This is a genomic window from Streptomyces sp. Je 1-79, assembly GCF_025195125.1.
Taxonomy (GTDB): domain Bacteria; phylum Actinomycetota; class Actinomycetes; order Streptomycetales; family Streptomycetaceae; genus Streptomyces.
The window spans coordinates 1-114816 of record NZ_JAMGSL010000019.1; the positions used below are offsets into that span (position 1 = coordinate 1).

Here is a 114816-nt window from a genome sequence, read left to right on the forward strand (position 1 = left end):
TTTCAGGAATTCGCTTTCGCGCTTTCCCTTGCGGCGGGGTCAAACACTACCAGGCTTTCTCACTGCCCCTGACCACCCCTCCGCAGGCACGCAGAGGTGTAGACCACTGGGGTTAGGATCTGGCTTGATAGGTGCTGCCGACCCACGACTCGAAGTCGCGTTGGGGTCAAGCAGGAGTACGACAGTACATCCCACCGCCAGTAGAGGCAAATCGTTTCTGGCTGGTCCTAGGTCTGCTAACTGGTACGTCTCGTGCGGAACCGGGACTTCCTATGACATACGCTTCTGAACAGTACGCCGTCCAGGACAGGCAGTGACGGCGCCACACCATCTCCGCCCCTGGGAGGCTTCCCATGACAACCGTGACGTCGCCGCTTGCTGGACGCGCCATCGGTCTCGCCGCTGTACCCGACCCGGTCTTCTCCGGTGCGATGGTCGGTCCCGGCACCGCCATCGATCCCGTACGTGAGCCGTCGGAGGCCGTGTCGCCGGTCGACGGCGTCATCGTCTCTCTGCACCCGCACGCGTTCGTCGTCGTCGACGGCGAGGGACACGGGGTGCTGACGCACCTCGGGATCGACACCGTTCAGCTCAACGGGCAGGGCTTCGAGCTGCTCGTGAGCAAGGGGGACACCGTGACGCGGGGACAGGCCGTCGTCCGTTGGAACCCCGCCGAGGTCGAGGCCGCCGGTAAGTCCCCGATCTGCCCCGTCGTGGCCCTGGAGGCCACGGCCGACTCCCTCTCCGATGTCGTGGACAGCGGCGACGTGAAGGCCGACGACCAGCTCTTCAGCTGGCGCTGAGGCCGGCGTCGTCCTCGTGACGACCACGAGTTCGACATTCATCGCGGCGGCCGGATGCCGCCGCTCTATCGGAGACGGGTGAGATGGAGACAACGCTGCGAGGCGTCGGCGTCAGCCACGGTGTGGCGATCGGCGAGGTCCGGCACATGGGTACGGCGGTTCTCGAACCGCCGGCCAAGCAGATTCCCGCCGAGGAGGCGGAGCGCGAGCAGGGGCGCGCCCGTCAGGCCGTGGAGGCTGTGGCTGCCGACCTGATTGCGCGCGGCAATCTGGCCGGCGGTGAGGCTCAGCATGTGCTGGAGGCCCAGGCGATGATCGCCCAGGACCCCGAGCTCATCGCCGACGTCGACCGTCGGATCGCGGTCGGCAGCACGGCCGAGCGCGGTATCTACGACGCGTTCTCCCACTACCGCGAGCTGCTCGCGGGCGCGGGTGAGTACATGGCCGGTCGCGTGGCCGACCTCGACGACGTGCGGAACCGTATCGTCGCGCGCCTCCTGGGTGTGCCGATGCCGGGTGTGCCGGACAGCGACGAGCCGTACGTACTGATCGCGCGGGACCTCGCTCCGGCGGACACGGCGCTGCTCGACCCGGCGCTCGTGCTCGGCTTCGTGACCGAGGAGGGCGGGCCGACCAGCCACAGCGCGATTCTCGCGCGGGCGCTGGGTGTGCCGGCCGTCGTGGCGCTGCCGGGTGCGGGGGAGATCGGCGAGGGCACGGTGATCGCCGTGGACGGTTCCACCGGTGAGCTCTTCGTGGAGCCGACCGAGGAGCGGAAGGCGGCTCTGACCGCGGCCGCCGCGGAGCGCAAGGCCGCGCTGGCCGCGTCCAGCGGTCCGGGTGCGACCTCGGACGGGCACAAGGTGCCGCTGCTGGCCAACGTCGGTGGTCCGGCGGATGTGCCGGCAGCGGTGGAGGCCGGGGCTGAGGGTGTCGGTCTGTTCCGTACGGAGTTCCTCTTCCTGGACGACAGCAAGAAGGCTCCGTCGGAGGCGAAGCAGGTCGAGGCGTACCGCAAGGTGCTCGAGGCCTTCCCCGAGGGCCGTGTGGTCGTGCGGGTGCTGGACGCCGGTGCGGACAAGCCGCTCGACTTCCTGACCCCGGCGGACGAGCCGAACCCGGCGCTGGGTGTCCGGGGTCTGCGTTCGCTGCTCGATCACCCGGACGTGCTGCGGACGCAGCTGACCGCGCTGGCGAAGGCCGTCGAGGGCCTGCCGGTGTACCTCGAGGTCATGGCGCCGATGGTGGCCGACCGTACGGACGCGAAGGCGTTCGCCGACGCGTGCCGTGAGGCGGGGCTGCAGGCCAAGTTCGGTGCGATGGTGGAGATCCCCTCCGCCGCTCTGCGGGCCCGTTCGATCCTGCAGGAGGTGGAGTTCCTGTCGCTCGGTACGAACGACCTGGCGCAGTACACCTTCGCCGCCGACCGTCAGGTCGGTGCGGTGTCGCGGCTGCAGGATCCGTGGCAGCCGGCGCTGCTCGACCTGGTGGCGCTGTCCGCCGAGGCGGCCAAGGCCGAGGGCAAGAGCTGTGGGGTCTGTGGTGAGGCCGCTGCGGATCCGCTGCTGGCCTGTGTGCTGACGGGCCTGGGTGTCACCTCTCTGTCGATGGGTGCCGCGTCGATTCCGTACGTGCGGGCGACGCTCGCGAAGTACACGCTGGCTCAGTGCGAGCGGGCCGCTGCCGCGGCTCGGGCCGCCGACACGGCCGAGGAGGCCCGGGTGGCCGCGCAGGCGGTGCTGTCCGGGGAGTGATCCCGGTTCGTTCGTTGGTGTAGAAGGGGCTTCCCGTCACGGATGTGGCGGGGAGCCCCTTCGGCGTCAGTGGTGGGTGGGCCGGTCGTCCTCGTCGGGGGCGAGGGTGAATCCGGCCCGGTAGTCGACGCCGGGTTCCGGGGCGATCGGTTCTCCGGTGGCTGCGTCGGTGCAGTAGGCGCTGAAGACTTCGGCTTCCGTGAGGGGGTGCAGGGTCCCCGCGGTGAGGCGCCAGCCGTGGAGGCGGTCGCGGGTTCCCGGGCTTGTGGTGCGCAGGACCACTCCCCCGGGTTTGTCGAGGGCGATGCCCGCGGCGAGGACGGTGGCGAATTCGGCGCCTTCGCCGCTGTCGAGGTGGGCGGGGCCGTTCCCCTCACGGGTCGCGTGGAGGACGGCGAGGAGGTGTTCGTCGTCGGCGGGGACGCTGCAGACCACGTGGTGGCTGCCAGGCCCTGCTGCTTCGAGGAGTCGCATGAGCAGGCGTGAGGCCTGTTCGAAGGCGGCTCGGCCGATGTCCTCTCCGCAGCCGGCGCACTCTCCGGCACCGGCGAGGAGTGTGGTGGCGTACTCCCAGGTGGCGTGGCGGACGGCGGTGTCGATGAGGGTGGGGACGAGCGTGGTCATGGGCTGGCCCGTATAGGGGACGAGGGCGCCCGTCGCTGCCAGTTCCGCGGTGTAGCGGCTGCGGCTGGCGGGGCGGTCGGGGTCGATGCCGGTGTCCTGGCAGTACTGGGCGTACTGCTCGGGGTCGAACAGGGCGACCGTGGTGTGGCCGCCCTGGGTGGCGAGGGCCCTGAGGAGGCCCTCGACCTGCTGGAGGTAGGCCGGGTGGTCGTCGAAGGCGAAGGTGGCGTACCGGCGCATGGCCGTGAAGTCGTCCTCGTCGGCGAGGAGGCCTACGGTGCTGGGAACTTCGCGGCGCAGGGCGCGGCGCATGGATGTGGTGGTGCCGGACTTGGTCATGTCTCCCCCTGAGCGCTGTCGATCAGTGCTCACTCACCGTAACCGAGGGCACTGACAGTGACGGCTTGGTCGTCCGGTCGCGGATCAGACGGTGCTGGGCCGCGCCCGCGGCGACGAGGCCGAGGCCGAGGAGGGGCCAGGCGAGAGGGCCGGCGGACATGACGCCGGTGACGAGGAGGGGGCCGGCGAAGCGCTGGCTCGAGTGGGCGAGCCCGTGGACGCCGAGGTAGGCGCCCTGCGCCTCGGGCGGGGCCAGTGCGACGGAGAGTTCCCAGGAGGCCGTCGCGTGGATGATCTCGGCGAAGGTGAGGGCGACGACCGCGACGACGAGGGCGGTGACGGCGAGGGCGGGTCCGCCGGCCGCGGAGGCGGCGAGGGCGAGGGTGCCGAGGACGAAGAGGCCGGTGAGCGGGACGAGGAGTCGTCGGGCGGCCGGGGTGGTGGCGCCGAACCGGGAGAGCGGGACCTGGAAGATCACGACCAGGACGGTGTTGAGGACCAGCAGCAGCGGGGCGAGCCCGACCGGTGCGGCGGTGGCGTGGACGATCCAGAGGGGGACGGCGACCTGAAGGATCGTGTCGTCGAGGAAGAGGGCGGCGTCGGTGGCGGTGTAGCCGAGGAACGTGCGGTCGCGCCAGGGGGAGGCCGGCGCGGCGGGTGGCCGGTCGTCGGCCTGGGCGGAGGCGGCGGCGATGCGGGAGGGGGCGGGTGGCTCGGCGCAGCGCAGGGTGAGGGCGGCGATCACCAGGTAGGTGACGACGTTGCCGATGAGGAGCAGTCCGTAGGCGCGGGTGCTGCCGGTGGCGAGTGCGGCGGCGGCGCCGAGGCCGCCGATCGACCAGCCGATGTTCACGGTGGTGCGCTGGATGGCCTGGTAGCGGACGCGTTCCGGGCCGGCGAGGCGGGCCGCGTACAGCTTGATGAGGACGCTGCCGGCGCGGTCGGGGAGGGCGCCGAGGGCGGAGTAGAGCGTCAACAGCAGGAAGTTGTCGGTGCTGAGCAGCGCGAGGAGCGCGCCGCCGCGCATGAGCTGGGCTCCGACGATGATCCGGACCAGGGGGAAGCGGTCGGCGAGGCGGCCGGCGAGCGGGGCTCCGGCGATCCCGACGCCGCCGGAGACCGTCATGAGGAGGCCGACCTGACCGAGGCCGAGGCCGGAGACGTACGTGAAGTAGAGGACCGCGCAGCCTGCCCAGAGGCCGGTGCCGGTCTTGTCGATGATGCTCACGAGGAGCATGCGGCGGCCGTCGCGGCCTCCGGGTATGCGATTGCGGACGGTGTGGTGCCGCGGACTCCGGCAGCTCACTCGGGATCCCCCTTGACCTGAGTATTGTATTGATACATAGTTCAGTACGTGGCAACACAATATTCGATCCAGGGGACGACGGCCAAGGAAATTGCCGCGTCCGTCGAGCGGGGCGTGGCGGACGGCGTACTCGCGCCGGGCGACGCGCTGCCTCCGGTGCGGAGGCTCGCGGACGAGCTGGGGGTCAGCCCCGGCACGGTGGCGACGGCGTACAAGGAGCTGCGGCGGCGGGGCCTGGTGGTGACGCGCGGCCGGGGCGGCACGGTGGTCGCGGAGGCGGCGTCGGTCGCCTCGCGGCGCCCGCCGCGGATGCCGCCGGGCTTGGTGGACCTGGCCAGCGGCCTTCCCGACCCCGCCTTCCTGCCGGTCATGCGGCCCCCGGCGGAGATCCGTCCGGTGCGCGGCTCGCACCGCGCCGCGCCTCGGCTCACGGCGTTGGAGGAGCTGACCCGGGCCTGGTTCGCCCGGGACGACGTGCCGGCGGAGGGGGTGACGTTCGCGCACGGGGCGCTCGACTGCATCGCCCGGCTGCTCTCGGTGGAGCTGCGGCCCGGGGACGCGGTGGCCGTGGAGGATCCCGGGTTCCACCACCTCCTCGACCTGGTACCGGCCCTGGGCCTGCGGATGGTGCCGGTGGCCGTGGACGGTGAGGGGATGAACCCGGACGCCCTGCGGGCGGCACTGCGAGGCGGCGTGCGGGCGGTGGTCTGCAGTCCGCGTGCCCAATGCCCCACCGGGGCGTCCTTCTCGCCCGCCCGGCGGGACGAACTGGCCGCGCTGCTGCGCGAGTTCCCCGAGGTTCTCGTCGTCGAGGACGACTACAACGCGCAGATCGAGGGCGAGTGGGCGCCCACACTGGCCGCCGCGGGGCTCGAACGGTGGGCGCAGGTGCGGACGGTCTCGAAACGGCTGGGCGTCGACCTGCGGTGGGCCGGGCTCGCCGGTGATCCGGTGACGCTCTCCCGGCACGACGGCCGGATGCTCATGACCTCCGGCTGGGTCAGCCACATCCTTCAGGAGACGGTCGTCGGGCTGCTGTCCGACCCGGCGGTCACGCGGCTGGTGGCGTCCGGCGAGGTCGCGTACGCGGAGCGGCGCCAGGCGTTGGTCGACGCGCTCGGCTCGTACGGTATCCGGTCCCAGGGAGCGAGCGGGCTCAACGTGTGGGTGCCCGTACGGGACGAGTCGGCCGTGGTCAACGGACTGCGGACGCGGGGGTGGTGGGTCGCGGCCGGGGCGCGGTTCCGGATCGCGTCGCCGACCGCGGTGCGGATCACGACGGCCGCCCTGGACATGGCGGCGGCGGGGCGGTTGGCGTCGGACTTCGCGGAAGTGCTGGGAGAGGCACAGGCGACGTACGAGGGGTGAGGGGGATGTGCTCGGGGGTGGGGCGGTCGCCGTGCGGCTGCCGGCCCACCCCCGTCACTCCGATCACTCGGCCCGCTTGCGGGCCACCTCCTCGTAGAAGTGCAGCAGGTCGAGGTTGTCGACCGAGCCCGGGTTGACCGCCTTGGACATCGGGGTGCCCTGGAGGAGGCGCTTGACGGGCACTTCGATGCGCTTGCCGGTGAGGGTGTGCGGGACCCCGGGGACCTCGATGATGTCGTCGGGGACGTGGCGCGGGGAGAGCTCGGTGCGGATCGTCTGCTTGATACGGGCGATCAGCGCCTCGTCCAGGGCCGCGCCTTCCGCGAGGTGGACGAAGAGCGGCATCCAGTAGCCGCCGTCGGGCTCTTCGAGGCCGATGACGAGGGATTCGCGGATCTCCGGGAGCCGTTCGACGGCCTCGTAGATGTCCGCGCTGCCCATCCGCACGCCCTGGCGGTTCAGGGTGGAGTCGGAGCGGCCGTGGATGACGACCGAGCCGTGGTCGGTGATCGTGATCCAGTCGCCGTGGCGCCAGACGCCGGGGAACATCTCGAAGTAGCTGTCGCGGTAGCGGCTGCCGTCCGGGTCGTTCCAGAAGTGGATCGGCATGGACGGCATGGGGTTGGCGACCACGAGTTCGCCGACCTCGCCGATCAGCGGCTTGCCGGAAGGGTCCCAGGACTGCAGGTCGGTGCCGAGGCCGGCGGCCTGGAGCTCGCCGATGTGGACGGGGAGGGTGGGGACCGCTCCCGCGAAGCAGGAGCAGACGTCCGTGCCGCCGCTGACCGAGGCGATCCAGAGGTCCTCACGCACCTCGTCGTGGAGCCAGCGGAAGCCGTCCGGCGGGAGGGGGGAACCGGTGGTCGCGACGCACTTGATCGTCGAGAGGTCGAAGTCCCGGGCCGGGTGGACGTCCGCCTTGGCGCAGGCCATGACGTACGCGGCGGAGGTGCCGTACAGGGTCGCCCGGGTCCGCTCGGCCACGCGCCACTGGGCGCCGGTGTCGGGGTAGCCGGGGCTGCCGTCGTAGATGACGACCGTGGTGCCGGTGAGCAGACCGGAGACGAGGAAGTTCCACATCATCCAGCCCGTGGAGGTGTACCAGAAGAACACATCCTCGGGGCCGAGGTCGCAGTGGAGGCCGAGCTGCTTCAGGTGTTCGATGAGGATGCCGCCCTGGGACTGCACGATCGCCTTGGGCAGGCCCGTGGTGCCGGAGGAGTACAGCACCCACAGCGGGTGGGAGAAGCCGACCTGCTCGAAGACCGGTTCCACGTCGGCCGCCGTGAGGTCCGCCCAGGCGAGGGCGCCCTCGGGGGGCTCGGTGCCGAGGAGGGGGATGTGGACCACGGCGCGGAGTGTGGGCAGTTCGGCGCGCAGCTCGGCCACGGTGTCGCGGCGGTCGTGCTGCTTGCCGCCGTAGCGGTAGCCGTCCACGGTGAACAGGACGACCGGCTCGACCTGCTGGAAGCGGTCCAGGACGCTGCGTGCGCCGAAGTCGGGCGCGCAGGAGGTCCATACCGCGCCGACGGCGGCGCTGGCGAGGAGGGCGACGACGGCCTCGGGGACGTTGGGCAGGTACCCGCTGACGCGGTCGCCCGGGCGTACGCCCAGGGTGCGGAGCTCGGCGGCGAGGGAGCCGACCTGGCGGCGCAGCTCGGCCCAGGTGATCGGGCGCGGCTCATGTGTCTCGTCCACATGGAGCAGAGCCGGCTCGTGGGGGCGCTCGTCCGCGGCGCGCAGGGCGTGCTCGGCGTAGTTGAGGGTGGCTCCGGGGAACCACTCGGCGCCGGGCATCGAACGGTCGCCGAGGACGCGTTCGTACGGGGTCGAGAAGCGGATGTCGAACCACTCGGCGACGGCCTGCCAGAACGACTCCAGCTCGTCGACCGACCAGCGGTGCAGGGCCGGGTATCCGCCCTCCGACGGGGCTCCGTGGCGCTCGGCGGCCCAGGCTTGGAAGCGGGTGACCGCGGCTGCGGCGATACGTTCCTCGTCCGGCTGCCAGAGCGGCTCGGTGTGCGCTGATGTCATGGGGTGGCTCTCCCTGGGCGTACGCGGGGTCTGCGTGTGTCGCGCGCACGTGCTGGGGTGTGCGCGTGACGCGGCTGACAGGGACGATGCCATGTGATCGTCTTTCGCACCAGGGTTCCCCGCCCATGGTCGGACGGTTGAATATGTGCTCTCACCACGGGTGAACGGCAGTTGAACGGACCTCGCGCGGGCCTCGCCGAATGGCAGGGTGAGCTGCATGGACGGTCGTGAGCTGGTGCGTTCGGTGAGGGTGTTCGGATCGGTGCGGGGATTGCGGGCGGTGCGTTCGGCGTGGCGGCAGCGCCGGACGGATGCGTGGGGGCTGCCGCCGAGAGGTACGGAGCGGGCACGGGTGCCGGGGCCGGTGGGCGAGGCGGAGCCGCTGCCGGGCGGAGGCATCGTCCGGTTCGCCCGCTCGGAGCTCCGGATCAGCGTGTCGGCCGGGGGCACCGTCTTCTGGGGCTGGGACGGGGCCGAGCCGCTGCCGTCGTACGCGCTGGCCGGTGAGGCGCCGGAGCCGGACCCGCGGGCCGCGCTGGAGCCGGACACCGACGGCGGCTGGCGGGTGGTGTCGGAGCGGGTGACGGTCGCGGTCTCCCGGCACGGGGCGGTGGAGATCCGTACGCCCGGCGGGGTGGTGCTCCGGCGGGATCTGCCGCCGCGCTGGTGGGAGCCGGTCTCGGGCGGTGAGGCGCGGTGGGTGCAGCGGAGCGAGGTGCCCTCGGACGCGCGGTTCTTCGGGCTCGGCGGGCGTGCCTCGGGTCCGCGCCTGCGCAACGGTACGTACCGGCTGTGGAACACCGACCCCAAGGGGCGCTTCTCCCCCGGCGACGATCCGCTGTACATCACGATGCCCGTGCAGTTCGTCGTCGCGGACGCGGGGACGCATCTGGCGTTCCACGACAACTCCTGGGAAGGCCGGGTCACCCTCACCGAAGGCGAGGAGGGTGCCGGGTCGGGGCACGACCGGCCGGGGACCAGCGAGGTCCGGATGGGCGGCGGGCCGCTGCGGTGCTGGGTGGTGGTCGGTACCCCCGCGCGCGTGCTCCATGGCTGGGCGGCCCTGACGGGGGCCGCGGCGCTGCCGCCGTCCTGGGCGCTCGGACCGCAGCACGCGCGGTGGGGGTTCGGCAGCGAGCGGGAGGTACGGCGGGTGGTGGCCGGGTACCGCGAGCGGGGCCTGCCGCTGTCCGTGCTGCATCTGGACATCGACCACCACGACGAGCACCAGGTGTTCACGGTGGACCGCGAACGGTTTCCGGACCTGCCCGGGCTCGCTGAGGAGCTGCGGGAGCAGGGCGTACGGCTGGTGTCGATCGTCGACCCGGCGGTGAAGGCGGAGCCGGGCAACGCCGTGTACGACTCCGGGGCGGCGGCCGGCGCCTTCGTCCGCGACGGGCGGGGCAACGAGGTCCACGGCGTGGTCTGGCCGGGCGAGTGCGCCTACCCGGACTTCACGGACGCCGCGGTACGGGAGTGGTGGGGCGGACTGTACGAGGAGCGGCTCGCGCAGGGCTTCTCCGGGGTCTGGCACGACATGAACGAGCCGGTCTCCTTCTCCCCCTTCGGCGACCAGACGCTGCCGCGCTCGGCCCGGCACTCCCTGGAGGGGCGCGGCGGGGACCATCGCGAGGCGCACAACGTGTACGGACTGACGATGGCGAGGGCCGGCTACGAAGGGCTGCGCCGGCTGCGGCCGGACGAGCGGCCCTTCCTCTTCTCCCGCTCGGGGTGGGCGGGCATGCAGCGGTACGGCGGGACGTGGTCGGGCGATGTGTCGACGGGGTGGCCCGGGCTTCGGGCGTCGCTTTCGCTGGTCCTCGGGCTCGGTCTGTGCGGGGTGCCGTACTCGGGGCCGGACGTGGGCGGCTTCGACGGGAGCCCCTCGCCCGAGCTGTTCCTGCGGTGGTTCCAGCTCGGGGCGTGGATGCCGCTGTTCCGTACGCACGCGGCGATCGACGCCGGGCGCCGGGAGCCGTGGGAGTTCGGCCCCGAGGTCCTGGAGCACGCGCGCGTGGCGCTCGCCGAGCGGGAGCGCATGCGGCCGTACTTCGTCACCCTCGCCCAGCTCGCCCGGCTGACCGGGGCGCCGTACATCCGGCCCGTGTGGTGGGGTGCGCCGGAGGACAGGACGCTGCGGGACTGCGAGGACGCCTTCCTGGTGGGCGACGCGCTGCTGGTCGCCCCGGTGCTCGCCCGGGGCGCCGACCGGCGGGCGGTGCGGCTGCCGCGCGGGCGCTGGTACGACACGGCGACGGGGCAGGCGTACGACGGGCCGGGGCAGATCCTGCTCGACGCGCCCCTGTCCCGTGTCCCCGTGCTCGCCCGGGCGGGGGCGGTCGTTCCCGTCCGCGGTGAGGACGGTGGCCTTGAGCTGGAGGTGTGGGCTCCGCCGGCCGGGCGGACCGGCGGCGGGCTCGTCGTACGGGACACCGGTGACGGGTGGGAGCCGGCCGAGATCGAGCGGTACACCTCGCGGCTGGTGGACGGGCGGGTGGTGGTGGAGCGGATGACGGACGAGGGAGCGGTCGGGGTGGGGCTGCCGGTGCGGGTGAGGGGTGCGGAGGCGAGGGGGTAGCGGCCGACCGGCCGGATCACGGAGCACGGATGTTGGATCCCGGATGTCGGATCACGGATCACGGATCCTGGATGTTGGATGTTGGATCCGATATCCGCGATCCGAAGTCCGGGATCCAGGATCCCGGCTCCGTGGGTGTGCCTCTCAGGCATACCTTCCCGAGAACCAGCGCCTCACCGCCTCCGTGTGCAGGGGGAACGCCAGCTCCGTCGGAGCGTGGAGCAGGTGCCAGCCGGTCGTCTCGTCCGTGGGGACGGAGGGCGGGAGTTCGGCGACGGGGCGGGCCGGGAGGAGGCCGAAGAGGAGAAGGTGTCCGCCCGGCGAGCTGAGCGCGTCGGCGAGCCGGACGTCCTGCGCCGCCGCCTCGATCCCGGTCTCTTCGCGCAGTTCGCGGACGACGGCGTCCCGCCAGTCCTCGGCGTGGTCGATGAAGCCGCCGGGCAGGGCGACCTCGCCCTTGGCGGGCTGGATCGTACGGGTGATGACGACGAGGCCGCTCCCCCGCGCGTCCGTGACGGGGAGCAGGGTGACGGCGACAGGCAGCGGGTTGCGGTAGGCCACGGAGCCGCAAGAGGCGCAGGCGCGGGGCCAGTCGGTGGCATCGGCGTAGCGGGTGCCACAGCTGGTGCAGTAGGAGTCCTTCACGTCAGGACCGTATGCGATCACCCTTTCCCATGCCCCGCGGAACTGATAGACGGTGCACATGAGAGGACTCGCTTCCGTTTTACGTACCCTCGGTGTGTCGGCAGCCGCCGTGCTGCTGACCGCCACCGCCGCCGTGCCGTCCGCGCAGGCCGGACCGGAGCCGAAGGCGCCCAAGGAGTTCGTGGCGCTGAGTTCCGTGGACCGGACGATCATTCAGGAGATGCGCTACACCACGGTCCACAACTTCGTGGGCGAGCGGGTCGACGGCTATCGCCAACCGCTGTGCATACTGACGCGTCCCGCCGCCGAGGCGCTGCACCGCGCACAGCGGAGACTGCTCGCGCGGGGCTACTCGCTGAAGGTCTACGACTGCTACCGGCCGCAGCGCGCCGTGGACCACTTCGTGCGCTGGGCGAAGGATCTCGCCGACGAGCGGATGAAGAAGGAGTTCTATCCACTCGTCGACAAGTCGAGGCTGTTCGCCGACGGTTACATCGCGGAGAAGTCCGGGCACAGCCGTGGCTCGACGGTCGACGTGACGATCGTGAGGCTGCCCGCCGCGCCCACGCGACCGTATCTGCCGGGTGAGAAGCTGGTGGCGTGCTCCGCCCCGCGGTCCGAGCGCTTCCCGGACAGCTCCGTCGACATGGGCACGGGCTTCGACTGCTTCGACACGCTCTCACACACCGACGATCCACGGATCCAGGGTGCCCAGCGCGCCAACCGGCAGCTCCTGAAGGGGACGCTGGCCGAGCAGGGCTTCGTGAACCTGCCCGAGGAGTGGTGGCACTTCACCTTCAAGCCGGAGCCGTTCCCGAGCACGTTCTTCGACTTCCCGGTGGCACGGCGGTCGGTGGCCGGGCACTGACACCCGGAGGGTGACGAGCGGCCGGGGCCACCCCCGTGGGTCCCGGCCGCCCGTTCCGAACGTATGGACGCGATAAGGGTCCGTACGGTTCTCAGCGCGCGGCATCCGTGGCAAACTTCTGACGCTTCGTCAGCTGAAGGTGATCTCGGGGTCGGGGGAGGCCGTCATGGCACGGACGCGCAGGCCGGTGGTGGCCGGATGGTTCACGGACGGCAGCGGCGGGGGCGGGGCGGGCGGTGACGGGGACTTCCGGCTCCTGGGAACCCGCTGTACGGCCTGCGCCTCGGTCTTCTTCCCCCGTGAGGACACCTGGTGCCGCAATCCCGGATGCCCGGGCGGGGGCGAGCTCGTCGAGACCGCGCTCTCGCGACGGGGCCGCGTGTGGTCGTACACCGACGGCCGCTACCGTCCGCCCGCGCCCTATGTCTCCGACCCCGACGCGCCCTGGGAGCCGTACACGCTGATCGCCGTCGAGCTGGCGGACGAGGCGATGGTGGTGCTCGGACAGGCGGCGCCGGGGGTGCGGACCGACGATCTCGCCGTCGGCATGGAGGTGGAAGTGGTGCCGGGCGTCCTCAACGAGGACGAGGAGCACATCTGGACCACCTGGCACTGGCGGCCGGTGCACGCGCGCGTGGCGCGGGAGACGGAGGAGCGGTCATGAACGACGTCGCCGTCCTGGGCGCCGGGATGCACCCGTGGGGCAAGTGGGGCCGCAGTTTCGTCGAGTACGGCACGGCGGCGGCGCGGGCCGCGCTCGCGGACGCGGGGATCGGCTGGCGGGACGTCGGTTCGGTGGTCGGCGCGGACACGGTGCGGTGCGGGTACCCGGGCTATGTGGCGGGGGCGACGTTCGCGCAGGCGCTCGGCTGGCAGGGGGCGCGCGTCACCAGCGTGTACGCGGCCTGTGCCTCCGGCGCGCAGGCCGTCGGCACGGCGCGGGCCCAGATCCTCGCCGGTCTGGCGGACGTGGTGCTCGTGGTCGGCGCGGACTCGGCGCCCAAGGGCTTCTTCGCCCCCGCGGGCGGGGAGCGGCCGGACGACCCCGACTGGCTGCGCTTCCGGGTCCTCGGAGCGACCAACCCCGCGTACTTCGCGCTGTACGCCCGCCGCCGCATGGCCCTGTACGGGGACACGGTGGACGACTTCGCGCAGGTCAAGGTGAAGAACGCGGCGGCCGGAGCGCTGAATCCGCTGGCCCGCTACCGCAAGGCGGTGACCGCCGACGAGGTCGCGGCCTCGGCCGTCGTGGCCGATCCCCTGCGGCTGCTCGACATCTGCGCCACCTCGGACGGGGGCGCGGCGCTGGTGCTCTCCAGCATGGAGTTCGCCCGTCGGCACGGGCACCGGGGCCCCGTCCGTATCCGGGCTGTCTCCACCGTCACACCGACGTATCCGAAGGCGGTCCTGGACCTGCCCGACATCGCGACCGACTCGGCGGTCGCCGTCTCCCCCGCGCCGCACACCTTCCGGGCGTCGATCGCGCGCGCCGCGTACGAGGAGGCGGGGATCGGACCCGAGGACCTGTCGCTGGCGGAGGTGTACGACCTGTCCACGGCGCTGGAGCTGGAGTGGTACGAGGACATCGGGCTGTGCGGGGCCGGCGAGGGCGCGAAGCTGGTGCGGGAGGGGATCACGGCCCTGGGCGGACGGGTGCCGGTCAACACCAGCGGCGGACTGGGGTCGTTCGGCGAGGCCGTGCCCGCCCAGGCCATCGCGCAGCTCTGCGAGCTGACCTGGCAGCTGAGGGGCGCGGCGGGGAGCCGGCAGGTGCCCGGCGCGCGGGCCGGGCTCACCGCGAACCAGGGTCTGTTCGGGCACGGTTCGGCGGTCGTGGCGGTGCGCTGAACGACGACACCGGCCGCCTCGCCGGGTGTCAGGTGGCCACCGGCGTCCCCTGGTCCGCCAGGACCAGGGCGTGCTGTACGACCGCCACGAGGACGTTCTTCACGGACTCGCGGTCGCGGGCGTCGCACATCACCAGCTCGACCTCGGGGTCGAGGTCCAGCGCCCCGCGGACGGTCTCCGCCGGGAACCGCTGGGCGCCCTCGAAGCAGTTGACCGCCACCGTGAACGGGATGCCGCGCCGCTCGAAGTAGTCGATCGCCGCGAAGCTGTCCTCCAGCCGCCGGGTGTCCGCCAGCACGATCGCCCCGAGCGCGCCCTGGGCCAGCTCGTCCCAGAGGAACCAGAAACGGTCCTGGCCGGGCGTGCCGAACAGGTAGAGGACGAGGTCCTCGCGGAGGGTGATCCGGCCGAAGTCCATGGCGACCGTGGTGGTCGTCTTGTTCTCCACCCCGTGCAGGTCGTCGACGGGCCGGCCCGCCTCGCTCAGGATCTCCTCGGTGCGCAGCGGTCTGATCTCGCTGACCGCTCCGACGAGTGTCGTCTTGCCCACCCCGAAGCCGCCCGCGACCAGGATCTTCAAGGTCACCGGTTCGACGAACGGCTTGGTGCGGCTAGAGCGCCCGAAGGCCATTGATCACCTCGCGGAGAATGCTCACGTCCGGCAGCTCGGCCGGCGGAACGGGGCGGGTCACATGGACGAGTTCGTCCTCGACGAGATCCCCGACGAGGACGCGGACGACACCGACCGGGAGATCGAGTCCGGCGGCGAGTTCGGCGATCGACTGGGGCGTCTTCGAGCAGCGTTCGACGATCTCCACATGTTCCGGGGAGAGCGTCTGGTCACGGCCGGGGTCCTCGGCGGCCGGCTCGGGCACCACCACGGCGATCAGGTCGAGGCGGTGCCGGGTGGCGGCGCTGGTCCGGCCGCGGGTCATCGCGTACGGACGGACCACCGGCCCCGCGTCGTCGTCGAACCAGTGGTGCGCGGGCTGCGGCCCCTGGTCCCAGGGGTCCGCGGCGCGGGCGCCTTCGGTGGTGCGCCCGGCCGTGCCCTCAGTCGTGCCGTCAGTCATGGAGTCCCCCCACTCACCCTCCGGTGGACAGCCCGGAGCGCGGCGCCGTCCCCAGGTGGATGCCGACCCGCTTGACCATCAGCGTCATCTCGTAGGCGACCTGGCCGACGTCCGAGTCGGCGTCCGCGAGCACGGCGAGGCAGCTGCCGTCGCCCGCCGCCGTGACGAAGAGGAACGCGTCCTCCAGCTCGACGACGGTCTGGCGGACCCGGCCGGCCTCGAAGTGGCGGCCGACGCCCTTGGCGAGGCTGTGGAAGCCGGAGGCGACGGCGGCCAGGTGCTCGCCGTCCTCACGGGTCAGGTCGGCGGAGGCGCCCGTGGAGAGCCCGTCGCTGGAGAGCACCAGGGCCTTGCGGATGGACCCGACCCGCTGGACCAGCTCGTCGAGCAGCCAGTTCAGCTCTCCCTTGCCGTTTCCGGAGGTGTGGGTTGCTGCGGCGTTCGGTGCGGTCATCGACCGTCCCCCTCGGGTGTCGTTCCTGGTGCTGTCGTCTCGGCGTTCTGCCGTCGTCCGCGCTGCCAGCCGCGCTGCATCGATGCCATGCGGTTGCGCACTTCCTCGGCGTCCCGCTCGAAGTCCGTGGCGGCCGGGGCGGTCGAGCCGCCGGTCGCCTCGGATTCGGTGCGTTCGCCCGCCTCGCGCAGCTGGGGCGCGAGGCTCGCCTGGCGGACGCGGCGGGGCAGTCCGCCGAACGGCGCGGGGCCGTCGGGCGGTACGGGCACCAGCGTGGGCGGTGTGCCCGGCGCGTCGGTGTCCGGGGCGGAGATCGGGTGGGCGCGGCCCGGCTCGTCGACCCGGCGGCCGTGGTCCACGACCAACGTGGGCGGCCGGCGTCGGGGCAGCGGTACGGGGCCGCGGTCGTGGGCCGGGTCGGGCGACTGGTCCGGGGCCTGCTGGTGCTGGTCGCCGTCGGGCGCGGAGACGTCCGGGGCGGGAGCGAGGCCGCGGCGGTGGCCACGCGGGCGGAAGAGGCCGCCGCGCTCGCTCTCGGTGTCCTCCAGGTCCGCGGCGGAACGGTCGAGCAGGTCGTCGAAGCCGGCGGCGCCGAGGGGCGCTTCGAGCTCGACGGGGCCGTCGAGAGGGACGTCCACCGAGTCGTCGAGCGCCCCGTCCAGCAGCGACGAGGCCGTGGATCGCCGGGGGCCGTGGGCCGGGGCGGCTCCGCCGGGCACCTTGGTGAGCGCGGGGCGCCCCGGCCGGTCGGCCTGCCGGCCCTGGGGCCCGCGTTCCAGGGGCGTGCGGTCCGGAGAGGTACGGTCCAGGCGGAAACCCGCGCCCTGGGTCTCAGGGGCGTCGGTGAGCAGCGCGGCCGGGATGAAGACGACCGCGGTGGTCCCTCCGTACGGCGACGTCTGCAGCGAGACCCGGACGTTCTGGCGCTGGGCGAGCCGGCTGACCACGAAGAGGCCGAGGCGGTCGGTGTCGGAGAGCTCGAACTCGGGGGTCTCGGCGAGGCGGAGGTTGGCGTCGAGCAGGATGTCGGGGTTCATGCCGAGGCCGCGGTCGTGGATCTCCAGGGTGAAGCCGTTCGCGACCCGTTCGCCGAGGACCTGCACGGCGGTGTGCGGGGGCGAGAACACGGTGGCGTTCTCGAGGAGTTCGGCGATCAGGTGGGTGAGGTCGGCGACGGCGGGGCCGCCGACGCCGAGCCGGGGCAGCCGGCGTACCTCGATCCGTTCGTAGTCCTCGACCTCGGCGACGGCCGCGCGCACCACGTCCATGAGCTGCACGGGCTTGCGCCACTGACGCGAGGGCGCGGCGCCGGAGAGGATCACCAGGCCCTCGGCGTGGCGGCGCATGCGGGTGGTCATGTGGTCGAGGCGGAAGAGGTCGGCCAGTTCCTCGGTGTCCTCGGTGCGCCGCTCCATGGTGTCGAGGAGCGTCAACTGGCGGTGCAGGAGGACCTGGTTGCGGCGCGCGAGATTGACGAAGACCTCGGAGACGCCGCGACGGAGCTCGGACTGCTTGACGGCGGCCTCGACGGCGGCCCGCTGGAGGGTGTTGAGGGCCTGCCCGACCTGGCCGACCTCGTCGTCCTCGTACCGCAGGTGCGGCACCTCGGTCTCGACGTCGACGAGCTCACCGGCGGCGAGGCGGCGCATGACGCTGGGCAGGCGTACGCCGGAGACCTCCTGGGCCTCCTTGCGGAGCCGGCGCAGGTCGCGGACGAGTTCGCGGCCGACGCGGACCGAGACGACGACGGAGACGAGCAGGGCGAGGAAGCCGAGGACACCGGCGACACCGGCCTTGAGCAGCACGCTGTAGGCGGCGGGCTGGACGCGGTCCTGGTAGCGGTCGCCCGCGGCGGTGTTCTCCCGCGCGAGGTCGTCGAGGACCGGGTCGGCCCGCTCCTGCCAGCGCTCGGCGGTGACGGCGCGCGGGTTCTTGGCGGGGCCCGCGGCGATCAGGTCCTCCTCGGCGCGGCGCAGCGGCTCGGTGTCGGGGCTGCCCCAGTACCGCTCGAACCTCTCGCGCTCCGCGGTGGGCAGGACTTCGAGGTTCACTTCGTAGAACTGCTTGCGCTGGGCGACGAGGTCGGAGACCGCGCGGATCTCCTGGGCCGTGACGCGTTCGGAGATGAGCGCGGAGACGACCAGCGCGTCCTCGCGGGAGAGCATCTCGCGGCCGCGGACGACGCCGACGAGGGCGCGGCCCTGCTTGTCCATCTCCACGTTCTCGAGCGCGTGGAGGGTGATGAGGAAGCTGTAGCAGGGGTCGACCAGGCGGTTGTAGAAGTCGAGCGCCCGGATCCGGTCGATGCTGCGGTTCTCCACCGAGCGGCGCAGCGCGTCGAGGCCGTCGAGGGCGGTGAGCAGCGAGTCGAGCCGCTGCGAGGCCACGGGCCGCATCTCGTCCCGTACGCCGGACTCGGCGGCGTTCCGCCGGATGACCGCGATCTGACGGTCCGTCGCCTCGCGCTGGGTGCGCAGAGTGGTGAGGGCGTCCGAGGCGCGCGGGTCGGCGAGGTAGATCAGGGACTGCCGGCGTTCCTTCTGGATGACGCGCGCGGTGTCCTCGATCGGGTAGCCGACCTTGTCCACGATGTAGCCGACGTCGAGGAGTTGGTCGGCCTCGCGGCCGGTGAGCACGGTCGCGAAGCCCCAGAGTCCGGTGAGGGAGACGAGTGGTACCAGCAGCAACGCCACGATCTTCCGGCGGATGGACTTCCCGCGAAAGCGCATGGCCTCCCCCAGTTCGGCCGGCCCCCGCCGGGCGCGGAGGTCCTCCATTGCGACGCGCGGCGTCAACTCACAGCGTCAACACATGGCGTCAACCATCAGCTTCAACAAACGGCGGCGCGAGCCTACTACTGCATCACAGCCAACTCGAAGGCGCATCCGGACGATTTTCAGCCTCCCGAGTGAGTGTTGATCATGAGATGTCCCGGTATTCGGGGAGTTGGGTTCCGGATGTGTGGCGCAGGACACCTGGCCCGAGGTAGCCGACAGCTGTAAGGGGGATGGCTGGAAGTGTTCGTTCCGGTACGAAGGTGGGGAAACCTTTTCCCCTTGTGGAGCGTCATTGTGTACGGGGAGGGGTGTGTCCGCGTAAAACCGCTCAAGCCGGGCAGCCACCCCTGAGGACGACTCAGCGGTGGGGAGTGAGAGACGATGGAGTACGAGGCGCGATCCGCGCGGCAGTTGTGGGTGGAGGACGAGAAGGCCCGGCGCCGATTGCCGGACCCGGTGCGTACTGCCGCCGTGAGGGCCGTGATGATCACGTCGGTGACACTGATACAGGCGATGGTGGCCTTCTTCTGCGCGGTGACGAGTTCGTGGCTCGCGTTCCCGATGCTGCTGAGCTCCGTGGCCAGCACGGTCGTCGCGACCTGGAGCGTGCTCGATGTGTGGGTGACGCGTCAGGTGTGGCGGCAGCGGAACGGTGTGGTGTCCGAGCCGAGCAGCGCGGTGCGCGCGTCGCGGCGTGAACGGCGCCGGGCGGAGAAGGTCGCGCGGGCCGCGGCGATACGGCGCGCGGACGGGCCGACGCTGTCCGAGGCCGCCTGAGGAACGACTGACGCGAACGGCCCGGTCCCCTTGTGGGACCGGGCCGTTCGCCGTTCACACCGCTTCACCACTGCACGAGCTCACTGCTTGGTTAGCTCACTGCTTGGTGAGCTCATCGCTTCGGGCTCATCGCTTCACGAACTCACCGCTTCACCGGCTCCTCCGCCGGCGAGCGGCGGAACATCCGGGTCGCGGTGATCTCGCCGTGTACCGCCCCGTCCTCCGCCGTCGGCTGCGGAAGGCCCGGACGCAGGTGCTCCTCCACACTGATGTACTTCAGTCCCGCGCGCAGGTCCGCGTCGTTGCGCAGCCGGATGACCAGGGGGAACTCCGCGAGCGCGGTCGTGTCGAAGAGACCGGTGGTGTACAGCAGCTGGACGCCGAGGGCGTCCGAGACGGCCCGCTGCAGCTCCAGCAGGTACGTCGCGTTGGCGCGGCCGATCGGGTTGTCGAGGAACAGCGTGCCCGCGTGGCGGTGCTTGTCGCGGCCACGGTCGTTGGAGCGCAGGGCGGCCATCGTGCAGTAGAGCGCGATGGCGGCGGTGAGGAGCTGACCGCCGGAGAAGACGTCGCCCATCTGACCGACCGGTACGCGCTCGGCCCGCAGCACCGCGTCGGGCTTGAGGATCTCGACCGCGATGCCGCGCGGCTCAAGGGCCGCCTGAACACCGCGCAGGAGCAGGGACATTCCGTCCCGGCGCATGTCGGAGTTCTTCTTGACCGCGGCGCGGGTCGCCTCGTCGACGACCTCTCCGAGCCGCTCGGTGAGGGTGGCCTGGTCGGGCTCCTCGAAGCGGATGCGGAGGAACTCCTGACCCGACCACTCGCCGAGCCCCTCGGGCAGCCGGGAGAGCCGCTGCGCGGAACGGAGCGTGGTCAGCGCGGACTCCACCAGGCCGCGCAGCCGGTCGACGATGGAGTCGCGGTTCCGCTCCAGCTGCTCCAGCTCGTCGGTGAGGACGCGGAGCCGGGGCGCGAAGGCCTCGGCCCACTTCGCGGCGTGCTCGGGGAGCGCGGCGGCGGGCAGTTCGCGGATCTGCTGGCGAGCGGGGGTGCGGACCTGCTCGTAGCGGGTCGAGTTGGCGTGCCGCACGAGGATGTCGCTCGCCTCGCGGACGGACGCGTCCGCCCCGGAGAGCTCGGCGGCGCAGGCGCGCAGCGAGCGGCGGGCCTCGGCGGCGGTCTGCCGGGCCTCCTCCAGCGTGCCGGGGTACGACTCCGGGCCGTCCTCCTCGTCCTCCGCGTGGTCGCGGAGCAGGTCGCGCAGGAGCGCCGCCGTCTCGTCGAAGCCGCTCGCGGCGTCCTCGGCGGCGCGGTGGGCCCGCAGGAGGCTCGCGTGCGCGGTGCGGGCGGCTTCCAGGGCGTCGCTGCGGGAGGCGAGTTCGGTGGTGGCGGTACGGAGCAGGGCCTGGGCCTCTTCGGCGTCGGCGGGGACCTGGTCCTCGGGAAGGTCGGTGTGCGACCCGCCGTCCTCGGGGGCCAGGCGCTCGGCCTCGCCGCGGAGCCGGCCGAGCTTCTCGCTCGCCTCGGACGCGCGGGTCTCCAGCATCTGGACGAGGGACTCGGCGCGGGCCGCGGCTGCCTGGCGGGACGGTCCGTCGGCGCCGTCGGTGGACTCCAGGAGCTGCTCGGCGCGGGTGCGGACCTTGTTGGTGAGGCGGTCGAGCTCGGCGAGCGCCGCGGACTCGTCGCTCTCGGCACGGGCCTGTTCGGCACGGAGGTCCGTGCCGACGCCGACCTTCTCGTACAGCTGGGACGCCGCGCGGTACGCCTCGCGGAGGGTGGGGAGCGCGGTGCGCGGGGCGCCCTGGTCCACCTCGGGGAGCTGGTCGGGAGCGCCGGCGATCTCGGCGCGCTCGGCCCTCAGGGCGCGGGCGGTGCGGTGGGCGTCGTCGGCGGTCCGCTGGGCGGCCCTGCGGTCCTCGTCGGCGGCCCGGGCGCGCTCCAGGCAGGTCTGGGCGCGGGCCTCGGACTCGGTGGCGTCGTCGGCCAGTTCGCGGAGCTTGGCCTGCCAGGCGGAGCGCTCACGCAGCCGGAACGCGAGGCCCGCGAGGGCGTCGGCGGCGCGGCGGGCCCGCTGGGCGGCCTCCTGGCGTTCGTCCCGTACGCGGGCGGCGTCGGCGGCGGCCTCGTCCGCCTCGGCCCGTACCGTACGGGCTTCGGCGAGGGTCGCCGCCGCGGCCTCGGCGGTCTCGCGGGCGGTGGCGGCTACGGCGGCCAGCTCGGCGAGCATGCCGGGAGGGCAGTCGGCGCGCCAGGAACCGATCCGGGCGGCGAGCGAACGGTCGCCGGTGAGCCGCGCGGCGAGCGTACGGATCTCCTCGTCGCGGGCGGCGGCGCGGGCGCGTAGGGCGTGCCGTTCCTCGTCGGCCGCGTGCTCGTCGTGCATGGCCGGGTTCGGCGGGACGAGGAAGACGCCCGCGTCCTCACCGGACTCGGGGCTCGGCACGGGCGCCAGCAGAGCGGCGGCCGTGCCGACGGCGACGGTGGAGCGCGGCAGCAGGGCGGCCGTGCTCAGCACCTCGCGGGCCCGGGTGTACGAGACGGGGTCGGTGATCACGACACCGTCGACCAGCTCGGGGCGGGCGGCGAGGACGGCGGCGTGGTCGGCGGGGTCGACGGCCTGGGCGAGGTAGCGCCAGCCGGGGAGCGCGGGGATGCCCTGCTCGCCGAGGTACTCGACGGCGGCGAGGACGTCCGGGCCCGGCGGCAGGAGGCCGCCGTCGCCGAGGGCGCCGAGGATGCGGGAGTCGTCGGCGGCGGCGGTGCGCAGGTCGAAGAGCTGCCGCTCGGCGGAGGCGATGGACTGGTCGAGCAGCCGCCGCAGCTCGTCGGCGTACCGGTCGAACTCGGTGACCGTGAGCGGGCCGGGGGTCCCCTCGGGACCTGCGGGCCGGATCGGTGAGCCGGTCTCCCCGGCGAGTCCGAAGGCGGCGCCCTGGGAGGTGCCGGACGGGCCCGAAGCGCCCTCCGGCCCGTCGGAGGACGTCGGTCCGTGGCTTCCCGGCGCGGATCCGAGGCCTCCGTGCGGGGATCCCGGGCCTCCCGGCGCGGATCCAGTGCCCCCGGCCGGGCCGCGGCCGGCGGCACCCGGGGCGTCGGCGGCCGCTCCCCTGCCGGTCTCCCCCGCGCGCTGGCCCGGCAGCGGGGAGGCGGACGGGGCCGGCAGGCTGAGGAGTTCGGCGAGGCGGTCGTCGGTGGCGAGCGACTCCGCCGCACGGCGCTCCGCGTCGTAGGCGCTCTCGGCGGCCTCGGCCGCGTCCGTGGCGCGGGCCGCGGCGAGTTCGGCGCGGGATTCGGCGGCGGCGGCCTCGCGGGCGCGGTCGGCCGCGGCACGGGCGGCGTCGCGGGCCGCGTCCCAGGCGGCGACCGTGGTCTTCTCCGCGTCGCTCGCGGCGAGGGCCGCGCGGGCCGGGTCGGCGTCCGGTGCGGAGTCGTCGAGCCAGCCCGCCCTTACCGCCTCCGCGGTCTCCTGCTCGACCTCGGCGAGACGCTGACGCAGGTGCCCCGCTTCGCTGCGGGCGCGCTGGGCCTCGGTCGCGGCGACGGTGGCGTCGCGATGGGCGGTCTCGCCCGCCTCCTGGAGGGCCGCGGAGCGCTCCTCCTCCTCGGCGGCGTGGCGCTCGCCGTCCTCCGCGGCGGCGTGCAGGGCGCGTACGAGGTCGGCGGCGGCCGTGGCGCGGGCGGCGAGCGCGGGGGCGGCGTCGCGCTCGGCCTCGCGGATCGCGACGGCCACGCGCGCGGAGCGGTCGCTCGCGGCGCGGTGCCGGAGCACGGCCTCGGCGGCCTGCCAGGCGGAGTGCAGGGTGCGGGCCTCGGTGAGTTCGCGGCGCTGGGAGGCGGCGCCCTTCTCGGCGAGGGTCAGGGCCAGGGAGGCGTGTCGGTAGGCGAGTTCGGCCGCGATGAGGGAGCTGCGCCCGCGCGCGGTCTCGGCCTCGGAGACGGCGTGCGCGGCGGAGGTGACCTGCTGGGCGAGTTCGGCCGTGCGGGCGCGTTCCCCGGTGGAGCGGGCGGCGAGCCGGCGGGCGAGCGTACGGGTGCGGCGCTCGGCCCCGGCGTGGACGTCACGCGCGCGTGCCCGGGTCTCGGCGGCCTCCACGATGCGGCCCAGGAGATCGACGGAACCGGCGGTGAAGTCCCGTTCGGCGGTGAGTTCGGCACGCCGTCCCAGCTTGTTGCCGAAGCCGCCGACCAGGTCGGCGAGGCCGTCGGTGTCCCGGGTGTCGGTGACGGCCCGTAGGAGCAGGTCGGTGAAGTCGGAGTCCTTCTTGACCGCGAAGAGACCGGCGGCCTCGCCCTCGTCGGCGTTCATCTCGCGCTGGTAGCGGAAGAGTTCGGGGTCGAGGCCCAGGTCGCCGAGGTGCTCGTTCCAGCGGTCGTGGATCTCCTCCCAGTAGACCTCCAGGTGCGGGTACGCCTTGCCCGCGTCCGTCAGGGCGTCACGGAAGCCCTTCATGGTGCGGCGGCGGCCCTGGGCGCCGGAGGCGCCCTCGACGGGCGGGCGGACGGACGTGGCCTCCGCGACGGGCAGGTTGTCCAGGCTCAGGCCCGGGCCGGGCCGGAAGGAGTACCAGGCCTCGGCGAACTTCCGCGGGTCGTTGGAGACCTGGCGTCCGCGCCACTCACTGGCCTTGCCGACGACGACCAGCTCGCCGGTGAGGGTGTGCTGCCACTCCAGGGCGACGTGGCCGCAGTCGTCGGCGAGCAGGAACTTGCGGAGCACACCGGAGCTGGCGCCGCCGAGGGTGTTGCGGTGGCCGGGGAGCATGACCGAGAAGATCAGCTTGAGGAGGACGGACTTCCCGCCGCCGTTCTCCAGGAAGAGCACGCCCGCGGGGGCAGGGCGGCGCGCCGGGCCGACCGGCTCCTCCTCGAAGAACTCCGCCTGCGTGGGGGCGGGGTTGGGCACGGGTGCCCCGACTCCGCGCAGGTCCAGGACGGTGTCGGCGTAGCGCGCACCGGCGGGACCGATGGAGTAGAGGCGGACCCGGGACAACTCGTACATGGCGGCGGACTCTCGTCGACTGGTTCTGTGAAATTACGCGGGGCGGTTACGCATGGAACGGGAGGCCGGCGTCGGCGGCGAGCTCCAGGTCGTCGCCGTCGGGCGGCGGCAGGAGGGTCGCTGAGCCGTCGCTGACCGGGACGACGCCGAGGTCGAGGAGCTCGGCCATCGCGGCGCTGCCGGCCATGTCGCGGACCTGGAGCTGGTAGCGGGCGGTGGTGCGGTAGGCGCCGCCCGCGTCGTCGCCGGTGCGCTGGAGGAAGCCGGAGTCGGTGAGGAAGGCGACGGCCTTGCCGACGATGCCCGTGGTGGAGCCGGCGAGGCGGCGGGCGTCCTTGGTGGCGCCGGTGGAGCTGCGGCGGGCGTAGATCCGCCAGGCGGCCTCCAGGCCGGGGGCGTCGGAGGCGGGGTCGGTGTTCTCGCCCTGTTCCTCGGCGCGCTCTTCGAGGCGTCGGCAGGCCTGGCGTACGAAGGCGTCGACGCCGTTGACGGTGAGGCGGCCGATGTACCCGTCGTCGGCGAGGTCCTCGGGGCGGGGGAAGGCCATGGCGGCGACGGCGAGGTGGGCGAGACCGTGCAGGAAGCGGTCGGCGGAGTCGGTGGAGGCGCGGCGGGCGTAGTCGCCCATGCGGACGGCGAAGACGGAGTCCTCGCCCGCCGTGACGGCCATCCCCGCGCGCGGGGAGACCTCCAGGACGACGAGGCCCAGTCCGGTCGCGACGGCGTCGGCGAGACGCGCGAAGGCGGGGTCCTCGCGGTAGCGCCGGAGCAGCTCGGTGTACTCGGCGTCACGGGCGGGGAGCAGCTTGGGCTGCAGCCCGAACGACACGAGCCGCGCCGCGTCGGCCGCGTCGGCGGGGGTGACGGGGTGAGGTGCGGCGGGGACGTGCGGGGGCTCCGGCTCGCTCCACGCGTCGGCGTGCTCGGCGTGGTGTTCGCTCACGGCTGGGGCTCCTCGGTACGGGCGGTCGGTGGTGCGGTGGGCTCGGGGCGGGGCAACGGGAGGCGGACGGGTGTCACGCTCACGCCGCGCCGCCGGGGCGGGGTCCGGTCACCGGGCTCGGCCGCGCGGGGCGGGGCCAGGCGGATGGCGCGCACGTACGGGGCGGGGCTCCTCCGTGCCGGTACGTACGTCGGTACGACACCCGTGCTGATGACGGGCCGCGGTGGGGCGGGGTCGGTCGCCGTGTCCGGGGCCAGGTCCCGGGCGGGGTCGGTGGCTGGTGCCAGGGCCGTGGCAGGAGGCGTCGCGGGATCAGTAGCCGGAGCCGTGGCCGGAGCCGTGGCGGGATCCGGCGCCGGAGCAGGATCCGTAGCCACGTCCGGAGCCGGAGCCGTAGCCAGGTCCGGAGCCGGAGCCGTGGCGGGAGCCAGGTCCGTGGCCAAAGCCCTAGCCAGGTCCGGAGCCGGGGCCGTATCGGGATCCGTAACCGGGCCCGTGGCCGCAGTCAGGTCCGGAGCCGCGGCCGTCGGCCGGTCGGTCGTCATGAGGCCTCCGAGCGGTCCGCCGCCATGCCCAGCGCGTCCAGCAGCGCGGTGCCCACTATCAGGTCGGCACCGCCGAATTCGGGGTCGTCGAGCTGCGTTCCGTCGTCGACCGCGAAGAGCAGCCGCTCCTCGCCCTGGCGGTACGCCGTGCCGACCGGGGGGCTCGCCGCGTGGACGGCGAGGAGGGCCACCAGGTAGGGCAGGTCGGGGTCGCGGAGCCGGGCCTCGGCGAGCAGGCCGGAGAGGCGGCGGGGGGCGTCGTGCTCCAGGTCGAGCAGCTCCATCGCGCTCGCCAGCTGCTGCTCGCTGAAGCGGCTGTCGTCGGGCGTGGCGATAAGGTCCGGCTCGGGCATCTCCGCGCCCAGGTGCTCGCGCTCGACGGGCGGGGTGAGGAGCATGTCGACCAGGTCGCCGACGCGCACGGACGCGGGGGTGCGCAGTCCCGTCCCCCGGGCGAAGAACGCGTCCGTTACCTTGATCGCCTGCTCGACGGGGAGCGGCAGGATCGGCGCGACCAGCTGCCCGTACAGGTCTATCCCGGTGTACGAGGTGGGGGCGGCGAAGGCCTGCCGGTCCTGCTCCGCCCGGAACAGCGGGCCCGCCTCGAGGAGGCGGGACTGGAGCTGGGTGTGACGGCGGATGCAGTCCTTGACGATGTCGACGAGTTCGGCGGCGCGGCGCTTGTGCTCGGGGTCCTCGGCCTCGTCACGGGCCTTGCGGATGTTGGTCAGGATCGCGTTCTCGTGGCGGTACCGGTCGGCGACGTGGTCGAGCGCCTCGGCGATCATGTCCGGGACGGCCTGCAGCCAGTCCACCGCGCGCACGTTGCGCCGGGTCGCCTCCAGGGTCTTGCGCAGGGTCTCGGCGTACTGGACGGTCCGGTACCGCGCCTGCTCGGCGGCGAGCTGGGCGTCGGCGAGCCGGCCCCGGCTGATCAGGACCTCCAGCTTGACCTCGGCGGCGATCTGGGCGCTGGTGACGTCGGTGTCGAGGGCGCCGACGAGGACGTTGACCGCTTCGTCCGTCGTACGGAGGTAGACCCCGCCGCCGTAGCCGGGGACTTCTTCGATCAGCTTGAAGTCGTAGTCGCGGCGGATGTACACGCCGTCGGCGCCGAAGGTGCCGTAGACGGCACGGAAGCCGCGGTCCACACTGCCGACGTTGATCAGGTTCTCCAGGACCCAGCGGGCCACGCGCTCGTGCTCGGCGGCGGGGCGGACGGGAGCCTGGGCGGCGACGCGGGGCAGCAGACGGGCGACGATCTGCTCGTGGTCGGCGCCCGTGTCGAAGTCCATGTTGAGTGTGACGAGGTCGATGGCGGCGAGGGCGACCTCGGCCATCGCGTAGACCGAGTACTCACCGGCCAGATTCGCCTTGCGCGTGTCCAGGTCGTGCAGCGGCGCCGTGCACGCGAGCGCGCGGAGGCGCCGCGCGAGCCCTTCGTCGGCGGCCGGACCCTGCGCGGGCCGCGGCCCCGCGCTGAGCTGGGGCGGAACGAAGTCCGTCGAGGCAGGCGAAGTCACGGTGCACAGATTAGGTCCTCGAACTGACAACGGTCGAAACGGCGCAGATGCGACCCCGGCCGGAGGCGGGACGTGGTAGCGCGGACGCGGCTCGCTCTCACGCGGCGTGGGGGCGCGTCGACGCCCGGCGTCCCGGCGCGGACGCGACACCGCCGTGCGCCGTACGACCGTGCAGCGTCTGCTGTGCGTCGGTGCGGCGTGCGCCGCGCGGCGTCCGGCCGTGCCGCGCGCGGCCCGCGGGCTCAGGCGTCCGGGGAGTCCGGTTCCTCGACCGCTTTCCCGTACACCGCGACGATCCGGGTGAGGGAGTCGTCGAGGTAGCGGGCCAGGAGGCGTTCCGCCGTCCCGCGCTCCCCGGCGAGCAGTGCGTCCAGAATCTCCCGGTTTCGCAGGAGATAAGGCTCGTGAAGACCGCGCGGGTCGTCCACGACGTGGAAGGCGAGGCGGAGTTCGGCGAGGACGCCCCGCATCAGTTCGTCCGTGCGCGCGCTGCCGGCCAGGGCGACCAGTTCGCGGTGGAAGTGGATGTTGGCGGTGGAGACGCCCTTCCAGTCCTGCGCGCGTGCCGCCTGCTCGCCCTCCTCCACCGCGCCCGCGAGGCCGTCCAGGGCGAACGGCGGCTGCCCCAGTCCGTGCACGACGGCGCATTCGACGAGACGGCGGGTGCGGTAGATGTCGGCGACGTCCTCGACGGCGAGGACCCGGACGAAGACGCCCCGGTTGAGTTCGTGGACGAGCAGCCGCTCATGGGTGAGCAGGCGGAACGCCTCGCGGAGCGTGTTGCGGGACACCCCGAGCGCGCCGCCGATGCTGTCCTCGGAGAGCCGGGTACCGGGCGGGAAGAAGCCCTCGGCGATCCGGGTGCGCAGGATGTCCGCCACCCGTTCCGCCGTGCTGGTCCGCCCGAGCAGTGCCCGGTCGTCCGCGAGTTCGCCGATTCCGCCCACCGTGCCTCGTTTCTCTCGTCGCCCGCGGCCGAGTCAATACCAGGTCCTTCGCGGAGACAAGAACATGCCGACATACCTCTTGTCGGATCGTTGAACGATCCCCTACGTTGACGACACCGCACAGTCCCCGGACACGTCACTCAGCACGCCCTCCCCCCTCCGCGAGGTGCCCATGAGCACGACACAGACCCAGCAGCAGACCCAGGGCGAACGGCCCGACGACACGGGCGCGTTCGCCTGGCTGCGCGCCCTCGGGCCGCGCGGCAGGCGCGCCTTCGGCGGCGCGTTCGGCGGATACGCCCTGGACTCCTACGACTTCTTCACGCTGCCGCTCTCGATGGTGGCCATCGCCGCCTACTTCAGCCTGGACAAGGGCCAGACCGGCCTGCTCACCACGGTCACCCTGGTCGTCTCGGCGATCGGCGGCGCACTGGCCGGCATCCTGGCCGACCGCATCGGCCGCGTGAAGGCGCTGATGATCACCGTCATCACCTACGCGCTCTTCACCGTCCTGTGCGGCTTCGCGCCCAACTACGAGACGCTGATGGTCTTCCGGGCCCTCCAGGGCCTCGGTTTCGGCGGCGAGTGGGCGGTCGGCGCGATCCTGGTCGCCGAGTACGCCTCCGCCAAGCACCGCGGCCGTACGCTCGGCGGCATCCAGAGCGCGTGGGCGGTCGGCTGGGCGCTCGCGGTGATCGTGTACACCCTGGTCTTCGCGTTCGTCGACGCCGACACCGCGTGGCGGGTCATGTTCTGGACGGGCGCCCTGCCCGCGCTGCTCGTCGTCTACGTCCGGCGGAACGTCGAGGACGCCCCGCAGGCCGCCGAGATCCGCCGCGCCTCGGCCGAGCGCGGCTCCTTCACCGCCATCTTCAAACCGTCCCTGCTGCGCACCACGCTCTTCGCGGTGCTGCTCTCGACGGGTGTGCAGGGCGGCTACTACACCCTCGCCACCTGGGTCCCGACCTTCCTGAAGACCGAACGGGGCCTGACGGTCGTCGGCACCGGCGGCTACCTGGCGTTCCTGATATCGGGCGCCTTCATCGGCTATCTGACCGGCGGCTACCTCACGGACCTGCTCGGCAGGAAGAAGAACATCGCGCTCTTCGCCGCCCTGTCCGCGCTGTCCGTCCTCGCCTACACGAACATCCCCTCCGGGGCGAACACGCTCCTGCTCGTGCTCGGATTCCCGCTCGGCTTCTGCATGTCGGCCATCTTCAGCGGATTCGGCTCCTTCCTCGCCGAGCTGTACCCGACGGCGGTACGGGGCACGGGGCAGGGCTTCACGTACAACACCGGCCGCGCGGTGGGCGCGGTCTTCCCGACCCTGGTGGGCTTCCTCGGCGAGAGCTGGGGCGTCGGCGGGGCACTGGTCTTCGGAGCTGTCGGCTATGGTCTCGCGGTCCTCGCCCTGCTGGGGCTGCCGGAGACGCGCGGAAGGGAACTGACGTGACACCGGCGACTGTGCTCGGCCCGCGGGCGGCACGCGCGCGTGCACGTGCGGGCCGGCCCTTCCCCACGGCCGGCCGGACGTCCGGCCACACCCGGGCCGATCTCATCTGGGAGGGACCATGACCGAGGCCTCGATCGACCTCAACGCCGACCTCGGAGAGGGCTTCGGCCGCTGGACGCTCACCGACGACGAGGAGCTGCTGTCCGTCGTCACCAGCGCCAACGTGGCCTGTGGCTTCCACGCCGGGGACGCGGTCACCATGCGCCGCGTCTGCGAACTGGCGGCCGCGAGGGGCGTACGGATCGGGGCCCAGGTCTCGTACCGCGACCTCGCCGGCTTCGGGCGGCGCGCGATGGACGTCCCGGCCGAGGAGCTGGCGGCCGAGGTCGCGTACCAGATCGGCGCGCTCGACGTCTTCGCCCGCGCGGCCGGGTCACGGGTCTCGTACGTCAAGCCGCACGGCGCGCTGTACAACCGGGTGGTCCGTGACCAGGAGCAGGCGGCGGCGGTCGTCGACGGGGTGCTGCTCGCGGGTGGCGGGCTGCCCGTGCTCGGCCTGCCCGGCTCCCGGCTGCACGAGGCCGCCCGGAAGGCGGGGCTGCCGGTGGTCGCCGAGGCCTTCGGAGACCGGGCGTACACGGCGGAGGGCACCCTGCTGCCGCGCGGGCAGGAGGGGGCCGTCGTCACCGATCCGGCGCAGGTCGTCGAACGGTCGGTGTCCTTGGCCCGGTTCGGGGTCGTGACCGCGCACTGCGGGCGGTCGGTCGCCGTGCGGGCCCGCTCGCTCTGTCTGCACGGGGACACCCCGGGCGCGGTCGTTCTCGCCCGGCGGGTGCGCGCCGAGCTGGAGGCGGGCGGCGTCCGGGTGGAGGCGTTCGCGTGAAGGCGCGGCGGGTGTTCCGGGTGGGCGAACGGGCGCTGCTCGTCGAGTTGGGGACGGGCACGGAGACGGAGGCCTTCCACGCCGAGCTGCTGCGCCGGCGGGCGGGCGGTGCGCTGCCGACCGTACGGGAGATCGTGCCGGCGGCGCGGACGGTGCTGCTCGACGGGGTCGACGCCCCGGACCAACTGGCGGGGCAGTTGCGGGAATGGACGATTCCGCCGCTCCACGCGCGCGTGGAGCAGGCCGTCGACGTACCGGTCCGCTACGACGGTCCCGATCTGGCCGAGGTCGCCGCGCTGTGGGGGGTGTCCGTGGAGACGGCGGTCCGGATCCACTCGGCCACCGAGTTCCGGGTCGCTTTCTGCGGGTTCGCGCCGGGCTTCGGCTATCTGACGGGGCTCGGCGAGCAGTACCAGGTACCGCGCCGGGCCACTCCGCGCACCTCCGTACCGGCCGGGTCGGTCGCGCTCGCGGGACCGTACACGGGCGTGTATCCCCGTTCCTCCCCCGGCGGCTGGCAGTTGATCGGCTCAACGGACGCGGTGCTGTGGGACGCGGGCCGTGAGCCCGCCGCGCTGCTGGCGCCCGGCGCCCGGGTGCGTTTCGTGGTGGAGCGCCGGTGACCGATCGTGCCCTCGCCGTCGTACGGGCCGGAGCGCTGACCACCGTGCAGGACCTGGGGCGGACCGGGTTCGCACATCTGGGCGTGCCGCGCTCGGGAGCGCTGGATCCGGGGGCGGCGCGGCTGGTGAACCGTCTGGTGGGCAATCCGGAGGACGCTGCGGTCCTGGAGACCACCGTCAACGGGTGTGCGGTGCGGCCCCGGGGCGCGGTCACCGTCGCCGTCGGCGGCGCGCCGTGTCCGGTCACCGTCGACGGCCGGCCGGCCGCCTGGGGAACGGCGGTACGGGTTCCCGCGGGCGCGCTCCTCGACGTCGGTCCGGCCCTCCGGGGCTTGCGCGCGTACGTGGGGTTCGGCGGCGGCCTCGCCGTCGAACCCGTCCTGGGCAGCCGCTCCACCGACCTGCTGTCCGGGCTCGGCCCGGCTCCGCTGGCGGACGGGACGGTGCTGCCGCTGGGAGCGGCGTCGGCCGTACGGGGGTCGGTCGACGCTCCCCCCTGGCCGGGCCCGCCGGAGGAACTCGTCCTGCGGGTCCGGCTGGGGCCGCGTCACGACTGGTTCACACCAGGGGCGCTCCACACCCTGGCCACGCGCGCGTACCGGGTCTCCGCCGCGAGCAACCGCATCGGGCTGCGCACCGAGGGGCCGCCCCTCCACCGGGCGATCTCGGCTGAACTTCCCAGCGAGGGCATGGTCCTGGGGGCCGTGCAGGTGCCTCCGGACGGGCGGCCGGTGGTCTTTCTCGCCGACCATCCCACGACGGGCGGCTATCCGGTGGTGGCGGTGGTCCGGGAGTCCGACCTGGCCGCGGCGGCGCAGGCGGTGCCGGGCACGGTCGTGCGATTCGTTCCGGTCCGCTGAGCGCACCGGCCGGCGGGCGGTGGCGACCGCATGACCGATCCAAGATCATGGATCCAATTTCCAACGTCCGGATCCCATATCCAACGTCCAATATCCATGATCCTTCGGCCCGTCGGAGGCAACGCTCGGACGTCGGACCGCGTCCTCCCGGGTGTGATCGAATCCCTCGCCCCCTCCCTCCCCGACGACGACTCCGAAGAGACGCCGCGCCCCGGCCCCTGGTGGCGCCACGCGGTGTGGGTGGCGGGCATCACCGTCTGCGCGGTGACCCTGGGGTGGGCGACCGGCTTCTTCCGCATCAGCCCCGAACGGTACGGGCTGCCGTCCGCCGCTCCGGGGCCACTCTGGCCGTACCTGCTCTTCTGGACCGCAGTCGGCCTCCTGGTGGCAGCCGTTCTGCGGGCCACGGCCGCACGGGTGCCGCTGTACGCCCCGGGCCGGATCGCGGGCGTCCTCACCCTCCTGGGCACGCGCCTCTCCCTGGGATGGCGGCCCGGGGCACCGGTGCTGGCGGGGATGGCGGTGGCCGCCCTGGCGGCGGCGGTTGTCTGGTGCGCCATCGGGTTCCGCTCCGCCCGCGCCGGTCGGCGCCACGGGACGGAAGGGGCGGCGGCAGAGCCGGCGGACGGAGCCCCTTCCCAGGCCCAGGACGCGGCCTCCTAGGACTCCACGGAGGAGCAGCCGCCGCCCGCGCCACCGGGGGCGGGAGCATCCGTGGAGGAGGCAGGAGTGCCGTATCCGCCACCGCCCGGGGTCCGCAGGACCAGGACGTCGTCCGGGCCGACGTCGGTGGTGTCGACCCCGGCGAGGTGCTCGACGGTGCCGTCGGCGCGTCGGACCACGTTCTCCCCGAGGGCCCCGGGCTCCCCGCCCGCCATGCCGTACGGCGGGACCCGGCGGTGACCGGTCAGCAGGGTCACGGTCATGGGTTCGAGGAAGCGGATCCGGCGTTCCACGCCCTGTCCTCCGTGCCGCCGGCCGCGGCCGGCGCTGTCCTGCCGTACGGCGAAGGAGTCCACCCGGACCGGATAGCGCCACTCCAGGATCTCGGGGTCGGTGAGCCGGGAGTTGGTCATGTGGGTCTGGACGGCGTCGGCCCCGTCGAACCCGTCGCCCGCGCCGGAACCGCTCGCCACCGTCTCGTAGTACTGCACGCGCGCGTTGCCGAAGGTGACGTTGTTCATCGTGCCCGAGCCCTCGGCCTGGACGCCGAGGGCCGCGTAGAGGGCGCCGGTGACCGCCTGGGAGGTCTCCACGTTCCCCGCGACGGTCGCGGCGGGGTAGGAGGGCGCGAGCATGGAGCCGGGCGGCACACGGACCTCCAAGGGCTCCAGGCAGCCGCTGTTGAGGGGGATGTCGTCGTCGACGAGGGTGCGGAAGACGTAGAGGACGGCGGCCATGACGACGGAGGTCGGCGCGTTGGCGTTGCCGGCCAGCTGGGGCGAGGTGCCGGTGAAGTCGAGGACGGCGGAGCGCCGTTCGCGGTCGACGCGGACCGCGACCTGGATGACCGCCCCGCCGTCCGTCGCGTAGCGGTACGAGCCGTCCCGTAGGCCGGCCACGATCCGCCGTACGGACTCCTCGGCGTTGGCGCGCACGTGCCGCATGTAGGCGTGGACGACGTCGAGGCCGAACTGGTCGACCATGTTGCGCAGTTCCTCGATGCCCTTCTCGTTGGCGGCGATCTGGGCGCGGAGGTCGGCGAGGTTGGTGTCCGGGTCGCGGGAGGGGTACCGGGCGCCGGCGAGCAGTTCCCGCGTCTCGTCCTCGCGCAGCCGGCCGTCCCGTACGAGCAGCCAGTTGTCGAAGAGGACGCCCTCCTCGTGGACGGTCTCGCTGAAGGCCGGCATGGAGCCGGGGGTGATGCCACCGATCTCGGCGTGGTGTCCCCGGGAGGCGACGAGGAAGAGCAGCCGGTCGCCGGAGTCGGTGAAGACGGGGGTCACCACGGTCACGTCCGGCAGGTGGGTGCCGCCGTGGTAGGGGTCGTTGATCGCGTAGACGTCGCCGGGGCGCAGGGAGTCGCCGCCGCGCCTCAGCACCTCCTTGATGGACTCGCCCATGGAACCGAGGTGGACGGGGATGTGGGGCGCGTTGGCGATGAGGTTGCCCTCGGGGTCGAACAGGGCGCAGGAGAAGTCGAGTCGCTCCTTGATGTTGACGGAGTGCGCGGTGTTCTCCAGGCGGAGGCCCATCTGCTCGGCGATCGCCATGAAGAGGTTGTTGAAGACCTCCAGGAGGACCGGGTCGACGTCGGTGCCGACCGCCACGCGCGCGGGGCGGGGTGCCGCGCGGGTCAGGACGAGGTGTCCGCCGTCGCCGGCCGTGGCTTGCCAGCCCGGGTCGACGACGGTGGTGGCGTCGGCCTCGGCGAGGATCGCGGGGCCCGTGACGGTGTCGCCGGGGCGGAGGTCATCGCGGCGGTGGAGCGGGGTGTCGGCGGCGGTGTGGCCGCTGTACATCCGTACGGTCGTCCGGGGGGACGGTTCGGCGGTGCGCTCCTCGGAGGACTCCGCCGCCTCGACGACGACGGGCCCATGGGGTCCGGCAAGTCCCACGGCCTCCACGGAGACGGCCTCGACGACCAGCGGCCGGTCCATGGTGAAGGCGTACCGCGCGCGGTGGACGGCTGTGAACTCCTCCCGCAGCTCCTCGGCGGGGGCAAGCGGCACCGGGAGGCTCGCGTCGGTGCCGGCGTAGCGCAGCAGCACGCGCGCGTGGGTGGTGATCGCGGAGTCGGGCAGCCCGTCGTCGCGCAGCTCCTGCCGGGTGCGCTCGCCGAGTTCGGCGCAGAGCTCCGTCACACGCGCGTGGGTACCCTCCGCGTCGAGTTCGGCCTCGACCGACTGCTCCCGCATGGCGGTGGCGTCGGCGAGCCCGATGCCGTACGCGGAGAGGACGCCGGCCAGGGGCGGTACGAGGACGGTGTCGACGCCCAGGGCGTCGGCGACGGCGCACGCGTGCTGGCCGCCCGCGCCCCCGAAGCTCGTGAGCGCGTAGCGGGTGACGTCGTGGCCCCGCTGGACGGAGATCTTCTTGACCGCGTTGGCCATGCTGAGGACGGCGATCTCCAGGAAGCCGGCGGCGACCTCCTCGGGTGTGCGGCCGCCGCCGATCTCCTCGGCGAGGGCGGTGAACTTCTCCCGTACGACGGTCCCGTCGAGCGGCTGGTCGCCGTCCGGGCCGAAGACGGCGGGGAAGTGGTCGGGCTGGACGCGGCCGAGCATCACGTTGGCGTCGGTGACGGTCAGCGGGCCGCCGCGGCGGTAGCAGGCGGGGCCGGGGACGGCGCCCGCGGAGTCGGGGCCGACGCGGTACCGCTGGCCGTCGTAGTGCAGGACGGAGCCGCCGCCCGCCGCAACGGTGTGGATGCTCATCATCGGGGCGCGCATCCGGACGCCGGCGACCTGTGTACCCAGTTCACGCTCGAACTCGCCCGCGTAGTGGGACACATCGGTGGACGTGCCGCCCATGTCGAAACCGATGACCCGGTCGAACCCCGCCTGCCGGGAGGTACGGGCCATGCCGACGACGCCGCCGGCCGGTCCGGACAGGACGGCGTCCTTGCCCCTGAAGTGGGCGGCCTCCCGAAGGCCGCCGTTGGACTGCATGAACATCAGCCGGATCCCCGCGAGTTCGCGGGCCACCTCGTCGACGTAACGGCGCAGGATCGGGGAGAGATAGGCGTCGACGACGGTGGTGTCGCCGCGGGGCACGAGCTTGATCAGCGGGCTGACCTCGTGGGAGCAGCTGACCTGCGTGAATCCGAGGGCGCGGGCGCGGTCGGCGATCCGGAGCTCGTGGGCGGGGCGGCGATAGCCGTGCATGAGGACGACGGCGGCGGAGCGGTAGCCGTCGTGGTGGGCGGCGCGCAACTCCTCGGCCACGGCGTCCTCGTCGAGCGGCCGCACCACCCGCCCCTGGGCGTCGACCCGCTCCGGGACCTCGATGACGCGCTCGTGGACGGCCTCGGGGAGCACGATGTGGCGGTCGAAGAGCCTCGGCCGGTTCTGGTACGCGATCCGCAGGGCGTCGCGGAAGCCCTCGGTGACGAGGAGGACCGTCGGCTCGCCGCGCCGCTCCAGGAGGGCGTTGGTGGCGACGGTCGTGCCCATCTTGACGACGGCGACCCGGTCGGCGGGCACCGGCTCGTCGGGGCGGAGCCCGAGGAGCAGGCGGATCCCGGCGACAGCCGCGTCGTGGGGGCGGCCGGGGTCATGGGAGAGGATCTTGCGGGTGACCAGCCGCCCGTCGGGCCGTCGGCCCACGACGTCGGTGAAGGTGCCGCCACGGTCGATCCAGAACTCCCAGCGCCCTGTCATTCCCCCATTGTGGCCACCGGAAGGTCCAGGGACACGGCCGCGAGCGCGGCGGTCAGGGCGTGTTCCGCCCGTCGGTCCAGCCGGGCGTCGGTCCCGCCTGCCCAGTGCCGCAGCTCGGCGCCGGCCAGGTGGAGCAGCTGGGGCAGCAGGTCGTGGCAGCGCCGGAGCACCCAGCCGGTGCCTGCGGTGGCTAGCCAGAGGACCGCCTCCGTGCGGGTGGGCGGCGGCTGCTCGGGGTCGGGCGAGGGCGGGGTGCCGTGGGCGAGGCCCCGGGCGGCCAGGAGGGCGTGGAACCGTGCGGCGATCGCCCGGTGACCGCGCTCGCCGGGGTGGAGCCGGTCCGCGCTCCACAGGGACCGGTCGTCGGTCCAGGTGCTGTCCGCGAGATGGAGATGGACGGTGTCGTAGCGCGCGGAGAGCGCGTGGACGAGGGCGTTGACGGCCTTCTGGCGCCGGGCGAGCGGGCGGGCGAGCGGTGGGGGGAGCCCGAGCATCCGGCCGGGGTCGGGCAGGCAGGCCGTGAGGAGTACGGACCCGGTCGCGGTGAGGTCCGCGCACACCCGGTCGAGGCGTCCGGCGAGCTGCGCGATGTCGAAGGTGTGGCGGAGCGTGTCGTTGACGCCGACGACGACGGAGGCGAGGTGGGGACGGAACGCCACCGCCTCCGGGGCCTGCCCCTCGGCCACCTCCCGGCTCTGGGCGCCGCTGACGGCCAGGTTACGGAACTCGACCCGCCGGCCGGGGCCCGCGAGCCCCTCGGCGAGCAGGGCGGCCCAGCCGCGCCAGGCGCCGTCGACTCGATCGCCGACGCCCTCGCTGAGGGAGTCCCCGAGGACGGCGAACCGCAGCGCCGCCGCCTCGACCGCGCCCTGCGCCCGACCGCCCCCTCCGTCGGCGACCGGCGCCGGTGCCCCCGCGTCGGAACCCGTACGCGGGGCGGGGAACACGTCCACGCGCGCGTGAAGGGGCACGGCGGGGGACGGAGCCCATAGGGGCGCGGCCGGGGACGGAGCCCGCGCAGGGCCCACGGGGACGGGCTCGGCCGTGTCCGGCGTCCGGGCGGTGACCTCCTGTTCGGGCGGGCAGGCCCGTGCTGCGGGGGTGTCCGACCCGGGCGGGCAGGTCCATACGGCGGTGGTGTCCGACCCGGGCGGGGAGGTCCGTACGGCGGCGGTCTCCGGCGGTTTCGGGCTGTCCGTAGTCGGCGGGGCCGTCGTGGTCATGCCCGTACCCCCTGCGGCGGGACGAGGATTGTGGTCGGGGCCGCGTCGTGGGCCTGGAGAAAGGCGGCGACGGACCGGCCCCAGCCGAAGAGTTCGGCACGCGCGCGTGCCGCCGCGCGGCGGGTCGGCTCCGGACGGTCGAGCAGGGACCGGATGGCCTGCGCGAAGGCGGACGGGTCGTCCGGGGCGCAGGCCCCCGCGTCGCCGATGACCTCGGGGAGCGCGGAGGAGGCGCTGGCGACGACCGGGGTGCCGCAGGCGAGGGCCTCAAGGGCCGACAGGCCGAAGGTCTCGGCGGGCCCGGGGGCCAGGCACAGGTCGGCCGCGGCCTGGAGGTCGGCCAGGGCCTCACGGTCGGCGACGTGCCCCAGGAAGCGCACCGGGAGCCGTTCCTCCCGCGCCCGCCGCTCCAGGGCGCCCCGCAGCGGCCCGTCGCCCGCCACGGCGAGCGCGGCCCGCACCCCCTGGCCGCGCAGGTGCGCGAGGGCGTCCAGGGCGGTCCCGGGCCTCTTCTCCACCGAGAGCCGCGAGCACATCAGCAGCAGTACCCGCTCACCGTCCGCGTGCTCGGCCCGCAGGACGGTGCTGCGCCGTCCCGGCCGGCAGCGGTCCAGGTCCACGCCGAGCGGCGCGCGCAGGACGTTGCGGGCCCCGATCCGTACGAACTCCCGCTCCGCCCACTCGGTCGTGCAGACGATCCGCGCATACGCCCACGCCGTACGGCGGTTGAGCCGGTCGGCGGCGCGGGCAGCGGCGGCCGGGGGCACGCCCCAGGTCCGCAGGACGCCGTCGGCGGTCTCGTGGGAGACCATCACCGAGGGCACCCTGGCCCGTCGCGCCCACTCGCCCGTCCAGCGCAGGGTCGTGCGGTCGGAGACCTCGATACGGTCCGGGGCGAGCTCCTCCAGGATCCGGCGGACGCGGCGCCGGTCGGCGAGGACGCGGTAGCTGCCGGTGCCGGGCAGGACCGGGCCGGGGAGGGTGATGACCCGCCCCTGGTCGGTGACCTCGTCGCTCTCCTCCTCGCCGGGGACGATCAGGACGGGCTCGTGCCCTGCGGCCAGGTAACCGCGGCCGAGCTGTTCGAGGGCGGTGCGCAGGCCGCCCGAGGTGGGGGTGACGAAGTTGGCGAGCCGGACGATCCGCAGCGGCCCGGATATGGCGGGACCTCTCATGCCGCCACCGCCGTCCGCTCGCGCAGGACCTCCAGGTAGTGCCCGATCAGTTCGTCGCCGACGGCCTCCCAGGTCCGGCCCTCGACGGCGGTACGGCCGGCCCGTCCGTAGGCGGCGCGCAGGGCCGGCGCCTCGGCGAGGGAGGCCACGGCGTCCCGTAGCGCGGTGGGATCGTCCGGCGGGACGAGGAGACCGGTCCTGCGGTGGTCGACTAGGTCCAGCGGCCCGCCGGCGGCCGGGGCGACGACCGGGATTCCGCTCGCCATCGCCTCCTGCACGGTCTGGCAGAAGGTCTCGTACGGGCCGGTGTGCGCGAACACGTCCAGCGAGGCGAAGATCCTCGCCAGGTCGTCGCCCGTGCGGCGGCCGAGGAACCGGGCGCCGGGGAGTGCGGTGCGGAGGGCCGGCTCGCTGGGCCCGTCGCCGACGACCACCACCCGTACGCCGGGCAGGCCGCAGACCCCGGAAAGCAGCTCGACCCGCTTCTCCGGGGCGAGACGGCCGATGTAGCCGACGAGGAGTTCGCCGCCGGGGGCGAGCTCGCGGCGCAGGGCGTCGTCGCGCAGGTCGGGGCGGAAGCGGACGGTGTCGACGCCGCGCCGCCAGAGCCGTACGCGGCCGATGCCGTGCGTCTCCAGGTCGCGCGCGGCGGCGGTGGACGGGGCGAGGGTGCGGTCGGCGGCGCCGTGGACGGCCCGCAGCCGGCGCCAGGCGGCGCCCTCCCCGGTGCCCATGTAGGTGCGGGCGTAGCCGGCGAGGTCGGTCTGGTAGACGGCGACGGCGGGCAGTCCGAGGCGGGTCGCGGCCGCCATGCCGCGTACGCCGAGCACGAAGGGGCCGGCCAGGTGCACGACGTCGGCCCGGTGGGCGGCGATGGCCGCGGCGAGGCGCCGGCTGGGGAGGGCGACGCGTACCTGGGGGTAGCCGGGCAGAGGCAGGGACGGTACGCGCACGACCGGGCAGGGCGCGTCGGCGTCCGGGTCGTCGGTGGCTCCGGCCACGGCGGGGGCGACGACGAGCGGGTCATGGCCTCGGCGGACGAGGTGGCGCGCGGTCTGCAGGGCGCAGTGCGCCACACCATTGACATCGGGAGGGAAGGATTCGGTGACGATGACGACACGCATACCCGTGTTGTCGTCGCGCCCGGCGTGTTCCCGCCGACGGGCGTCTGGACACCCGGGGAACGTCCCATGAGCGTTTGCCTCTCGGCCACGGCCCGCCCCGGGAAGCCCTGGAGAGCCGAGGCGTCCGTCCCGAAGGCCGTGGCCTCCGCCCGGAGGCCCGTCGGCCCTCCGAGCCCGGGAAGCGGTGACGTCCGCCCGGGAACCGTAGCGTCCGCCCGGAGGGCCGCCGACGCTCCTGCCCGAAGGGGGGTGCCGTCGGCGCTCCGGCTTCGGCCGGCAGCGCCGACGGCTATGGCCACCCCTGGGGTGGGTGCCGTCGGCGCTCCGGCTTCGGCCGGCAGCGCCGACGGCTATGGCCACCCCTGGGGCGACCGGCGCCGAGGAGGCCCGGGGGGCCGACGGCCAGGGCGCCCCCGCCGCCGACGGTCCATCCAGCCGGGGCGACCGCGCCGCCGACCGTCCGTCGGCGGCAGGATCAGACCTGTAGGTCCGGGCCTATCCGGTTGCGTACCGCCGTCTGGACCTCGGCCTCCTCGGCCGGGTCGACGGCCAGCCGCCGCAGTCGCTCCGCGACGCGGACGTCGCCGGTCTCGGCGTGCTGGGCCGCCACCTCGCGGGTGGTCTCCTCGCAGTCCCAGAGGCATTCGACGGCGAAGCCCGTCGGAAAGGTCGGGTCGGTGGCCGCGAGGGCGCGGGCGGTTCGGCCGCGGAGCTGGGAGGAGGCGGTCTCCCGGTAGACGTGGCGCAGTACGGGTGCGGCGCAGGCGATGCCGAGGCGTCCGGCGCCGTCGACCAGGGTGTAGAGGGCGGTCGCGTCGGGGCCCGCGGACCGGACGGTCTCGCGCAGGGCGCCGAGGACGAGCGTGGCGTCCTGGGCCCCGCCCCGGCAGGCGAGGACACCCGCGGCGGCGGCACCGAGCGCGTCGGGCCGGTGGACCCAGCCACGGGCACGGTCGACGGCGGGCTCCCCGCACATCCGCTCGAAGGCGGCGACGGCGGCCTCGGCGACGGTACGGGAGTCGCTGCCCGCCGCGGCCTCGATCAGGTCGAGGACGGCGGGGTCCCGTGACTCGGCGAGGTAGTGCAGGGCGGCGCAGCGCGCGCCGTCGGGGCCGCTGCGGGCGGCCTCGACGATCAGCGGCCGGTCCTCGGGGCCGGCGACGGCGGTGAGGCAGCGGGCGGCGGGCCCGTGCAGCACGGTGCCGCGCTCCAGGCCCTCCTGGGCCCAGTCGAAGACCGCCTGGACGCTCCAGCCGGGGCGGGGTCCGCTCGGCCGCATCTGGCGCTGCCAGCGGTCGAAGGAGCCACGTTCCTGGGCGGCCCTGACCCGGGCGCCGACGGCCTCCCGGCGGTCCTCGGCCCACAGCCGCCACGGCCGGGGCTCGAAGGCGTCCCGTACGGCGCTCGCCAGCTCGGCGTCGCCCTCCGCGCCGGCCGGGAAGCGGTCGAGGACGGGGAGGGCGATCGAGCGCAGCCCCGCGTCGTCGTCGCGCAGCGCGAGCTCGTCGAGGGCCCACGCCCAGTTGGTGCCGGTCGCGGCGTACCGCCGGAGCAGCGTCAGGGCGTCCTGACGGCCGTACGAGGCCAGGTGTCCGAGGACGGCGAGCGCGAGCCCGGTCCGGTTCTCCTCGGTGTCGAAGAGGTCCTCGGCCCCGAAGAGGTGGGCCTCGATCTCCCCGAGCCCGCCGTGCAGGTCGAGGTAGAGCCGGGCGTAGTAGAGGGAGCGGTTCTCGACCTGCCAGTCGTGGCGGGGGTCGCTGAGAACGCAGTGGTTCAGGGCCGCGAGGGCCTCGGCGCGGGGCGCGGCGAGCGCGTGCAGGGTGCCGTCGCCGCGGCCCCTCTGCAGCAGACCGAGCAGGGTGCCGCTCGGCGCTATGACTGGTTCGAACATGGAAGACGCCTCACATCAAGCTGTCGACACGACCGGGGAGTACCGGGGAGTGGTGATCGCCTATGCCGCGCAGCAACATGTAGGGCCGCCCGTCGTCCTTTGCTTGGTGTTGACCATCTTCCTCTGCCTCTCGTCGGTGGCCCGTTGCGGGCCCGACGTCATGATGACCCAGCCATTTCGCCACCGCGACCACATTTACGACACCGCTCTCACCTGGGGTTCAACGCCCGTTCACCTGGATCTTCACCGGGTGCCGAACAGCTCCAGGAGTTCTGCCTTCCCAAACATCCGAGCAGTATCCACGGCAGACGGAGTCCCCGCTTCCGGATTTGCGCCGCCGGCGAGCAGCGCGCGGACGACGGTGTCCTCGCCCTTGAAGACAGCACCCGCGAGCGGGGTCTGTCCGCGGTCGTTGGCGCGGTCCGCGTCGGCGCCCCGCGCCAGCAGGGCGGTGACCGCGTCCGCGTGCCCGTGGTAGGCGGCGAGCATGACGAGGGAGTCGCCCTTCTCGTTGGTGAGGTTCGCGGGGACGCCCGCGTCGATGTAGGCGGCCAGCGTCCCGGCGTCCCCCGTGCGCGCCAGGTCGAAGACCTTGCTCGCCAGCTCGACGACCTCCGGGTCCGGAGTCTCGCTCATCGGACGTGCCCGCCTCTCTCCTCGGAACTGTGGCCCGCGCACGGCGACCGCCGCCGTACGAGTGAATCGACAGGGTACTGCCCGCCCGGCGACATGAGGCGGGGCGTCCACGGCAAAGATCACCGCAGCTCATCCGGGGCGCGCGGGCCTCCCGCGCTAGCGCGCCGCGCGCGATTCGCCACCCGGGCGAGCCCTCCACATCCGCCAGTCAAGTGAAATCGCCCGACATTCACCCATATGCACCTTTAATCGCATAGATACTTGCTGTGAACCTGGAAGGACTCATGGTGACTGTCCCCTCAACCAGGAGAACCCCTCATGATCCTGTCCATCTCAGGCGTGGTCCTGCTCGGCATCATCTGCTTCCTGTTCTTCAAGAAGGACGGCCTCAAGGCATCCCACGCCCTCATCTGCGCGCTGTTCGGCTTCTACCTCGCCGGCACCGCCATCGCCCCGAGCATCACCGCAGGCGGCCAGAGCCTCGCCAGCCTCTTGGGCGGGATCAAGTTCTGACGCCCCACAGTCCCTTCCACAACTCCAGGAGTACGACGTGGCCCGGCGACCACTCCCCCGCATTCTGAGCAGCGGCAGCGACCGGATCGCTCGCAGTCGAGAGATCGCGCGCACGGCCGCCGACAGCGCCACCGATGTGCTCCATCCGCTGATCACCATCACACGTGGTCTGCGGAAGCTGGCCGCGACCGCGCGAGCCAGGTGGGCCGCGACCCCCAAGGAACGGCGAGGTCCCACGCTGTTCCTGGTCGCGGCCTGCGTACTGGTCGTCGCGCTCGTCCCGTACGGTCCGTTGCTCGCCCTCGTCTCGGTGATGGGCGCGGCCGCCTGGACGGGCCGTGAGCGCCCGGTCGTCAAGACCGGGCCCGACGAGTCCGAGATCGAACGCCTCAAGGGCCTCTACGAGGCTCTGGTGCCGTACTTCTCCGTCCCCGAGGACCCGGCCCCCCTCTTCGCCCACGGTGGCGACTGGAGCGGCGCGTTCGGGGACCACGCCTTCGACGACAGCGGGCGCCTCACCCACCTGCGCATCAGGTACCCCGCGTACTTCACCGACGGCGAGCCCGCCTCCCGCGCCCGTATCGAGCAGCTGCTGCACGCCAAGTCCGGACGCGGCCGCGAGTACCTCTTCGACTGGGACGAGGAGGGCAACCAGCTCGTCATGAGCGTCCTGCCCGCCCTGCCCACCACCATCGCCGCCCAGCGCTTCGTGACCGTGCCGGGCGAGACGGTCCTCGGTTTCACCGACGCCGGCGCCGTGCAGCGGACCGTCCCGGTCCTCGCCGCCGACGCCGAGGAGGACGCGCCCGCCGTGATCTGGCGGACCGGCCCGCGCTCCACCGAGCCGCATCTGCTCGCCGTCGGGCAGCCCGGCAGCGGGACGACCTCGCTCCTGCGCTCCATCGCCCTCCAGGCGCTGCCGCACGGAGACGTGCTGATCGTCGAGGGCAGCGGCACCGGCGAGTACGCCTGTCTGACCGGACGCTCGGGCGTCCTGGGCGTCGAGTGCGGCCTCGCGGGCGCCCTGGCCAGTCTGGAGTGGGCGGCGCACGAGACCGAGCGGCGGCTCATCGCGGCGAACCGCGCCCGTCAGGCGGGCCGTCCCGCGCCCGACGACACCCGTCGCCCGCTGTGGATCCTGCTCGACCGGCCGAGCATCCTCGGTCACCTGGCGGCCGCCGACGGACGTCGCGACCCTCAGGACCTCCTCCAGGTCCCGCTGCGGCACGGACGGGCCGCGCAGGTCACGGTGGTGGTGGCGGAGCAGTTCGACAGCGCGGACACCCTGAGCGAGGCCGTACGGACGCACACCCGCGCCCGTGTCGTGCTCGGCCCCGCGTCCGCCGAGCAGATCTCGTGGGTCCTCGGCGTCGAGCCGCACACCACGCCGGTCCCGGTCGTCCCCCCGGGCCGCGGCTACGCCCGCCTCGGCACCGGCCCGGTGCTGCGCCTGCAGGTGCCGGCGACACCGGACCCGTACGACGACGCGACGAGCGAGGCGCACCGCCAGGCCGTCATGGCGCTCCTGCCGGAACGGCAGGACGCGACGACGACCGCGGTGCCGCCGGCCCCCGGATCGGCCCCGGACCCGGGCCCGCCACCGGCCCACGCCCCCGCCACCGTGGCTCCCGCGCCGACCCCGGTCCTGGACCTCGGCCCGGTCCCGGCGGAGGGCTGACCACCCGCCGGCTCCAGCGCGGGGCGCGCCGCGGCCGCCAGGCAGACCCCGTCGCCAGACCGGCCCCGTCGCAAGGCGGGCCGTCGCCGCGGCCGCCAGGCTGACCGCCCGCCGGCCCCGGCACGCGGGCCGCGGCCGGCCAGGCGGGCCCCCGCCGCCCCGGCGCCAAGCGCGCCGCCGCCTCGTCGGCAACCGGGCCGCCACCAGGCGAGCCACCACCCCCGTCGCCGGGCGGCCGCCCCGCCCGGCGGGACGGCCGCCCGAGGGCCCGTTACGCCACGAAGGCCCGTGCCTGTTCGTTGCCCGTGCCCGCGCCCGACTCCACCAGGCGCGCCGCGGCCGCCAGGCGGGCCGCCGCCTCCTCGGCGACCGGGCCGCCCACGGTGAACGGCAGCCGCACGTACCCCTCGAAGGCTCCGTCGACGCCGAAGCGCGGTCCCGAGGGGACCCGTACGCCGACCCGCTCGCCGACCTCCGCGATCCGCGAGCCGGAGAGGCCGCCCGTGCGGACCCAGAGCGTCAGCCCGCCGGCCGGGACGTCGAACTCCCACTCCGGCAGCTGCCCCCGGACCGCCGCGACCAGCGCGTCGCGGTTCTCGCGCGCCTGGGTCCGGCGGATGGTGACCGCCTGCTCCCAGCCGCCGGTCCGCATCAGCCAGTTGACACCGAGCTGTTCCAGGACAGGGGTGCCGAGGTCCGCGTAGGCGCGCGCGGCCACGAGGGAACGGATCACGTCGGGCGCGGCCCGGACCCAGCCGATCCGCATGCCCGCCCAGAACGCCTTGCTCGCCGAACCGACCGTCAGCACGGTCGCGCCCGCAGGGTCGAAGGCGCAGACCGGCCGGGGCATCTCCGACTGCTCGTCCAGGTACAGCTCGGACATGGTCTCGTCGACGACGAGGACCGTGCCCGCCGAACGTGCCGCGTCCACCAGCTGCCGCCGCTGGTCCTCGTCGGCGAGGGCGCCGGTCGGGTTGTGGAAGTCGGCGACGACGTACGCGAGGCGGGGGGCCGCGTCGCGCAGGACCTGGCGCCAGCGGTTCAGGTCCCAGCCGGCCAGCCCCTCGGCCATGGCCACCGGCACCAGCCGGGCGCCCGCCTCCCGCATGAGCTGGAGGATGTTGGCGTACGAAGGCGACTCGACGGCGATCCGCTCGCCGCGCCCGGCGAAGAGGTGGCAGATGGCGTCGATCGCGCCCATCGCGCCGGTGGTGACCATGATCTGCTCGGGCATGGTCGGGATGCCGCGTTCGGTGTACCGGTCGGCGAGCATCTGCCGCAGCGCGGGAAGCCCCGCCGGGTAGTCCCCGTGCGTGTGGGCGTACGGCGCCAGCTCCTCCAGGGCGCCCTGGACGCTCCGGGTCAGCCACGGCTCGGGCGCGGGCAGTGCCGCGCAGCCGAGGTCGATCATCGAGCCGAGCGACTCCGGCGGCAGAGGTTCGAGCCCGCGCGCGGGCAGCGGGTTCCCCGCCGGTACGGCGGTCCAGCTTCCGGCCCCGCGCCGCGACTCCAGGAACCCTTCGGCCCGCAGCGCCTCGTACGCGGCCGCCACCGTCGTACGGCTCACGGTCAGCGCGACCGCGAGTTCACGCTCGGCGGGCAGCCGGGCGGCGACCGGAACCCGGCCCTCCAGGACGAGGAGACGGATCCCGTCGGCCAGCGCGCGGTAGGCGGGCGGCTTGCGCGTACCCGGCCCGGCGGGACGGGCCTGCTGCGCCTGAAGCTGCCGGGCGAGTTGAGCCGGCCCGACGGCCGAGGTCCACTGAGCCATGGAATTCAGTCCACCTTCCTCGAATTGGCCATGGTTGGCATCCGATCCCCCGCCACAGAGTGACATGAGTCAGTCCACCACCACCACACAGGGGGCACCACTTGTCCATCGCCTCCGGCCTCCGCGGCCGGCTCACCGGTCGTCATATGACGCGTCGGCTCGCGCAGCTGTACATCGGACTGGCGCTGTACGGGATCAGCTCGGCGCTGCTGGTGCGGGGCGGGCTCGGTCTGGAGCCCTGGGGCGTCCTCCACCAAGGTCTCGCCGAGAAGACCGGACTGACCATCGGTGTCGTCTCGATCATCGTCGGGGCGGCCGTCCTGCTGCTGTGGATCCCGATCCGGCAGCGGCCCGGCCTCGGCACGGTCTCCAACGTCTTCGTCATCGGCGTGGCCATGGACGGCACCCTCGCCCTGGTCCCGGAGGCCGGGGGCTGGGCGGCACGGATCGCCCTCCTCGTCCTCGGCATCGTCCTCAACGGGGCGGCGACCGGGCTGTACATCGCCGCCCGCTTCGGCCCGGGTCCGCGCGACGGACTGATGACCGGGCTCCACCGGCTCACCGGCCGTTCGATCCGGCTGGTCCGCACGGCGATCGAGGTGGCGGTGGTCGCCACCGGCTTCCTGCTCGGCGGCTCGGTCGGTGTCGGTACGGTCCTGTACGCGCTGAGCATCGGACCCCTCGCCCAGTTCTTCCTGCGCCGCTTCGCCATCCCCGAGCAGGACGCGAGCAGTACTGTGGTCGCCTCCGGGACACCGGAGCAGGCGATACTGCGGCGGTGACTCGCGTACGCCATCCCTATCTGGACCACCCGTCCCCCATACCGTTCGCCCATCGAGGCGGCGCCGCGGACGGCTTCGAGAACACCGCGGCGGCCTTCCGCCGGGCCGCGGCGGCCGGTTACCGCTACTTCGAGACCGATGTGCACACCACCGCGGACGGTGCGCTGGTCGCGTTCCACGACTCGACGCTCGACCGGGTGACGGACGCCGCCGGGCGGATCCGCGACCTGCCGTGGGACGCCGTCCGCGAGGCGCGGGTGGGCGGGAAGGAACCCCTGCCGCTCTTCGAGGAGCTGCTCGAGGAGTTCCCCGAGGCCCGCTGGAACGTGGACCTCAAGGCCGAGTCCTCCCTGGTCCCGCTGGTCGACCTGATCCGCAGGACCGATGCCTGGGACCGGGTCTGCGTCGGGTCCTTCACCGAGAGCCGGGTGGCCCGGGCGCAGCGCCTGGCCGGATCCCGGCTCGCGACCTCGTACGGCGTCACGGGGGTCGTCGGTCTGCGGCTGCGCTCGCTCGGCATCCCGGCGGCGCTGCGCGCGGGCGCGGTCGCCGCCCAGGTCCCAGAGCGCCAGGGCGGCCTCCCGGTCGTGGACCGCCGTTTCGTCCGCGCGGCCCATGCCCGGGGGCTCCAGGTCCATGTGTGGACGGTCAACGATCCGGAGCGGATGAACTCTCTCCTCGACCTGGGGGTGGATGGCATCATGACCGATCATCTGGAGACGCTGCGCGCAGTGCTCACCGACCGGGGCGTGTGGGTCTGAGGCACGCGCGTCCCTCCACGGGGACCAACGAGGGGGCCGCGGCCTTGACTGCCGACACCACCGAACCGGAGCTGCCCGCCGCGGGTCCGGCCGACCGCAGACGCGAGCAGCGCGGCTGGTACTTCTACGACTTCGCCTGCTCGGTCTACTCGACCAGCGTGGTCACGGTCTTCCTCGGCCCCTATCTGACGTCGGTCGCCGAGACGGCGGCCGACGCCGAGGGCTTCGTCCACCCGCTGGGCATTCCGGTGCGGGCCGGCTCGCTGTTCGCGTACGCCGTCTCCGCCTCGATCCTCCTGGCGGTCGTGGTGATGCCGCTGGTGGGCGCGGTGGCGGACCGTACCGGCCGGAAGAAGCCGCTGCTCGCCGCCGCCGCGTACACCGGCGCCGCGGCGACCGGGGGCATGTTCTTCCTGAGCGGCGACCGGTACCTGCTGGGCACGTTCCTGCTCATCGTGGCGAACGCCTCGCTGGCGGTCTCGATGGTGCTCTACAACGCGTACCTGCCGCAGATAGCCGAGCCGGACGAGCGGGACGCGGTCTCCTCACGCGGCTGGGCGTTCGGCTACACCTCCGGGGCCTTCGTCCTCGTCCTCAACCTGGTCCTGTACTCGGGACACGAGTCCTTCGGGCTCTCCGAGGGTGACGCGGTGCGGATCTGTCTGGCCTCGGCCGGACTGTGGTGGGGCGCATTCACAGTCGTACCGCTGCGGCGGCTGCGCGACCGGCACGTCGCGCCGCAGACCGAGGGGGCGGTCGGGGGCGGCTGGCGGCAGCTGATGGCGACACTCCGGGACATGCGCCGCCACCCGCTGACGCTGTCGTTCCTGCTGGCGTACCTGGTCTACAACGACGGGGTGCAGACCGTGATCTCCCAGGCGTCGATCTACGGGTCCAAGGAACTGGGGCTCGACCAGACGACGCTGATCACGGCGGTGCTGCTGGTCCAGGTGCTCGCAGTCGCGGGCGCCCTCGGCATGGGCCGGCTGGCACGCTCGTACGGTGCCAAGCGCACGATCCTGGCCTCGCTGGCGGTCTGGACCCTGATCCTCGGCGCCGGGTACTTCCTGCCGGCCGACGCGCCGGTGGCGTTCTTCTGTCTGGCCGCGGCGATCGGTCTGGTGCTCGGCGGGAGCCAGGCGCTCTCCCGCTCGCTGTTCTCACATCTCGTCCCGCGCGGCAAGGAGGCGGAGTACTTCTCGGCCTACGAGATGAGCGATCGTGGCCTGAGCTGGCTGGGCCCTCTGGTGTTCGGTCTCGCGTATCAGCTGACCGGGAGCTATCGGGATGCCATCATCTCTCTCGTGATCTTCTTCGCGGCCGGTTTCGTCCTGCTCGCGCGGGTTCCGGTGCGGCGCGCCGTGGCCGCCGCGGGCAACCCGGTTCCGGACCGGATTTAGACGCGGCAGTGAAAGGCCGGTAGTGTACGCCTTTGGCCTGCCAGGCGGACCGTTACTGCGTGCTGCTTTGGTGAAGACGCTGGGTGACATCTGCTGCCAGATGTGACAAACCGGGCACTGGTGGGTAGAACAAGGGCGGCACGACGGGCGACGCATGACCCGGAACGGGAATCTTTACCGCCGACCGGACGTTGACCGGATGACGACGACAGCGACACCTGTCCTGTGGGCGACAAGCCCGGGAGGCACGATTCATGAGTGAGCGAGCTCTTCGCGGCACGCGCCTCGTGGTGACCAGCTACGAGACCGACCGCGGCATCGATCTGGCCCCGCGCCAGGCCGTGGAGTACGCATGCGAGAAGGGCCATCGTTTTGAGATGCCCTTCTCGGTGGAAGCGGAAATTCCGCCGGAGTGGGAGTGCAAGGTCTGCGGCAGCCAGGCACTCCTGGTGGACGGGGACGGCCCCGAGGAGAAGAAGGGCAAGCCGGCGCGTACGCACTGGGACATGCTCATGGAGCGGCGCACCCGCGAGGAGCTGGAGGAGGTCCTGGCCGAGAGGCTGGCGGTCCTTCGTTCCGGCGCCATGAACATCGCCGTACATCCGCGAGACAGCCGCAAGTCCGCCTGACGGACGACACGGCCCGAGCGACGCCGCGGGGCCCGGTACACCTTGTGTGTACCGGGCCCCGCGGCGTTTTCCGGCCTCGCGCCCCGTCCACTGACAGGAAGCCGTGACGCCGCGTCGCGCGAAAGCCCCGCGGCCGGGGTCCGGCCGCGGGGCTTGTCGTCGTTTCGGTGTCTACGGCGTCAGGGGCGGCCGGGGCTCCTGGACCCGCCGCGGGCCCTGGGGGGCGTCGTCCCGGATGACCTCGCCCTGCACGACCTTTCCGTCGGGACGGTGCATGCGGGCCTGCTGGAAGGCGTCCTGGAGGCTGCCCGGCGGGGCTGCGCTCATCCTGCGCTCGGCGACCTTGTCCGCGTACCTGCCGAGCAGGGAGCGAACGGGCGGCACGAGCAGCAGCAGTCCCAGCGCGTCGGAGATGAGGCCCGGGATCATCAGCAGCAGGCCGCCGAGCATCAGGAAGCCGTTCCGGTCGCCCGCGCCGACCCGCTCGGCGCCGGTCGGCGGGACGCCGGTCTGCGCCGCCGCCTGAGCCTGCTGGAAGGTCTCGCTCAGGTTCTTGAAGGCCCGGCGTCCGGCCCGCTTGATCACCACGGCGCCGAGGAGGGCGCCGCCGACCAGCAGTCCGAAGACCGTGAGCCCGCCGGCCGCGTCGGCCACCACCGTGAGGAGCCAGATCTCGAGGACCAGCCAGGCGGCGAGGGCCAGCGGGAGAAACGTACGCGCGCGGGAGCGCTTCGGGGCGAGGGGAGGCGTCGAGCCTGTCGTCATGTCCCCCAGTGTGCCTGGCCCGTCGCAGGAACGTCGTAAAAGGGAGATCAGCCCCGACATGCGGTCCTCAGCCCGCGGACTTGCGGCCCAGGAGCTTCTGGACCTTGTTCGCCCGGGCCGTCAGACCCCAGCCGGTGACCCGCCAGAGGGCCTCGACGACGATGTTGCGGCTCATCTTGGAGTCGCCGATCTCGCGCTCCACGAACGTGATCGGGACCTCGACGACGTGGAAGCCGGCGGCGACGGCGCGACGGGCCAGGTCGACCTGGAAGCAGTAGCCGGCCGAGGCCACGTCCTCCAGGCCCAGGCCCTCCAGGGTCTCCTTGCGGAAGGCCCGGTAGCCGCCGGTGACGTCGCGGATCGGGACGTCGAGCATGACGCGCGAGTAGAGGCTGCCGCCGCGCGAGATGAACTCGCGGGACTTCGGCCAGTTCACGATGCGGCCGCCGGGGACCCAGCGGGAGCCGAGCACGAGGTCGGCGCCCTTCAGGGCGGTGAGCAGCCGGGGCAGCTCCTCGGGCTGGTGCGAGCCGTCGGCGTCCATCTCGACCAGGACGCCGTAGCCGTTCTCGATGCCCCAGCGGAAGCCGGCGAGATAGGCGGCGCCGAGCCCCTCCTTGCCCTTGCGGTGCAGGACGTGGACGTGGTCGTCCTCGGCGGAGATCTCGTCGGCGAACTTGCCCGTGCCGTCGGGGCTGTTGTCGTCGGCGACGAGGATGTGCGCCTCCGGTACGGCCGCCCGTACGCGCGAGACGATCGGCTTGATGTTCTCCGCCTCGTTGTAGGTCGGAATGATCACCAAGGCTCTGCCGAGCGGGCCGTAACGCCTCTGGCCACCGTCGTTCACTACTGCCCCTTCGGATACCTACGCGAACCCCCACCATAGCGAGCCCCGCTCGCGACGCGGTCGCGGCGGGGCTGATTGCGGTCGGGGGCGTCGCGGACGACGCCACGCGTGACGTGCGGATCGGGGCCCGGCGCCCTTCGGGCCGACCTGGAACCCGCTGGCTGCGGGTCGACCGAGAGCCGTTGTCTACTGAACGTCCGGGCCCCACCCGGGTCGCACCCTCCGCCGGGAAAAAACCTTCCCTCGCCCCCGAGGCGCGGGCGCGGAACCTGAGGTTTGGAACCGGTCGGACGTCCTGTGGTGGACGCGGGAGAACCTACCGGCCCCCGGCCGCTCGCTGTCAACACTCGCTCGACCTGCGGAGATGACCGATACGGCCAGGTCAGTGGCGCGATCGTGCAGGTCGACGAGAAGCCGGTTGATCATCGATCGGCGGTACGGAATGTCCCGACGTCACTCGTTCGGCCGGTCGAAGACCGTTTGTCCGAACACCACCGTGCGCAGGCAGACCGGGAGGTCGCGGCCGGGGGTCAGATCGGGCAGACCGGGCGTTCCCGAGCGGGGGTCGGTCGACCAGCGGGCCACCCGGTCGTCCGGGGCCTGGACCACGAGCTCGTCGGTGCGCCAGACCGCGTAGTCGGCCGGGGCGCCGGGGACGAGCGTGCCGGCGTCGTCGCGGCCGACGGCCCGCCAACCGCCCCGCGTGTGGGCGGTGAACGCGGCGCGGACGGAGATCCGGTGCTCGGGGGTGCGGTGGAAGGCGGCGGCCCGGACCGTGCCCCAGGGGTCCAGCGCGGTCACCGGGCTGTCGGAGCCGAAGGCCAGGGGCACGCCGGCACGGAGCAGTGCGGCGTACGGGTTGAGGGTGCGGGCCCGCTCGGCGCCGAGGCGGTCGGCGTACATGCCGTCCTCGCCGCCCCAGGCCGCGTCGAAGGCCGGCTGGACCGAGGCGGTCAGGCCCAGCTCGGCGAAGGCGGCGATCGTCTCGGGCGTCAGCATCTCGGCGTGCTCGACGCGGTGGCGCGCGGCGCGGACGCGGGCGAGGCCGAGCTTCTCGGAGGCGGCCCGGACACCGTCGACGACGGCGGTGACGGCGGCGTCGCCGATGGCGTGGAAGCCCGCCTGGAGGCCGGCCTCGGTGGCGGCGACGACATGGGCCGCGATCGTGGCGGCGTCGAGGTGGGAGACGCCGGTGTGGCCGGCGTCCTCGTACACGTCGTGCAGGCAGGCGGTGTGGGAGCCGAGCGAGCCGTCGGCGAAGAGGTCTCCCGCCGCGCCCACGGCGCCGAGCGCGCGGGCCCGTTCGACGTCGAGGTCGGCCCAGTAGCCGACGACGCGCGGGCCGGGCTCGGAGCGGGCGAGGTCGAGCAGTCCGGTGAAGTCGCCCTCGGAGGAGATCTCCGGTCCGCCGCACTCGTGCAGGGTGCCGATGCCGAGCGAGGCGGCGTGACGCCGGGCCGCGCGCTGGGCCTCGGTGCGCTGGAGGGGCGAGAGGGCCGCGTAGGCGGCTGCGCGGACGGCGTGGTGGGCTTCGCCGGTGAGCGGTTCGCCGTCGCGGAAGCCGGCGAGGTCGCGGATGCCGGGGACGAGGTCGAGCAGGGCGGTGGTGACGACGGCCGAGTGGACGTCGACCCGCGTGAGGTAGAGCGGGCGGCCGCCGGTCAGTTCGTCCAGTTCGTCGCGGCGCGGAGCCCGTCGCTCGGGCCAGCGCGCCGCGTCCCAGCCGTGCCCGATGAGGATGCGGTCGGCGGGGCGGGCGGAGGCGTGGGCGCGGATGAGCGCCGCCGCCTCGGCGAGCGAGGAGGCGGAGGAGAGGTCGAGGCCGGTCAGTGCGAGACCGGTCGCCGTGGTGTGCACATGGGCGTCGACGAACGCGGGGGTGACGAGCGCGCCTTCGAGGTCGACGACCTCGTCCACCCCCGAGGCGAAGGCGTCGGCGGCCCCCTCCGAGCCCACCCAGGCGACGTGCCCCCGTTCCACCACCATGGCGGTGGCGAAGGGGTCGGCGGGGCTGTGGACTTCTCCGCCGCGCAGCAGGACGGTGCGGTGCTCGCTGTCGAGGGTCTCGCTCATGGTGACCAGGCTAGATGCGCGGCGGGGCCCGGCCGAACGCCGGGCCCGCGGACCGTCGGCCGGGGCGCCGGACGCGGGGGGCAGAGCGCCGGACGCGGGGGGCAGAGCGAGGCGTTCAGATCCGGGGCGGCCTGGCTTCGTACGGGGTCGACAGGACGACGGTGGTGCGGCTGGAGACGCCGGCCTGGGTGCGGATGCGGGTGAGCAGGTGTTCCAGCTCCAGCGGGGTCGCGACGCGCACCTTGAGGATGTAGTTCTCGTCGCCCGCGACGCTGTGGCAGGCCTCGATCTCCGGGATGTCCGCGAGCCGGTCCGGAGTGTCGTCCGGTGCGCTGGGGTCGAAGGGTTTGACCGAGATGAAGGCGGTCAGCGGCAGACCGACGGCCTCCGGGTCGACGACGGCGGCATAGCCGCGGATGACCCCGCGCTGCTCCAGACGGCGGACGCGCTGATGTACGGCCGAGGTGGACAGGCCGGTGGCCTTGCCCAGGTCGGTGTAGCTCATGCGCCCGTCCCTGACGAGCAACTCGACGATCTGACGATCCAGCTCCTCCATGCGGTCAACCTATTGCCCCGCGTGGTCATCGGCACAGCCGGGGGGCCCGTCGCTATAGGCGTCTATGGGCATCCGCGGGGCACCTGCGAGGGGCATGTGACGAACGCCACAGGTTTGTGGCCAGCTGGATCGAGACCTCACGGTTATGCGGGCGGCCGTATGGGAATTGCTTGCTGTGGTCGAGGCCATACGTACTTCGGTCGACCCACCCGAGGGGGAGATTCTCCATGCAGGAGCCTGTTGATTCGGTCGAGACAACCGACGAGCTCGACGCCTACGACACGTTCGAGATGTACCGGGTGATCTGCCCGGACTGCGTCCAGCCGATCGCGCTGCTCGCGGACGAGGACGTGCTGCCGGAGCACGCGCTGTGCCCGACGCCCTGGAACCCGTTCGTGCTGACGGTCTGCCCGGGCACCGGCCGGGCCGCCTCCGACGCGCGCCCCGCCGACGAGACGCTGGAGGTCCAGGAGCAGGACACCGCGCTCCTGCTGACGCTGCCTCAGGGTCTCGACTGGCGGACGCAGCCCTTCTCGCACGTCGGCGGTCCGGGCTCGCGTCCGATCAGGGTGCCGCAGATGCGGCGCGCGGCGTAACGACGCCTACCAGTAGCTTCCCCGCACCATCGCCGCGAGCGTGGCGTGGTGCAGGATCAGGCTGTCGGCCTGTTCGGCGTTCACCGGCACCTGTACCTCTCCGAAGTGCGCCTGGCGGTACGCGACTCTGAGCATCACGATCGCGTGCCGCAGCGCCGCGTAGAGGGTGTGGAACTCCATGTCGCGCGGGGTGTGTCCGGTGAACTCGGCGTACCGTCGCTCGACCGCGTCCCGGCGCAGGAACCCGGGCAGTCCGGGCTGGCCGAAGCTCACGGTCAGGTCCTGGAAGAAGCGGTGCAGGTAGACGGTCCAGCCGAGGTCGACCTCGCGCGGGGCGAAACCGGCCATCTCCCAGTCGAGGACCGCCGCCGGCTCGAAGCCGTCGTAGACGATGTTCCCGATCCGGGCATCGCCCCAGTTCAGGACGGCGGGTCCTTCGTCCGTGGGCCAGTGCGCGTCGAGCCACTCGAAGGCCGACTCGATGAGCGGGGACGGCGCCATCCCCTCCACGACCCAGGCGTAGTAGGCGCGTTGGGCGTCGACATGTCGGCGCAGCGGGCTGCCCGCACCCTCGGGAAGCAGGAACTCCGCCTCCTTCGCGGGGAACTGGTCGTGCAGCCGGGCGAGCACGGAGACCGACGCGACCTCCAGGCGGCCGCGTTCGGCGTCGGTGGCGGAGTGCAGCCAGTTCCCCTCGTACGTATAGGGCATGACGTCCGGCGGGACGCGGCCCTCGGCGCGGGTCATCACGAAGAACGGCGCGCCGAGCGGTCCCGGGTCGCTCTCCAGCCAGAGGACGCGCGGGACGGGGATGTCGGTGTGCTCCCCCACCAGGCGCATCACCCGGTGCTGCCGCTCCATGTCGTAGACCGGGAAGATCGTGTACGCGGCGGGGTCGGCGGCCAGCCGCAGGGCGCAGCCGCGCACGGGGGCCTCGGGGTGCTCGATGTCGAAGAGCAGGGTCTCGCTGGACATCCCGTTGGAGCCGGGCACGGCGAGGCCGGTGACCCGGGCGCCGGGGAGCCGGCCGTCGAGCCAGCCGGTGAGCCGACGGCCCAGCTCCTCGGGGTCGCGGGTGGTGGTACGCGGGCGCGGTGCGGTGGCCATGGGCGGGCTCTCCTTCTTCGGGGCTCGGTCGGCCTCCGGACGCGGGCTGCCGGGGCCGGTCGGTCTCCGGCGGGTGGGCGGCTCGGCCGGTCTCCGGGTGACGCCGGCTGCCGGGGCGGTCGGTCTCCGGACATCGGGCGGCTCGGCCGGTCTCCGGGCGCGGGCTGCCAGGGGCGGTCGGTCTCCGGCGGGTGGGCGGCTCGGTCGGTCTCCGGGTGACGCCGGCTGCCGGGGGCTCCGTCGCCGGGCGTCGGCTGCCGGGCGGCTCGGGCGCCGGTCCTCGGGGTTCAGCCGGCGGTGGAGGTGTAGTCGGTGAAGCCGCTCGGGTCGTGGCGGCCGAAGGAGCCGTGCTCGAAGATCCCGTAGCCGGTGCGCCCTTCGAGCGTGAAGCGGGCCGCATGGTCGGTGACGCCGAAGGTGGCCATGGGATGGGCGGCCGGGTCGGAGAGGTCGTAGACCCTGCGGTCGGTCCAGTTCCGGCCCTGCCAGGTGCCGTGCTGCCAGTCGGCGGCGGGCGGATAGCCGGCCCCCACGGCGAGCGGGGAGGAGGCGAGGATCTCGACGTCGACCTCCAGGGGCTTGCCGGAGGGGTCGGTGAGATGGACGACGGCCCGCTCGGGATGACGCGTGCCCGTGCGGTACGTGATGTCGGTGCGGGGCCAGCCGAGTTGGACGTCGCGCTGCCCCTCCCGTACCAGCAGGGCATCGTTGAGGGTGCGGTAGCCGTCCGCGTCCTCCTGAGCGACGACCATGACGAAGCGGTCGTCGAAGCGCATGGGTATCCAGAGCCAGTGGAAGCCCTCGGGCCGGAACTCGTCGGCTCGGCCCGCTTCCTCGCCGGGGATGGGCCGTACTCCCCAACTGCGGTCGCGGGTGCCGGTCCACTCCCCCGCGGTGACGGTGAACTCCTCGCCGCCCGCCCGGACGCTGCCGGTGCAGTGCCCGGCCTGGACGAAGCGGCGGCCTTCGAGGGTGAGCCGGTCGCCGCGGCGCTGGGTGTGGTGCGGCTCCCAGACGGCCGGGAAGTCGCCGGTCCAGGTCAGGCCGAAGCAGAGCCCTTCGGGGTCGGCCGGGTCGGCGTCGCAGCGCAGGGTGAGCCGCTTCAGGGGCTGGTCGACGGTGATGCGGAGCGGCCCGACGGCGAGGTTCATCCGGTCGTCGCCGAGGGCGTCGGAGGCCCGGACCGCGTGGAGCCGGTCCCCGACGCGCAGGGTGGCGTAGGCGTCGACGACCCCGGTGTTCGGGTAGACGCCGAGCCCGGCGATGAGCAGGGCGCGGCCCCGGTGGTCGAAGACATGGAAGATGCACCGGTCGTAGACGTTGCGGTCGCCGCTGACGTGGTGCTTCATCGAGAGCGGCGCCTGGTGCACGGGGTACTCGTCGAGCGCGACGGGCCGGTCCTCTGACACGTGTGACCTCCTGGTCGGCAGCGGGATCTGACGGTAAGTCAGAACGACTGTCCGGGGCCAGAGTCGTGCGGCCACCGATCGGGCGGGCGCGGCAGCCGGACGGGCCCGGGCGGCTCCCGAACCGGGGTCTGGGCGGCTGCCGAACCGGGGCCCCGGTAGCTCCCGGATCGGGGCTCGGGCGGCTCCCGGACCGGGGCCCGGGTAGCTCCCGAACGCCTCCTCGAATCCGTCTGGCGGTGACCCCGGCCGGGCGGGTCGCGTTGTGCCGGGCATGACTTCGCTGTACACCGCCCCCATCGGCAGCGGACGGCGGCGCCTCGCCGAGCCGCGCCTTGAAGAATCGGTTCCGCAGCCGCCTCAGCCGCCTCCGGCGCCCACCTCCGACCCGCCCATCTACAAGGCGCTGATCAGCCAGTGGGCCAGCCACGGCCGCACGCTGCCCGGTCGTACCGACCAGGAGTGGAACCGACTGACCGCCGCCCCGGTGTGGGCGGACCGCACCGTGCGCGTGAGCGGGGTGAGCGGCACGCTCGTCAGCGGGTCTCTGGTCCGACAAGGTGGCGTGCGATGACCATCCGCTGGATCTGATTCGTGCCCTCGACGATCTGCAGCACCTTCGCCTCGCGCATGTACCGCTCGACGGGGAAATCCGCCGTGTAGCCGTAGCCGCCGAGGACCTGCACCGCGTCCGTGGTGATCCGCATGGCCGCGTCCGTGCAGAAGAGCTTCGCCATGGCCGCCTGCCGTCCGAAGGGCCGGCCCTCGTCGCGCAGGCGCGCCGCCTCCAGGTAGAGCGCCCGGCCCGCCTCGATCCCGGTGGCCATGTCCGCGAGCAGGAAGCGGAGCCCCTGGAAGTCAGCGATCGGCCGGCCGAACTGCCGCCGCTCCCCGGCGTACGAGACGGCGGCGTCGAGCGCGGCCTGCGCGACCCCCACGGCGCAGGCCGCGATCCCGAGACGCCCGGAGTCCAGGGCGGACAGGGCGATCGCGAACCCCTGCCCCTCCTCGCCGATCCGGCGCGCGTCGGGGACCCGTACGCCGTCGAAGTGGAGCTGCGCGGTGGGCGAGCCCTTCATGCCCATCTTCCGCTCGGGCGCGGCCGCGCTCAGCCCCTCGGCGGCGCCGGGGACCAGGAACGCGGTGATCCCCTTCGGGCCCTCGCCGCCCGTCCGGGCCATGACGGCGCAGAAGTCGGCGATCCCGCCGTGGGTGATCCACGCCTTGGTGCCGGTGAGGACCCAGTGGTCGCCGTCCCGGACCGCACGCGTCCGCAGCGAGGCCGCGTCGGAACCGGAGGCCGGCTCCGAGAGGCAGTACGCGCCGAGGAGGCCGCCGCCCAGCATGGCCGGCAGATGGGCGGACCGCTGCTCCTGGGTCCCGTAGTTCGCCAGGGCGTGGCAGGAGAGCGAGTGGACGCTGACGCCGAGCCCGACGGTCAGGCGGGCGGCGGCGAGCTCTTCGAGGACCTGGAGATGGACCGCGTAGGGCTGGTCGCCACCGCCGTACTCGGAGTCGTACGGGAGCCCGAGCAGGCCGGAGGAGGAGAGCAGCGAGAAGAGCTCGCGTGGGAAGTGGCCCGCCGCTTCCTCCTCGGAGGCGCGGGGCGCGATCTCCCGCTCGGCGATCTCACGGACCAGGGCGAACAGCTCCCTGGCCTCTTCGGTGGGCAGCCGGCGTTCCACGGTGTGCGGGGCGCGGTCGGGCATGGCGACGCATCCTCCCTCTCGGGCGCTGCGGCGGTGCGCGCGGGTGACACGGCGCCGCCGTCGGTCACTGCTGCGCCGATGCTGCCCCCGGCGGGTCGCGCGCGAGGGCGCCCGGCGCCCGTGGCGCAGGGAGTATGCCCGTTCGGCGGCCCCCGTCACACGGGCCGGCGCCTCAGGAGCCGGCGCCGCGTCACCGGGGAGACGAGGACACAGGCCCCGTCACACGGCTCGGCGCCGCGTCACCGGGGAGACGGGGTCACATCAGTCCGGCCTGGGTGACGAACATGGCGAGGACGACGACGAGGGCCCAGCCGAGGACGTGCTCGAGGATCTTCGGTCCGTCGTCCTTGGGGCCCCCGGTGCGGGCACGGGAGCGGGCGGCGGAGTGGGTGGTGGCGGTCATGGCGACCACAGTGCCAGCCGGGTACGGCCCCGGGGTAGAGACGTCGGTCACGCCCCCGGGGCCGCGCGGTTCGGGTCAGCGGATGCCGACCGCCGCCAAGGCCTTGCGCTGCGCGGGTGTCGGCCGGTCGGGGAAGTAGAGGTAGCAGACCCCTCCTGTGCCGGACACCACGTTGCCGCTCGCGTTGTACCGCTTGGTGCGGCGCCAGTTCTCCAAATGGGAGGACACCGGTTACCAAACGGCGCCCTCCCGCACAAACATGCAGGTCACAGGCTCGGGCTGCGTGAGACAAATCGAGCACAGAAGCGCTGGTGCTGACCCGGTGCTGACTTCCGCTGGCGTCCGTTCCGGCCCGTTCGGGTGCGTCGTGCTGGATCCGTGTTGACTCGGCACGCCTCAGCGCCCGGCACTTGGTGCGGCCGCTCTTCCTCACTACTGAAGCTGAACTCGTGATGTCGGTGCAGGCTGGCGGAGGTATCCGGCTGGCAGGCTGCGGTCCCAGCGTGGTGCGAGGGCGGGGTGCCTTCATTCAGGAGCCAGCCGGCCGCTTAGTAGTCTTCGGATCATATACAGAGAAGCGGCCCTTGAAATCTTTCCGGGGGCAGGATTACGGAGTCTTCCGTAGGAGCAATCAGCACCTGGTTGCCTCCCTGGATACATGCAGTCCTTGCTGTTCGCTCCAGCGATGTGCATATTCATTACAATCTGCAGACTCACGCCAATCTGTTTGGCCTGCTTCTGGATTTCCACGATTGCTCTAGCCTGCGCCAGATCGTGGGTCGTTGTCTTGCCTCCGTAACGCCCCTTCAGGATCGTGAGTTCGGCATCCGCGAACTCCTTCCGCATGTCCTCGGGCATCTCCTCGTATGGCAGCGGGGCGCAGAAGAACGGGTGCGTGCGGACCTCCAGGCTTCCCGCGGCCATGGCCTTCCAGAGTCGGCCGCCGATCCGGCCGGTTTCACCGGGCGCCTCGGGGAGGCGGCGGAGGCAGTCGACGACGTCCGCCGTCATCGCGTCGGAGACGTAGTACGGGTAGGGCTTCACGTGAAGCACCACCCGTTCGGCGTGCCCGTGTGCCAGGAGGTGGTTGATGAGGACGAGGTCGGGAATCAGCTCACGTCCCGCGTTGTCGCCCACCACGGCTGCGGTGCCCGAGGTGCCGACGGGCAGGAGCTGCCACAGCGTGGCGCTGTCGTCGGCAACCAGCGCCGCGACTGCGGCGTCAGCCACTGCCGGTTCCCCCTTCAAGACCCGGAAGCCGAGGTCTGCGCGGTTGCCCCAGAGCGAGGCTTGCAGGAGGGCCGTGGCCCGCTCCTCAGCCGGGGCGGCTCGCGAGCGTGTCGAGGGCCCGCAACTCCTCGGGGGCAAGCGGCTCGATCACACCGTTGGTGATCTCGTCCAGCAGGGCGTCGAGGGCCTTGTGCTGTCGGCGGTCGTATGGGAAGGCGTCTCGTACCTGCTGGATGAGGGCAGGGTGGCGCTGGGCCAGCACACCCCAGGCGAACGAGCCGGGCTCGTTGCCCAGGACGACGGCCGCACCCACTGTGCCGACCTCGCGAACAGCCTCTTCGCCCAAGGCGCGCGGGGTCTTCTCTGTCGTGGCGCCGAGGCCCTTCGCACGTCGCTCACGCGGCCATGATCCCCGAGGGCATGTCCGCTGTCAGTCCAGACCGCCGGTGGCTTCGAGATGAGCGAGGAAGGTGGCCACCAGGCGTGGACGGGGGACATGGGGCACGAGCGCGTCCGGCAGATCGGCTTCCAGACCCCACTCCGTGTTGAAGGTGATGCTGCTGCCGTCCGGGACGACGCTGCCCCACAACCACTTGACGAACCCCGCTGCGGCAAGGGCCGTGCACTCCTCGACGGCGATGCCTTCCGGGGACAGCTTGGCCATGCCCTCCAGCTTCTCCTCGCCGACCGTGATGCCGAAGTGCATGACGGACCCGCGAACGGGGCCCTCGTCCCCCTCATCGATACGGATGAACGTATCCGTCTCCCGCTCGCGCAGCTTGGCCTCGATACCCTCGTAGGTCAGGCTCCACGTGGAACCCTCGGCGGGGCCGAAGACGTACATAGTGCGGAGTTCGGCCAGTTCGGACGCGTCCACGCGCTCGCTCCCTCGTCGTGTGCTGCCGTTGGTCAGGGTACGTATCGGGCGTAGCCCTTGACGCCGTAGGCCGCCATCATCACGCGCCAGTAGGCCATGGAATCAGCGTTGTTGGTGACCGTCTCCACACCCCGCATCTCCTTGTTGCGCGGGTCGTTGAGAGCGGCGTTGTACTTCGTGAGCTCCTTGCGGTCCTTGTCGTACAGGAAGTCCTTCTTGCCGGACTGGTGGTTCGCGCGGAGTTCGTCGAGCGAGCGACCGACTCGGGCGGACCAGCGAGGCGGGCATCCCGGATCTCGCGCCCGAGGTCCAGCTCTTCTACAAGGCGAAGGCGACCCGGGAGAAAGACGAGATCGACTTCGAAGCGGTGCTGCCGCTGCTCGACGCTTCCGCACGCGCCTGGCTGGCCAACGCGATCAGCGTGATCGCACCTGCTCACTCCTGGCTCAGGCGGCTCCTGCCACTCAGCCGAACGTGAGCAGCGGAACGTCGTAGAGGTCGGGGTTCCTAGGCCGGGTCATCGTGGGCGACGTGACCTCCACGATCAGCAGCTCGCTGAGAAACTGGACCTTGGCACTGCGGAGGTGACTCGTCCTGCCGTCGGCCGACTGGGCCTTCAGGCCGGCGGAGACGTGGTTGTGCGGGAGGATTCCGCCGGTGGCGGGGTCATGGGCGAGGGTGCCGGCGCCGAACGCCTCGACGTTGGTGACGTACGTCTTCGCCCAGACCGGTGCGTCCGGGTCCGCGAGCTTCTCGCAGGCACCCACGATCTCGGCCTCCGCGAAGGCACCGATGAACGAGGGGATGTAGCCCTGCCGTACGCCGTTGTCCCGGCAGAGGGTGGACAGCGCCTCGAAGAAGTCCTACCCGTAGTCGACGGTGACGCCGAAGGTCAGCTCGTGAGCACGCATGCGCGGGTGTCTCCTGATGGGTGGAATCAGCGGGCGGAGGCGGTGGTGAAGGTCTCGCGGACAGTCGCCCCGTCGGCGCCCTGGGCGAGCAGGGCCCGCAGCAGGAGCCTCGCCTGGTACGGGCCGAGGTCTCCGGCATCGATGAGCCCGCGGCCGAGGAGGGGCTGCCTGCCCACAGGAGAAGGCCTACCCCCTCGCGAGGGGGGAGCACTGGTAGCGCAGTCCTCGGCTCACGATCTTGAACCGGTCACGCCCCTGTGCGGAGAAGGGGTTCGGCAGCTCGAAGACCCCGCGGTCCTCGGGGGCGAGGGACGAGGTGATCAGCAGGATGCGGTAGCGACTGTCGCGTGCGTGGCGGCGTGCCGCGTCCACCTCGGAAGGTCCGAGCTCGAACTCCACCCGCTCGGCGGGCGGTTCGCTCAGCGCCTTCACCTCGAAGAGCCGGGTGGTGCCGCGCCATTCGACCTCGAAGTCGTACCCGAGGGCATCGGACGCATCGCGGTCGCCGTTGACGACCGCGGCGTATCCGGACGTCCAGCGCACGTTCGGATACCGGCGCTGGAGCCATGCGCGGGCCGCCACTTCGCCGACGAGGCCGATGGCCGATCGCTGGTCCTCGTTGGTCTGGTTCATCTTCGCAACAACGATGCGCGGCTTGGGGGAACTGGTTCCTGTGCGTGGCCGGGGTACACCCGCGACGGCGTCGAGGCGCACTCTGCCGCTCTGGACGAGGAAGGATTCGCCGACCGACCGCGCCGCCCTGTCCGCGATGGCGGAGAGCTGATCGCGTCCCACCGTGACCTCATCGTCCCCGATAGTGATCGTGCGGGGCGCGGCGCCGTTCGTGGTGCCGGAGCTCTGGGGTCGTTTCGTCGCGTACGCCAGATCTTTCGGGGTCAGGCTCAGCCGGGTGGGGTCCGCAGTCTTCGGCATGCCGTCCGGCCACCCCACGGCGCGCTCCACGGCGTCGAGCAGTTGGTCCTCGCTCAGTGTCACCAGGTCACCCAGCCCTGACCTTTCGACGCAGCTCTTGGACTCGAGGAGTACGGCACCGCGCCAGCCGGTCGGAGGCTCGACGTTCTGGCGCCGGCACCAGGCTTCCACAAGGGGGATCAGGCGCGCCACGAGCGCGTCGACCGCGGACGCGTTGCGTTCACGGAGCCGGTCGACGGGCTGGAGGAGCCCCGGCCGCTCCAAGTCGTCGTTGGCGCCGTGCTGGCGCAGCCACTCCCGGACTCTGCCGCGCATCACCTCCGGGGGCGGAGTCATGAACCGGGACAGCCAGTCCGGGTCCGGCCGGAGGTCGTGGAGCCCGCGGGCCACCATGTGGCGGAAGAAGTCGCCGCCCTCGTCGGCGACGGCCGCGTAGTGCTCGCGCAGTCGGTCAAGAAGGGCATCGGCGTGGGCGCGCAGGAAGTCACCGAATGCCTGGTCGTGGACGTCTGGGTAGGCGTACGTGGAGTACCCGAGTGTGGCAAGTACCGCAACATCTACGTCGACCACGACGCCGGCAAGGTGTCGCTCCGCCGGGACGCGGACGACTGGCTCGCGAAGAAGACCTCTTCCGCCGGAACCCTTGAATCGTACGAGCGCATCGTCCGCCTCCACGTGGCCCCCACCTGGGGACCAAGATGATCTCGCAGGTCACTGCGGCAGACATCGAGGGTCTGTACGCACCTTGGCGCCGGGACGTGGCCGCCCTCAACACCATCGAGTCCCGGCACATAGCCCTCTCGGCGCTGTTCTCTCACGCTGTGCGCCACAGGCGGATTCCCGTGAATTCCATGACGCAGGCCGAGAAGCTGGAGAACCCTGTCATTCCTGTCGACGACAGGAAATTTCCCAGCTTCGACGAGATAACCGCCATCGCCAAGGAGATCGGACCTCGCCTGTCTCCGGCGATATCGCTCATGCCGTATTGTGGACTTCGCATAGGGGAATCTCTGGGAGTCTTCCCGGAGGACATGCGCGACGGCACCCTGCGAATTCGGCGGCAGGTGATTCGCTACAAGGATGCCTCCGGAAAGTACACGCCGAAATGTGCCCCGTTGAAACATCAGAAAGAAGGCGAGCGGGCGCCACATACCCGTGCCCGCTTCCCTTGAGCCGTTCATCGACGGGCTTCCGATCCGGAACGCACGACGTGCGCAAAAAATGGACCACCGCGGCCCTGACCAACGGAGTGTCCATTCACGAGGTGTCTCGCTGGCTCGGACATCGTTCGATCAAGGTCACGGTGGACCGGTACGGCCACCTCACGCAGGACGGCCAGGAGCGCTGCCGTCAGGTCGTCGAGACGACCGTCGGGCCGCACATGCTCACACCAGGCCGAGCGACCGCAGCGCTCGGTGCTGACTTGGTGCTGACTTGACCGGCCAGAAGACGTAGCAGACACCGCCCGTACCGCTTCTGACCTTGCCGTTTGCGTCGTAGCGCTTCGTACGCAGCCAGATGTTCTCCCACTCGCGCCGCTTGTAGACCCGGCGCACCGCCTCGTTGTTCGGTGAGGCGGGGTCGTTGGCGATCACGTCGCCGTCCGCGGTGAAGCCGATCACGGTCATGAGGTGGCCGGAGGTGCCGTATCCGGCGCCGGTCAGCTCCTCCTTGCGGAAGGACTGTGACGTTATGGCCGGGATCCCCGCCCGGATCAGGGTCTCCAGGTCCGTGAGCGAGCGCAGGCGGGTCACGACCGCGTTCATGTCGGGGTAGGTGGCGGCGTAGGCGGCGTTGAAGGGCCAGTTCCCGCAGCCCTCGTACTGGTGGTCGAAGGTGAAGCGCGCCGCGTGGCAGACCTGGGGGTCCTCGAAGGCCGGGTCGACCCAGGCGAGGTCCTCGGCGCTCGGACGGCGCCCCCAGTACTCGACGATCATCTGCGAGGAGGTGGGGCTGCACCAGGCCTCGCCGCCGTTGTCGTACTCCGGGTACTGGCCGACGTGGGTGTTCTGCGAGTAGCGCGGGACGTGCAGCTCGCGGGCGAGGCAGGGCGTGGAGGCGGGCACGGTGAAGCGGTCGGGGATGTCGGACGCCATCGCGCCGAGCCGCCACACGAGGGGGGTGAGCTCGGTGCCGGGCGCCCGGTACAGGGTCAGCCGCAGCTGGTACGCGTTCAGACGGAGCCCGCTCGCGGGGTCGTCGACGGAGAAGGTGTCGGTCCACACCGAGCTCTTGCCGTCGCTCTGGTCGTCCACCGAGGTCCGTCGGATGTCGCCGTCGCCGGCCGCCCAGCGGCCCATGACGTACCAGGGGGTGGCGGTGGCGTCGCTGTAGGTGCCGCGCAGCTCGATCTGGATCCAGGTGCCGGGCGGGGTGTCGGCGTTCCAGGAGGCGATGACCTCCGTGGCGGGGACCGGGGAGGCGTGGACCGGGGAGGTCCAGCTCGCGTACTCCCAGGTGGAGGTCGTACCGGTGTGCGGGTCGGCGTAGTCGGTGACCCCGGCGGGCGTACCGATCACCAGACCGGGGCGGCGCCCGGCGACGGCCCGGGTGCCGGCGCGGTCGCCGCCGCGCCAGTCGGTGAAGGAGACCCAGGAGCGTTGGTCGACGAGCGCGGGTGCGGGCGCGTGGCCCCGGACGCCCGCGGCGGCGGCCGCGGCCGGTGCGGTGGAGGCCACGGAGGTGCCGGCGACGGCGGCGAGGGCCGCGGCGAGGACGGTTCTGCGCGGGGTGGAGTTGGCCATGAGCGGTGACGACCCCCAGTCGAGAGCGACGGAACGACGGCGCCGAGCGGACGGACGGGCGCGAGGTGGGGACCACTATCGCGGCTCGCGGAGCGGTTCTGCCAGCGATTCGGCACGCGTCGCCCGACCAATATTGGTCTCCACCACTGGCACCGTCACGCCCCTGACCTGCGGCGCCTCCGGCCGCCCTCGTTACGCTGGCCCCATGACCCACGGGACCGACCTCGACCGCGCGGCCGACGCGCTGCGCGGCCTGCCGCCCTCCTGCGGACCGGTCCGGCTGATCGCGGTGGACGGCCACGCGGGCTCGGGCAAGTCGACCCTCGCCGGGCGGCTCGCCGCCCGGCTGGGCGCGCCCGTCCTCCACCTCGACGACCTCGCGAGCCACGAGGAGCTGTTCGCCTGGACGGAGCGGATGCGGGACCAGGTGATCACGCCCCTCTCCCGGGGCGAGATCGCGCGCTATCACCCGTACGACTGGAATCTGCGGACCTTCGGCGCACCCCGGGAGCTGCCGCCGGCTCCCGTGGTTCTCGTCGAGGGTGTGGGCGCGGGGCGGCGTGCGCTGCGCCCGTCTCTCGCCGCTCTTCTCTGGATGGAGCGGGGCCCCGAGGAGTCCTGGGCGCGCGGCCGGCACCGGGACGGACCTGCGCAGTCGGAGTTCTGGGACGACTGGACGGTGGCGGAGACTCGCCATTTCTCCGAGGACCCTTCGCGCCCCTTCGCCGACACGCTGGTACGGGAGTGTCCAGAGGGGTACGAGTGGCTCTCCGGGCCTGCCGTGACAGCGGGCCCGCACCAGATCATCACGGAGAGTGAAGGCCTATAAGCGCGGAAATGAGTAGCCGGAAGGCCACTTCCGCAAGTACCTCAACTCCGCTTGACCCAAGGGGCGTACAGGTCCTACGTTCTCAATGTGCGGCTTTCCGAAGCCGCCGCAGACGCGAAGCCCCCGGTTGTTCCCCCGTGATCGGGGGCTTCGTTCTGCCCCGATCATCCCTTTCTCCGGCCGCTCGCCGCCCCTGACGTTTACCCAGGGTAACGGCCACCGGATCATGTACTTCTCCTTCGTCGCGCCCCCTCTGCGCAGGTACGATGCCCTTCGGTGGGGTCAATTCCCGTCCACGAGAAGGCGGTTCTGTACGGTTTCCGGCGGGCGCCCGCCCGCCGGGACAGCAACGGGGGCACGTTTTGTGGGGGACCCGATGGACATCGGCACGCAGGGCGGACAGGCCCCGGCCGAGCTCGCCTGGCTGCGGGGAGTCGACGCCTACACGATGGGCGCCTACCCGCAGGCCGAGGAAGAGTTCCGAACGGCGGTACGGATCGATCCCGGCATGGCGGACGCCTGGCTCGGGCTGCACGCGCTCCGGGTGGACACCACCACCGCGCTGCTGAGGATGTACCGCAACCGCGACCGGTTCGGCGAACAGCGCACACGCCACCGCAGGACCCTCAACTCCTGGTACTGGCTCGGCTGGTGGGTCCAGCCCGTGCTGGAGAGCCCGCGCGATCTCCTGCTCGCGCACGCCTCGCACTGGCTCGACGGCCGCCATGTGCCGGAGCTGGACCGGGCGTTGGCCGGGCTGCCGCCGGTCGACACCGATCCGCAGGTCCGCTTCCTGCACGCCTGCCGGTCCTATCTCGTCAAGGACTGGGACCAACTGGTCCGGCACACCGAGACACTGGTGGACGATCCGCTGCTCGGGATCGAGGCCGGACTCTTCGGCGGAATGGCCCGGGTGCGGCTGGAGATGTACGGCCAGGCGGAGCCGCTGCTCTCGGCGGCCCTCATGCGCTGCCGCAGCGAACAGCCGCAGCGCAAGGAACTGCGCTACTGGCTGGCCAGGGCCCACGAGGGCACCGGACGGAGCGCCGCCGCGCTGCCGCTCTACCGGGCGGTGCACCGGATCGACCCGGCGTTCATGGACACGGCCGCACGGCTGGCGGCGATCACCGAGTACGACGGGTTCGAGGGGCCGGACGACACCGCGGGGCTCGCCACGGTGGCCCTCGGCGGTGCCGGGCAGGACGCGGCCGCCGACACCGCACAGACCGACCTCGACGGCCCGGCCTCCGACGGGCTCCGGCTCGGCGGCGAGCCCGGGACGCCGACGCCTCCCGCCGGGCCGCCCGAGCCCCCCGACGTCGAGCGCCAGAAGGCCTCCGTCCCCGCCCAGCCGGCGCCACCGCGCTTCCCCGCGAGCCCCACCGACCCCGCCCTGCTCGCCCAGGCGCTCGCCGAACTCGAGCGCATGGTCGGGATGGAGCCGGTGAAGCGGCAGGTCAAGGCGTTGTCGGCGCAGTTGGAGATGGCGCGGCTGCGCGCCGGGCAGGGCCTGCCCGTGCAGCCACCGAAACGTCACTTTGTCTTCTCGGGCCCCTCGGGCACCGGGAAGACCACCGTCGCCCGCATCCTCGGCCGGGTCTTCTACGCCCTCGGGCTCCTCGGCGGCGACCATCTGGTGGAGGCGCAACGGGCGGACCTCGTGGGCGAGTTCCTGGGGCAGACCGCCGTCAAGGCGAACGAGCTGATCGACTCGGCGATCGGCGGGGTGCTCTTCGTGGACGAGGCGTACTCCCTCTCCAACACCGGCTACAGCAAGGGCGACGCCTACGGGGACGAGGCGCTCCAGGTGCTCCTCAAGCGGGCCGAGGACAACCGGGACCACCTGGTGGTGATCCTCGCGGGCTACCCGGAGGGCATGGACCGGCTGCTGGCCACCAACCCGGGGCTCTCCTCGCGTTTCACGACCCGGGTCGACTTCCCCTCGTACCGTCCGCTCGAACTCACCGCCATCGGTGAGGTGCTCGCGGCGGCGAACGGGGACCGCTGGGACGAGGAGGCGCTGGACGAGCTGCGCTCGATCAGCGGCCATGTCGTCGACCAGGGCTGGATCGACGAGCTCGGCAACGGCCGCTTCCTGCGCACGCTGTACGAGAAGTCCTGCGCCTACCGTGACCTCCGGCTCTCCGGCTACCTGGGAACGCCCACCCGCGACGATCTGGCCACCCTGCGCCTGGCCGACCTGATGCAGGCCTACGGCGAGGTCCTCTCGGGCCGCCGCGGCCCGTCGGGCCGAGGGCCGCAGGACCCCGGAGGTCCGTGAGCGGCCACGCGCGACGCCCGCCGAACCCACAGACCACGCGCGACGCCCGCCGAACCCACAGACCACGCGCGACGCCCGCCGAACCCACAGGCAGGGCACGACGGGCATCACCGTGGCTCAGGCCGTCAGGGCTCCGTCCGCGCGCTCGGGGCGGGGCTCCGCGAGGATGCGCACCGGGACCGCGGGCGACGGCATGCGGTGCGCCGGGTCGCGGACCTCGCCCACCAGCATCTCCAGCACGTCCTCCAGGGCCACGAGGCCGAGCACCCGGCCCGAGCCGTCCGAGACCTGGGCGAGGTGGGTCGCCGCACGGCGCATCACGGTGAGCGCGTCGTCGAGCGGCAGCTCGGCCCGCAGCGTCGCCATCGGGCGCCAGATGTGCTGCGGCACCGCCCGTTCCCGCTCCTCCAGATCCAGGACGTCCTTGACGTGCACGAACCCCATGTACGTCCCGCGCCCCTCGGCGCACACCGGGAAGCGCGAGTAGCCGGTCCGCACGGTGAGCTCCTCGATCTCGCGGGGGGTCACGGACGGCGGAACGGTCACCAGGGCCGACGGGGCGATGAGGACGTCCGTCACCGTACGGCTGCCCAGCTCGAGGGCGTCCTCCAGGCGCTCCTGCTCGACCGGGTCGAGCAGTCCCGCCTGGCCCGCGTCCTCCACGAGCCGGCCGAGCTGGGCGCTGGTGAAGACCGCCTCCACCTCGTCCTTCGGCTCGACGTGGAAGGCCCGCAGGACGAGTCGGGCGCACGCGCCCAGCGCGCGCGTGACGGGACGGCACACCCGGGCGAAACCCACCAGGGCGGGGCTGAGCCAGAGCGCGGTCCGCTCGGGCGCGGCCATGGCGAGGTTCTTCGGGACCATCTCGCCGACCACGAGGTGGAGGAAGACGACCACGGCCAGCGCCACGACGTACCCCAGCGGATGGATGAGCCCGTCCGGTACGCCGACGGCGTGGAAGACCGGTTCGAGGAGTCGCGCCACGGTCGGCTCGGCGACCGCGCCCAGGGTGAGGGAGCAGACGGTGATGCCGAACTGGGCGGCCGCCATCATCTGGGGCAGGTTCTCCAGGCCGTGGAGGACCTGCCGCGCCCGCTTCCCGCCGAGTTGCTCGATCTGGCTGCGGCGTACGGAGACGAGCGCGAACTCGGCGCCGACGAAGAAGCCGTTGGCCACCACGAGCAGGACGGCGAACAGCAGCTGGAGCAGGCTCATCGGACGGCCTCCGGCACCTGCGGCACCTCGGCCGTTCGGACGATCCGGACCCGCTCGGCGCGATAGTGGTCGACCTGGCGGACCAGGAGCCGCCAGCCGGGGAGTTCGACGCGGTCGCCGGGGGCGGGGATACGGCCGAGGAGATCGGCGACGAGCCCGGCGACCGTCTCGTACGGCCCGTCGGGCACGTCGAGTCCTATCCGGTGCAGGGTGTGCACCCGGCAGGAGCCGTCGGCCTCCCAGGCGGGGTTTCCGTCCTCGGCGGCCGCGGCGGCCAGCTCGGGCCGCTCGTCGGCGGCGGTGTCGTGCTCGTCGCGGACCTCGCCGACGAGCTCCTCCACGATGTCCTCCAGGGTGACGACCCCGGCCGTACCGCCGTACTCGTCGACGACCACGGCGATCGGCTGCTCGCGCCGCAGCCGCTCCAGGAGCGCCTGGGCGGGCAGGGTCTCGGGGACGAGCAGCGGCGGCACGGCGATACGGCCGACCGGCGTGCGCAGCCGCTCGTGCGGAGGCACGGCGAGCGCGTCCTTGAGGTGGACCATGCCGACGATCTCGTCGATGCGCTCCCGGTAGACGGGGAACCGGGATAGTCCCGTCGCCCGGGTGAGGTTGAGGACGTCGGCGGCGGTGGCGTCCGACTGGAGGGCGCTCACCCGCACCCGTGGGGTCATGGCCTGCTGCGCGGTGAGTCCGCCCAGCGTCAGGGTCCGTACGAAGAGATCTGCGGTGTCCTGTTCCAGCGCCCCCGCCCGGGCCGAGTGCCGGGCCAGCGCGACCAGCTCGCCGGGAGTACGGACGGAGTCGAGCTCCTCGGTGGGCTCGACGCCCAGGAGCCGGACGAGCCGGTTGGCGACCCGGTTCAGCAGGGCGATGACCGGCCGGAAGAGGGAGGCGAAGAGGTGCTGCGGCCCCGCCACGAACCGCGCCACCTGGAGCGGCCGGGAGACCGCCCAGTTCTTCGGGACGAGTTCGCCGACCACCATCTGAACGGCGGAGGCGAGCAGCATGCCGATCGCCACCGCGACACCGGAGACGGCGCCCTCGGGCAGTCCGGTGGCGGTGAGGGGCCCGTCGAGGAGCCGGGCGAGCGCGGGCTCGGCGAGCATGCCGACGACGAGGGAGGTGATCGTGATGCCGAGCTGGGTGCCCGAGAGCTGGAAGGACAGCTCGCCGAGCGCCTTGACGACGGTGCGGGCGCGCCGGTCACCGGCGGCCGCGGCCCGTTCGGCCTCGGGGCGTTCCACGGTGACGAGACCGAATTCGGCCGCCACGAAGAAGCCGTTGGCGAGGATCAGGAGGAAGGCTGCGGCGAGCAGAAGAAGAGGGATGATCATGCCGCCGCCTCCGCGGAGGGGGCGGCGCAGGTACTACCGGACGATCCGTCCATTGCCGGAGGGAGTCACTCCTCGGGTCGCAGGGTGGCCCCGCGGGCCGCGGCAAGCGGCCCTGCACACGCGAGGCGGTGGTGCCGCTCGGCACCACCGCCTCCAGAGTAGTCACGCGGACCGTCCGCGGGGCAGGGGGTCGGCCCCGTATGGGGGACCCGCGAGGCCCGTCCGCGTCAGCTCGCCTCGGGTCCCGTACCGCGGGTCTCGGCCAGGGCCCGCAGGGCGCGGGCGTCGCGGATGGCCTGTTCCCGGGCGATGCCGGGCTGGATGCCGAGCGCCGGCAGGCTCGTGCCGTCGCTCAGGTCGAGGAAGACCCAGGCGTCCCCGGGGCGCAGGTTGACCCGCAGGATCTCCGCCCACGCGAGTCGGCGTGTCCGGGTGATGTTCACGACGGTGACGCCGTCGTCGTCGGCGACGACCTTGGGGCGGCTGAGCAGCACGAGGATGCCGAGGAAGAGGGCCGCCGTGAAGACGAAGCTGGCCCGCTCTCCGGGGCCGAGCTTCTCCAGCATCAGCGCGACGGCGGTGATGACGACGAACATCACCGTCCCCACCGTCAGCAGCACCGCACGGGTGCGGCCCGGCCTGAAGGTGACCGGCAGGGCGGGCGTCGGGGCCTCGGACATCGTGTTCCTCGGTGTGTCGGTGCCGTGCCGTCAGAGGCGGCAGGCGTGGATGGCCGTCGTCAGGATGGCGCGGGCACCCAGCTCGTACAGGTCGTCCATGATCCGCTGGGCCTCCTTGGCCGGGACCATCGCCCGGACCGCGACCCAGCCCTCGTTGTGCAGGGGCGAGATCGTCGGCGACTCCAGGCCGGGGGTGAGGGCGACGGCCTGCTCCAGGTGCTCGGCGCGGCAGTCGTAGTCCATCATCACGTAGCTGCGGGCCACCAGGACGCCCTGGAGGCGGCGCAGGAAGGTCTGGACCCGGGCGTCCTCGGTGTCGGCGCCGGCCTGGCGGATCACCACGGCCTCGGAGGTGAGGATCGGCTCGCCGATGACCTCGAGGCCGGCGTTGCGCAGGCTGGTGCCGGTCTCGACGACGTCCGCGATGATCTGGGCGACGCCCAGCTTGATGGCGGTCTCGACGGCGCCGTCGAGGTGGACGACGGACGCGTCGATCCCCTGGTCGGCGAGGTGCTTGGCGACGATGCCCTCGTACGAGGTGGCGATCGTCATGCCGTTGAAGTCCTCGGGACCCTTCGCGGTTCCCGGCCGGGTGGCGTAGCGGAAGGTCGACCGGCCGAAGTTCAGCGGGAGGATCTCCTCGGCGTTGGCTCCGGAGTCGAGCAGCAGGTCACGGCCGGTGATGCCGATGTCCAGCTTGCCGGAGGCCACGTAGATCGCGATGTCCTTCGGGCGCAGGTAGAAGAACTCCACCTCGTTCTCGGGGTCGATGACCACGAGCTCCTTGGACTCCTTGCGCTGGCGGTAGCCGGCCTCATGGAGCATCGCCGACGCAGGTCCGGACAGTGAACCCTTGTTGGGGACGGCGATGCGCAGCATGGGAGGGGCTTCCTTTGCCTGAGGAGTTTCGGGGAGGGTGTTTCGGTGCGCTCGGAGGTCGCGAGGGTGTCGCGCGTCAGAGATGGGCGTAGACGTCGTCGAGCGAGATCCCGCGGGCGACCATCATCACCTGGACGTGGTACAGCAGCTGCGAGATCTCCTCGGCGGCGGCTTCCTTGCCCTCGTACTCCGCGGCCATCCAGACCTCGGCGGCCTCTTCGACGACCTTCTTGCCGATGGCATGGACGCCCTTCTCCACCAGTTCCGCGGTGCGGGAGGTGGCGGGGTCGCCGTTCTCGGCCTTGAGCTTGAGCTCGGCGAAGAGCTCTTCGAAGGTTTTGTTCGCCATGATGGTCCTAAGAGTACGGGGTAAGGGGCACGCACTTAGCGCCAGGGTTCGCTGACCGTGCGCAGCGTCGTCGCGGTGGCGACGGCGGCGGTGACGGCCTCGTGGCCCTTGTCCTCGCGGGACCCCTCGAGGCCGGCCCGGTCCAGGGCCTGCTCCTCGTTGTCCACGGTCAGGACGCCGAATCCGACGGGTACACCGGTGTCGATCGAGACCTGGGTGAGGCCGTGGGTGACGCCCTGGCACACGTACTCGAAGTGCGGCGTTCCGCCGCGGATGACGACGCCGAGCGCCACGATGGCATCGTAGCCGCGCCCGGCGAGGACCTTCGCCACGACCGGCAGCTCGAAGCTGCCGGGGACGCGGAGCAGGGTCGGCTCGTCGATGCCGAGCTCGTGCAGGGCCCGCAGCGCGCCGTCGACCAGTCCGTCCATGATCTTCTCGTGCCACTGGGCCGCGATCACGGCCACCCGCAGGTCGCCGCAGTTCTTCACGCTGAGGACGGGTGCGCCCTTGCCGCTCATGTCTCTCCTTGCTCCGTACTGATCGCTGACTTACTGATTGCCGCAGGTGGACGCGGTGCCCGCGTCCAGCCAGGGCAGGTCGTGCCCCATCCGGTCCCGCTTGGTGCGCAGGTAGCCGAGGTTGTGCTCGCCCGCCTGGACCGGCATGGGCTCGCGGCCCTCGACCTTCAGGCCGTACCGGGTGAGGGCGGAGATCTTGTCCGGGTTGTTGGTCATCAGCCGCAGGCTGCGGACGCCCAGATCGACGAGGATCTGCGCGCCGGCCGCGTAGTCGCGGGCGTCGGCGGGCAGCCCGAGCTCCAGGTTGGCGTCGAGGGTGTCACGGCCGCGCTCCTGGAGCTCGTACGCGCGCAGCTTGGACAGCAGGCCGATGCCACGGCCCTCGTGGCCGCGCAGGTAGACCACGACGCCGCGGCCCGCCTCGGTGACGCGGTCCATGGAGGCCTCCAGCTGCGGGCCGCAGTCGCAGCGAAGCGAGTGGAAGATGTCGCCGGTCAGGCACTCGGAGTGGACCCGGACGAGGACGTCCTCGCCGTCACCGATCTCGCCGTGGACGAGGGCGACGTGCTCGACGCCGTCGACGGTGGAGCGGTAGCCGTACGCGGTGAACTCGCCGTGGGCGGTGGGCAGCTGGACCTCGGCCTCGCGGCGGACCGTCGGCTCGGCGGAGCGGCGGTAGGCGATGAGGTCCTCGATCGAGATGATCGTCAGGCCGTGCTTGCGGGCGAACGGGACCAGCTCGGGCAGGCGCAGCATCACGCCGTCCTCGCCGGCGATCTCGACGATCGCGCCGGCCGGACGCAGGCCCGCGAGGCGGGCCAGGTCGACGGCGGCCTCGGTGTGGCCGTTGCGGGCCAGGACGCCGCCGGGCTTGGCCCGCAGCGGGAAGATGTGGCCGGGGCGGACGAAGTCGGACGGCTCGTGCGCGCCGCTCGCGAGCATCCGCAGGGTGGTGGCGCGGTCGGCGGCCGAGATGCCGGTGGTCACACCGTGGGCGGGTGACGCGTCGACGGAGACGGTGAAGGCCGTACGCATCGACTCGGTGTTGTGCTCGACCATCTGCGGGAGGGCGAGGCGCTCCAGCTCCTCGCCCTCCATCGGGGCGCAGATCAGGCCACGGCACTCGCTCATCATGAAGGCGACGACCTCGGGGGTGGCCATCTCGGCGGCGATGACGAGGTCGCCCTCGTTCTCGCGGTCCTCGTCGTCGACGACGACGACGGGGCGGCCCGCGGCGATGTCGCGGATGGCCTGCTCGACGGGGTCGAGGGACAGGTCGGAGACGTCCCAGATGGGAAGGGCGGCGCTCATGCGTGGGCTCCTTCCAGAGCGGTGGGGGTGGTGCGCGTCCTGAGCCACCAGTCGCGCATGCCCCAGATGACGAGGGCGAAGTAGATGACGTAGACCAGCCCGGAGAAGGCGAGGCCGCTGTTGAAGGCGAGGGGGACGCCGACCAGGTCGACCAGGAGCCAGGCGAACCAGAACTCGACCAGGCCGCGGGCCTGGGCGACCATCGCGACGAGCGTGCCGACGAAGATGTACGCGTCGGCCCACGGGGACCAGGAGAGCGACGGGTAGAGCGTGAACAGGCCGCCGACGGCGAGCGTGCCGATGACGGCGCCGCCGAGGAGCAGGCCGCGCTCCTTCCAGCTCGCGAAGCGGACGGCGATGGAGCCGTCCTGGGCCTGCTGCCGGCCGCGGTTCCACTGCGCCCAGCCCCAGGCGGCGACGCCGATGACCAGGAGCTGCTTGCCGACTCCGCCGCTGAGGTTCGCGGAGGCGTAGGCGCCGACGAGGATGACGCCGGAGAGCAGCTGCGCGGGCCAGGTGAGGATGGAGCGGCGCCAGCCGAGCGCGAGGGCGATCAGACCGATCGTGTTGCCGATCATGTCCGACCACATGATGTGCTGGTCGAGGACGGTGAACGCCTCGGAGTTGAGCCAGTTCACTTGACGTTCTCCTGCGCGTTGGGGCCGAGCAGCCGCTCGACGTACTTGGCGATGACGTCGACCTCGAGGTTGACAGGTGCGCCGCTCTGCTTGATGCCGAGCGTGGTCAGGGCGAGGGTGGTGGGGATGAGGCTGATGGTGAACCAGTCGTCCGCGACCTCGACGACGGTGAGGCTGACGCCGTCGACCGTGATCGAGCCCTTCTCGACGACGTAGCGCGAGAGGTGCGCGGGCAGGGCGATCCTGACGATCTCCCAGTTCTCGGACGGGGTCCGGTCGAGGATCGTGCCGGTGCCGTCCACATGGCCCTGGACGATGTGGCCGCCGAGGCGGTCGCCGACGGCCATCGGACGCTCCAGGTTGACCCGGGAGCCGACGTCGAGCGCGCCGAGGGAGGAGCGCTTGAGGGTCTCGGCCATGACGTCGGCGGTGAACTCGCCGTCGCCGAACTCGACGACCGTGAGACAGACACCGTTGACGGCGATGGAGTCGCCGTGCTTGGCGCCTTCCGTGACCAGGGGGCCGCGCAGGCGGAAGCGGGACGCGTCCGCCAGCTTCTCGACGGCGGTGACCTCACCCAGTTCTTCGACGATTCCGGTGAACACGCTCAACGCTCCTTGGGAGTGGCAGTGATACGAAGATCGGGGCCGATGCGGACGGTCTCGGTCACGTCGAGCCGCAACGCGTCGGTGATGGTGGTGATTCCGGCGTCGGCGAGGGCGTGGGGGCCGGCACCGAGGAGGACCGGGGCGAGGTAGCCGACGACCCGGTCGACGGCGCCCGCGGCGACGAAGGCGCCGGCCAGGGTCGGCCCGCCTTCGAGGAGGACGGAACGGACGCCCTGCCGGTGGAGCGCCGCGAGGAGTGCCGGGATCGCGAGGCCGCCGCCGGGTGCGCGGGAGATCCGCCAGGTCTCGGGGAGGTGCGCGGTGTCCTCCGGCAGGACGTCCTCGGCCACGGCGACGACGGTGCGGGCCGCGTCGTCGAGGACCCGGGCCCCCGGCTTCACGGCGCTCGCCTCGGTGTCCACGACGACCCGCAGCGGCTGCTGGGCGCCTTCGACGCCCCGTACGGCCAGGTGGGGGTCGTCGGCGCGGGCGGTGCCGGATCCGACCACGACGGCGTCGGCCTCGGCGCGCAGCCGGTGGACGTCGGCGCGGGACTCGGCGGAGGTGATCCAGCGGGAGGTCCCGTCGGCGGCGGCGATCCGGCCGTCGAGGGTGGCGGCGTACTTCCAGAGCACGTAGGGGCGACCGAGGCGTACGGAGGTGAGCCAGGCGATGTTGCCCTCCTCGGCCTCCTCCGCGAGGACCCCGGAGGCGACCTCGACCCCGGCGGCGCGCAGCGTGTCCGCACCGCCTGTGGCCTGCGGGTTCGGGTCGCCGACCGCGTACACGACGCGGCGGATCCCGGCCTCGACGAGCGCCTGGGCGCAGGGGCCGGTGCGGCCGGTGTGGTTGCAGGGTTCGAGGGTGACGTAGGCGGTGCCGCCGCGGGCGCGGTCGCCGGCCGCGCGCAGGGCGTGGATCTCGGCGTGCGGTCCGCCGGCGCGCTGGTGGGAGCCCTCGCCGGCCGGCTGTCCGGAGGCGTCGAGGACGACGCAGCCGACGACCGGGTTGGGGCTCGTGGAGCCGAGGCCGCGGGCCGCGAGCGCGATGGCGCGTCGCATGGCGGTGATGTCGGCCTGGTCTGCCACCGGGTCCTCCTGCCTCTTCTGGCACGGACTCCGGGGCCTGTCGATGACGACAGAGAGCGGATACGACGCTACGCACAGGGATGCCGAGGCCGGACACACCGGTCGCCGACAAGGGCGACCAGCGGTGATACGGCCGCAGCGCCCCTTGAAGGGTCGCCCGCCGCGCACTGCCTCCCATCCGGACTTTCACCGTCGGTCCAGGAGTTTCACCTGGTCAACCGGCCGCTGGCTGCGGACGGGTCGCGGACTATACCGCCGGTTCGGAATTACACCGACCCCGGAGTGCGCTGCTGCTGATACAGGGCCAGTGTGCCACGGCCCGCCGTCGGTCATGCGGGCGATGTCCTGTGGGCTGGCTCACAGCACCCCCAGAAGCCTTTCGTTGGTCCAGACCTATTGACGCACTGGTCTAGTCCTCTTAATCTCCGTGTCACCTCCGAGGTACGGCCCGCGGTGTGCGCACTCCACGGGCCCAACACGACCCACCCCCTTGTTCGTTGTGTTTCTTGACCTCCCTTGGAGGAACCGATCGTGTTGTCCCCCATGAAGACGAGGGCCTCGCTGCTCGCGTCCGGCGCGGCCGTCGCCGGTCTGTTGATCAGCTCCCTCGCAGGTGGTGTCTCGTACGCCGCCGACAACGAGGGCTGTCGCCCGGACGGGCTGTACAAGACCCCCGGTGTCGACGTCCCGTACTGCTCGGTCTACGACACCGAGGGCCGCGAGAAGATGGGCGCCGACCACCAGCGCCGGGTCATCGGATACTTCACCGGCTGGCGCACCGGCAAGAACGGCCAGCCCGCCTATCTGGCCAACAACATCCCGTGGGACAAGATCACCCACATCAACTACGCCTTCGGGCACATCGGTTCCGACAACAGGCTGTCGGTCGGCACGGACGGCCCGAACAACGCCGCCACCGGAATGACCTGGCCCGGCGTCGCCGGGGCGGAGATGGACCCGGGCTTCGCCTACAAGGGCCACTTCAACCTGCTGAACAAGTTCAAGAAGCAGCACCCGAACGTCAAGACGCTGATCTCGGTCGGCGGCTGGGCGGAGACCGGCGGCTACTTCGCCGACAACGGCGACCGGGTGAACTCCGGTGGCTTCTACTCGATGGCCACCAACGCCGACGGCTCGGTGAACCAGGCCGGCATCGACACCTTCGCCAACTCGGCCGTCGCGTTCATCAAGAAGTACGGGTTCAACGGCGTCGACATCGACTACGAGTACCCGACGACGATGAAGGACGCGGGCAACCCGCTCGACTGGCAGCTCTCCAACGCCCGGCGCGCGGGCCTGGTCAAGGGCTACGACGCGCTGATGAAGTCCCTGCGCGAGAAGCTCGACCGGGCCGGCGCCGCCGACGGCAAGCACTACCTGCTCACCGTCGCCGCGCCCTCCTCGGGCTATCTGCTGCGCGGGATGGAGACGTACCAGAGCCAGAAGTACCTGGACTACGTCAACATCATGTCCTACGACCTGCACGGCGCCTGGAACGAGTACGTCGGCCCCAACGCCTCGCTCTTCGACGACGGCAAGGACGCCGAGCTGGCCGCCGCCAACGTCTACGGCTCCTCGCAGTACGGCGGCATCGGCTACCTCAACACCGACTGGGCGTACCACTACTTCCGCGGCTCGATGCCGGCCGGCCGGATCAACATCGGCCTGCCCTACTACACCCGCGGCCACAAGAACGTGCAGGGCGGTACGGACGGACTGTGGGGCAAGGCCGCCGCGACCACCTGCCCGGCCGGAGCGGGTCTGACCAAGTGCGGTGACGGCGCCGTCGGCATCGACAACCTGTGGCACGACAAGGACACCAACGGTGTCGAGTCGCCCGCCGGCTCGAACCCGATGTGGCACGCCAAGAACCTGGAGAAGGGGATCGTCGGCGACTACGTCACGCAGTACGGCTTCCCGGCGAACACCACGCTGACCGGCACCTACGCCCGCAAGTACGACTCGACCCTGGTCGCGCCGTGGCTGTGGAACGCGCAGAAGAAGGTCTTCCTCTCCACCGAGGACGAGCAGTCGGTGGCCGCCAAGGCCGACTACGTGGTCAGCAAGGGCATCGGCGGCACGATGGTCTGGGAGATGGCCGGCGACTACGACTGGAACGCGGGCAAGGGCCAGTACGAGATCGGCGACACGCTCACCTCGCTGATGTACGACAAGTTCAAGGCCGCCGCCCCGTACGGCGCGAAGAAGTCGAACGCCACGCTTCCGGCCAAGGCCGTGAACGTGGGCGTGGAGTTCACCGAGTTCAAGCTCGGCGACTCCAACTACCCGATCACCCCGAAGATCAAGATCACCAACAACACGGCCACCTCGCTGCCGGGCGGCACGGAGTTCCAGTTCGACTACGCGACCGCCGCTCCGGGCAACGCCTCCGACCAGTCCGGCTTCGGCACGAAGGTGATCAGCAGCGACCACACCGGCAACAACGTGGGCGGTCTGAAGGGCGACTTCCACCGGGTGTCGCTGAAGCTTCCGGCCTGGCAGTCGCTGGCCCCGGGCGCGACGGTGGACCTGGCGTTCAACTACTACCTGCCGGTCTCCACGCCGTCGAACTGGACGGTGAACATCAGCGGCACGACGTACGCGCTCGCCGGTGACCTGGCGCGCGGCACGACGGTGGTGGAGCCGGGGACGGCCACCCCGCCCACGACCCCGCCGACCACGCCGCCCACCACCCCGCCGACGACTCCCCCGACCACGCCGCCGACGACGCCGCCGGGTGGCACCTGCACGGCGCCGGCGTACGTGGCCGGCACGGTCTACAACGCGGGCAACGAGGTCTCCCACAACGGCCGCAAGTGGAAGGCCCAGTGGTGGACGCAGAACGAGGCACCGGGCACGACCGGCGAGTGGGGCGTCTGGAAGGACCTCGGCGCCTGCTGACGTTCTGACCCCCCCAAGAACGCCCGGCGGCGGAATTCACAGGCCCTTGCCGCCGCCGGGTCCTCCCCTCCTTCGCCGCGGCCCGCATGTGCGGGCCGCGGCGAAGGCGTTCACGCTGGAACCATGACCACCATCCTGGTGACCGGGGGCACGGGCACGCTCGGCCGCCCCGTCACCGAGCGGCTGCGCGAGGCGGGCCACGAGGTGCGCGTCCTGAGCCGCCACTCCCCGCCGTACGCGGTCGATCTGCGACGGGGCGGGCCGCTCCTCGACAGGGCGGTCCGGAACGTGGACGCGATCGTCCACTGCACGAACATCGTGCGGGGCGACGAGGAGGCCGCCCGCGTGCTGATCGAGGCCGCGCGGCGGGCCGGGGTCCCGCATCTGCTGTACATCTCGATCGTCGGCGTGGACCGGGTGCCGCTGGGCTACTACCGCAGGAAGTACGCGGTGGAACGGATGATCCAGCAGTCGGGCATCGACTGGACGTTGCTGCGCGCCACGCAGTTCCACGATCTGGTCCTGACGCTCCTGGAGGGGCTGGCCAGACCGCCGGTGATGCTCGTGCCGAAGGGCGTACGGGACCAGCCCCTGGACGTCACCGAGGCCGCGGCGCGCCTCGCGGAGCTGGCGCCGGGTGCCCCGGCGGGCAGGGTGGCGGACATGGGCGGCCCCCACATCCGCACGTTCGCCGAGCTGGCGGGCGCGTACCTGCGGGCGAGCGGGAAACGCCGCCGCGTCGTGGGGATCCCGCTCCCGGGCAAGGTCTACCGGGGCCTGCGCCACGGCGGCCACCTCGCCCCGGAGCAGGCGGTGGGCCGGGTGACGTTCGAGGAGTTCCTTGCGGCCCGCTTCGGAGACGACAGGGCCTAGGGGCGCGGGGCCGACGCCCCTGCCTACGGGAAGAGCACGTCCTGGGCCGCGTCGCGGGCCGCGAGGAGGGCGCCTCGCAGGACCGCCGTGTCGCCGAGGGCCGTGGCGCGGACCTCCGTGCGCAGGGGCGAGAGCGCGGCGAGTTCCGCCTCGACGCGGGCGGCGAGCTCCGGGCCGCCGCGGTGGCCCGTCTCGCCGCCGAGGACCACACAGCCCGGGTCGAGGACGGACGCCACGGCCGCGGCGCCGACCGCGAGGCGCCGGGCCAGGGTGTCGAGGAAGGGACCGTGCCCGGAGCCGAGCGCGGACGCCGGGTCCAGGCCGTGCTCCACGGCCAGGGCCTCGACCGCGGCCACGCAGGCCAGCTCGTGGAAGCCGCCCTCGCAGCCGGTCGCCGAGGGCAGGCCGGAGGTGCCGGGCACCGGCAGGAAGCCGAGTTCGCCGGCGCCGCCCGAGGCCCCTCGGCGCAGCCGGCCGTCCAGGACGACGGCCGCGCCGACCCCCTGGCCCAGCCAGAGCAGGACGAACGTGTCGCGGTCGCGGGCGGCGCCGACCCGCTGCTCCGCGACGGCCGCGAGATTGGTCTCGTTCTCGACGAGCACGGTCGCGGGCAGCCGTTCCTGGAGGGCGGCGATCAGCCGCCGGTGCCATTCCGGGAGCTTCGCGGAGTCGCGCAGCTCGCCCGTGGCCGGGTCGATCAGTCCGGGGGCGCCGACGACGACGCTGTGGAGCCGCTCCACGCCGGCCTCCTTGGCGGTCCGCTCCAGGAGCGCGACGGCCTTCTCGACGGCGGGCCCGGTGCCGTCCTCGCCGCCGATCGGGGCCGATGCCTCGCCGAGCGTGGTACCCAGGAGGTCGGAGACCGTGAGCGAGACGGAGGTCGTACGGACGTCGAGCGCGGCGAGATGGGCGCGGTCGGCGGCGATCCCGTACAGCTTGGCGTTGGGGCCGCGCCGCTCCGCCCCGGACTCCCCCACGACCCGGACGAGTCCGGAGCCCTGGAGCCGTTCGACGAGGTCGGCGACGGTGGGGCGGGAGAGTCCGGTCAGCGTCTTCAGCTGAGTCGCCGTCAAGGGCCCCTCGTCCTGGAGCAGTCGCAGGGCGAGCCGGTCGTTGAGGGCCCGGGCGGTACTCGGGGATGCGGCCATGCCGGGATCCTCTCAGACGCGGTCTCTGCTGCCCTACTATTTATCAGGCAGGGTTCCTGATAGTTTACCGCCACCAGACCGAGGGAGGGCACACATGGCGGGCGAGACCGTCTTCAGTACCGAGCGACTGCGGCGGGCCCGGTTCGCCGTCGCCGCCGTCTTCTGCGTCCATGGCGCCGTCACCGGCAGCTTCGCCACGCGCATCCCCTGGATCCAGGACCACGCGAGCGTCAGCGCCGGCCAGCTCGGACTCGCCCTGGCCTTCCCGGCCGTCGGCGCCTCGCTGGCGATGCCGTTGGCCGGTGCGATCAGCCACCGCTTCGGCGCCCGCACCGCGCTGCGCGGACTGCTCGCGCTCTGGACGCTGGCCCTGATCCTGCCGTCGCTCGCGCCCGACATCTACGGGCTCTGCGCGGCGCTCTTCGTCTACGGCGCCACCGCCGGCATGTCCGACGTGGCGATGAACGCCCTCGGCGTCGAGGTCGAGAACCGTCTCGGCAAGTCGATCATGTCGAGCCTGCACGGCATGTGGAGCGTGGGCGCGCTCGTCGGCTCCGCCGCCGGCACCGTCGCCGCCCACTTCGGCGCGGACGCCCGGCTGCACCACCTCGTCGCCGCCCTCGTCCTGACCGCGCTCGGACTGGTCTTCTGCCAGGGCGTGCTCGACCTGCAGAGCGCGCCCGAGGACGAGGCGCCGCCCCGCTTCTCGCTGCCGCCGAAGTCCGCCCTGATCATCGGCGCCATCGGCTTCTGCGGGGTGTTCGCCGAGGGCGCGAGCCTGGACTGGTCCGCGGTCTACCTGAAGGACGAGCTCGGCTCCTCGGCCGGAGTCGCGGCGGCCTCCACCACCGCCTTCGCGCTGACCATGGCCATCGCGCGGCTGGTCGGCGACCGCGTGGTGGACCGGTTCGGCGCCGTACGGACGGTACGCGTCGGCGGTGTCGCCGCGACCGTCGGCGGCGTCCTGGTGGTCGTCGCCCCGCACCCCGTCGTGGCGATGGCCGGATTCGGTCTCATCGGCCTCGGGGTCGCCGTCGTCGTGCCGCTGGCCTTCGCCGCGGCCGGGCGCAGCGGTCCCAACCCCAGCCAGGCCATCGCGGGCGTGGCCACCATCACGTACACCTCGGGGCTGATCGCCCCCTCGGCGATCGGCGGCATCGCGGACGCGACCTCCCTCATGTTCTCGTTCGGCCTCGTCACGGTGCTCGCGTTCGGTCTGGTGATCGGTGCCGGTGTGCTCCGGCAGGGCTCCCGGCCCTCCAGCGCGGCCGCGACCACGAGCGGAACCCCCGCGGCGAGCTCGGGCAAGGTCTCGTAGACCCCGTGCCGTGCCCCCGGTGACCTGCGGCGCATTACCATGTGGCTGATCATTTTCGGCTGATGTCTCGCGTGTCGAACCGGCCACCGTCACCGGAGAACTGGAGCGACCACATGAACCTCGGCGTGCGCTGGACCCTGCACGGCGACGGACGGACACCCGCTCCAGGAGCCGTCGTCCGCCCGGACGAACGGCTCTCCTGGCCCCGTACGGTCGGCCTCGGCGCCCAGCACGTGGTGGCCATGTTCGGCGCGTCCTTCGTGGCGCCCGTCCTCATGGGCCTCGACCCCAACCTCGCCATCATGATGTCCGGCGTCGCGACCGTGATCTTCCTGCTCGCGACGCGGGGCACGGTCCCGAGCTATCTGGGCTGCTCGCTCTCGTTCGTCGGTGTCGCCGCGGCCATCCGGGCCTCCGGCGGCACCAGCGCGACGGTCACCGGCGCGGTGTTCGTCGTCGGTGGCGTGCTGTTCCTGGCGGGTCTCGCGGTACGGAGGTTCGGCGCGCGGATCATCCACGCGGCGATGCCGCCGATCGTCACGGGCGCCGTCGTGATGCTGATCGGCTTCAACCTCGCCCCGGTCACCGCCGCCACCTACTGGCCGCAGGACCAGTGGACGGCGCTGCTCGTCATGCTGTTCACCGGCCTGGCCGTGGTCTGTCTGCGCGGCTTCTGGTCGCGGATCGCGATCTTCCTCGGCCTGATCTTCGGCTACGGCATCTCCTGGATCTTCGACCTGGTCTTCGGCAAGATCCACTCGATGGGTCCCGGCGGTGAGGTCACCGACCACTGGCGCCTCGACCTCTCGGGCGTCTCCCAGGCCGACTGGGTCGGCCTGCCGTCCTTCCACGGCCCCAGCTTCGAGTGGTCGGCCATCCTCGTGGCGCTGCCCGTGGTGATCGCCCTGATCGCGGAGAACGCCGGGCACGTCAAGGCCGTCGGCGAGATGACCGGCGACTCGCTCGACGACAGGCTCGGCACCGCGATCGCGGCCGACGGCGCCGCCTCGATGCTCTCGACCGCCGTGGGCGGCCCGCCGAACACCACGTACTCCGAGAACATCGGCGTCATGGCGGCCACCCGCGTCTACTCGACCGCCGCCTACTGGGCCGCGGCCGGCTTCGCGCTCCTCTTCGGTCTCTGCCCCAAGTTCGGCGCGGTCGTGGCGGCCATCCCGGGTGGGGTGCTCGGCGGCATCACGGTGATCCTGTACGGCATGATCGGCCTGCTCGGCGCCCAGATCTGGATCAACGCCAAGGTCGACCTGCGCAACCCGCTCAACCTGGTGCCGGCCGCGGCGGGCATCATCATCGGCGTCGGCGGGGTGAAGCTGACCTTCACCGACACCTTCGAACTCGGCGGCATCGCGCTCGGCACGATCGTGGTGATCACCGGCTACCACGTGCTGCGGGCGTTCGCCCCGGCGCACCTGAAGCAGCAGGAGCCCCTGCTCGACTCCGGCACCAGCTCGTACGAGGACACGAAGGACGGCGGGCCCACCACCAAGTCGTAGGCACATTCGCCCGTTCTGGGGAAGCCGGGCCGAGAAAGTTCCCTCCCGGGCCCGGCTGCTGGGACGCTGCCCCCATGGCGCAGACCACACAGATCGGGCAGTTCACCGCGGTCGACCCGGTGGTGGAGCGGATGCGGAGCATCCGCTCGGCCTGGCACCCGGCCGACGGCGTCGCCGTCTTCAACCGGGTCTACCTGACCGTGACGGAGGAGATCGGCCGGGCCATCGACGCCGGTACGTTCACCGACCGGCGGGCGGCCGCGACCCTCGACGTCCGCTTCGCGGAGCGCTATCTCTCGGCCGTCGACGCGGTCGCCACCGACGGCCCCGCCCCGGCCTGCTGGCGCCCGCTCTTCCGCTACCGCCGCCATCCCGGCGTACGGCCGCTCCAGTTCGCGCTGGCCGGGATCAACGCCCATATCGGCCACGACCTGGCGCTCGCCGTGGTCGACAGCTGCCGGGCCCTCGACTGCGCGCCACCGGACATCGAGGACGAGTTCGACCGGGTCGGCGACATCCTCGTCCTGCTGGAGGAGCGGATCCGCGAGGAACTGATGCCGGGCCCGGACCTCCTCGAGGTCGCGGACCCGCTGACACATCTGCTGGGCTGCTGGAGCCTGGACCGCGCCCGTGACGGCGCCTGGCTCGCGGCCCGCTCCCTCTGGCAGCTGCGCGAACTGCCCGACCTGGCCGAGGAGTTCAGGGAACGCCTCGACCGGTCGGTGGGTCTGGTGGGGCGGATGCTGCTCACCCCGCTGACCCTGCGCGGCTGACCGCGGGGCCCGGCGGCCCCGCGTCCCGCTCTCAGTCCTCGGGGAGCTCCACCGGGGCGATCTCGTCGTACACGTCGCCCGGGCCCGGGTTGGTGGCGTCGGTCGAGCCGCCGAAGTGGTGCATGACGCCCCACACCGCGTTGAGCGCGGTCTGCACGGCGCCCTCGGCCCAGCCGGCCGTCCAGGAGATGTCGTCGCCGGCGAGGAAGATGCCGCGCTTGTCCTCGGGCAGCCTGTCCTGCATGAAGTGCGTGAACAGGCGGCGCTGGTAGCGGTAGTGGCCCGGCAGGTTCGCCTTGAAGGCGCCCATGAAGTAGGGCTCGTTCTCCCAGGAGACCGTCACCGGGTTGCCGATGATGTGCTTCCGGATGTCGACCTTCGGGTAGATCTCGCCGAGCGACTTCAGCATGACCTCCATCCGCTCGTTCGCGGACAGCGGCAGCCACTTCAGGCTGTCGTCGCACCAGGTGTACGAGAGGCAGATGACGGCGGGCTTGTCCGGACCGTCGTCCAGGAGGTAGGTGCCGCGGGTCATCCGGTCGGTCAGCGTCATCGACATGACGTCCCGGCCCGTCTCCTCGTCCTTGTCCAGCCAGAACGGCCGGTCCACCGGCACGAAGAGCTTGGAGCTCTCCATGTAGTGGGTGCGCTCGATCGCGGTCCAGTGGTCGATCGGGAAGAGCGAGTCGTCGCAGGCGATCTTGGAGAGCAGCATCCAGGACTGGGCGGTGAAGATCGCCGCCTTGTACGTACGGATGTCGCCGGAGGCGTCCGTGACGGTGATCCGGTTGCCGGCGGTGCGGTTCAGCCGCGTGACGGCAGGCTTCGGGTCGCCCTCGTGCAGGGACCGCAGGGAGGTGCCCTGCGCCCAGTGGACGATCTTCTCCGGCTCGCGCTCCCACAGGCGCAGCGGGAGCTGCTGCGAGCCGCCCACGATGCCGCGGTGGTGGTCGTCGGCCTCGGTGTAGACGACGCGGAGGATCTCCAGGATGGAGTTGGGGAAGTCGGTGTCCCAGCCGCCGGTGCCGAAGCCGACCTGGCCGAAGATCTCGCGGTGCCGGAAAGACTTGAAGGACTCCGACTCGCACAGGAAGCCGTAGAAGGTCTGGTTGTCGAGCTTCTCGACGAGCTTGGACCAGATCTCGCGGATGCGCGGCACGTCGCGCTCGCGCATGGCCTGGTTCATGTCGGAGAAGTCGGCGCCCTCGTCGAGGCAGGCGTTCCACGCGTTCATCACGTCGCGGTAGACCTGCGGGAGGTCGTCGACGGTCTGCGCGTAGTGCGACTCGCCCTTGAGGTCGACGACGGTCGACGGGGTGGACTCGGCCAGCGGGTTCGGGAAGGGCTGCGTCTCCAGGCCCACCAGGTCGATGTAGTGCTGGAAGGCGGTGGAGGAGGGCGGGAAGCGCATGGCACCCATCTCCGCCGTCATGCCCTCGGTGCCGGTGCCCTCGAAGCCGACGGTGCGCAGCCGGCCGCCGATCTGGTCGGCCTCGTAGACGACGGGCTTGAGGCCCATCTTCATCAGCTCGTACGCGGCGATGATGCCCGAGAGACCGCCGCCGATGACGGCGACCTCGGTGCCGTGCTCGGTCGCGGGTATCTGGCCGAGCCCGGCCGGGTGGGCCAGGAAGTCGTCGTAGGCGTACGGGAAGTCCGGACCGAACATGGTGATCGGCGGCTGGCCGTCGCTGTGCGGGACGGCGGTCGTGGGCACCGTGGACGTCATGGGGTACGGACTCCTTGCACGGAAAAAGCGGGGCAGGTCGGGGAGGGTGACGGCTCAGACGAGGGAGCCGTAGAGGCCGGGGCGGCGGTCGCGGAGGTAGGGGTTCTCCTCGCGGGAGGCCGCCAGGAAGGCCGGGTCGACCTCGCCGACGACGAGGTCCTCGCCGCGGCCGGCGCGGGCGCGGGAGGTGCCGTCGGGGGCGGCCAGGGTGGAGAGGCCGACGAACTCGTAGTCGCCCTCGGGGCCGGTCCGGTTGGCGTAGGCGATGTAGAGCTGGTTCTCGAAGGCGCGGACCGGGACGACGGACTCGGCGACGACCTCGGCGGGGTGCATGAGCGCGGTCGGCACCAGGAGGAGGTCCGTACCGGCCAGCGCCTGCGCCCGGACGTTCTCCGGGAACTCGACGTCGTAGCAGATCATCAGGCCGACGGTGAGGCCGCCGAGCTCGGCCTGGACGACCCCGTCCTCGCCGGGCGTGAACCACTGGTGCTCGAAGGCGCCGTAGAGGTGGGTCTTGCGGTAGTGCAGAAGCACCTGGCCGTCGGGGCCCATGAGCTGCGCCGCGTTGTACAGGACGCCGTGGCGTTCGACGTCGCGCTCCGGGTAGCCGTAGCCGACGGCCAGACCGTGACGCACGGCGACGGCCGCGACGGCGCGGGCGGAGGGGCCGTCGGCCGGCTCGGCCAGGCGTGCCATGTCGGCGCCGATGGCGTAGCCGGTCAGGAACAGCTCGGGGGCGAGCAGAAGCCCCGCTCCGGCCTCGGCCGCGCGGGCGGCGGCCTCGTCGAGGATCTTCAGGTTGGCGGCCACGTCACCGAGCTCGCCGGAGCTCTGGAGCAGGGCGGTGCGCAGCGCGGGCATGGGCCATCCTCAGGGGGTCCGGAGTACAGGGGGAAGACGTCAAAAACGGTACGGTTCCGGGCTCTGCCGGGACAAGGCGGGAGCGTTGCGGACCGACCGTCGAACCGTTGCGCGATCTCCGAGCGGGGCGGCGATTCGTTGCGTGGGGCTCCGACGAGGGTCGTACGCCTCCCCCGCCGCGCGGCGGAGACGAGGACCGTTCCCGGGCGCGACGTCACGCGGCGGACCGGGCGGAAGAGTGGTGGCTGTCCGGTTGACCTGCCGAAAGGACCGAGAAACCATGAACCGTCGCACCAAGATCGCCGCTCTCTGTGCCGCCCTGCTGATCACCGCGGGAGGCGCGGGCTCGGCCGTCGCCTCGGGGGACGGCCGGGGCGGAAGCCGTGAGGCGGCCGCGCTCACCGGCAGCGCGAAGCTGTACCGGCCGGCCGGGGACGACATCACGTTCACCTTCGACGCGCATCTGGCCGCGAAGGACCGGCAGGACCCGATGGCCGCCACCGGCACGTTCCGCTTCAGCCACTACAAGGGTGACTGGGGCGGCACCGCGAAGGTGAAGGTCGACTGCCTGACGACGGGCGGCAAGGTGGCCGTCGTCACCGGCATCGTCGTCGAGACCGACGTGAAGGAGTTCCGGAACAAGCGCGTCGGCGTCACGGTGCACGACGACGGCCGGCACGACCGGCTCGGCTACTCCTGGGCGGCGTCGGACCCGGAGAAGGACGTGGTGCCGCCGTGCCTCAGCGGCGCGCCCTTCGAGCGGGTCAAGGAGGGCACGGGCGACTTCAAGGTCCTGCCCTGGGAGTTCGTCTACCCGACCGAGTAGCCGCCCCGGCCGGGCGGCCATTCGGGGGCGCTAGGCCCTGTCGTCGAAATGGCCCCCTGCTCCCGACGCCTGGCACGGCACCTCGCCGCGTTGTCGGAGTCGCCCGAGTACGTCCAGTACGAGGGCGATCCTCCGCCTTGCGATGCACCGCGCCAGACGCCGCTCGCGGCCGGGGGCCATTTCGACGACCGGGCCTAGGGCGAAACACGCCCTAGGCGGGCGAGCCGGAGGAGAAGCGCCGCAGCAGCGGCGACAGCACCAGGACCGACTTGGTGCGCTCCACGAACGGCTCGCCCGCGATCCGCTCAAGGACGCGTTCGAAGTGGCGCATGTCGGAGGCGAAGACCTGGACGACGGCGTCCGCGTCGCCGGTGACGGTCGACGCGGACACCACCTCGGGGTAGCGCTCCAGACCTCGCCGGATGTCGTTGGGCGAGGTGTTGTGGCGACAGTAGATCTCGACGAACCCCTCGGTCTCCCAGCCGAGCGCCGCCGGGTCCACCCGTACGGTGAATCCGGTGATGGCGCCCTCGGCCCGCAGCCGGTCCACGCGCCGCTTGACGGCGGGCGCGGACAGACCGACGAGCGAGCCGATGTCGGCGTACGAGCGGCGGGCGTCCTCCGCGAGGGCGTGGACGATGCGTTCGTCGAGGTCGTTGAGTCGCACTACGGGTGGATCACTTCTCTGCGTCGGAGACCACGATGTCGGTGGCCAGGCGGGAGCGGCGCATGCCGTACAGGAAGTAGAACACGAGGCCCGCGGCCATCCAGCAACCGAAGACCACCCAGGTGATCGAGTCGAGGCTGAACATGTTGTACACGCAGAAACCGAAGCCGAGGATCGGGAAGGTCCAGCCGAGCGGCACGCGGAAGGTGCGGTCCATGGTGGGCCGGGAGCGGCGCAGCACGATCACCGCGATGTTGACCAGGGCGAAGGCGAACAGGGTGCCGATGCTGGTGGCGTCGACGAGCTTGCCGAGGGGGATGACGGAGGCGAGGGCGCCGCAGAAGAGCGACACGATCACGGTGTTCACGCGCGGGGTGCCGGTCTTGCCGCTGACCTTGCCGAAGACCTTGGGCACGAGGCCGTCGCGGGACATCGCGAAGAGCACGCGGGTCTGGCCGTAGAGGACGGTCAGCACGACGCTGGCGATCGAGATGACCGCGCCGGCGGCGAGCAGGGTGCCCCAGAACTTCTGACCGCTCACGTCGTTCATGATCGCGGCGAGCGGGGCCTCGGAGCCCTCGAAGTCCGTCCAGTTCCAGGCGCCGACGGCGACGGCCGCGACCAGGACGTAGAGGACGGTGACGATGAGCAGCGAGAGCATGATCGCGCGCGGGAGGTCGCGCTTCGGGTCCTTCGCCTCCTCGCCGGCGGTCGAGGCGGCGTCGAAGCCGATGTAGGAGAAGAAGAGGCTCGCGCCGGCGGCGCTGACGCCGGCCATCCCGAGCGGCATGAAGTCGGCGTAGTTGCCGGACTTGAAGCCCATGAAGCCGATGGCGCAGAAGAGCACGAGCGCGGCGATCTTCACGAACACCATGACGGTGTTGACGAAGGCGGACTCGCGGGCGCCGCCGAGCAGGAAGACCATCGCGAGCAGCACGACGATCAGGCCCGGCAGGTTGATGATGCCGCCCTCACCGGGTGCCGAGGAGAGCACGTCGGGGATGGTGACGCCGATCGTGCCGTCGAGCAGCTCGTTGAGGTACTCGCCCCAGCCGACCGCCACGGCGGCGACGGACACGCCGTACTCCAGGACCAGGCACCAGCCGCAGACCCAGGCGACGAGTTCACCCATCGTTGCGTACGCATACGAGTACGAGGAGCCGGCGACCGGTATGGAGCCCGCCAGCTCGGCGTACGAGAGGGCGGAGAAGAGCGCCGTGAGACCGGCGATGACGAAGGCGATCGTGACCGCGGGGCCGGCCTTCGGAACGGCGTCGCCGAGGACGACGAAGATGCCGGTGCCGAGCGTGGCGCCGATGCTGATCATGGTCAGCTGCCACATCGAGAGCGTGCGCCTGAGCGAGCCGCCCTCGCCCTGGCCACCCTCGGCGACCAGGCGTTCTACCGGCTTGCGCCGGGTCAGGGCGGAGAGCCCGGAGGTCTTGGGGACGGTCGGCTCGGTGGCCGGTGAGGCTGTGCCTTGATCCAGCACTGCGGAGGCTCCTTGATCGCTGCCTGTCGAAATGCGACGACCACGGCGGTACGCGGGCAGGACGAGCCGGCCCGCGAGGGAGGGGGAACCGCCGAGCAGGCGGTCGCCGCCACTCCTGGTACGAGGCACGAGCCTAAGCCCCCGCACTTCGCGCTCGTAATGCAGGGTTGTTGCGCACCAGCAGATGATCATTGCGCTCTTGGGGTCCAGGCGAGGAAACATTGCGCCCCACCGCATGAATCGGCACATTGGGGCGAGAAGCGGGGTGTGAAGCACTCGCGGCGTGCGCATTGACTCCTCGTGCGCGATGACCGAATCTGCGAGCCCGCTGCGTCACCTCGATCGGAGGCTTCGGTGGGCTGGCTGGACCCCACTCCCTATCTGCGCGGCACGGCCTGGCTCGACGCCGGCCGTGCGGTCCGCGCCGACCCCGCCGACCTGGCCCGGCTGCCCTGGGACACCGCCGAGCGGGCCGCGCTGCCCATCGGCGTACGGGTGGAGTTCGTGGCCGCGCCCGGCACCCGGGCGGTCGAGCTGCGCTACCGCGCGGCCGTGCCGGGGTCGGGGGACGCGATGCGGGCCCTGCGGCACTGTTTCGCGCTGTGGCGGGACGGCCGGTGCGTGGGCGAGAGCTTCACGGAGCCGGCCGAGGAGGCGACGGTCACCCTCGAACTCCCTCCCGACGGAGGGACGTTCGCCGTCCACCTGCCGGAGAGCCAGGCGCCGGTGGTGCTCGGGCTGCAAGCGTGCGACGGCTCCCTCTCGCCCGCCCCCCGGCGGCCGCGCTGGCTCGTGCACGGCGACTCGATCACCGAGGGCTGGTGGTCGACCCGGCCCGCCCACTCCTGGCCGGCGACGGCCGGGCGGGCGCTCGGGCTGGACACGGTCAACCTCGGCTTCGCGGGCGGGGCGCGCGGGGAGCTCCCCCTCGCCGAGCAGCTCGCAAGCCTCCCGGGGTCGCTCGTCACCCTGGCCTTCGGCACCAACTGCTGGTCCAAGGCGCCCAGTTCGGCGGGGTGGCTGTACGAGACGGTGCGGGCGTACGTCGGCCTGGTGCGCCGGGGCCACCCGGACGCCCCGCTGCTGATCCTCTCCCCCGTGCTGCGGCCGGAGGCCGAGACCGCCCCCAATGCCCTGGGAGCCACCCTGGAGGACCTGCGCACGGCCATGGAGGACGCGGGCCGCGACCTGGCGGCGGAGGGCGACAGGCGGCTGCTCGTGCTCTCCGGGCGCCCCCTGATCGATGCCGAGGACCTGGCGGACGGCCTGCACCCCAACGACCGCGGCCACGCCCGGATGGCCTCGGCGGTCGCGGACGCGCTGAGGCCGTACGTACCCCGGTGAGAGCCGCTCGTACGGCGCCGGGGCCCGTAGCTCGTAGCCCGTACGGAACGACGAAGGCCCCCGCGAGTCGCCTCGCGGGGGCCTTCGTACGACCGGCTAGTTCCAGCTGGCGTGCAGCGGCTTGCCCTCGGCGTAACCGGCGGCGCTCTGGATGCCGATCACGGCCTTCTCCTCGAACTCGGCCAGCGAGCCCGCACCCGCGTAGGTGCAGGAGGAGCGGACGCCCGCGATGATCGAGTCGATCAGGTCCTCGACGCCCGGGCGGGCCGGGTCGAGGAACATCCGGGAGGTCGAGATGCCCTCCTCGAAGAGGCCCTTGCGGGCGCGGTCGTAGGCCGACTCCTCGCTCGTGCGGTTCTGCACGGCGCGGGCCGAGGCCATGCCGAAGGACTCCTTGTACGGACGCCCGTCCGCGGTGTGCTGGAGGTCGCCCGGGGACTCGTACGTCCCGGCGAACCACGAGCCGATCATCACGTTGGACGCGCCGGCGGCGAGCGCCATGGCGACGTCACGCGGGTGCCGGACGCCACCGTCGGCCCAGACGTGCTTGCCGTACTTCTTCGCCTCGGCGGCGCACTCCAGGACGGCGGAGAACTGCGGGCGGCCGACACCGGTCATCATGCGCGTGGTGCACATGGCGCCGGGGCCCACGCCGACCTTGATGATGTCCGCGCCGGCCTCGACGAGGTCGCGCACGCCCTCGGCGGCGACGATGTTGCCGGCGACGATCGGGACGTGCGGGTCGAGGCCGCGGACGGCCTTGATCGCGGCGATCATCGACTCCTGGTGGCCGTGCGCCGTGTCGATGACGAGCGTGTCGACGCCCGCGTCGAGGAGCTGCTTGGCCTTGCCCACGAAGTCGCCGTTGATGCCGACGGCGGCGGCGATGCGCAGCTTGCCGTCGGCGTCGGTCGCCGGGGTGTACAGGGTCGCCCGCAGGGCGCCCTTGCGGGTCAGGATGCCGACCAGGCGGCCGTCCTTGTCCACGGCCGGGGCGTAGCGGCGGTTGGCGTGGTCGAGGGTGTTGAACGCGTCGCGCGGCTCGATGTCGGCGTCGAGGAGCAGCAGGTCCTTCGACATGACCTCGGAGAGCTGGGTGAAGCGGTCCACGCCGGACAGGTCGGCGTCGGTGACCACACCGACCGGGCGGCGGTCCTCGTCGACGACGACGGCGGCGTCGTGCGCCCGCTTGGGCAGCAGCGAGAGCGCGTCGGCGACGGTCTGGTGCGGCGCGAGGACGATCGGGGTGTCCAGGACGTGGTGGCGGCTCTTGACCCACGAGATGACGTCGGTGACGACCTCGATCGGGATGTCCTGGGGGATGACCACGAGGCCACCGCGGCGGGCGACGGTCTCGGCCATACGGCGGCCGGCGATCGCGGTCATGTTGGCGACGACCAGCGGGATCGTCGTGCCGGTACCGTCCGGCGAGGCGAGGTCCACGGCCTGGCGGGAACCCACGGCCGAGCGGCTCGGCACCATGAAGACGTCGTCATACGTCAGGTCGTAGGGCGGCTTGACGTCATTGAGGAAACGCACGTGCTGACATCCCAGTCGTTCGGATCGGCCCCTAGGCATTTCAGCCAGGGGAAAAAGCACGTAGTTCATTGTCCCACGCCAGTACGAATACCAGTCCCAGGCGATTCATCCGAGGCTTGCGGCACCCGTCTTGTCGTTTCCTCCAAGAGCGAGGAGGACGGTGAGGCCGGTGGGGCTGGTGTCGGACGCCGTGGCGAAGACGTCGCGCGCGGTCTCCCAGTCGCGCGGCCTGGCCTCGGCGTAGCCCTGCCAGCCGGTGACGACGACGGCCACCGGCCCGGGGAGATCCGTCAGGCAGTCGGCGAGGGCGTCCCAGTTCCGTCCGAACCAGCCGGGAAGCCCGAGGGCGGCGGCGCAGCGGTCCATGAACCCGGCCTTGTCCACGATCCCGCTCAGGTCGAGGACGAGCGCGTCATCGAGCGTCATCGGGTACCACCTCGCGGAAGCTCTCGTAGTGGTCGTCGGTGTAGAAGATCTCGCCGTCCCGCCCGATGACGAGGCGCCGTGCGCCGCGGTCGTCCGCGCCGGGGGTGCGGACGGTGTACTCGCGGTAGTGGCCGCGCTGCTGCCGCGGCAGGATCCGCTCGAAGTTGGAGAAGGTCGCGCCGTCCTTCTCGTACGGGAAGGGCCCGCCGCGCTCGATGAGTTCCAGGGTCGCCCGTGCCTCGGCGGGCAGGTCGTCGACCCGGACGGTCTCCAGCCCGGAGGAACCGGTGGGGGCGGGGGCGCCGTCACCGGCCGCGGTGGAGCAGCCGGCGAGTGCCGTGACGCACAGCACGAGCGCGAGGAGCGCGCGGAGTGTCCGGGGCAGCATGTCCTGACGATACCGGCGCGGGCCCCGCCGGTCCGGGTCCCGCGCAGGCGGCGCCGGACGCCCGGTCCGAGGCCGCGCGCGGCGGCAGCGGCGGCGTCAGACGCCGTCCGGGTCCTTCCGCTCCAGCGCGGGGCGCGGGCCGGGCGCGGACTCGGTGAGGAGGTAGTCGGCCGCCGCGCGGTCGGTCACGAGGCTGGTGACGAGTCCGGAGCGGAGCACCGCACCGATCGCCGCCGCCTTGCGCTGGCCGCCCGCGATCGCCACGACCTCGGGGATCCGGCGCAGCCGGTCCGCCTCGACCGTGATGCAGCGCTCGCCCAGGTCCCGCCCCACCCGGCGCCCGTCGGCGTCGAAGAGGTGTGCGGACATCTCGGCGGCGACGCCGAGGGAGGCGTAGTGGGCACGCTCCTCGTCCGTGAGCATGTCGTGCACGGTCGAGATGCCCGGCTCCCAGGAGCCGATGGAGACACAGGCGACGGTGACCTTGTCGAAGTACTCGAAGGCACGCGCGATGCCCGTCTGGTTGCGCAGCGCGGCCGCCGTGGCGGGGTCGGGCAGCAGCATCGGCGCGTAGATGGGGTGCGCCTCGCCGCCGGAGACCTGCGCGGCCCGGCGTACCGCCTCGACCGAGCCGCGCTCGGCGGTCCCGGCGTCGTACACACCGGTGAGCTGGACGACCGTGCACGGGGGCAGCCGGTCGAGGGCGGCGGCCATGTGGATGGTCGAGCGGCCCCAGGCCAGGCCCAGGACGTCGCCCTCGTTGACCAGCTCGCCGAGCAGGTCGGCCGCGACCTCGCCGAGGTTCTCGGGGTCGGGCGACTCGTCCTCGCCCTCCGCCGGGGACTCGACGACGACGGCGTGGCGGAGCCCGTAGCGGGCACGGAGCGCGTCCGAGCGCTCCGCGTCCAGCTCGGCCGGGACGCGGATCTCGATCCGTACGAGGTCGCGTTCGAGCGCGGTCTCCAGGACCCGGGCCACCTTGAAGCGGCTCACGCCGAACTCCTCGGCGATCTGGATCTTGGACTTGCCCTCGAGGTAGAAACGGCGCGCCATGGCCGCCGCCTGCACCAGCTCCGCGGGTCCCATCCGCAGGGCTGACCGTCCCGCCGAGATTCCCGCCACCGCGATCTCCTTAGCTCTGTTCACGTACCGCTGCTCACGTGCCGCGTCGTGCTGCTGTCGTTCACACTCTGGACTCGCCGTTCATCCTGTCAGATCCGGCGGGTCACGATCGGTCCTGTCGGCCCTCCGACGGACCGCGTTCATCTGCCGGAGGCTCAGTGGCCACAGGCCCACGCCGCCGTGGCGGTCGCGGACTCGGCCTGCGCGCGCAGCGAGCGGACGGCCTCGGCCGGGTCCTGGGCGCCGTAGACCGCCGATCCCGCGACGAAGACGTCGGCACCGGCCTCGGCGCACCGCTCGATGGTGGATTCGGCGACCCCGCCGTCGACCTGCAGCCACAGCTCCAGTCCGTGCTTGGAGATGAGCTCACGGGTGCGACGGATCTTGGGCAGCATGATGTCGAGGAAGGCCTGCCCGCCGAAGCCCGGCTCGACCGTCATGATCAGCAGCATGTCGAGCTCGGGGAGCAGGTCCTCGTACGGCTCGATGGGCGTCGCGGGCTTCAGGGCCATCGACGCCCTCGCCCCCTTGGCCCGGATCTCGCGCGCCAGCCGCACGGGGGCGGCGGCCGCCTCGACGTGGAAGGTGACGGAACCGGCGCCGGCCTCCACGTACTGCGGGGCCCAGCGGTCGGGGTCCTCGATCATGAGGTGGCAGTCCAGCGGCGTCTCCGTGGCCCGGGCGAGCGACTCGACGATCGGCACGCCGAGCGTCAGGTTGGGCACGAAGTGGTTGTCCATGACATCGACATGCAGCCAGTCGGCACCGTCGACCGCCTTCGCCTCCTCGGCGAGGCGGGCGAAGTCTGCGGACAGGATGCTGGGGTTGATCTGCGCCATGTGCCAAGCCTGCCATGTTCTTGGGCACTTCTTTGCCGCAGAGCGGTTTCGGTCCCGGATCCGCGCGGGTTCGGTACGGATTCGGACCGGATTCGGGCCCGATGCCCCACGTGCTCCACGCGATCCGCCGTCCACATGCCGGACAGGGTCCGGTCCGGACGTACGGCGCGCGTGCCCCGGGCCGCACGGCCCGGGGACCCGATCCGGCCGTCAGGCGGTGCGGCGGAGCAGCGCCAGGTACATCGCGTCCGTGCCGTGGAGGTGCGGCCACAGCTGGACGTCCGGGCCCTCGCCGAGCGCGGGGACTTGGGGCATCAGCGGGCGGACGTCGATCCACTCCGCCTCGACCGCGGGGCCGCCGCGGCCCTTCAGGACGTCCTCGACGACCACGCGGGTCTCCGCGAGGTGCGGCGAGCAGGTCGCGTAGCCGACGACTCCACCGACGCGGACCGCCGACAACGCCTCGCGCAGCAGACCGCGCTGGAGCGGGGCGAAGCCGTCCAGGTCCTCCGGCCGGCGGCGCCAGCGGGCCTCGGGACGACGGCGCAGGGCGCCGAGACCCGAGCAGGGCACGTCCATGAGGACCCGGTCGAAGGAGCCGGGAAGCCACGGCGGGCGGGTGCCGTCGGCGGCGATGACCTGGTACGGGCCGGGGTTGCCGGCCAGCGCGCGCTCGACCAGACGAGCGCGGTGCGGCTGCTTCTCGGAGGCGAGCAGGGCGGCGCCGCGCTCCGCGGCCAGGGCGCCCAGCAGGGCGGCCTTGCCGCCGGGACCGGCGCAACCGTCGAGCCAGCGCTCGTCGCGGCCCTCCAGTGGCGCGTTGGCGAGTGCGATGGCGACCAGCTGGCTGCCCTCGTCCTGGACGCCCGCCCGCCCCTCCTTGACGGCCTCGATGGCCCCGGGCTCGCCGCCCTCGGCCAGCCGCACCGCGTAGGGCGACCAGCGGCCGGGCAGCGTGTCCTCGCCGGTGAGCTCGTCGGTGGTGGCGCGCCCCGGCCTGGCCACGAGCGTGACCTCGGGCCGCTCGTTGTCCGCCTCCAGGAGGTCCTCGATCCCGGCCCGGCCGCCGCCGAGGGCGTCCCAGAGCGCCGAGACGACCCAGCGGGGGTGGGAGTGGACGACCGCGAGGTGGTCCTCGGCGTCGTCCTCGTAGGGCGGCGCGACCTGCTCCACCCAGGTGTCGAGGTCGTGCTGCGAGATCTTCCGCAGAACGGCGTTCACGAACTTGGCCCGTCCGTCGCCGAGCACCACCCGCGCCAGCTCCACGCTGGCCGACACGGCGGCGTGGGTCGGGATGCGGGTACCGAGGAGCTGGTGCGCGCCGAGCGAGAGGACGTCGAGGACGGGCGGGTCGACCTCCCGCAGCGGCCGGTCGATACAGGCCGACACGATGGCGTCGTAGGTGCCCTGGCGCCGCAGGGTGCCGTAGACCAGCTCGGTCGCGAGCGCGGCGTCACGGCCGTCGAAGCCGTCCTTCTCGCGGGCCTTCTTGAGCAGGGGCGGCAGGACGAGGTTCGCGTAGGCGTCCCGCTCGTCGACCGCCCTCAGCGCCTCGAAGGCCAGGATCCGGACGGGGTCCTTCTGGGGACGCCGGTACGGCTTGGGGGGACGGCGACGTGCCTGCTCGCTCAAAAGGTGCTCCGCGTGAGGAATGACGAGGTCGAACCCCCTCAGCCTACGTCCGCCGCGCCCCCACGCCGAAAACACCCCGGTCCGCACACCGAGAACGCCCGCCCGCCCCCGCCCTCCGCGGCGTGCGGGGGCGGGCAGAACACGAGGCGCGGGGCCAGGAGCGTCAGACGCCGACCGGCGGGGCCAAGGAGCGTGGGGACACGAGGCGCGGGGCCCAGGAGCGTCAGATGCCGACCCGCTCGCCCGGGGCGATGCGGACGCCGCGGGCCCAGTCGGCGGCCTTCATCGGCTTCTTGCCCTGCGGCTGGACCCAGAGCAGCTCGACGGCGTGCGAACCGGTGCCGACGTGGACGTTGTTCTTGCCCGCCGCGAGCTCGCCGGGGGCGAGGTCCGTACGGTCGGGGACGAGCGCGGCCTGGATCAGCTTGAGGCGCTCGCCGCGGAACACGGTCCACGCGCCCGGGGCGGGCGTGCAGCCGCGCACCACGCGGTCCACGCGCAGCGCCGGGGCCCTCCAGTCCACGTGCGCGTCCTCGACCTGGATCTTGGGCGCCAGAGTGATGCCGTCGGCCGGCTGCGGGACGGCCTTCAGGGTGCCGTCCTCGATGCCGTCCATGGTCGCGGCGAGCAGCCCGGCGCCCGCGAACGCGAGCCGGGTGAGCAGGTCGCCACTGGTGTCGGTGGGGCGGACGTCCTCGGTGATCACGCCGTAGACCGGTCCGGAGTCGAGCCCCTCCTCGATCTGGAACGTCGACGCGCCCGTCACCTCGTCGCCCGCCATGACGGCGTGCTGCACGGGCGCCGCGCCGCGCCAGGCCGGCAGCAGCGAGAAGTGCAGATTGACCCAGCCCTGGGCCGGGATGTCGAGGGCGGCCTTGGGGAGCAGCGCGCCGTAGGCGACGACCGGGCAGCAGTCCGGGGCGATCTCGCGCAGCCGCGCGAGGAACGCCTCGTCCCGCGGCCTCGCCGGCTTGAGGATCTCGATCCCGGCCGCCTCGGCCCGCTCGGCGACCGGGCTCGCCACCAGGTGACGGCCGCGGCCCGCGGGGGCGTCGGGGCGGGTGACGACGGCCGTCACCTCGTGTCGGCCGGAGGCGAGCAGGGCGTCCAGGGCGGGCACGGCGACCTCGGGGGTGCCTGCGAAGACCAGCTTCACTCGGAAAAACCTCGCGTCTCGGGGCGATGGGGTACCTCCCTGCTCGAGCGCAGCCGAGAGCTCGGGGGAGGGCAGCACACCAGTCTAGGGGCCGGGCCACGAGGGGGCGTACGTGGCGCCGAGCGCCCCACGCATATGCGTGTACGCCCCTTCAGCGTGACCCAACCACGGGTAGCGCGTTGGTCAAGAGAGATTGACCGAAGCGGGCCCGCCCCCTCGTCGTGGCCCGACCCTTTTACACGCCGGTTCGAGAGGCTTCCACATGGCCGACCACGCAGCCCACGACGCCCAAGCCCGGGCGAGTCTGCACCTGTTGGTGCGAGACATCGAGCGGGTCCGGCGCCAGGTCGACGCACTGCGCACGCTCACGGCCCAGTTGGGCAATGTCTACCGCCCGCGCCGCTCCGGCCCCTCGACGGGCTTCGTCGTCTACGGACGGGCGCCCGCGCCGACGGTCCGGCTCGCCCAGGAGCTGCGGGACAGTGTCGAGACGCTGGTGACGGCGGCGGTCGACTTCGACCGCTCGCTCGGGTTCTCATGGGACGCGGTGGGCTCGGCGCTCGGGGTCACGAAGCAGGCCGTCCACCGCCGCTACGGCTCGCGGCGCGCGCCGCAGCCGGGCGCCGTCGTGGAGCAGGAGCGCGCGCCGGAGCCGGGCCCGACCCGCACGCTTCCGGTGGTGCCGCCGGCCCGCACGATGCCGCCGCAGCCCGCCACCGCGTCTCCGTCCGCGCTCCGCGAGGACCCCCGCCCCCCGGCCTTCCCCGGCCCCCGCAACGGCTGACGCACGCCGCACGTGCCCACCCCGTCGTGGGCGACGGTTCCGCCCTGCGGAATCGCCCACAACGGGTGGTGGGTCAGCCGATGTCCGGGGGGTCCACCCGGACCCTGACCGGCTCCCCGCCGCCCCGGGCCAGCCGCGCCGCCTGGGCCTTCTTCAAGGCCGCCGCCAGCGCCGACCCGTTGCCCGGCAGGACGCGGACGAGCGCTCGCTCCCACTGCTCCCCCGGCGGGGTGTCGCCCGGGCGGCGTGGTCCGCCCGGGCGGACCACGGGGAGCGGGACCGGGCCCAGCACCTCCGCGTCGCCCGGGAGTTCGGCCGCGCCGAGGAAGGCCACGACCGCCTCCGGCGGGCCGGAGACCGCCGCCATCCGGGAGACCGGCGGGAATCCCAGCTCCGCCCGCTCCGCCAGCTCGCGCTGGGCGTGGCCGACCGGGTCCCAGCGCACCAGCGCCTGCACCGGCCGCAGCGTGGGTTCCGCGACCACCACCACCGTGCCGCCCTCCCCCTGCCCCCGTACCAGCGAGGCCGCGTCGATCCAGCGCCGTAGCGCCTCCTCGCCCGCGCGCAGGTCGGGGCGGCCGAGCATCGCCCAGCCGTCGAGGAGGAGCGCCGCCGCGTAACCGCCCTCGGCGACCGGTTCCGCTCCCGGCGTGGAGACCACCAGCGCGGGCCGCCCGGGCACGGTGTCCAGGATGTGGTCCCGCCCCGAGGTCCGTACCGGCACCGCGGGGAACGCCCGGCCCAGCTCCTCCGCCGTGCGGCGCGCGCCCACGATCTGGGCCCGCAGCCGCGTCGAGCCGCACTCCACGCAGTGCCAGTCCGGGGCGCCCCGCCCGCACCAGCCGCACCGCAGCTCCTGCTGCTCGGGCGCCTCCAGGGGCCCGGCGCAGTGCCGGCAGCGGGCGGGCGTCCGGCAGCGCTCGCACGCCAGCCTCGGTACGTAACCCCGGCGCGGCACCTGGACGAGCACCGGGCCGCTCTTCAGGCCCTCCCGCACGGTCTCCCAGGCCAGGGAGGGCAGCCGGGCGGCCCTGGCCGCCTCGTCGCGGGCGAGCAGTTCGTCCCCCACGGTCCGGACGAGCGGGGCGGCGGTCCGCACCTGTTCGCGGCCCGCGACGAGCGGGGCGGCCCACCCGGACTCCACGAGCTGGGCGGCCTCGACGGTGCAGCTGGTGGAGCCGAGCAGGAACGCGCACCGGTCGTGGGCGGCGCGCAGCAGCAGGACGTCGCGCGCGTGGGGCTGCGGGGCGTGCGGCTCGCTGTGGCTGCCGTCGCCGTCGTCCCAGATCGCGACGAGCCCGAGGTCGCGGACGGGCGCGAACATCGCCGCCCGTGTGCCCACGACCGCCCGCACCGAGCCCCGCCGTACCGCGAGCCACTGGGCGTACCGCTTCTCCGGTCCGGTCTCCGCCGTGAGCAGCGCGTGCCGTCCGGGCCCCAGGAGCGCCGCCAGGGCCGCGTCCACGCGCCCCGCGGCGCGCCCGTCGGGTACGACGACCAGGGCGCCCCGCCCGGAGGCGAGCGTGGCGCCGACGGCCCGGGCCAGTTCCTCGGCCCAGTACGGGCCCGGCAGCGCGTTCCACACCGCGCGCGGGGCACCGCCGCGGGCCAGGGCCTCCAGGAAGCCGGGCCCGCGTTCGTACCGCGACCAGCTGCCCGCCTCCGGCGCGGCGGGAGGCGGCAGCGGCTCCGGGGACGCCTTCCCCTCCGCCCGCGCGCTACGGGGCGGTACGGCGAGCTGGAGGACGTCGGCCAGGCTTCCCGCGTACCGGTCGGCCACCGCCCGCGCGAGCCCCAGGAGCTCGGCGCTCAGCACCGGCTCCGGGGAGACGACGTCGGCGAGCGCGGCCAGCGCCCCCTTGTAGTCCGACTCTGCCCGCCGCTCGACGAGGAACCCGTCGATCAGCCGCCCGCCCTCGCGCCGCCCGTCGCGGACCTGGTGCGCCCCGGCCCCGAACCGCACCCGCACCCGCACCCCGGGCTGCGCGACGGCGTCCAGCTCCTCGGGCACGGCGTAGTCGAAGAACTGGTCGAGATGGAGCACCCCCTTGTTGACCACCACCCGCGCGACGGGCAGCTCCCTGGCCAGCGCGGCCCCCCGCCACGTCCGCGGCTTGGCCCGCGGCACCTTCGCCTTCCGTACGGACTCCCGAATGAGCGCGAGCTGCTCGTGCGACTCACCGGCCGCACCCTCGGGCGTCTCGTTCTCGCTGCTCACAGCCACATACCTACCAGACCGCACCGACACCCGGCCCGGGCCGGACGCGCGGAAGCCCGGCTCCCCCAGGGGTGCCGGGCTTCCGCCTCGTGTCTCGTCGGCGCCTTACAGGCCCGCGGCCTTCTTCAGCGCGTCCACACGGTCCGTGCGCTCCCAGGTGAAGTCGGGGAGCTCGCGGCCGAAGTGGCCGTACGCCGCGGTCTGGGCGTAGATCGGGCGGAGCAGGTCGAGGTCGCGGATGATCGCGGCCGGGCGGAGGTCGAAGACCTCGCCGATGGCGTTCTCGATCTTCTCGGTCTCGACCGTGTTCGTGCCGAAGGTCTCGACGAAGAGGCCGACGGGCTCCGCCTTGCCGATCGCGTACGCGACCTGGACCTCGCAGCGCGAGGCGAGGCCGGCGGCCACGACGTTCTTGGCGACCCAGCGCATGGCGTAGGCGGCCGAGCGGTCGACCTTGGACGGGTCCTTGCCCGAGAAGGCGCCGCCGCCGTGACGGGCCATGCCGCCGTAGGTGTCGATGATGATCTTGCGGCCGGTGAGGCCGGCGTCGCCCATCGGGCCGCCGATCTCGAAGCGGCCGGTCGGGTTGACCAGGAGGCGGTAGCCGTCGACGTCCAGCTTGATGCCGTCCTCGACGAGCTGCTTCAGGACGTGCTCGACGACGAACTCGCGGATGTCGGGCGCGAGCAGCGACTCGAGGTCGATGTCCGAGGCGTGCTGGGAGGAGACCACGACCGTGTCGAGACGGACGGCCTTGTCGCCGTCGTACTCGATGGTGACCTGGGTCTTGCCGTCGGGGCGCAGGTACGGGATGGTCCCGTTCTTGCGGACCTCGGTCAGACGGCGGGAGAGGCGGTGCGCCAGGTAGATCGGGAGCGGCATCAGCTCCGGGGTCTCGTCCGACGCGTAGCCGAACATCAGGCCCTGGTCGCCGGCGCCCTGCTTGTCGAGCTCGTCCTCGTCGCCCTCGACGCGCTTCTCGTACGCCGTGTCGACGCCCTGCGCGATGTCCGGGGACTGCGACCCGATGGAGACCGAGACGCCGCAGGACGCGCCGTCGAAGCCCTTCTTCGAGGAGTCGTACCCGATCTCGAGGATCTTGTTCCGTACGAGGGTGGGGATGTCGGCCCACGCCTTCGTGGTGACCTCACCGGCGACGTGCACGAGGCCGGTGGTGATCAGCGTCTCGACGGCGACGCGGGAGGTGGGGTCCTCGCGGAGCAGCGCATCGAGAATGGTGTCGCTGATCTGGTCAGCGATCTTGTCGGGGTGACCTTCGGTCACGGACTCCGAAGTGAACAGACGACGGGACACAATGCTCCCTGGGGTTGCAGCGGCTGCTGGCTGAACAATGTCGGACGGCAGGGGGCTGCGCCCCGCGTCGTACCAAGAACAGTCTATCGGGCGTGGTCGGGCATTGGGCCAGGTGTCTCGCAAGGTGGGAGCCCTGCGCCCACCGGATCCGGCCCGGACGGCTTCCCGCGCACCCGCGCGGATCGGCCTGCTGGAGCGGTATTCCGGGGAATTCACTCGCCCGGGACGGTGAATTCCGGCCGCTGGTGAGATTTCCCCGGATTCTGCCCGGGAACGGACCGCAGACGGGGTGCGACGAGGTCCCAGACCGTCTCCGCGAGGGCTTCCTTCGGTCCGTACGGTACGGGCGTGTCGGAGCCGTCGGAGGCGAGGATCACAGCCTCGTTCTCCTCGGAGCCGAAGGTCTTGCGCTCCCCCACCTCGTTGACGACCAACAGGTCGCAGCCCTTGCGGCGGAGCTTCTCGCGGCCGTTGGCGATCACGTCGTCCGTCTCGGCGGCGAAGCCCACGACCACCTGGCCGGGCAGGGCGCGCTCGGCGGAGATCTCGGCGAGGATGTCGGGGTTGCGGACCAGCTCGACGACCGGCGCCTCGACGTCGTCCCGCTTCTTGATCTTGCCGGTGGCGTAGACGGCGGGGCGGAAGTCGGCGACCGCGGCGGCCATGACCACGGCGTCGGCGTCGGCCGCCGCCTTGAGGACGGCCTCGCGCAGCTGGACGGCGGTGCCGACGTGGACGACGTCGACCCCGGCCGGGTCGGGGATGCCGGTGTTGGCCTCGACGAGCGTGACCCGGGCGCCCCGGGCCGCGGCGGCCTTGGCCAGGGCGTAGCCCTGCTTGCCGGAGGAGCGGTTGCCCAGGTAGCGGACGGGGTCGAGGGGCTCCCGGGTGCCGCCCGCGCTGACCACGACATGGCGGCCGGCGAGATCGGGGGCGGCCGTGCCGCGCGCGAGGATCCGCCGGCAGACCTCGAAGATCTCGACGGGGTCCGGCAGCCGGCCCTTGCCGGTGTCGACGCCGGTCAGCCGCCCGACGGCCGGCTCGATGACGACGGCACCGCGCCGGCGCAGCGTGGCCACGTTCTCCTGGGTGGCGGGGTGCTCCCACATCTCGGTGTGCATCGCCGGGGCGAAGACGACCGGACAGCGGGCGGTGAGCAGGGTGTTCGTCAGGAGGTCGTCGGCGAGGCCGTGGGCGGCCTTGGCGAGCATGTCGGCGGTGGCGGGGGCCACGACGACGAGGTCGGCGGCCTGCCCGATCCGGACGTGCGGGACCTCGTGGACGGACTCCCACACCTCGGTGGAGACGGGGTTGCCCGAGAGGGCGGACCAGGTGGCGGCGCCGACGAAGTTCAGGGCGGAGTCGGTCGGCACGACGCGTACGTCGTGGCCGGACTCGGTCAGCCGCCGGAGCAGCTCGCAGGCCTTGTAGGCGGCGATGCCACCGCTGACCCCCAGAACGACCTTCGGCTTCGTCACCACTGCCACTCCCCGCACTCGGATGCGTACGACTCCATGAGACACCACAGGCCCGGCGGATGTTCCGCCGGGCCTGTGGTGACGAACGTTACGTTCTGGCGTGCTTACTGCGCCGGGCCCTCGATGGCCTCGGAGGTCAGCAGACCCGCGTTGATCTCGCGCAGGGCGATCGAGAGCGGCTTCTCGTGGACGTGCGTGTCGACGAGGGGGCCGACGTACTCGAGCAGGCCCTCGCCGAGCTGCGAGTAGTACGCGTTGATCTGACGCGCGCGCTTGGCCGCGTAGATCACGAGGCTGTACTTCGAGTCGGTGGCCTCGAGCAGCTCGTCGATCGGCGGGTTGATGATGCCCTCGGGCGCGGTGATGGAAGAGGACACGCTCTAGCCTTCCGAAGAAACTTCTGGGTGAGCTGATCGGGATGATCAGATCCAGGTGATCAGAAAAAGATCAAACAACGTTCATCAAGGCTAGCAGCTCACGCGCCACGTCCTCGACGGAGGTGTTGACCAGGGTGGTGTCGAACTCCGTCTCGGCGGCCAGTTCGATCTTGGCGGCCTCCAGCCGGCGCTCGATGACCTCGGGCGACTCGGTCCCCCGGCCGGTGAGCCGGCGGACGAGCTCGTCCCAGCTCGGCGGGGCCAGGAAGACCAGCTGCGAGTCCGGCATGGACTCCTTGACCTGCCGGGCGCCCTGGAGGTCGATCTCCAGGAGGACCGGCTCGCCGGCCTCCAGTCGCTCCAGGACCGCGGCGCGCGGCGTGCCGTAGCGGTTGCCCGCGAACTCGGCCCATTCGAGGAGTTCCCCGTTGGCGACCAGCTTGTCGAATTCGTCGTCCGTGACGAAGAAGTACTGGACACCGTGCTTCTCGCCGGGGCGCGGCTTTCGTGTCGTGGCCGACACCGAGAGCCAGACCTCGGGGTGGACCTTGCGCATATGAGCGACGACCGTGCTCTTACCCACCCCGGAGGGGCCGGAGAGCACGGTCAGCCGCGGACGTACCTCTGCTGCCATGCAGCGATTATTCCAGCTTTGCGGGGGTGCCTGGGACGGCGGTCCCGTCTCAGGCGCCGGTGCTGCCGAACTCGCGCTCCAGGGAGGCGATCTGGTTGGAACCGAGCCCGCGCACGCGCCGGCTCTCGGAGATGCCGAGTCGCTCCATGATCTGCTTGGCGCGGACCTTGCCCACGCCGGGGAGGGACTCGAGCAGCGCGGAGACCTTCATCTTGCCGATGACGTCGTTCTCCTGGCCACTCTTGATCACCTCGTGGAGGGAGGCGCCGGAGTGCTTGAGTCGATTCTTGACCTCGGCCCGCTCCCGGCGAGCCGCGGCGGCCTTTTCGAGCGCGGCTGCGCGCTGTTCAGGGGTAAGGGGCGGAAGAGCCACGCCTACGTCACCTCGGATGTCGAACTGTCGGATACGGACCGGTGAGGAACGTGGTCGCCCCACACCATGAGCAGCGACCAACGCATGTGACGTTGAACGCCGACTCTGCCCCGGAGACTAGCGGCCAATGTCTCTCCAGTCAGCGAGAACAAGCGAAAAGTCCTGGTCAGCATCGACCGACCAGGACTTTTCCGGCATAACAACCGGGTTTTGGGTAAGGATCTTGTCAAGGAGTGAGACGGCTCTCACCTGCGGATTGGCCGGGAAGCCGGTCAGACGGCGACGGCCTCGCGGATTTCGGTCGCGTAGCGCTCCGCCGAGGAGCGCAGGGCGGCGGTGTCCGGACCGTGCTTCAGGACGCCCCGGCTGACGTTGGGGACCACGTTGCGGACCGCGGCGCCGAAGACCGCGGGGAGGTCGGCCGGGGTCGCGCCCTGCGCGCCGAGGCCGGGGGCCAGGAGCGGACCGTTGATGTCCAGGTCGAACGAGGACAGGTCGCCCAGCGTGGCACCGACCACCGCGCCGAAGGAGCCCATGGGGGTCTCCCCCGCGTTCTCCTCGGCGAGGTGGGCCAGCATGGTCGCGCCGATGGTGCGCCCGTCCTCGCGGACGGCCCGCTGGACCTCCGCGCCCTCCGGGTTGGAGGTGAGGGCCAGGACGAAGAGGCCCGCGCCGGACTCCCGCGCCAGGTCGACGGCCGGCTTCAGGGAGCCGTAGCCGAGGTACGGCGAGACCGTGAGCGCGTCCGAGAAGAGCGGGGAGTCCTTGCGGAGGAAGGCTTCGGCGTACGCGGCCATGGTGGAGCCGATGTCGCCGCGCTTGGCGTCCATGACGACCAGCGTGCCCGCCGCCCGCGCGTCCGCGACGGTCCGCTCCAGGACCGCGAGGCCCTTGGAGCCGAAGCGCTCGAAGAAGGCCGCCTGCGGCTTGAAGACGGCGACCTGGTCGGCCAGGGCCTCGACGACCGTACGGGAGAAGCGCTCCAGGCCCGCGATGTCGTCGTCCAGGCCCCAGGAGGCCAGCAGGGCGGCGTGCGGGTCGATGCCGACGCAGAGCGGGCCCCGCTCGTCCATGGCGGTGCGCAGCCGGGTGCCGAAGGAGAGAGTCACTGCGTGGCCTTTCGGGAGTCGGCGCCGACGGCCTCGGCGAGGGTGGCGTACGGGGAGGCGGCGAGGCGCGCCGCGAGGCCCTTGTGGATCGCCCGGGCGTAGAACGGGCCCTCGTAGATGAAGGCGCTGTACCCCTGGATCAGGGTGGCGCCGGCCAGGATGCGCTGCCAGGCGTCCTCGGCGTTCTCGATGCCGCCGACGCCCACGAGGACGAGTCGGTCGCCCACGCGCGCGTGGAGGCGCCTGAGCACCGCAAGGGAGCGCTCCTTGACGGGGGCGCCGGACAGTCCGCCGGTCTCCTTGACCAGCGCCGGGTCGGACTTCAGGCCGAGGCCCTCGCGGGCGATGGTGGTGTTGGTGGCGATGATGCCGTCGAGTCCGAGCTCCAGGGCCAGGTCGGCGACGGCGTCGACGTCCTCGTCCGCCAGGTCGGGGGCGATCTTGACCAGGAGCGGGACGCGGCGGTCGGTGACCGTGCGGTCGGCCGCCTCCCGTACCGCGGTGAGCAGCGGGCGCAGGGACTCCGTGGCCTGGAGGTTGCGCAGCCCCGGGGTGTTCGGGGAGGAGACGTTGACGACGAGGTAGTCGGCGTGCCGGGCGAGGCGCTCGGTGGACTTCACGTAGTCGGCGGCGGCCTCGGCCTCCGGGACGACCTTGGTCTTGCCGATGTTGACGCCCACGACGGTCCTGAAGACCGGCACGCGCGCGTGGAGGCGCTCGGCGACGGCGGCGGAGCCCTCGTTGTTGAAGCCCATGCGGTTGATGAGCGCACGGTCCGGGATCAGCCGGAAGAGGCGCTTCCTGGGGTTGCCGGGCTGGGCCTCGCCGGTGACCGTGCCGATCTCGACGTGGTCGAAGCCGAGCATCGACATGCCGTCGATGGCGACGGCGTTCTTGTCGAAGCCGGCGGCGAGGCCGAAGGGGCCGTGCATGCGCAGGCCGAGCGCCTCGGTGCGCAGCTCCCTGTACCGGGGGGCGAGGGCGGCGGCGACGAAGGTGCGGAGCACCGGGACGCGGGCGGCCAGGCGGATCCAGCGGAAGGCCAGGTGGTGGGCCTGCTCCGGGTCCATCCGCTTGAAGACCAGACGGAAGAAGAACTTGTACATGTGGGTGTCCTCAGCAAGAGGGGGACACCGTTTCCGGTGTCCCCCTCGTGGGTTGCTAGTCGCGGGCCGCGGTCAGGTGCTCCGCGTGTTCCTGGAGCGAGCGGACGCCGACGTCGCCGTGGCCGAGCGCCTCGATGCCCTGGACGGCGGCGGCGAGCGCCTGGACCGTGGTGAGACACGGGACGGAGCGGGCGACCGCCGCCGTACGGATGTCGTAGCCGTCGAGGCGGCCACCGGTGCCGTACGGGGTGTTGACGATCAGGTCGACCTGGCCGTCGTGGATCAGCTGGACGATCGTCTTCTCGCCGTTCGGGCCCTCGCCCTCGGACTGCTTGCGCACGACGGTGGCGTTGATGCCGTTGCGCTTGAGCACCTCCGCCGTGCCCGAGGTGGCCATCAGCTCGAAGCCGTGGGCGACCAGCTCGCGCGCCGGGAAGATCATCGAGCGCTTGTCGCGGTTGGCGACGGAGATGAAGGCGCGGCCCTTGGTGGGCAGCGGGCCGTAGGCTCCGGCCTGCGACTTGGCGTACGCCGTGCCGAAGACGGAGTCGATGCCCATGACCTCGCCGGTGGAGCGCATCTCCGGGCCGAGGATGGTGTCCACACCGCGTCCCTGGATGTCGCGGAAGCGCGTCCACGGCATCACGGCCTCCTTGACGGAGATCGGCGCGTCGAGCGGCAGGGTGCCGCCGTCGCCGGTCTTCGGGAGCAGGCCCTCGGCGCGCAGCTCGGCGATGGTGGCGCCCAGCGAGATGCGGGCGGCGGCCTTCGCCAGCGGCACGGCGGTCGCCTTCGAGGTGAAGGGGACGGTCCGGGAGGCGCGCGGGTTGGCCTCCAGGACGTAGAGGATGTCGCCGGCCATCGCGAACTGGATGTTGATCAGGCCGCGGACGCCGACGCCCTTGGCGATGGCCTCCGTGGAGGTGCGCAGGCGCTTGATGTCGAAGCCGCCGAGGGTGATCGGGGGCAGGGCGCAGGCCGAGTCGCCGGAGTGGATGCCGGCCTCCTCGATGTGCTCCATGACGCCGCCGAGGTAGAGCTCGTGGCCGTCGTAGAGGGCGTCGACGTCGATCTCGATGGCGTCGTCGAGGAAGCGGTCGACCAGGACCGGCCGGGTGGGGCTGATCTCGGTGGACTCGGCGATGTACGACTCCAGGCGGGCCTCGTCGTAGACGATCTCCATGCCGCGGCCGCCGAGCACGTACGAGGGGCGTACGAGGACGGGGTAGCCGATCTCGTCGGCGATGGCCTTGGCGCCGGCGAAGGTGGTCGCGGTGCCGTGCTTGGGGGCCGGGAGGCCCGCCTCGGCGAGGACCTGGCCGAAGGCGCCGCGGTCCTCGGCGGCGTGGATGGCCTCCGGGGAGGTGCCGACGACCGGCACGCCGTTGTCCTTGAGGGCCTGGGAGAGGCCCAGCGGGGTCTGGCCGCCGAGCTGGACGACGACACCGGCAACGGGTCCGGCCAGCGTCTCGGCGTGGACGATCTCCAGCACGTCTTCCAGCGTCAGCGGCTCGAAGTACAGGCGGTCGGAGGTGTCGTAGTCGGTGGAAACGGTCTCCGGGTTGCAGTTGACCATCACGGTCTCGTAGCCGGCGTCGCTGAGCGCGAAGGAGGCGTGGACGCAGGAGTAGTCGAACTCGATGCCCTGGCCGATGCGGTTCGGGCCGGAGCCCAGGATGATCACGGCGGGCTTGGTGCGCGGCGCGACCTCGCTCTCCTCGTCGTACGAGGAGTAGAAGTACGGCGTCTTGGCGGCGAACTCGGCGGCGCAGGTGTCGACCGTCTTGTAGACCGGCCGGACGCCGAGGGCGTGCCGGACCTCGCGGACGACGTCCTCGCGCAGGCCGCGGATGTCGGCGATCTGGGCGTCGGAGAAGCCGTGGCGCTTGGCCTCGGCGAGCAGCTCGGGCTGGAGCTTCTCGGCGGCGGCCAGCTCGTCGGCGATCTCCTTGATGAGGAAGAGCTGGTCGACGAACCAGGGGTCGATCTTCGTGGCCTCGAAGACCTCCTCGGGGGTGGCTCCCGCGCGGATGGCCTGCATGACCGTGTTGATGCGGCCGTCGGTCGGGCGGACCGCCTCGCGCAGCAGCTCGGCCTTGTCGCCGGGCTCGCCGGTGAAGGCGAACTGCGAGCCCTTCTTCTCCAGGGAGCGCAGGGCCTTCTGGAGGGCCTCGGTGAAGTTGCGGCCGATGGCCATGGCCTCGCCGACCGACTTCATGGTGGTGGTGAGGGTGGAGTCGGCCTGCGGGAACTTCTCGAAGGCGAAGCGCGGGGCCTTGACGACGACGTAGTCGAGCGTGGGCTCGAAGGACGCCGGGGTCTTCTCCGTGATGTCGTTGGGGATCTCGTCCAGCGTGTAGCCGACGGCGAGCCGGGCCGCGATCTTCGCGATCGGGAAGCCGGTCGCCTTGGAGGCGAGGGCGGAGGACCGGGAGACACGCGGGTTCATCTCGATGACGATGATCCGGCCGTCGTCCGGGTTGACCGCGAACTGGATGTTGCAGCCGCCGGTGTCGACGCCGACCTCGCGGATGATCGCGATGCCGATGTCCCGCAGCCGCTGGTACTCGCGGTCGGTGAGGGTCATCGCCGGGGCGACGGTGATCGAGTCGCCGGTGTGGACGCCCATCGGGTCGAAGTTCTCGATGGAGCAGACGACCACGACGTTGTCGTTCTTGTCGCGCATCAGCTCCAGCTCGTACTCCTTCCAGCCGAGGATGGACTCCTCCAGGAGCACCTCGGTGGTGGGAGACAGGGTCAGGCCCTGGCCGGCGATGCGGCGCAGCTCTTCCTCGTCGTGGGCGAAGCCGGAGCCGGCGCCGCCCATGGTGAAGGAGGGGCGGACGACGACGGGGTAGCCGCCGAGCGTGTCGACGCCCTGGATGACGTCGTCCATGGTGTGGCAGATGACCGAGCGGGCGGACTCGCCGTAACCGATCTTGGCCTTGACGGCCTCGACGACGCCCTTGAAGAGGTCGCGGTCCTCGCCCTTGTGGATGGCCTCCACGTTGGCGCCGATGAGCTCGACGCCGTACTTCTCCAGGACGCCCTGCTCGTGCATGGAGATCGCGGTGTTGAGCGCGGTCTGGCCGCCGAGGGTGGGCAGGAGGGCGTCGGGGCGCTCCTTGGCGATGATCTTCTCGACGAACTCGGGGGTGATCGGCTCGACGTAGGTGGCGTCGGCGATCTCCGGGTCGGTCATGATCGTCGCCGGGTTGGAGTTGACCAGGATCACCCGCAGGCCCTCGGCCTTGAGGATGCGGCAGGCCTGGGTGCCGGAGTAGTCGAACTCGGCGGCCTGGCCGATGACGATCGGGCCGGAGCCGATGACCAGGACGGACTGGATATCGGTGCGCTTAGGCACGCTCGGCCTCCATCAGGGATACGAAGCGGTCGAAGAGGTACGCGGCGTCGTGCGGGCCCGCGGCCGCCTCGGGGTGGTACTGGACGGAGAAGGCCGGCTGGTCGAGCAGCTGGAGGCCTTCCACCACGTTGTCGTTCAGGCAGACGTGCGAGACCTCGGCACGCCCGTAGGGGGTGTCCGAGACCTTGTCGAGGGGCGCGTCGACGGCGAAGCCGTGGTTGTGCGCGGTGACCTCGACCTTGCCGGTCGTACGGTCCTGCACCGGCTGGTTGATGCCGCGGTGGCCGTACTTCAGCTTGTAGGTGCCGAAGCCGAGCGAGCGGCCGAGGATCTGGTTGCCGAAGCAGATGCCGAAGAGCGGCGTCCTGCGCTCCAGCACGCCCTGCATGACGGAGACGGCGTGGTCGGCGGTGGCCGGGTCGCCGGGGCCGTTGGAGAAGAACACCCCGTCCGGGGCGACGGCGTAGACGTCCTCGACGGTGGCGGTGGCGGGCAGCACGTGCACCTCGATGCCGCGCTCGGCCATCCGGTGCGGGGTCATGCCCTTGATGCCGAGGTCGACGGCGGCGACGGTGAACTTCTTCTCGCCGATCGCGGGGACGACGTACGTCTCCTTGGTGGCGACCTCGGCGGAGAGGTTCGCGCCCTTCATCTGGGGGGCCGCCTTCACCTTGGCGAGGAGGGCTTCGTCCCGGACGCCCGTCCAGGCGTCGCCGGAGAAGATGCCGACGCGCATGGCGCCGCGCTCGCGCAGGTGGCGGGTGAGGGCGCGGGTGTCGATGCCGGAGATGCCGACGACGCCCTGGGCGGCCAGCTCCTCGTCCAGCGAGCGCTTGGCGCGCCAGTTGGAGGAGACGCGTGCGGGGTCGCGGACGACGTAACCGGAGACCCAGATACGGGAGGACTCGGGGTCGTCGTCGTTGACGCCGGTGTTGCCGACGTGCGGGGCGGTCATCACGACGACCTGGCGGTGGTACGACGGGTCGGTGAGGGTCTCCTGGTAGCCGGTCATGCCGGTGGAGAAGACGGCCTCGCCGAAGGTCTCCCCCACGGCCCCGTAGGCGCGGCCGCGGAAGATGCGGCCGTCCTCCAGGACGAGTACGGCGGGAGCGGCCTTGTGCCTCTGCGAGGCCGCTCCCTGGATGGAGGTCGTCATCGTGCGGTGCCTTCCGTCGTCTTGATCATGCTGTTCAGGGTCTCGACCCAGGTGGCGTGCTCCGCCGCCCGGTCGGACCGGAAGCCGGAGTCGAGCAGCTTCTCGCCGTGCGCCCACGTGACGATCAGCAGCCCGCCCTCGGCGAGTACCTTGCCCGCGATGCCCTTGTCGAGCCGGGCCTCGCGCAGGGCCGCGGCCGGGACGAAGAAGTCGTTCGCCCCGGGGCGAACGACCTCGATCCCCGCGTCCGTGAGGGTGAGCTCGACGCGGCTGCGGGTGCCGAGACCGTGGGCGACGATCCGGTCGAGCCACTGCCCGGCCGTGGTCGAGCCGTGGTACCGGCCGGAGAGCTTCAGTCTCGCCTCACCGGCGTTCTCGGGCATTCCCGGCAGTTCGGGGAGGTCCGACTGGAGGCTGCCCCGCCACTTCCATCCCTGGCGCATCAGCCAGTAGACGAAGGCGATGAAGAGCAGGAGTCCCGCGACCCAGCCGAGCCGCCCGGCCCAGTCGGTCACCTCCGCCGACTT

The 114816-nt window shown here is 72.4% G+C and carries 98 protein-coding genes, 2 pseudogenes and 1 riboswitch (1 of these 101 only partly in view); of the genes and pseudogenes, 32 read left to right on the plus strand and 68 right to left on the minus strand.

Annotation, left to right across the window (positions count from 1 at the left end; genetic code table 11):
• Positions 1-353: 353 nt before the first annotated feature.
• On the plus strand, positions 354-803 hold the full coding sequence (locus tag M5362_RS30310) for a PTS glucose transporter subunit IIA (protein ID WP_260231038.1): 450 nt from the start codon (positions 354-356) through the stop codon (positions 801-803).
• Positions 804-886: 83 nt separating this feature from the next.
• Positions 887-2557: a phosphoenolpyruvate--protein phosphotransferase gene (ptsP, locus tag M5362_RS30315; protein ID WP_260231039.1), complete on the plus strand. Its 1671-nt coding sequence runs from the start codon at positions 887-889 to the stop codon at positions 2555-2557.
• 66 nt (positions 2558-2623) lie between these two features.
• On the opposite strand, the gene M5362_RS30320 is transcribed toward ptsP, so the two are convergent.
• Complete coding sequence (locus M5362_RS30320) at positions 2624-3520, minus strand: hypothetical protein (protein ID WP_260231040.1); 897 nt, start codon at positions 3518-3520, stop codon at positions 2624-2626.
• A 22-nt stretch (positions 3521-3542) separates the two neighbouring features.
• The gene (locus tag M5362_RS30325; protein ID WP_260231041.1) at positions 3543-4757 is read right to left on the minus strand and encodes an MFS transporter; all 1215 of its coding nucleotides are present in this window, start codon (positions 4755-4757) and stop codon (positions 3543-3545) included.
• Between the two features lie 117 nt (positions 4758-4874).
• On the opposite strand from M5362_RS30325, the gene M5362_RS30330 reads away from it, so the two are divergent.
• A complete protein-coding gene (locus M5362_RS30330; protein ID WP_260231042.1) occupies positions 4875-6194 on the plus strand; it encodes an aminotransferase class I/II-fold pyridoxal phosphate-dependent enzyme in 1320 nt (439 codons plus the stop codon).
• 63 nt (positions 6195-6257) lie between these two features.
• On the opposite strand, the gene M5362_RS30335 is transcribed toward M5362_RS30330, so the two are convergent.
• A complete protein-coding gene (locus M5362_RS30335; RefSeq protein ID WP_260231043.1) occupies positions 6258-8228 on the minus strand; it encodes an acetoacetate--CoA ligase in 1971 nt (656 codons plus the stop codon).
• 217 nt (positions 8229-8445) lie between these two features.
• Between M5362_RS30335 and M5362_RS30340 the strand changes: the two genes are divergently transcribed.
• The gene (locus tag M5362_RS30340) at positions 8446-10806 is read left to right on the plus strand and encodes a glycoside hydrolase family 31 protein (RefSeq protein ID WP_260231044.1); all 2361 of its coding nucleotides are present in this window, start codon (positions 8446-8448) and stop codon (positions 10804-10806) included.
• Between the two features lie 144 nt (positions 10807-10950).
• Here M5362_RS30340 and M5362_RS30345 read toward each other — a convergent pair whose 3' ends face one another.
• Positions 10951-11511 carry an NUDIX domain-containing protein gene (locus M5362_RS30345; RefSeq protein WP_260231045.1) on the minus strand — a complete coding sequence of 187 codons (561 nt, stop codon included), beginning with the start codon at positions 11509-11511 and terminating at the stop codon, positions 10951-10953.
• Here M5362_RS30345 and M5362_RS30350 point away from each other — a divergent pair.
• From M5362_RS30350 to M5362_RS30360, 3 genes are all read left to right on the plus strand, one after another.
• A complete protein-coding gene (locus tag M5362_RS30350) occupies positions 11510-12319 on the plus strand; it encodes a M15 family metallopeptidase (RefSeq protein WP_260231046.1) in 810 nt (269 codons plus the stop codon). The two genes, M5362_RS30345 and M5362_RS30350, sit on opposite strands and share 2 nt — an antisense overlap.
• Positions 12320-12485: 166 nt before the next feature.
• Positions 12486-12983, plus strand: a complete 498-nt coding sequence (locus M5362_RS30355; protein ID WP_260231047.1) for a Zn-ribbon domain-containing OB-fold protein — start codon at positions 12486-12488, stop codon at positions 12981-12983.
• On the plus strand, positions 12980-14167 hold the full coding sequence (locus M5362_RS30360) for a lipid-transfer protein (protein WP_260231048.1): 1188 nt from the start codon (positions 12980-12982) through the stop codon (positions 14165-14167). The genes M5362_RS30355 and M5362_RS30360 overlap by 4 nt, the downstream gene beginning before the upstream one ends.
• Positions 14168-14195: 28 nt before the next feature.
• On the opposite strand, the gene M5362_RS30365 is transcribed toward M5362_RS30360, so the two are convergent.
• From M5362_RS30365 to M5362_RS30380, 4 genes are read right to left on the minus strand one after another with little or no spacing between them, the layout of a single operon-like run.
• Positions 14196-14798, minus strand: coding sequence for an ATP/GTP-binding protein (locus M5362_RS30365; protein WP_260231049.1), 603 nt, complete (start codon positions 14796-14798; stop codon positions 14196-14198).
• Positions 14779-15240: a DUF742 domain-containing protein gene (locus M5362_RS30370; RefSeq protein WP_260231050.1), complete on the minus strand. Its 462-nt coding sequence runs from the start codon at positions 15238-15240 to the stop codon at positions 14779-14781. The genes M5362_RS30365 and M5362_RS30370 overlap by 20 nt, the downstream gene beginning before the upstream one ends.
• Positions 15241-15253: 13 nt before the next feature.
• Positions 15254-15694, minus strand: a complete 441-nt coding sequence (locus M5362_RS30375; protein WP_260231051.1) for a roadblock/LC7 domain-containing protein — start codon at positions 15692-15694, stop codon at positions 15254-15256.
• Positions 15691-18423, minus strand: a complete 2733-nt coding sequence (locus M5362_RS30380; RefSeq protein ID WP_260231052.1) for a nitrate- and nitrite sensing domain-containing protein — start codon at positions 18421-18423, stop codon at positions 15691-15693. The genes M5362_RS30375 and M5362_RS30380 overlap by 4 nt, the downstream gene beginning before the upstream one ends.
• 429 nt (positions 18424-18852) lie before the next feature.
• On the opposite strand from M5362_RS30380, the gene M5362_RS30385 reads away from it, so the two are divergent.
• The gene (locus tag M5362_RS30385; RefSeq protein ID WP_260231053.1) at positions 18853-19248 is read left to right on the plus strand and encodes a hypothetical protein; all 396 of its coding nucleotides are present in this window, start codon (positions 18853-18855) and stop codon (positions 19246-19248) included.
• A 142-nt stretch (positions 19249-19390) separates the two neighbouring features.
• Here the strand turns inward: M5362_RS30385 and M5362_RS30390 are convergent, their stop codons facing one another.
• From M5362_RS30390 to M5362_RS30405, 4 genes are all read right to left on the minus strand, one after another.
• On the minus strand, positions 19391-24253 hold the full coding sequence (locus tag M5362_RS30390; protein ID WP_260231054.1) for a hypothetical protein: 4863 nt from the start codon (positions 24251-24253) through the stop codon (positions 19391-19393).
• 46 nt (positions 24254-24299) lie between these two features.
• Positions 24300-25196, minus strand: coding sequence for a hypothetical protein (locus M5362_RS30395; protein ID WP_260231055.1), 897 nt, complete (start codon positions 25194-25196; stop codon positions 24300-24302).
• A 541-nt stretch (positions 25197-25737) separates the two neighbouring features.
• Positions 25738-27264, minus strand: a complete 1527-nt coding sequence (locus tag M5362_RS30400) for a hypothetical protein (protein ID WP_260231056.1) — start codon at positions 27262-27264, stop codon at positions 25738-25740.
• Between the two features lie 242 nt (positions 27265-27506).
• Positions 27507-28211, minus strand: a complete 705-nt coding sequence (locus M5362_RS30405; RefSeq protein WP_260231057.1) for a GntR family transcriptional regulator — start codon at positions 28209-28211, stop codon at positions 27507-27509.
• Positions 28212-28383: 172 nt separating this feature from the next.
• Between M5362_RS30405 and M5362_RS30410 the strand changes: the two genes are divergently transcribed.
• From M5362_RS30410 to M5362_RS30430, 5 genes are all read left to right on the plus strand, one after another.
• Positions 28384-29664 carry an MFS transporter gene (locus M5362_RS30410; protein WP_260231058.1) on the plus strand — a complete coding sequence of 427 codons (1281 nt, stop codon included), beginning with the start codon at positions 28384-28386 and terminating at the stop codon, positions 29662-29664.
• Between the two features lie 118 nt (positions 29665-29782).
• Positions 29783-30547, plus strand: coding sequence for a LamB/YcsF family protein (locus M5362_RS30415; protein ID WP_260231059.1), 765 nt, complete (start codon positions 29783-29785; stop codon positions 30545-30547).
• Complete coding sequence (locus tag M5362_RS30420; RefSeq protein WP_260231060.1) at positions 30544-31170, plus strand: allophanate hydrolase subunit 1; 627 nt, start codon at positions 30544-30546, stop codon at positions 31168-31170. The genes M5362_RS30415 and M5362_RS30420 overlap by 4 nt, the downstream gene beginning before the upstream one ends.
• The gene (locus tag M5362_RS30425; protein ID WP_260231061.1) at positions 31167-32030 is read left to right on the plus strand and encodes a biotin-dependent carboxyltransferase family protein; all 864 of its coding nucleotides are present in this window, start codon (positions 31167-31169) and stop codon (positions 32028-32030) included. Before M5362_RS30420 ends, M5362_RS30425 begins: the two co-directional genes overlap by 4 nt.
• Positions 32031-32183: 153 nt before the next feature.
• Entirely contained in the window at positions 32184-32693 is a 510-nt protein-coding gene (locus M5362_RS30430; protein ID WP_260231062.1) for a hypothetical protein, read from the plus strand.
• Here the strand turns inward: M5362_RS30430 and M5362_RS30435 are convergent.
• From M5362_RS30435 to M5362_RS30460, 6 genes are all read right to left on the minus strand, one after another.
• The gene (locus M5362_RS30435; RefSeq protein WP_260231063.1) at positions 32690-36352 is read right to left on the minus strand and encodes a hydantoinase B/oxoprolinase family protein; all 3663 of its coding nucleotides are present in this window, start codon (positions 36350-36352) and stop codon (positions 32690-32692) included. The genes M5362_RS30430 and M5362_RS30435 overlap by 4 nt on opposite strands.
• Positions 36349-37200, minus strand: coding sequence for an SGNH/GDSL hydrolase family protein (locus M5362_RS30440; protein WP_260231144.1), 852 nt, complete (start codon positions 37198-37200; stop codon positions 36349-36351). The genes M5362_RS30435 and M5362_RS30440 overlap by 4 nt, the downstream gene beginning before the upstream one ends.
• A 371-nt stretch (positions 37201-37571) precedes the next feature.
• On the minus strand, positions 37572-38750 hold the full coding sequence (locus tag M5362_RS30445) for a glycosyltransferase (protein WP_260231064.1): 1179 nt from the start codon (positions 38748-38750) through the stop codon (positions 37572-37574).
• Positions 38747-39874, minus strand: coding sequence for a glycosyltransferase family 1 protein (locus M5362_RS30450; protein ID WP_260231065.1), 1128 nt, complete (start codon positions 39872-39874; stop codon positions 38747-38749). Before M5362_RS30450 ends, M5362_RS30445 begins: the two co-directional genes overlap by 4 nt.
• Before the next feature lie 475 nt (positions 39875-40349).
• Entirely contained in the window at positions 40350-41765 is a 1416-nt protein-coding gene (locus M5362_RS30455; RefSeq protein ID WP_260231066.1) for a HEAT repeat domain-containing protein, read from the minus strand.
• 243 nt (positions 41766-42008) lie between these two features.
• Positions 42009-42401, minus strand: a complete 393-nt coding sequence (locus M5362_RS30460; protein ID WP_260231067.1) for an ankyrin repeat domain-containing protein — start codon at positions 42399-42401, stop codon at positions 42009-42011.
• Positions 42402-42719: 318 nt separating this feature from the next.
• On the opposite strand from M5362_RS30460, the gene M5362_RS30465 reads away from it, so the two are divergent.
• Both M5362_RS30465 and M5362_RS30470 read left to right on the plus strand, forming a co-directional pair.
• Positions 42720-42914, plus strand: coding sequence for a hypothetical protein (locus tag M5362_RS30465; protein ID WP_260231068.1), 195 nt, complete (start codon positions 42720-42722; stop codon positions 42912-42914).
• Between the two features lie 37 nt (positions 42915-42951).
• Complete coding sequence (locus M5362_RS30470; RefSeq protein WP_260231069.1) at positions 42952-44592, plus strand: hypothetical protein; 1641 nt, start codon at positions 42952-42954, stop codon at positions 44590-44592.
• 271 nt (positions 44593-44863) lie between these two features.
• Here M5362_RS30470 and M5362_RS30475 read toward each other — a convergent pair whose 3' ends face one another.
• Entirely contained in the window at positions 44864-46363 is a 1500-nt protein-coding gene (locus M5362_RS30475; protein ID WP_260231070.1) for a PLP-dependent aminotransferase family protein, read from the minus strand.
• A gap of 101 nt (positions 46364-46464) precedes the next feature.
• On the opposite strand from M5362_RS30475, the gene M5362_RS30480 reads away from it, so the two are divergent.
• The 4 genes from M5362_RS30480 (at position 46465) to M5362_RS30495 (ending at position 49935) form a co-directional block, all read left to right on the plus strand.
• Entirely contained in the window at positions 46465-47145 is a 681-nt protein-coding gene (locus M5362_RS30480) for a YitT family protein (RefSeq protein ID WP_260231071.1), read from the plus strand.
• The gene (locus M5362_RS30485) at positions 47142-47906 is read left to right on the plus strand and encodes a glycerophosphodiester phosphodiesterase family protein (protein ID WP_260231072.1); all 765 of its coding nucleotides are present in this window, start codon (positions 47142-47144) and stop codon (positions 47904-47906) included. Before M5362_RS30480 ends, M5362_RS30485 begins: the two co-directional genes overlap by 4 nt.
• 44 nt (positions 47907-47950) lie before the next feature.
• Complete coding sequence (locus M5362_RS30490; RefSeq protein WP_260231073.1) at positions 47951-49306, plus strand: MFS transporter; 1356 nt, start codon at positions 47951-47953, stop codon at positions 49304-49306.
• A gap of 254 nt (positions 49307-49560) precedes the next feature.
• On the plus strand, positions 49561-49935 hold the full coding sequence (locus tag M5362_RS30495; protein ID WP_026278069.1) for an RNA polymerase-binding protein RbpA: 375 nt from the start codon (positions 49561-49563) through the stop codon (positions 49933-49935).
• Between the two features lie 171 nt (positions 49936-50106).
• On the opposite strand, the gene fxsA is transcribed toward M5362_RS30495, so the two are convergent.
• From fxsA to M5362_RS30515, 4 genes are all read right to left on the minus strand, one after another.
• Positions 50107-50700, minus strand: a complete 594-nt coding sequence (gene fxsA, locus M5362_RS30500) for an FxsA family membrane protein (RefSeq protein ID WP_260231074.1) — start codon at positions 50698-50700, stop codon at positions 50107-50109.
• A 67-nt stretch (positions 50701-50767) separates the two neighbouring features.
• Entirely contained in the window at positions 50768-51547 is a 780-nt protein-coding gene (locus M5362_RS30505; protein ID WP_260231075.1) for a polyprenol monophosphomannose synthase, read from the minus strand.
• A 453-nt stretch (positions 51548-52000) separates the two neighbouring features.
• Entirely contained in the window at positions 52001-53620 is a 1620-nt protein-coding gene (locus M5362_RS30510; protein WP_260231076.1) for an amidohydrolase, read from the minus strand.
• 115 nt (positions 53621-53735) lie between these two features.
• The gene (locus tag M5362_RS30515; RefSeq protein WP_260231077.1) at positions 53736-54176 is read right to left on the minus strand and encodes an Lrp/AsnC family transcriptional regulator; all 441 of its coding nucleotides are present in this window, start codon (positions 54174-54176) and stop codon (positions 53736-53738) included.
• Positions 54177-54403: 227 nt separating this feature from the next.
• Between M5362_RS30515 and M5362_RS30520 the strand changes: the two genes are divergently transcribed.
• Positions 54404-54772: a hypothetical protein gene (locus M5362_RS30520; RefSeq protein ID WP_260231079.1), complete on the plus strand. Its 369-nt coding sequence runs from the start codon at positions 54404-54406 to the stop codon at positions 54770-54772.
• A 6-nt stretch (positions 54773-54778) separates the two neighbouring features.
• Here M5362_RS30520 and M5362_RS30525 read toward each other — a convergent pair whose 3' ends face one another.
• Together M5362_RS30525 and M5362_RS30530 are read right to left on the minus strand one after the other, a co-directional pair.
• Positions 54779-55879 carry a phosphotransferase family protein gene (locus M5362_RS30525; protein ID WP_260231080.1) on the minus strand — a complete coding sequence of 367 codons (1101 nt, stop codon included), beginning with the start codon at positions 55877-55879 and terminating at the stop codon, positions 54779-54781.
• 287 nt (positions 55880-56166) lie between these two features.
• Complete coding sequence (locus tag M5362_RS30530) at positions 56167-57288, minus strand: hypothetical protein (RefSeq protein WP_260231081.1); 1122 nt, start codon at positions 57286-57288, stop codon at positions 56167-56169.
• Positions 57289-57559: 271 nt separating this feature from the next.
• Between M5362_RS30530 and M5362_RS30535 the strand changes: the two genes are divergently transcribed.
• Positions 57560-57859 carry a hypothetical protein gene (locus tag M5362_RS30535; RefSeq protein WP_260231082.1) on the plus strand — a complete coding sequence of 100 codons (300 nt, stop codon included), beginning with the start codon at positions 57560-57562 and terminating at the stop codon, positions 57857-57859.
• On the opposite strand, the gene M5362_RS30540 is transcribed toward M5362_RS30535, so the two are convergent.
• The 9 genes and pseudogenes from M5362_RS30540 to M5362_RS30580 all read right to left on the minus strand — a co-directional run bounded on the left by M5362_RS30540 (position 57822) and on the right by M5362_RS30580 (position 63918).
• Positions 57822-58994 carry an acyl-CoA dehydrogenase family protein gene (locus M5362_RS30540; RefSeq protein WP_260231083.1) on the minus strand — a complete coding sequence of 391 codons (1173 nt, stop codon included), beginning with the start codon at positions 58992-58994 and terminating at the stop codon, positions 57822-57824. The two genes, M5362_RS30535 and M5362_RS30540, sit on opposite strands and share 38 nt — an antisense overlap.
• 256 nt (positions 58995-59250) lie before the next feature.
• On the minus strand, positions 59251-59397 hold the full coding sequence (locus tag M5362_RS30545; RefSeq protein ID WP_260231084.1) for an SCO1431 family membrane protein: 147 nt from the start codon (positions 59395-59397) through the stop codon (positions 59251-59253).
• Between the two features lie 75 nt (positions 59398-59472).
• On the minus strand, positions 59473-59625 hold the full coding sequence (locus M5362_RS30550; protein WP_260231150.1) for a hypothetical protein: 153 nt from the start codon (positions 59623-59625) through the stop codon (positions 59473-59475).
• A 573-nt stretch (positions 59626-60198) separates the two neighbouring features.
• Positions 60199-60940 (minus strand): annotated as a pseudogene (locus M5362_RS30555) (ARMT1-like domain-containing protein); the annotation flags it as partial.
• Between the two features lie 117 nt (positions 60941-61057).
• Complete coding sequence (locus M5362_RS30560) at positions 61058-61504, minus strand: hypothetical protein (RefSeq protein WP_260231085.1); 447 nt, start codon at positions 61502-61504, stop codon at positions 61058-61060.
• 32 nt (positions 61505-61536) lie between these two features.
• Entirely contained in the window at positions 61537-61899 is a 363-nt protein-coding gene (locus tag M5362_RS33235) for a restriction endonuclease fold toxin-2 domain-containing protein (protein WP_260231086.1), read from the minus strand.
• A 69-nt stretch (positions 61900-61968) separates the two neighbouring features.
• A pseudogene (locus tag M5362_RS30570) lies at positions 61969-62355 on the minus strand (PCC domain-containing protein); the annotation flags it as partial.
• An 86-nt stretch (positions 62356-62441) separates the two neighbouring features.
• On the minus strand, positions 62442-62591 hold the full coding sequence (locus M5362_RS30575) for a hypothetical protein (RefSeq protein ID WP_260231087.1): 150 nt from the start codon (positions 62589-62591) through the stop codon (positions 62442-62444).
• Positions 62592-62601: 10 nt separating this feature from the next.
• Positions 62602-63918: a hypothetical protein gene (locus M5362_RS30580; protein ID WP_260231088.1), complete on the minus strand. Its 1317-nt coding sequence runs from the start codon at positions 63916-63918 to the stop codon at positions 62602-62604.
• 128 nt (positions 63919-64046) lie between these two features.
• Here M5362_RS30580 and M5362_RS30585 point away from each other — a divergent pair, with 128 nt between their 5' ends.
• Entirely contained in the window at positions 64047-64520 is a 474-nt protein-coding gene (locus M5362_RS30585; protein ID WP_260231089.1) for a hypothetical protein, read from the plus strand.
• A gap of 213 nt (positions 64521-64733) precedes the next feature.
• Here M5362_RS30585 and M5362_RS30590 read toward each other — a convergent pair whose 3' ends face one another.
• Positions 64734-66092: a peptidase C39 family protein gene (locus M5362_RS30590; RefSeq protein WP_260231090.1), complete on the minus strand. Its 1359-nt coding sequence runs from the start codon at positions 66090-66092 to the stop codon at positions 64734-64736.
• 205 nt (positions 66093-66297) lie between these two features.
• Between M5362_RS30590 and M5362_RS30595 the strand changes: the two genes are divergently transcribed.
• Together M5362_RS30595 and M5362_RS30600 are read left to right on the plus strand one after the other, a co-directional pair.
• Positions 66298-66921, plus strand: a complete 624-nt coding sequence (locus tag M5362_RS30595; RefSeq protein ID WP_260231091.1) for a uridine kinase — start codon at positions 66298-66300, stop codon at positions 66919-66921.
• A 376-nt stretch (positions 66922-67297) separates the two neighbouring features.
• On the plus strand, positions 67298-69202 hold the full coding sequence (locus tag M5362_RS30600; protein ID WP_260231092.1) for an AAA family ATPase: 1905 nt from the start codon (positions 67298-67300) through the stop codon (positions 69200-69202).
• Positions 69203-69319: 117 nt separating this feature from the next.
• Here M5362_RS30600 and M5362_RS30605 read toward each other — a convergent pair whose 3' ends face one another.
• From M5362_RS30605 to ribD, 10 genes are all read right to left on the minus strand, one after another.
• Positions 69320-70417, minus strand: coding sequence for a hemolysin family protein (locus tag M5362_RS30605; RefSeq protein ID WP_260231093.1), 1098 nt, complete (start codon positions 70415-70417; stop codon positions 69320-69322).
• Entirely contained in the window at positions 70414-71754 is a 1341-nt protein-coding gene (locus tag M5362_RS30610; RefSeq protein WP_260231094.1) for a hemolysin family protein, read from the minus strand. The genes M5362_RS30605 and M5362_RS30610 overlap by 4 nt, the downstream gene beginning before the upstream one ends.
• A 227-nt stretch (positions 71755-71981) precedes the next feature.
• Positions 71982-72434, minus strand: a complete 453-nt coding sequence (locus M5362_RS30615) for a PH domain-containing protein (protein ID WP_260231095.1) — start codon at positions 72432-72434, stop codon at positions 71982-71984.
• A gap of 30 nt (positions 72435-72464) precedes the next feature.
• A complete protein-coding gene (hisG, locus tag M5362_RS30620; RefSeq protein ID WP_260231096.1) occupies positions 72465-73313 on the minus strand; it encodes an ATP phosphoribosyltransferase in 849 nt (282 codons plus the stop codon).
• Between the two features lie 76 nt (positions 73314-73389).
• Positions 73390-73662, minus strand: a complete 273-nt coding sequence (locus tag M5362_RS30625) for a phosphoribosyl-ATP diphosphatase (protein ID WP_260231097.1) — start codon at positions 73660-73662, stop codon at positions 73390-73392.
• A gap of 35 nt (positions 73663-73697) precedes the next feature.
• Positions 73698-74183, minus strand: a complete 486-nt coding sequence (gene ribH, locus M5362_RS30630; protein WP_260231098.1) for a 6,7-dimethyl-8-ribityllumazine synthase — start codon at positions 74181-74183, stop codon at positions 73698-73700.
• A gap of 30 nt (positions 74184-74213) precedes the next feature.
• Positions 74214-75494, minus strand: a complete 1281-nt coding sequence (locus tag M5362_RS30635) for a bifunctional 3,4-dihydroxy-2-butanone-4-phosphate synthase/GTP cyclohydrolase II (protein ID WP_260231099.1) — start codon at positions 75492-75494, stop codon at positions 74214-74216.
• The gene (locus M5362_RS30640) at positions 75491-76084 is read right to left on the minus strand and encodes a nicotinamide mononucleotide transporter family protein (protein WP_260231147.1); all 594 of its coding nucleotides are present in this window, start codon (positions 76082-76084) and stop codon (positions 75491-75493) included. The genes M5362_RS30635 and M5362_RS30640 overlap by 4 nt, the downstream gene beginning before the upstream one ends.
• 44 nt (positions 76085-76128) lie before the next feature.
• The gene (locus M5362_RS30645; RefSeq protein WP_260231100.1) at positions 76129-76737 is read right to left on the minus strand and encodes a riboflavin synthase; all 609 of its coding nucleotides are present in this window, start codon (positions 76735-76737) and stop codon (positions 76129-76131) included.
• 2 nt (positions 76738-76739) lie between these two features.
• A complete protein-coding gene (gene ribD, locus M5362_RS30650) occupies positions 76740-77828 on the minus strand; it encodes a bifunctional diaminohydroxyphosphoribosylaminopyrimidine deaminase/5-amino-6-(5-phosphoribosylamino)uracil reductase RibD (RefSeq protein WP_260231101.1) in 1089 nt (362 codons plus the stop codon).
• Positions 77829-77988: 160 nt separating this feature from the next.
• A riboswitch (FMN riboswitch) is annotated at positions 77989-78118 on the minus strand.
• A gap of 253 nt (positions 78119-78371) precedes the next feature.
• Between ribD and M5362_RS30655 the strand changes: the two genes are divergently transcribed.
• Positions 78372-80729 carry a chitinase C-terminal domain-containing protein gene (locus M5362_RS30655; RefSeq protein WP_260231148.1) on the plus strand — a complete coding sequence of 786 codons (2358 nt, stop codon included), beginning with the start codon at positions 78372-78374 and terminating at the stop codon, positions 80727-80729.
• Between the two features lie 123 nt (positions 80730-80852).
• The gene (locus M5362_RS30660; RefSeq protein WP_260231102.1) at positions 80853-81602 is read left to right on the plus strand and encodes an SDR family oxidoreductase; all 750 of its coding nucleotides are present in this window, start codon (positions 80853-80855) and stop codon (positions 81600-81602) included.
• A 23-nt stretch (positions 81603-81625) separates the two neighbouring features.
• Here the strand turns inward: M5362_RS30660 and M5362_RS30665 are convergent, their stop codons facing one another.
• Complete coding sequence (locus M5362_RS30665; protein ID WP_260231103.1) at positions 81626-82750, minus strand: ROK family transcriptional regulator; 1125 nt, start codon at positions 82748-82750, stop codon at positions 81626-81628.
• Between the two features lie 94 nt (positions 82751-82844).
• On the opposite strand from M5362_RS30665, the gene M5362_RS30670 reads away from it, so the two are divergent.
• The 3 genes from M5362_RS30670 to M5362_RS30680 all read left to right on the plus strand — a co-directional run bounded on the left by M5362_RS30670 (position 82845) and on the right by M5362_RS30680 (position 86355).
• Entirely contained in the window at positions 82845-84068 is a 1224-nt protein-coding gene (locus M5362_RS30670) for an MFS transporter (RefSeq protein ID WP_260231104.1), read from the plus strand.
• Positions 84069-84181: 113 nt separating this feature from the next.
• Positions 84182-85582 carry a uracil-xanthine permease family protein gene (locus M5362_RS30675; RefSeq protein WP_260231105.1) on the plus strand — a complete coding sequence of 467 codons (1401 nt, stop codon included), beginning with the start codon at positions 84182-84184 and terminating at the stop codon, positions 85580-85582.
• A 74-nt stretch (positions 85583-85656) separates the two neighbouring features.
• The gene (locus M5362_RS30680) at positions 85657-86355 is read left to right on the plus strand and encodes a DUF5995 family protein (protein WP_260231106.1); all 699 of its coding nucleotides are present in this window, start codon (positions 85657-85659) and stop codon (positions 86353-86355) included.
• A gap of 31 nt (positions 86356-86386) precedes the next feature.
• On the opposite strand, the gene M5362_RS30685 is transcribed toward M5362_RS30680, so the two are convergent.
• On the minus strand, positions 86387-88084 hold the full coding sequence (locus tag M5362_RS30685; RefSeq protein ID WP_260231107.1) for an NAD(P)/FAD-dependent oxidoreductase: 1698 nt from the start codon (positions 88082-88084) through the stop codon (positions 86387-86389).
• A gap of 54 nt (positions 88085-88138) precedes the next feature.
• Positions 88139-88945, minus strand: coding sequence for a carbon-nitrogen hydrolase family protein (locus M5362_RS30690; protein ID WP_260231108.1), 807 nt, complete (start codon positions 88943-88945; stop codon positions 88139-88141).
• Positions 88946-89225: 280 nt separating this feature from the next.
• On the opposite strand from M5362_RS30690, the gene M5362_RS30695 reads away from it, so the two are divergent.
• Entirely contained in the window at positions 89226-89771 is a 546-nt protein-coding gene (locus M5362_RS30695) for a Repetin (protein ID WP_260231109.1), read from the plus strand.
• A 211-nt stretch (positions 89772-89982) separates the two neighbouring features.
• Here the strand turns inward: M5362_RS30695 and M5362_RS30700 are convergent, their stop codons facing one another.
• Together M5362_RS30700 and M5362_RS30705 are read right to left on the minus strand one after the other, a co-directional pair.
• Complete coding sequence (locus M5362_RS30700; protein WP_030204433.1) at positions 89983-90438, minus strand: Lrp/AsnC family transcriptional regulator; 456 nt, start codon at positions 90436-90438, stop codon at positions 89983-89985.
• Positions 90439-90448: 10 nt separating this feature from the next.
• A complete protein-coding gene (locus M5362_RS30705) occupies positions 90449-91930 on the minus strand; it encodes an amino acid permease (protein WP_260231110.1) in 1482 nt (493 codons plus the stop codon).
• A gap of 354 nt (positions 91931-92284) precedes the next feature.
• Between M5362_RS30705 and M5362_RS30710 the strand changes: the two genes are divergently transcribed.
• Positions 92285-93274, plus strand: a complete 990-nt coding sequence (locus M5362_RS30710) for a GDSL-type esterase/lipase family protein (protein ID WP_260231111.1) — start codon at positions 92285-92287, stop codon at positions 93272-93274.
• 96 nt (positions 93275-93370) lie between these two features.
• Here the strand turns inward: M5362_RS30710 and M5362_RS30715 are convergent, their stop codons facing one another.
• The 7 genes from M5362_RS30715 to fmt all read right to left on the minus strand — a co-directional run bounded on the left by M5362_RS30715 (position 93371) and on the right by fmt (position 100376).
• Positions 93371-94813, minus strand: coding sequence for a GuaB1 family IMP dehydrogenase-related protein (locus M5362_RS30715; RefSeq protein ID WP_260231112.1), 1443 nt, complete (start codon positions 94811-94813; stop codon positions 93371-93373).
• Positions 94814-94918: 105 nt separating this feature from the next.
• Positions 94919-95239 (minus strand): barstar family protein, encoded by a 321-nt coding sequence (locus M5362_RS30720; RefSeq protein ID WP_260231113.1) that lies wholly within the window; start codon positions 95237-95239, stop codon positions 94919-94921.
• Positions 95226-95627, minus strand: a complete 402-nt coding sequence (locus M5362_RS30725; protein ID WP_260231114.1) for a ribonuclease domain-containing protein — start codon at positions 95625-95627, stop codon at positions 95226-95228. The genes M5362_RS30720 and M5362_RS30725 overlap by 14 nt, the downstream gene beginning before the upstream one ends.
• A gap of 96 nt (positions 95628-95723) precedes the next feature.
• Positions 95724-96773 (minus strand): sugar-binding transcriptional regulator, encoded by a 1050-nt coding sequence (locus M5362_RS30730; RefSeq protein WP_260231115.1) that lies wholly within the window; start codon positions 96771-96773, stop codon positions 95724-95726.
• Positions 96774-96904: 131 nt separating this feature from the next.
• Positions 96905-97588, minus strand: coding sequence for a ribulose-phosphate 3-epimerase (gene rpe, locus M5362_RS30735; RefSeq protein WP_260231116.1), 684 nt, complete (start codon positions 97586-97588; stop codon positions 96905-96907).
• Positions 97589-97798: 210 nt separating this feature from the next.
• Entirely contained in the window at positions 97799-99220 is a 1422-nt protein-coding gene (locus tag M5362_RS30740) for an RsmB/NOP family class I SAM-dependent RNA methyltransferase (protein ID WP_260231117.1), read from the minus strand.
• A gap of 223 nt (positions 99221-99443) precedes the next feature.
• On the minus strand, positions 99444-100376 hold the full coding sequence (gene fmt / locus M5362_RS30745) for a methionyl-tRNA formyltransferase (protein ID WP_260231118.1): 933 nt from the start codon (positions 100374-100376) through the stop codon (positions 99444-99446).
• A gap of 262 nt (positions 100377-100638) precedes the next feature.
• On the opposite strand from fmt, the gene M5362_RS30750 reads away from it, so the two are divergent.
• Positions 100639-101160: a hypothetical protein gene (locus M5362_RS30750; RefSeq protein WP_260231119.1), complete on the plus strand. Its 522-nt coding sequence runs from the start codon at positions 100639-100641 to the stop codon at positions 101158-101160.
• Between the two features lie 73 nt (positions 101161-101233).
• Here M5362_RS30750 and M5362_RS30755 read toward each other — a convergent pair whose 3' ends face one another.
• From M5362_RS30755 to M5362_RS30805, 11 genes are all read right to left on the minus strand, one after another.
• Complete coding sequence (locus tag M5362_RS30755; RefSeq protein WP_260231121.1) at positions 101234-103378, minus strand: primosomal protein N'; 2145 nt, start codon at positions 103376-103378, stop codon at positions 101234-101236.
• Between the two features lie 105 nt (positions 103379-103483).
• The gene (gene metK / locus M5362_RS30760) at positions 103484-104692 is read right to left on the minus strand and encodes a methionine adenosyltransferase (protein WP_260231122.1); all 1209 of its coding nucleotides are present in this window, start codon (positions 104690-104692) and stop codon (positions 103484-103486) included.
• A 212-nt stretch (positions 104693-104904) separates the two neighbouring features.
• Positions 104905-106170 carry a bifunctional phosphopantothenoylcysteine decarboxylase/phosphopantothenate--cysteine ligase CoaBC gene (gene coaBC / locus M5362_RS30765; protein WP_260231123.1) on the minus strand — a complete coding sequence of 422 codons (1266 nt, stop codon included), beginning with the start codon at positions 106168-106170 and terminating at the stop codon, positions 104905-104907.
• A 104-nt stretch (positions 106171-106274) separates the two neighbouring features.
• Positions 106275-106547 carry a DNA-directed RNA polymerase subunit omega gene (gene rpoZ / locus M5362_RS30770; RefSeq protein ID WP_005319902.1) on the minus strand — a complete coding sequence of 91 codons (273 nt, stop codon included), beginning with the start codon at positions 106545-106547 and terminating at the stop codon, positions 106275-106277.
• A gap of 70 nt (positions 106548-106617) precedes the next feature.
• The gene (gmk, locus tag M5362_RS30775) at positions 106618-107181 is read right to left on the minus strand and encodes a guanylate kinase (RefSeq protein ID WP_260231124.1); all 564 of its coding nucleotides are present in this window, start codon (positions 107179-107181) and stop codon (positions 106618-106620) included.
• Between the two features lie 49 nt (positions 107182-107230).
• Entirely contained in the window at positions 107231-107554 is a 324-nt protein-coding gene (locus M5362_RS30780) for an integration host factor (RefSeq protein ID WP_030693098.1), read from the minus strand.
• Between the two features lie 272 nt (positions 107555-107826).
• On the minus strand, positions 107827-108663 hold the full coding sequence (pyrF, locus tag M5362_RS30785; RefSeq protein WP_260231125.1) for an orotidine-5'-phosphate decarboxylase: 837 nt from the start codon (positions 108661-108663) through the stop codon (positions 107827-107829).
• Positions 108660-109769: a quinone-dependent dihydroorotate dehydrogenase gene (locus M5362_RS30790; RefSeq protein WP_260231126.1), complete on the minus strand. Its 1110-nt coding sequence runs from the start codon at positions 109767-109769 to the stop codon at positions 108660-108662. Before M5362_RS30790 ends, pyrF begins: the two co-directional genes overlap by 4 nt.
• A 55-nt stretch (positions 109770-109824) precedes the next feature.
• Positions 109825-113133, minus strand: coding sequence for a carbamoyl-phosphate synthase large subunit (gene carB, locus M5362_RS30795; protein WP_260231127.1), 3309 nt, complete (start codon positions 113131-113133; stop codon positions 109825-109827).
• Positions 113126-114289, minus strand: a complete 1164-nt coding sequence (gene carA / locus M5362_RS30800; protein ID WP_260231130.1) for a glutamine-hydrolyzing carbamoyl-phosphate synthase small subunit — start codon at positions 114287-114289, stop codon at positions 113126-113128. The genes carB and carA overlap by 8 nt, the downstream gene beginning before the upstream one ends.
• Positions 114286-114816: the 3' portion of a hypothetical protein gene (locus tag M5362_RS30805; protein ID WP_260231131.1), read on the minus strand. The gene runs 36 nt beyond the window's last position; 531 of the gene's 567 nt are visible here — the last part of the coding sequence; the start codon falls outside the window, past its right edge; it ends in the stop codon at positions 114286-114288. Before M5362_RS30805 ends, carA begins: the two co-directional genes overlap by 4 nt.

What these genes read in the sequence shown, in the direction of transcription:
- M5362_RS30445 (WP_260231064.1), bottom strand. Translation starts at nt 38,750, where the DNA reads ATGAGAGGTCCCGCCATATCCGGGCCGCTGCGGATCGTCCGGCTCGCC.
- carA (WP_260231130.1), bottom strand. Translation starts at nt 114,289, where the DNA reads ATGACGACCTCCATCCAGGGAGCGGCCTCGCAGAGGCACAAGGCCGCT.
- M5362_RS30605 (WP_260231093.1), bottom strand. Translation starts at nt 70,417, where the DNA reads ATGAGCCTGCTCCAGCTGCTGTTCGCCGTCCTGCTCGTGGTGGCCAAC.
- M5362_RS30640 (WP_260231147.1), bottom strand. Translation starts at nt 76,084, where the DNA reads ATGTGGTCGGACATGATCGGCAACACGATCGGTCTGATCGCCCTCGCG.
- M5362_RS30340 (WP_260231044.1), top strand. Translation starts at nt 8,446, where the DNA reads ATGGACGGTCGTGAGCTGGTGCGTTCGGTGAGGGTGTTCGGATCGGTG.
- M5362_RS30515 (WP_260231077.1), bottom strand. Translation starts at nt 54,176, where the DNA reads ATGGAGGAGCTGGATCGTCAGATCGTCGAGTTGCTCGTCAGGGACGGG.
- M5362_RS30610 (WP_260231094.1), bottom strand. Translation starts at nt 71,754, where the DNA reads ATGATCATCCCTCTTCTTCTGCTCGCCGCAGCCTTCCTCCTGATCCTC.
- M5362_RS30625 (WP_260231097.1), bottom strand. Translation starts at nt 73,662, where the DNA reads ATGGCGAACAAAACCTTCGAAGAGCTCTTCGCCGAGCTCAAGCTCAAG.
- rpe (WP_260231116.1), bottom strand. Translation starts at nt 97,588, where the DNA reads ATGGCGCAGATCAACCCCAGCATCCTGTCCGCAGACTTCGCCCGCCTC.
- M5362_RS30585 (WP_260231089.1), top strand. Translation starts at nt 64,047, where the DNA reads ATGATCTCGCAGGTCACTGCGGCAGACATCGAGGGTCTGTACGCACCT.
- M5362_RS30370 (WP_260231050.1), bottom strand. Translation starts at nt 15,240, where the DNA reads ATGACTGACGGCACGACTGAGGGCACGGCCGGGCGCACCACCGAAGGC.
- M5362_RS30695 (WP_260231109.1), top strand. Translation starts at nt 89,226, where the DNA reads ATGAACCGTCGCACCAAGATCGCCGCTCTCTGTGCCGCCCTGCTGATC.
- M5362_RS30460 (WP_260231067.1), bottom strand. Translation starts at nt 42,401, where the DNA reads ATGAGCGAGACTCCGGACCCGGAGGTCGTCGAGCTGGCGAGCAAGGTC.
- M5362_RS30380 (WP_260231052.1), bottom strand. Translation starts at nt 18,423, where the DNA reads ATGCGCTTTCGCGGGAAGTCCATCCGCCGGAAGATCGTGGCGTTGCTG.
- fxsA (WP_260231074.1), bottom strand. Translation starts at nt 50,700, where the DNA reads ATGACGACAGGCTCGACGCCTCCCCTCGCCCCGAAGCGCTCCCGCGCG.
- M5362_RS30325 (WP_260231041.1), bottom strand. Translation starts at nt 4,757, where the DNA reads ATGCTCCTCGTGAGCATCATCGACAAGACCGGCACCGGCCTCTGGGCA.
- gmk (WP_260231124.1), bottom strand. Translation starts at nt 107,181, where the DNA reads ATGGCAGCAGAGGTACGTCCGCGGCTGACCGTGCTCTCCGGCCCCTCC.
- M5362_RS30635 (WP_260231099.1), bottom strand. Translation starts at nt 75,494, where the DNA reads ATGAGCGCCGCCCTTCCCATCTGGGACGTCTCCGACCTGTCCCTCGAC.
- M5362_RS30750 (WP_260231119.1), top strand. Translation starts at nt 100,639, where the DNA reads ATGGCCGACCACGCAGCCCACGACGCCCAAGCCCGGGCGAGTCTGCAC.
- ptsP (WP_260231039.1), top strand. Translation starts at nt 887, where the DNA reads ATGGAGACAACGCTGCGAGGCGTCGGCGTCAGCCACGGTGTGGCGATC.
- M5362_RS30545 (WP_260231084.1), bottom strand. Translation starts at nt 59,397, where the DNA reads ATGACCGCCACCACCCACTCCGCCGCCCGCTCCCGTGCCCGCACCGGG.
- M5362_RS30335 (WP_260231043.1), bottom strand. Translation starts at nt 8,228, where the DNA reads ATGACATCAGCGCACACCGAGCCGCTCTGGCAGCCGGACGAGGAACGT.
- M5362_RS30345 (WP_260231045.1), bottom strand. Translation starts at nt 11,511, where the DNA reads ATGTGCACCGTCTATCAGTTCCGCGGGGCATGGGAAAGGGTGATCGCA.
- M5362_RS30660 (WP_260231102.1), top strand. Translation starts at nt 80,853, where the DNA reads ATGACCACCATCCTGGTGACCGGGGGCACGGGCACGCTCGGCCGCCCC.
- M5362_RS30790 (WP_260231126.1), bottom strand. Translation starts at nt 109,769, where the DNA reads ATGTACAAGTTCTTCTTCCGTCTGGTCTTCAAGCGGATGGACCCGGAG.
- M5362_RS30680 (WP_260231106.1), top strand. Translation starts at nt 85,657, where the DNA reads ATGGCGCAGACCACACAGATCGGGCAGTTCACCGCGGTCGACCCGGTG.
- M5362_RS30540 (WP_260231083.1), bottom strand. Translation starts at nt 58,994, where the DNA reads ATGCCCGACCGCGCCCCGCACACCGTGGAACGCCGGCTGCCCACCGAA.
- M5362_RS30535 (WP_260231082.1), top strand. Translation starts at nt 57,560, where the DNA reads ATGACTTCGCTGTACACCGCCCCCATCGGCAGCGGACGGCGGCGCCTC.
- M5362_RS30385 (WP_260231053.1), top strand. Translation starts at nt 18,853, where the DNA reads ATGGAGTACGAGGCGCGATCCGCGCGGCAGTTGTGGGTGGAGGACGAG.
- M5362_RS30455 (WP_260231066.1), bottom strand. Translation starts at nt 41,765, where the DNA reads ATGTTCGAACCAGTCATAGCGCCGAGCGGCACCCTGCTCGGTCTGCTG.
- M5362_RS30415 (WP_260231059.1), top strand. Translation starts at nt 29,783, where the DNA reads ATGACCGAGGCCTCGATCGACCTCAACGCCGACCTCGGAGAGGGCTTC.
- M5362_RS30450 (WP_260231065.1), bottom strand. Translation starts at nt 39,874, where the DNA reads ATGCGTGTCGTCATCGTCACCGAATCCTTCCCTCCCGATGTCAATGGT.
- M5362_RS30320 (WP_260231040.1), bottom strand. Translation starts at nt 3,520, where the DNA reads ATGACCAAGTCCGGCACCACCACATCCATGCGCCGCGCCCTGCGCCGC.
- M5362_RS30725 (WP_260231114.1), bottom strand. Translation starts at nt 95,627, where the DNA reads ATGCTGCCCCGGACACTCCGCGCGCTCCTCGCGCTCGTGCTGTGCGTC.
- M5362_RS30365 (WP_260231049.1), bottom strand. Translation starts at nt 14,798, where the DNA reads ATGGCCTTCGGGCGCTCTAGCCGCACCAAGCCGTTCGTCGAACCGGTG.
- M5362_RS30350 (WP_260231046.1), top strand. Translation starts at nt 11,510, where the DNA reads ATGAGAGGACTCGCTTCCGTTTTACGTACCCTCGGTGTGTCGGCAGCC.
- M5362_RS30310 (WP_260231038.1), top strand. Translation starts at nt 354, where the DNA reads ATGACAACCGTGACGTCGCCGCTTGCTGGACGCGCCATCGGTCTCGCC.
- M5362_RS30590 (WP_260231090.1), bottom strand. Translation starts at nt 66,092, where the DNA reads ATGGCCAACTCCACCCCGCGCAGAACCGTCCTCGCCGCGGCCCTCGCC.
- M5362_RS30475 (WP_260231070.1), bottom strand. Translation starts at nt 46,363, where the DNA reads ATGGCTCAGTGGACCTCGGCCGTCGGGCCGGCTCAACTCGCCCGGCAG.
- M5362_RS30655 (WP_260231148.1), top strand. Translation starts at nt 78,372, where the DNA reads ATGAAGACGAGGGCCTCGCTGCTCGCGTCCGGCGCGGCCGTCGCCGGT.
- M5362_RS30465 (WP_260231068.1), top strand. Translation starts at nt 42,720, where the DNA reads ATGATCCTGTCCATCTCAGGCGTGGTCCTGCTCGGCATCATCTGCTTC.
- M5362_RS30355 (WP_260231047.1), top strand. Translation starts at nt 12,486, where the DNA reads ATGGCACGGACGCGCAGGCCGGTGGTGGCCGGATGGTTCACGGACGGC.
- M5362_RS30600 (WP_260231092.1), top strand. Translation starts at nt 67,298, where the DNA reads ATGGACATCGGCACGCAGGGCGGACAGGCCCCGGCCGAGCTCGCCTGG.
- ribH (WP_260231098.1), bottom strand. Translation starts at nt 74,183, where the DNA reads ATGAGCGGCAAGGGCGCACCCGTCCTCAGCGTGAAGAACTGCGGCGAC.
- M5362_RS30665 (WP_260231103.1), bottom strand. Translation starts at nt 82,750, where the DNA reads ATGGCCGCATCCCCGAGTACCGCCCGGGCCCTCAACGACCGGCTCGCC.
- M5362_RS30360 (WP_260231048.1), top strand. Translation starts at nt 12,980, where the DNA reads ATGAACGACGTCGCCGTCCTGGGCGCCGGGATGCACCCGTGGGGCAAG.
- M5362_RS30390 (WP_260231054.1), bottom strand. Translation starts at nt 24,253, where the DNA reads ATGTACGAGTTGTCCCGGGTCCGCCTCTACTCCATCGGTCCCGCCGGT.
- hisG (WP_260231096.1), bottom strand. Translation starts at nt 73,313, where the DNA reads ATGCTGCGCATCGCCGTCCCCAACAAGGGTTCACTGTCCGGACCTGCG.
- M5362_RS30375 (WP_260231051.1), bottom strand. Translation starts at nt 15,694, where the DNA reads ATGACCGCACCGAACGCCGCAGCAACCCACACCTCCGGAAACGGCAAG.
- M5362_RS30435 (WP_260231063.1), bottom strand. Translation starts at nt 36,352, where the DNA reads ATGACAGGGCGCTGGGAGTTCTGGATCGACCGTGGCGGCACCTTCACC.
- M5362_RS30595 (WP_260231091.1), top strand. Translation starts at nt 66,298, where the DNA reads ATGACCCACGGGACCGACCTCGACCGCGCGGCCGACGCGCTGCGCGGC.
- M5362_RS30685 (WP_260231107.1), bottom strand. Translation starts at nt 88,084, where the DNA reads ATGACGTCCACGGTGCCCACGACCGCCGTCCCGCACAGCGACGGCCAG.
- M5362_RS30720 (WP_260231113.1), bottom strand. Translation starts at nt 95,239, where the DNA reads ATGACGCTCGATGACGCGCTCGTCCTCGACCTGAGCGGGATCGTGGAC.
- M5362_RS30675 (WP_260231105.1), top strand. Translation starts at nt 84,182, where the DNA reads ATGAACCTCGGCGTGCGCTGGACCCTGCACGGCGACGGACGGACACCC.
- M5362_RS30670 (WP_260231104.1), top strand. Translation starts at nt 82,845, where the DNA reads ATGGCGGGCGAGACCGTCTTCAGTACCGAGCGACTGCGGCGGGCCCGG.
- M5362_RS30690 (WP_260231108.1), bottom strand. Translation starts at nt 88,945, where the DNA reads ATGCCCGCGCTGCGCACCGCCCTGCTCCAGAGCTCCGGCGAGCTCGGT.
- M5362_RS30520 (WP_260231079.1), top strand. Translation starts at nt 54,404, where the DNA reads ATGCAGGAGCCTGTTGATTCGGTCGAGACAACCGACGAGCTCGACGCC.
- M5362_RS30615 (WP_260231095.1), bottom strand. Translation starts at nt 72,434, where the DNA reads ATGTCCGAGGCCCCGACGCCCGCCCTGCCGGTCACCTTCAGGCCGGGC.
- M5362_RS30510 (WP_260231076.1), bottom strand. Translation starts at nt 53,620, where the DNA reads ATGAGCGAGACCCTCGACAGCGAGCACCGCACCGTCCTGCTGCGCGGC.
- M5362_RS30525 (WP_260231080.1), bottom strand. Translation starts at nt 55,879, where the DNA reads ATGGCCACCGCACCGCGCCCGCGTACCACCACCCGCGACCCCGAGGAG.
- M5362_RS30410 (WP_260231058.1), top strand. Translation starts at nt 28,384, where the DNA reads ATGAGCACGACACAGACCCAGCAGCAGACCCAGGGCGAACGGCCCGAC.
- M5362_RS30495 (WP_026278069.1), top strand. Translation starts at nt 49,561, where the DNA reads ATGAGTGAGCGAGCTCTTCGCGGCACGCGCCTCGTGGTGACCAGCTAC.